Below are 84,582 nucleotides of genomic sequence, written 5' to 3' on the forward strand. Positions count from 1 at the left end.
CGCTGGCCGGCACGCTGAGCCTGGGGCCGCAGGCGGCGCGGCCGATCACCCCGGCGCCGCAGGCCCGCCCCGCGCCGGGCCGCCCCGGCCAGCTCGACATGGCGATCGGGCCGGTGCCGCAGCGCTCGCTGGCGCCGGGGCAGCCGGCCTACAGCGGCAGCGCCGCGATGGCGCATGTCAGCGGCGCGCGGCCGGGGCGGAACTGGGGGCGGGCCTTCCAGGCCTGGGTGCAGTCGCGCGGCTTCTACCCGCCGCAGGCCGCCGCCGCCGGCGAGGACGGCCCCGTGGTGCTGCGCGTGACCGTGGCGCGGGACGGGCGGATCGAGGCGGTGCAGATCACCGGCCGCTCCGGCTCCCGCTGGCTGGACGCGGCGGCGCTCTCGCTGTTCCGCGACCAGGTGGGCCCCGCCTTCACGGCGGAGATGGAGGGCGACAGCACCACCCTGACCTTCACGGTGAACTACCGCATCGTCTACCGCTGAGCGCGGCGCGCCTCAGCTCCGCAGGATCACCGGCCGCTGCACCAGCTGCTCCTCCGCCGGCTCGTGCTCCAGGTAGTCCTCGACATAGAGGCGGCGCACCAGCATCAGCAGCAGCGCCGCCATCGGCGTCGCCAGCAGCATGCCGAGGAAGCCGAACATCAGCCCGAAGGCCACCAGGGCGATGATGGTGGCGGCCTCCGGCAGGTCCACGCTGCGCTTCTGCACATAGGGGGTGATCAGGTAGCTCTCGACCGACTGCACCACGAGATAGACGCCGATGACGGAGAACGCGCCGGAGAAGCCCTCGGACAGGCCGAGCAGCACCGCCGGCACCGCCGCCAGCACCGGGCCGAGGGTGGGGATGAAGGCCAGCAGCGCGGCGATGAGGCCCAGCACCAGCGCCAGCGGAATGCCGATCAGCCACAGGCCGAGGCCGGTGAGCATGCCCACCACCGCCATCGAGACCATCTGCGCGCCGAGCCAGCCGCGCAGCGTGGCGGCGGCCTCCTCGCACACCTGCCGCGCGCGCGGGCGCAGCGAGGGCGCCACCAGCGCCTCGATGCCGCGCCGGTAGAGCTTCGGGTCCAGCGCGAAGTAGAGGCCGAGGAAGGCCACCAGCACCACGTTGGCCAGCGCGCCGAAGGTGGTGTTCAGCGCCGAGAAGGCGGTGCTGCTGCCGCCCGCCGGCAGCTCCATGTTGCCGGGCTGCAGGCGCTGCAGGATCTCCTGCCCCCAGCTGTAGCGGGAGAGCAGGTCGGCCAGGCGCCGGGTGGCGGCGGGCACCTGGCGCCACAGCTCGTTGAGCTGCTCGGCGATCGGCTGCGCCGCCAGCATGCCGATGCCGGCGGCGAGCAGCAGCAGCAGCAGCAGGAACAGCCCCACCGCCGCGCCGTGCGGCACCGGCAGCACCCGGCGCAGCAGCCGCGCCCCCGCATGCAGGAAGACGCCGAGCAGCGCCGCGGCGAAGACCAGCAGCGGCACCTCCGGCATCATCCAGAGCAGCAGCAGCAGCGCGCCCGCCAGGATGAGCAGTGAAACGGTCTTGCGCGGCATGCCGGGCCTCCCCCAAGCGCTCCCGCCGGGGAGGCGGGCGGTTAAAGCCCGGGCGCGGCCGGGGTTGCGCCGGGGAGGAGCTGCCGAGGGGCGGCGCCCATGCCCATGCCCATGCCCATGCCGGCGCCCATGCCCGCGCCGGGCCATGGCCCCTTGCGCCGATCGGCCAGCCCGCCTATCCGGCGGCGGCAACCGCCCCCTATCCGTGAGGACATTCCCATGGCCACCGAGCGCACCCTGTCGATCATCAAGCCGGACGCCACCCGCCGCAACCTGACCGGCAAGATCAACGCCAAGTTCGAGGAGAAGGGCCTGCGCATCGTCGCGCAGAAGCGCATCCAGCTCTCCCAGGCGCAGGCCGGCGCCTTCTACGCCGAGCACAAGGCCCGCCCCTTCTACAACGACCTGGTGGCCTTCATGACCTCCGGCCCGGTGGTGGTGCAGGTCCTGGAAGGCGAGAACGCGATCGCCGCCAACCGCGAGATCATGGGCGCGACCAACCCGGCCAACGCCGCCGAGGGCACCATCCGCAAGGAGTTCGCCGAGAGCATCGAGGCGAACAGCGTGCACGGCTCCGACGGCCCCGAGGCCGCTTCCCGCGAGGTCTCCTTCTTCTTCGCCGGCACCGAGATCGTCGGCTGAAGCGGGCGCGGGGGGTTCGCTCCCCCCGCCTCCGGCCCGCCCGGCGGGCGTGACACACGCATGAAAAAAGGCGGGCCGCCGGAGCGGTCCGCCTTTTTTCATCGCTTTCCTCCCGCCGCCGGCCACAGGACGCCGGCGGGGCGGGGCCTCAGCCCCAGAAGACGTAGAGGAAGAGCAGCAGCACGATGACGGCGCCGATGCCCCACTTGGTGGCCTTCGTGAACATGTCCCAGCCATGGGTGCGCTCGGCGAGGATGTCCTCGGACTTCACCTCGACGAAGTCGATCTCGTGATTCACCTCGGCCATGGGGTTCCCTCTGCTGCGCCAGCCTGAGCGCGCAGGAATACGGATCGCGCGCCGCATCGGCAAGAGGCTTGGCGGGGGCACGGTGCCGAGGGCGCCGCTTCCAGGAACCCTCCCCCCCTGGAGGGCGTTGCCCCCGGCAGGAGGACCAAGCCCATGCCGATCACCCTGGAAGGCTCCTGCCGCTGCGGCGCCGTGCGCTTCTCGGTCGCCAGCCACACGCCGCACCCCTACCAGCGCTGCTACTGCAGCATCTGCCGCAAGACGGCGGGGGGCGGGGGCTATGCCATCAACATCATGGGGGTGGCGGAGACGCTGCGGCACAGCGGCCGCACCGCCATCTACCACGCCGAGATCCGCGCCGATGACGGGCATTGCGAGACCAGCAGCGGCGAGCGCCATTTCTGCCCCCGCTGCGCCAGCGCGCTGTGGATGGCCGACCCCTCCTGGCCTGATCTGGTGCACCCCTTCGCCTCGGCCATCGACACGGCGCTGCCCGTGCCGCCCGCGCGCGTCCACCTGATGCTGAAGGACAGGGCCCCCTGGGTGGAGCCGCAGACCGGGCCCGGCGATGCCTGCTTCGACGCCTATCCGGAGGAATCGATCGAGCAGTGGCACCGCCGGCGCGGGCTGTGGGTGGACTGAGCCGCCAGCCCCGGGCGATGGGCAGGCTCAGGCGTTGGGCACCGCCTCCGTCACCACCTCGAACCGCGCCAGGGTGGCGGGGCCGAAATTGGTGGAGAGCGCCACATCCGTCGCGTCCCGGCCCGTGGCCATCAGGATGCGGCCGATGCGCGGGCGGTTGTGCCGGGCATCGAAGGTGTGCCAGCGGCCGCCCAGATAGACCTCGAACCAGGCGCTGAAATCCATCGGGTCCGGCACCGCGGGCACGCCGATGTCGCCGAGATAGCCGGTGCAGTAGCGCGCCGGGATGTTCATGCAGCGGCACAGCGTGATAGCCAGGTGCGCGAAGTCCCGGCAGACGCCGTAGCGGCCGGTGAAGCCGTCATGCGCCGAGCGCGTGGAATCCGCCTTCTGGTAGTCGAAGGTGATGTGGCCGTGCACGAAGTCGCAGATGGCCTGCACCCGCGCCCAGCCCTGCGGCGTGTGGGCGAACTGCGCCCAGGCGAAGTCGGCCAGCCGGTCCGTGTCGCAGTAGCGGCTGCCCAGCAGGTAGACCAGCGCCGCGTCCGGCAGGTCCTGGATCTCGTGCTGCGCGGCCTCGGGCGTCACCGGGTCCGGCAGGCCGCTGTCGCGGATCTCGAAGCGGGTGGAGAGGGTGGTGCGGCCGGCCGGCACCAGGATGCGCGTGCAGGCATTGCCGAAGCCGTCGATGTATTCCCGGGCCTGCACCGGTCGGTCGTAGGAGAGGGTCTGCCCGGTCAGCAGGTCGGCGCGGCGCGAGGGGTGGATGTTCAGCACCAGGAGCATCGGCGTGGGCTGCGGGCACTCATAGGCCAGGGTGAAGCCTGCGCGGATCTTCATCGCGTCTCCGGGGCGCCGCGGGGGGCGCCGGGCTTGAATGTGGGCGGGGCCGTGTCCGACGGAACGCGGCCCCGGCACCGCCGGTTGCTGCGCCGCCGCAATCCCTGTGGCGGGCCGTTGCGCCGGCCCTGCTCATGCTGTTCCTATACGCCGTCCTTGCCAGGCGGCGATACGGGGTTCGCCGCCCGGCGGCCCCGAAGCGGGACCCTCGGATCAGGCGGAACCCCTGGATCGGGCGGGGCCCTCAGCCCGGGCGGGCCCTCAGGAGGCCGCCGGCACCCGGCTGGGGGCCGTGTCCTGGCCGGGCGGCAGGGCTGCCTCCGTGGTGACGTTGACCTGCACGCGCATGCCGAGCCCGTCCTCCGCCGCGCCGTGGTAGCTGCCCTGCAGCGGCACCGCCTGCTCCGGCGTGCGGGTGACGGCGACGCGGATCAGGTCCCGGTTGCCGACGATGCCGTTGGTCGGGTCGAACTCCACCCACCCGGCGCCGGGCAGGTAGACCTGGCACCAGGCATGGGTGGAGCCGCCGCCCAGCGTGGCGGAGCCGTCGCGGTCCGGCACATAGACATAGCCGGTGACGAAGCGGGCGGCGAAGCCCAGGTGGCGCACCGCCTCCATCATCAGCAGCGCGAAGTCGCGGCAGGTGCCGCGGCGCAGGTGCAGCGTCTGCAGCGGCGGCTGGGTGCCGGGCTCGGTGCGGCGGGCGTAGGAGAAGCTCTCGCGGATGGCGTAGCACAGCGTCATCAGCAGGTGGCCCGTCTCGCTGGGCCGGCCGGGGCGGATGAACTGCCGCGCCCAGCGCGCCACCTCGCCGCCCGGATCGGGGTGGTGCGGCGCCATGGTGCGCAGCAGGTCCGGCAGGTCCTCCGCGTCGTAGGCGAAGGGGTAGGTGAGGGCGGCGGTGTCGGTGCGGAAGGCCGGCCCGTGCTGTGGCGTGTGCTCCAGCCGGATGCGCGTGTCGAAGCTCAGGCGCGTGGCGGGCTGGCCGAAGCGCAGCAGCGCCACGCAATTGCCGAACACGTCGTGGATCCAGCGCAGCTCGGCCGGCTCGGGGTCCACCGCCAGCGTGGCCTCCAGCAGGCGCTGGTCGTGGCTGTCGCGCGGGCGGAACATCAGCCGGTGCTCGCCGAAGCGCACCGGCTTTGCATAGCGGTATTCGGTGAGGTGGCGGACGTTGAACAGCGTCATGCCGGGGCGCGCCCCGGGGGGGCGGGCGGCAGGCGGGGAAGGCGCATCGGCTGTGGCTCCGGCTCGTCCCGCCCGGCGGGTGGCGGGGGTGCCGGCCACCGGGAAGCCCTGCCATGGCGCATGGCGGCCCGGCTGGCAAGCGGCACGGGGGGGCGGCGCCCCCCCGCCGCCGGACGCTTCAGAAGGCCACGCGGTCCGGGCCCTTGAGGTCGAGGATCTCGCGAGCCTCGTCCGGCGAGGCGATCTCCAGCCCCAGCCCCTCGACGATCTGCCGCGCCAGCCGCACCTGCTGGGCGTTGCTCTCGGCGAACTTGCCGGGGCCGGCCCACAGGCTGTCCTCCAGGCCGACGCGGATGTTGCCGCCCATCGCCGCCGCCATCGCCGCGATGGGGAGCTGGTTGCGCCCGGCGCCCAGCACCGACCAGCGGTAATTGTCGCCGAACAGCCGGTCGGCCGTGCGCTTCATGTGCATCACGTCCTCCGGGTGGGCGCCGATGCCGCCCTGGAGGCCGAACACCGTCTGGATGAACAGCGGCCCCGTCACGATGCCCTGATCGAAGAAGTACTTCAGGTTGTAGAGATGCGCCGTGTCGTAGCACTCGAACTCGAAGCGCGTGCCGTTCTCGCGGCAGGTGGTCAGGATGTACTCGATATCCGCGAAGCTGTTGCGGAAGATGATGCCCTTGTCGGAGAGGTATTCCTTCTCCCACGGGTGCTTGAACTCCTTGAACCGGTTCAGCATGCCGAACAGGCCGAAATTCATGCTGCCCATGTTCAGGCTGGCCACCTCCGGCTTGAAGGTGGCGGCCGGGCGCACCCGCTCCTCGATGGTCATGGTCGGCGCGCCGCCGGTGGTGATGTTGATCACCGCGTCGCAGCGCTGCTTGATGACCTGGAGGAACGGGGAGAAGCCTTCCGGCGTCTGGTCCGGGCGTCCGTCCACCGGGTTGCGCGCGTGCAGGTGGACGATGGCGGCGCCTGCCTCCGCCGCGCCGATCGCCGCGTCGGCGATCTGCTGGGCGGTGACGGGCAGCGCGGGCGACATGCTCGGCGTGTGGATCGCGCCGGTGACGGCGCAGGTGATGACGACTTTCCGCGTGGCCATGTCAGCCCTCCTCTTGTGTCAGCTTGTGCGCGCGCAGCGCGGCGAGGCGCCGGTCGCGCCAGCGCATCTTCTCCGGCAGGTCGGGCGGCGCCCCCCATTCCTCCAGGATGCGCCCGACGGCCGGCGCCTCATAGACCTCCGGCCGCGCCGGGTCGGCGGCGAGGCGCTTGTAGAAGCCGGTGTAGCGCGCGCAGTAATCGGGGATGCCGCCCGGCGCGTTCAGCTCGATCGTCTCGAACGGCCCCATGAAGGACCAGCGCAGGCCGAGCCCGTCCTTCACCGTGTGGTCGAGATCCTGCGGGCTGACATAGCCCTCCGACACCAGCCGGAACGCCTCGGCCAGCAGCGCGCCCTGCAGGCGGTTGAGGATGAAGCCCTCCACCTCCTTCAGCACGGCGATGGGAACCTGGCCGATGGCGGCATAGATCTCCCGCGCGCGGGCGATGCTCTCGGGCGCCGTCCAGGGCGCGCCGGAGAGCTCCACCAGCGGGATCAGGTGCGGCGGGTTCACCGGATGCGCGATCAGGCAGCGGCCGCGCCCCGGCAGCGCTTCCGTGAACAGCGAGACGCGGATGGCGGAGGAGGAGGAGGCCAGGATGCAGCCGGGCGGCGCCAGCCGGTCCAGCTCGGCGAACAGCTCCTGCTTCACCTCCAGCCGCTCAGGGCCGTTCTCCTGCACCAGCGCGGCGTCCGACACCGCTTCGGCCAGGCTGCCCACCGCCTGGATGCGGCGCGCAGCGCCGGCCGGGTCCTCGCAGAGGCCCTGCTCGGCGAGGTCGGTCAGGCCCTGGGCGCAGAGGCCCTCGGCCTGCGCGGCGATGCCGGGGGCGGGGTCGAACAGCGCCACCTGCCAGCCGGCCCGGGCGAAGATCATCGCCCAGGCGCGGCCGATCAGGCCGGCGCCGACAATGGCGACCTTGGAGGGATGCATGGTCATCGGTTGGTTCCGGTGCGTCGGTCAGGGAAGCTTTGCCGGCTGGGGAAGGCGCTGCCTTCCCCAGACCCCATCCGCCGGGGTGACAGTGTCACCCCGGACCCCGCCATCAGAGAAACTTGCAGAAAAAAGATGAGGGGGTTCGGGGGAGAATTCATTCTCCCCCGTGCTTCGACGCTCACAGCCACAGCACCTTCCGCCGCAGCTCCAGGTCGTCGCGCAGCAGGCGCGAGGCGCCGGCCCATGTCACCGCGCCGCGCTCCAGCGCCACCGTGCCGTCCGACAGCGCCAGCGCCAGGTCGAGGTTGTGGTCGACGATGATGATGGAGATCTCCTGGCGCAGCTTGTCGAAGGCCTCGAACAGCTCCTCCGTCACGGCGGGGGAGAGGCCCTCGAAGGGCTCGTCCAGCAGCAGCAGGCGGGTGTCGCCGGAGAGGGCGCGGGCGACCGCCACCATCTGCTGCTCGCCGCCCGAGAGGGCGTCGGCCGGCGTGCGCCAGCGCTGCTTCAGGCGCGGGAAGAATTCCAGCACCTTCTCCTCCGTCCAGTGGTCGCCGGCGCCGGTGAGGCGCTTGAGGCGGCCGAGCGCCAGGTTCTCCGCCACCGACATGCCGGCGAACAGGCCGCGCCCCTGGGGGACGAAGCCCACGCCGCGCCGGGCGATCTGGTCGGAGGGCAGGCCCGCCACCGGCTCGCCGGCCAGCGTCATGCTGCCGCTGGCGGGGCGCGCGATGCCCATGATGGATTTGAGCAGCGTGGACTTGCCGGCGCCGTTGCGCCCGAGCAGGGCCAGGATCTCGCCCTGCCGCACCTCCAGCGAGACACCCTGCAGGATGTGGCTCTTGCCGTAGAAGGTGTTGATGCCGTCGAGCTTCAGCAGCACCGCGTCGGTCATCGCCGAGGCGCGTTCCTTCGCCGCGATGGCGGTGTTGCCGGAGCCGAGATAGACAGCCTGCACGCGCGGGTCGGTGCGCGCATCCTCCACCGTGCCGTCCACCAGCACCTCGCCGTCGTTCATCACCGTGACGCGGTCGGCCAGGGCGAAGACGCGGTCGATGTCGTGCTCCACCAGCAGCACGGGGATGTCGGTGGAGACGCGCTTGATCAGCTCGCCGACACGGGTGCGTTCCGCCGTCGCCAGCCCCGCCAGCGGCTCATCGAGCAGAAGAATGCGCGGGCGGGTGGCGACGGCCACCGCCATGTCCACCAGCCGCTGCCCGCCATAGGAGAGGGCGCCGGCCTCGGCGCGCTCGATGCCGGCCAGGCCCATCCAGTGCAGCAGCGTGGCGGTGTCGTCCGCCATGTCGTCGTAGGAATGGGCGTCGTGCCACAGGCCGAAGCGCGCGGGGTGGCGCGCCTGGATGGCCAGCCGCAGGTTCTCGGCGATGGAGAGGCCGGGGAAGAGGTTGGTGATCTGGAAGGAACGGCCGATGCCGGCGCGGGTGATGGCCTGCGGGCTGAAGCCCGTGACATCCCGCCCGTCCAGCGTGACGCGCCCGGCATCCGGCGGGAACATGCCGGAGAGCAGGTTGAAGGCCGAGGTCTTGCCGGCGCCGTTGGGGCCGATCAGCGCGTGCAGGGTGCGGTCGCCCACCTGGAAGGAGACGCCGCGCACCGCCTGGATGCGGCCGAACTTCTTCTCCAGCGTCTCCGCCGCCAGCACCGGGCCGCCGGCGGCGGCGCCGGGGCGGATGAAGCGCGTGGGCACCGGCGTCGGCACCGCGGTGCGGCGGGCGGACATCGCCGCGTCCTCCACCACCTTCTTCCGGAAGGGGGCGAGCAGCCTCTGGCCCACGCCCACCAGCCCGTCCGGCGAGAAGACGATGAAGCCGACGAAGAGCAGGCCGAAGATCAGCAGCCAGTTGGCCGTGTAGATCGAGAGGAATTCGCGGAACAGGATGTAGAACAGCGCGCCGAGGGCCGGACCCAGGAAGGAGCGCATGCCGCCGATCACCACCATCGCCAGCAGCTCGCCCGAGAAGGCGATGGCGATGGGCTCGGCCGAGGCGAAGCGGTGGTTGTAGGCGGAGAGCATGCCCGCCAGCGCGGTGACGCTGGCCGAGAGGGTGAAGGCCAGCAGCTTGTAGCGCGTGGTGTCGTAGCCGACGAAGCGGGCGCGCTGCTCGTTCTCGCGGATGGCGACGAGCACGGTGCCGGCCGGTGCGTGGTGGAAGCGCCACAGCGCGAACACCACGGCGAAGCCGATGGTGGCGACCACCGCGTAGTAGGCCGCCGGCTCGTCGAGGAAGGCGTAGCGGGTGATGCCGCCGAAGCCGTCCTCGCCGCCGGTCAGCTCGGTCCAGCGGAAGGCGATGGTGAACAGCATGGCGGTGAGCGCCAGCGTCAGCAGCGAGAAATAGACGCCGCTGCGGCGCAGGATCAGCATGCCGATCAGGGCGGCCAGCGCCGCCACCACCGCCAGCCCGATCAGGGCGGGCAGCACCATGTCGCCGGGGAAGAAGTGGCGCTGCAGGATGCCGGCGGCATAGGCGCCGATGCCGAACCAGGCGCCATGGCCGAAGGAGACCAGGCCGGTGTGGCCGACCAGGATGTTCAGCCCCATCACGGCGATGGCGAAGACCACCACGTCGGTGGCGGATTTCAGGGTCAGGCCCAGCGCCGGCAGCAGCACCGGCAGCAGCAGCAGCGCGGCGAGCGCGATGAGCAGGGGGCGGAGTTCGCGGGTCATCATGGCGTGGCGCTCACTCGAACTTCGCGATGCGTTCGCCGAACAGGCCGCGCGGGCGCAGCAGCAGGACGAGCAGCATGAGGAGATAGACGGAGGCCTCGGTGGCCGGCGGATAGGCATAGGCGGCGATGCCGCGCACCACGCCCACGATCAGCGCCGCGACGACCACGCCCCAGAAGGAGCCGAGCCCGCCGATGACGACGACGACGAAGGCGAAGGTGAGGATCTCGGCCCCCATCGCCGGGTGCACGCCGATGACGGGCGCCAGCATGACGCCGGCCAGTGCCGCGAGCCCCACCGCGATCATCACCACCGCCGACATGTAGGGGCGCAGCGAGATGCCGAGCGCGCCCACCATGTCCGGGTTCTGCACGCCGGCGCGGACGACGCGGCCGAAATGGGTGCGTTGCAGCAGCAGCCACAGCCCCAGCACGCAGAGTGCCGCGACGCCGAGGATCATCAGCCGGTAGCGGGAATAGATGAAATCGCCGATGAACACCTGGCCGCGCAGCGCGAGCGGGATGGAGAAGGGCAGCGGCGGCGCGCCGAACACCATGCGCAGCGTCTGCTCCGCCACCATGGCCAGGCCGAAGGTGAGCAGCAGCGAGAGGATGGGGTCGGCCCGGTAGAAGCGGCGCAGCAGGAAGCGCTCGATGACGAGGCCGAGCAGCGCCACCAGCACGGGCGCCGCCACGAAGGCGCCGCCGAAGCCGATGGTCGGCGCCAGCGCCACGGTGAGGTAGGCGCCGATGGCGTAGAAGGCGCCATGCGCCAGGTTGACGATGCCGCCCAGGCTGAAGATGAGCGACAGGCCGAGCGCGATCAGCAGGTAATAGGCGCCGATCAGCAGCCCGTTGAGGATCTGCTCGATGAGAAAGACGATTTCCAAGGCGGAGGCTCCTGCGCCGATGGGGCGCCCGCGCCGCGCGCCATGCAGGCGTGCGGCGGGGGGTGTTCAGGCCGAGGCCCGCGTCAGGCCGGGAAGGTGCAGCTGTTCTCTTCCGGCGTGGCGCCGATGGCCTCCAGGCTCTCCTCCGGCCCCGGCACGGTGGCGGTGGCGGTGAAGATGTCGTAGCGGTCCTTCTGCTCCGCCGGCGGCAGGGCGGTGATGGCGTACATCTCGGTCATGATCTGGTGGTCGCGGGCGCGGAAATAGCTCTCGCGCGCCTTCAGCACGCCGAACTTGGCGCCGCTCTCCAGGTACTCGACGATGCGCGGGCCGTCGGTGCCCTTGGTCTCGGTCATCGCCTGGGCGACGATCTTGATGGCGTTGTAGTCGCCCCAGGCCTGGTTCTCCGGCGGGCGGCCGAAGCGCTGGCGGAAATCGGCGGTGAATTTCTTGGCTGCCGGATTCTCCAGGCGGTGGTGCCACATGGTCGGCCAGGTGCCGAGGAAGTTGCCCTGGCCGGCGCCCCAGGCCAGCGCCGTGTCGAAGCCGAAGCCCGCCACCGGGAAGCGCAGCCCGAACTCGGAATACTGCTTGAGGAAGTTGGTGATCTGCGCGCCGGCCAGGTTAGCGATGATGACGTCCGGCCGCGCCTGGCGGATCTTGAGCAGGAAGGGGGAGAAGTCGGTCAGGTCGGTCGGGATCAGGTCCTCGTTCGCGACGGTGCCGCCATTCTCGCCCATGAAGCGCTTGGCGACGCGCAGCAGGTCGTGGCCGAAGGCGTAGTCGGCGGTGAGCGCATAGACCTTCTTGCCCTTGATGAGGCCCTGCTGCACCAGCACGCGGCCCACCGCCTTCACGTACATCGAGTTCTGGCCCTCGATGTGGAACATGAACTTGCGGCAGTCGCTGCCGCGCAGCGCGTCGGAATTGGCGCCGGTGTTGATGAACAGCGCCTTCTCGCGCTGCACCACCTGGCCGATGGCCAGCGCCGAGGCGGAGTTGATCTCGCCCACGATGCAGCTGACCTTGTCGCGCTGGATGTAGCGCTCCGCCTTGGCGCTCGCCGTCTGCGGGTTGACGCTGTCCTCGAAGGTGATCTCCAGCTTGCGGCCGAGGATGCCGCCCGCGGCGTTGATCTCGTCCATGGCGAGCTGGCCGGCCTGCACGGCGAACTCGCCGAGCGGCCCGAGGAAGCCGGTGCGCGGCGTCAGGTGGCCGATGCGGATGACATCGGACTGCGCGTAGGAGATGGCGGGGGCGGCGAGCAGCGTGGCGGCGCCAAGCAGCGCGCCCCGCCGCGTGATGCGGGGAAGCTCGGTCATTCTCGTGTTCCTCTACCCTTGTTCAGCGGGCCTCGTTCAGCGGGGCGTTTTTCCGCCCCTGCCGCGATCCGATCCCTTGTCGTGATCTGTGATCACAGGCAGGGTTGCGTATCCGCACCGGATTGTCCAGAGGGGAATGCGTGAACCACGCCATCGCCAGCCTGCCGCTGCTGGAGCGCCGCACCCTCTCGGAGGCAGCCTACGCGCATCTGCGGGACCTGCTGGCCTCGGGGCGTGTGGCGCCGGGGGAGAAGCTCTCGCTGCGCGACCTCTCCGAGGCGCTCGGCGTCTCCGTCATGCCGGTGCGGGAGGCGGTGAGCCGGCTGATCGCCGACCATGCGCTGGAGGTGGCGCCGAACCGCGCCGTGCGCGTGCCGGTGATGACCCGCGCGCAGTTCCGCGAGCTGGCCGAGACGCGCGCGGGCATTGAGGGCTGGGCGGCGGCGCGGGCGGCGATGGCGCGCGGCCCGGCGCAGCTGCGCGCCATCGCCAGCGCCGAGGCCGCCACGCGCGAGGGCAGCGGCACCGCCGCCCTGGGCGACGCCGTGGCGCTGAACCGCGACTTCCACTTCGCGATCTACGCCGCCGCCGGGCTGCCGACGCTGCTCGACGTGATCGGCGCGCTCTGGCTGAAGGCGGGGCCGGTGATCAACCTCGACCTGCGCCACTCGCGCGACCGGCTGACGGCGGGGCACGCGCTGCGCTGCCACGGCGCCGCGCTGCGCGCCATCCGCGCGCGGGACGCGGAAGCGGCGCGCGCCGCCATCGCCGAGGACATCACGCGGGCGGCGGATTTCATCATCGACAAGGGCGGGCTTCCCGAAGCCTGAGGCACCGCCCGGAACAGGGGGATACGACATGGATCTCGGATTGCAGGGCGCGCGGGTGCTGGTGACGGCGGGGGCGGCCGGCATCGGCCGCGGCATCGTCGAGGCCTTCGTGGAGGAGGGGGCGCGGGTCTTCACCTGCGACCTCGACGAGGCCGGCCTGGCCACCCTGCCGGCGGGCGTCGGCCACCGCCGCGCCGACGTGGCGGACCGCGCCGATGTCGCCGCGCTGTTCGACGCCGCGCTGGCGGAGCTGGGCGGGCTCGACATCCTGGTGAACAACGCGGGCATCGCCGGCCCCACGGGCCGGCTCGACGAGATCAACCCGGAGGACTGGGACCGCTGCGTGGAGGTGTGCCTCTCCAGCCAGTTCAACTGCGCGCGGCTGGCCATCCCGCATCTGCGGCGCTCGTCCAACGCCAGCATCGTCAACCTCTCCTCGGCGGCGGGGAAGCACGGCTTCGCGCTGCGGGCGCCCTATGCGGCGGCCAAGTGGGGCGTCATCGGCCTGACCAAGTCGCTGGCGATCGAGCTGGGGGATGACGGCATCCGGGTGAACGCCATCCTCCCCGGGCTGGTGGCCGGCGACCGGCAGCGCCGCGTGCTGGAGGCCAAGGCGCAGCAGAAGGGTATTCCTTTCAGCGAGATGGAGGCGCTGGCCTTCTCCTTCACCTCCATCAAGGAATACGTCACGGCGCGGCAGCTGGCGGACCAGGTGATGTTCCTGTGCAGCCCGCGCGGCCGCACCATCTCCGGCCAGGCCATCAGCGTGGATGGCGACACGCGCATGCTCTCCTGACCCGCCGCCCGCCCCGCCGCCGCTTGGCGCCGGGGCGGGCTTTCCGCAGAGTGGCCGCCGAGGAAGCTCCGGGAGGCGTGCCATGTACCTGCGCTGCATCGAATGCGGCCACACCCACCCGCCCACGCTGCGCTATGCCTGCGCGGCCTGCGGCGGCATCCTGCGGGTGAAGGGCGAGAGCGGGCTGGCCCCGCCCCCCGGCCTGCCGCCCGGCATGTGGCGCCACGCCGCCCGCCTCGGCGTCACCGACCCCGGCGCCATCGTCTCGCTGGGGGAGGGGGAGACGCCGCTGCTGCGCGCCCCGCATCTGGAGGCGGCGATCCCCGGCTTCCGCGGCGAGCTGTGGCTGAAGGACGAGACCCGCAACCCCTCCGGCTCCTTCAAGGACCGCGCCATCAGCGCCGGCATCAGCAAGGCGATCGAGCTGGGCGCGCGGGGGGTGGTCTGCGCCTCCTCCGGCAATGCCGGGGCGTCGGTCGCGGCCTATGCGGCGCGGGCGGGGCTGGGGGCCATCATTATCGTGCCCGCCCACACGCCGGACGGCAAGGTGACACAGATCGCGGCGCATGGCGCGGTGCTGCTGAAGGTGCCGGGGCACTACAGCCGCTCCTACGACCTCGCCGCCGCGCTGGCCGAGCGCCACGGCTACGCCAACCTCACCACCACCTTCATCAATCCCTGGGCGGTGGACGGGCTGAAGCTGGTGGGGCCCGAGATCCGCGCCCAGCTCGGCGGCCGGGTGCCGGACCTCGTGCTGGTGCCCACCGGCAGCGGGCCGCTGGTGGAGGGGGTGGCGCGCGGCTTCGCGGCCGAGGGCTTCGCCGGGGCGGCGGGGCCGCGCCTCGTCGCCGTGCAGGCGGAAGGCTGCGCGCCCATCGTGCGGGCCTTCGAGGCGGGGGCGGAGCGGGTGGAGGCCTGGGGGATGCCCGACACCATCGCCTCCGGCATCAGCGACCCGCTGATCGGCTATGAGCGGGACGGCACCCACACGCTGCGCCTGGTGCGCCAGAGCCGCGGCACGGCGGTGGCGGTGAGCGACGACGCCCTGCGCGGGGCCATGCGCCTGCTCGCCCGCCGCGCCGGGCTCTATGCCGAGCCGACGGGGGCCAGCCCCATCGCCGCCCTGCCGGCGCTGCTGGCGCGCGGGCTGGTGCCGGAGGGGGCGGTGGTGGTCTGCCTGATCACCGGGCACGGCTTCAAGGACGGGCGGGCCTACCAGGAGATGCCGGCGCGCATCCACCCCGTGCCGGAGCCGGGCGACCTTGCCGCCGTGGCCCGCCTCTGTGAGTCTGCGCTGGCGGAGAAGGATTGAGGCAGGGATATGCGCATCATCGTCCTGGGCGCCGGGGTCATCGGCGTCAGCAGCGCCTACTGGCTGCTGCGCGCCGGCCATCAGGTGAGCGTGGTGGAACGGCGCGAGGCCGCCGGGCTGGAAACCAGCTGGGGCAATGGCGCCATCATCCATGTGAGTTCAGTGCAGCCCTGGGCGGCGCCGGGCATGCCGCTCAAGGTGCTGAAATGGCTGGGACAGGAGGACGCGCCTTTCCTGCTGCGCCCCTCCGCCCTGCCGCGCATGTGGCGCTGGGGCCTGGGCTTCCTCGCCGCCTCCCGCACCGCCGTGCACAATGCGGGGGCGCTGGCCAATCTGGAGCTGGCGCTGCACTCGGCGCGCTGCATGGCCGAGATCCGCGCCGAAACGGGCGTGGAATACGACTATGCCGGCGGCTGCGTGCTCAAGACCTTCGGCACCGCCGCCGAGTGGGAGGCCGCCGCCCGGGCGCATGAGGCGCTGGCGCCGCACGGGCTGGTGACGGAGCGGCTGGACCGCGCCGCCTGCATCGCCCGCGAGCCGGCGCTGGCCCCGGTGGCCGAGAAGGTGGCGGGTGGGCTGCACTTCCCGCAGGACGAGGTGGGGGATTGCAGCAAGTTCAGCCAGGGCCTGGCCGCCTGGTGCGCCGCGCGCGGGGTGGAGTTCCACTACGGCACCACGGTGGAGAAGCTGGTGCAGCGTGGCGGGCGGGTGGCGGCGGTGGCCACCTCCGCCGGCGAGATGGCGTGCGACGCGGTGGTGGTGGCGCTCGGGCCGCACTCGGCCACGCTGCTGCGGCCGCTCGGCATCCATGTGCCGATCCACCCGGTGAAGGGGCTTTCCGTCACCCTGCCGCGCGCCGTCTGGCCGGAGGGGCCGCGCAACGCCATCCTCGACGATGGCCGGAAATTCGCCCTCACCCCGCTCGGCGACCGCTACCGCATCGTCGGATCGGCCGAGGTGGCGGATTTCGACACCACCCCCTCGCCGGCGCGCATCGGCGCGCTGATGCGCGGCGTGACGCAGCTCTTCCCCGCCTTCGAGGGGGCCGACTCGGCGCCGGGCGCCATACGCTGGGCCGGGCTGCGGCCGATGGTGCCGGATGGCCTGCCGCGCATCGGCCCCACGCGGCTGGGCGGGCTCTACCTGAATGCCGGCCACGGCCATACGGGCTGGACCATGGGGGCGGGCTCCGGCCAGCGCATCGCCGAGATCATCGACGGCCGCCGCAATTCACTCGCTGCGGTGGCGTGACAAGCGGCGCGTTTCTTGCTGACCTTCTCCCCGGACATGCCACCCAAGGCATGCGAGGGAGAGCAGGGGACCGACCATGGACCAGAAGGACAAGGCCGCCGGCATGGAGCGGCGCGGGCTGTTCGGCCTGGGGGCGATGCTGGGTGGCGCCGCCGCCCTCTTCGCGCCGAAGGGGGCCGTTGCCCAGACGCTGGGCAAGAGCAAGCTCCAGGTGATCAAGGAGCGGGGCCGCCTCATCGTCGGCACCGGCAGCACCAACCCGCCCTGGCACTTCGAGGGCGCCGACGGCAAGCTGCAGGGCATGGACATCGACCTGGCGCGGCTGCTCGCCAAGTCGCTCTTCGGCGACGAGAGCAAGGTGGAGTTCGTGCTCCAGGGCTCGGACGCCCGCATCCCCTCGCTGGTCACCGACAAGGTGGACATCGTGGTGCAGTGGATGACCGTGACCCCCGGCCGTGCGCAGCAGGTGGAGTTCACCATCCCCTACTACCGCGAGGGCGTGACCCTGCTGCTGCTGGCGCGCGGCGCCAAGTACCAGAATTTCGAGGCGCTCAAGGCGGCGGGCAACGCCGTCACCATCGGCGGCATGCAGAACGTGTTCCTCACCGAGTGGGTGCGCAAGGCGCTGCCCCAGGCCAAGGTCGATGCCTTCGAGAGCCCGGACGCCACGCTGCAGGCGCTCAACGCCCGCCGCGTCGACGCCTACATGGCCGACCAGTCCGCCGCCCGCTGGCTGATGCAGCAGGCGCCGGGGCGCTTCGTCGATGCCGGATACGGCTGGATGCCCAATTCCTACGCCTCGGCCGTCAAGCCGGGGGACCCGGTTTGGCTGAACTGGGTCAACACCGTGTACAAGGAAGCCATGATGGGGGTGGATTTCGACACCTTCGCCGCCTCCTACAAGAAGTGGTTCGGCATCGAGCTGGCCACGCCCAAGATCGGCTATCCGGCCGAATTTTCCTGACCGAAGCGCCAGGGGGCGCCGCCCCCTGGACTCCCGCCGGGGTGACAGTGTCACCCCGGACCCCGCCATTCCGGGCAGCAGGGCCGCATGATCCAGTACTACTTCGATTGGAGCGTCATCACCCGCAACTGGGGGCTGTTCCTGGAGGCGCTCGCGCTGGGGCTGGGGCTGGCCGTGGTGTCGCTGCTCATCGGCAGCGTCATCGGGCTGGCGGCGGCCTATGCGCGGGTCTCGGGCAAGCGGTGGCTCTCGGGGCCGGTCTGGGCCTATGTCGAGATCATCCGCTGCACGCCGCTGCTGCTGCTGATCTTCTTCGTCTATTTCGGGCTGCCCGAATTCGGCATCTACTTCCTCGACAAGACGCAGAGCTTCATCCTCACCCTCTCGCTCTATGCGGGGGCGTATATGAGCGAGGTGTTCCGCGCCGGGCTGGCCTCCATCCCGAAGCAGTATGTGGAGGCGGCCAAGGCCATCGGCATGCGGCCCTGGCAGCGGCAGAGATGGGTGGTGCTGCCGGTGATGTTCCGCATCACCCTGCCCAGCATCAGCAACAACCTCATCTCGCTGTTCAAGGACACCTCGCTGGCCGCGGCCATCGCCATCCCGGAGCTGACCTTCGTGGCGCGGCAGATCAACGCGAACACCTTCCGCGTCATGGAGGTGTGGCTCACCGCCAGCGTCCTCTACCTCGCCACCGCCTGGCTGCTCGCCACCCTGCTGCGGCAGGTGGAGCGCCGCTACGCCACCATCCGCTGAGCGAGGACGCCGATGCTCGACTTCTCCTTCGCCCCCGGCACCTTCTGGTTCGAGGCCTGGGTGGCGCGCTTCTCCCTGCTCAACGGGCTGTGGGTGACGATGAGCGCCTCGGCGCTGACCATCCTCTTCGCCACCCTGTTCGGCGTGGCGATGGGGGTGGCGCTGGCCTATGGCTGGTGGTGGCTGCGGCTGCTGGCGCGGATCTATGTGGACTTCATGCGGGGCATCCCGATCCTGGTCCTGATCCTGTTCACCTATTACGGGCTGTCGCTGTTCGGCATCAATTTGCCGGCCTACTGGGCGGGGGTGATCGCGCTCTCCGCCTTCGCCACGGCGCATATCGCGGAGACGCTGCGCGGCGCGGTGGAATCGGTGCCGGCGGGGCAGATGGAGGCGGGCAAGGCCATCGGGCTGCGCTTCTCCCAGCGGCTGCGCTACGTGATCCTGCCGCAGGCGCTGCGGCGGATGCTGCCCCCTTGGGTGAACACCGGGCTGGAGGTGGTGAAGGGCACCACGCTGCTCTCCATCATCGGCGTGGTGGAGCTGCTGCTCACCAACCAGCAGATCGTCGCCCGCAACTACCTGATCGTCGATTTCTACCTCTTTGCCGGGCTGCTCTACCTGATGATCAACGCCACCATCGCCTGGCTCGGCGCGCGGCTGGAGCGGCGTTTCTCCTACCTCCGCTACTAGCGCGCGGAGGCCGGCAACCATGACACCACCCACACAGGCAGGAGGCCGCATGGCCGATGACGTGCTGCTGCGCGCCCAGGGCGTGCGCAAGAGCTTCGGCGCCGTGGAGGTGCTGAAGGGGATCGACCTGGAGGTGCGCCAGGGGCAGGTGGTCTCGCTGATCGGCGCCTCCGGCTCCGGCAAGACCACCTTCCTGCGCTGCGTGAACCTGCTGGAGGAGCATGATGGCGGCGAGATCCTGCTCGATGGCGAGCCGGTGGGCTACCGCACCGAAGGCGGCCGCCGGCGGCGGCTGAGCGAGACCGCCATCTCCGCCCAGCGGGCGCGGATCGGCATGGTGTTCCAGCAGTTCAACCTCTTCCCGCACCTGACGGCGGAGGAGAACGTGATGCTGGGCCTGACCAAGGTGCTGAACAAACCCAAGGCCGAGGCGCGCGACACCGCCACCCACTGGCTCTCCCGCGTCGGCCTGGCCGAGCGGCGCGGCCACTACCCCTACCAGCTCTCCGGCGGGCAGCAGCAGCGCGTGGCCATCGCCCGCGCCGTGGCGATGGAGCCGCGCCTGCTGCTGTTCGACGAGGTGACGAGCGCGCTGGACCCCGAGCTGGTCTCCGAGGTGCTGGGCGTGATGCAGGGCCTGGCCGAGAGCGGCATGACCATGCTGGTGGTGAGCCACGAGATGCTTTTTGTTCGTGAGGTCTCGCACCACGTGGTGTTCATGGACCAGGGGCGGGTGGCCCAGGCGGGGGCGCCGGAGGCGGTGTTCGGGAACCCGGAGAGCGAGAGGCTGCGGAGCTTCCTGGGGAGGTTTCACGGGATGTTTGGAAAGATTTGAGCAAAAAGCTGGGGCTGGAAATTCTCAGGCTAAGAATTATTGGCCCCTCCTTAGAAAATCTGGTTCATGTTCTAAGTGCCCGTTTGACAATGCGCCCAGACCGCAAGGGACAGTGGCGTTATCCCGCCGGCAGGCGCCACATTTTGTGGCACGATACCATTCTCAAACGGGTTCTAAATATTTTAAGAAAAGCATCTCACTCAAAAGGTCTCTTAGAGTTAGTCATGTAAAGCGCCGAACTTAATGGTGCTTGATAGATGCCGTCGTCAATAAATCTAAGAAATAATTTTGCCTCTCTTTTACTATTTGGAACAACCATCTTCCCATTACTCAAATTAATGATGAGGCCAAAATTTCCTGCTGATTTTACAATATCGGCAGGAGAGTATTTGTCTAATACCCCTGTTCTAGCTACCGCATGAACCATCTTCCTAAGGTTTTGATCAGCCATTGATTTGAAGCTATCCGTGTCCATTACTTCCAGGCTGGGATGAGAGCAGAACGAATCGATCTGTGAATCGGTGGCTTCCACATAGAATTGCTTAAGAGCAAATATTCTTTTTATATTAAAGAAGCTCTTAAATTTTAATTTTTTGTCTTCAATTATAGCGTGTATATAATTATCAAGCGTAAAAGCAGGATCGGTAAGTTCTCTGAAGGTGTTGCCGTCTAAAAGAAGCATAAATCTTCTAGAAAGTATTTGTTGCGCTGTAAATAATTGTATGGAAATTTTAAATTGCCCACCGCTGTGTAGAGGCACGAATAAAGCACGAATGTTTTCCGACTGAAAGTGTCCGCCGTCAATTTCTGGAAGGCTTACTGTGTTTGCGTCGAGAGCGGCTGCAATTAGATCAGCTTCCGCTGGCGCATCAATAACAAGCAGCTCATCAGAATCAGGCTTCCAGTCACCTGAAAAGTCAACCTCTTCCGTTATGCCATCTAGAAAAGCTGCAGTTTGCGCTTGGAAAAGGCCCTCTATTTTAGCTTGAACAGATTGAGTTAAACGAACCCTTTTAACTACTGGTTCATCATTTTTGTCTCTACAAAGTGCAAAAAGATTGCTCATTTACTGTCTCCAAGGTCTAGAAGAGTATATTCTGTGAGTTGGCCAACGCGCAATGATTTAGAAATGTTTCTCAAGTGCTTTTTGGTGATCAAGACATAGGTAACCCCTTCTGCGCCCGATATTTTGTAAAAATGCCAGCCAAGAATCCCCAACAAGGGATTGAAATGATAGCTGTATCCTGTTGCCGTTACTATTCCGAACACCAACAGGGTCGGAATCCAAAGAGACCAGTTGAGAGTGTTGATTTTATCAGTAAAAAGCGGCAACAAATACAATAGCATCAATCCGACAGTTTCTCGATCCGATGCTTCAATTGAAGTTGCTTTAAAAACAGTGGATTCAATATTTTCACGAGCGTATCCAAAAATAACTAAGCAAATCAATACGGACGCTACGCTAAAAATAGCGGACAGTCCGCCGATGAAGGGTTCATTCTGGGTGAATGCCACAAATGAATAAGTAAATCCTACAGGCGCAATTGCTGATGTAGTCAGCATAATCCGTGCAATACCACTCAGCATTTTACCTTTCCTCTACAGAAATGCTTTTCTTCCCAATATTACACAGGAAATTCTGTTTGCTCCACAATACCTTAACGAATGTGAGAAAATCAAGAACAAAAAGCGAACAAAAATAACATTTAAATAATATTCTGGTTCAAGAAGTATAGATATCAATTCAAATAAAAACAACCGCAAAATCAATCTTAAAGATGATTAACAAGGTTGTTCTAGGAAGAAATCTTCCTAGAACAACCTGTTGAATATTTTACCTCGCCTTCCTCACATTCATCGCCACCGTGTACTCATCCGCCCGCGCCTCGTAGCTCAGCCCGCCGCGCATGGCCCAGATGTTCTTCTGCATGTGCAGCGTGATCAGCCCCACATCCTCCATGGCCACGCGCATCGCCTGCTTGAAGATCTCCTCGCGCTTCTCGTCATCCGCCGTGCGCAGGCCCTCCTCCACCAGCCGGTCCACTTCCTTGTTGGAGTAGCCGCTGAAGTTGACGGTGCCGAACCCCTTCTCGGGGATGCGCGTCGTCAGGTTGCCGCGCAGCGCCGAGGAGGGCTCGCCCGAGGTCGCCCAGCCGATCAGCATGGCCGACATGTCGTTCTTCGCCTGGCGCTGCGCCAGCACGGAGAAGGGCATGGCGTCCACCGTGGTCTTCACTCCGATGCGCTGCCACATCTGGCCGATCGCCTGGATGATCTGCGCGTCGTTCACGTAGCGGTTGTTCGGCCCGATCAGCGTGATGCTGAAGCCGTTGGGGAAGCCCGCCTCGGCCAGCAGCGCCTTGGCGCGGTTGGGGTCGTAGGGCGGCGCCTTGATGTCCTCGGCCCAGCCATTGGCGCCGGGCGGCATCATCTGGCCGGTGGGCGTGCCGGCCCCCTGCATGATGCGGTCCACGATGGCCTGGCGGTTGATGCCGAGCGAGAGCGCCTGCCGCACCCGCAGGTCGCGCAGCGGGTTGCGGTCCAGCTTCTCGCCGTTCGGCCCGGTCAGGTAGGGCGAGACGTCGTGCGCCGTGTCGATCTTGAGGTAGATGGCGCGCAGGCTCGGGATCTCGGCGAAGGCGATGCCCTGGGTGCCGCGCAGGCGCGGCGTGTCGGCCGGCGGCACCACGTCGATCAGCTGCACGTCGCCCGAGAGCAGCGCCGCCACCCGCACCCCGTCATTGCTGATGAAGCGGTAGGTCACCTGGCGCCAGTCCGGCTTCTCGCCCCAGTACTCGTCGTTGCGGGTCATCACCACGCGGTCGTCGGGGGTGAAGCTCTGCAGCCGGAAGGGGCCGGTGCCGACGATCGCGCGGCCGTTGTTGAAGTCGCCCGTGCCGGCGGTCTCCATCGTCTTGGAGATGATGAAGACGTTGTTCAGATCCTGCGGCAGCAGCGGATAGACCGAGGCGGTCTTGAAGCGGATGGTGTGCGGGTCCACCACCTCATGCCCGATGATGGCGCGGGTGTAGATGGAGAAGGAGCCCGGGCTGTTCACCACGGCGGGGATGCGCTTGAGGGTGGCCACCACGTCGTCGGCGGTGAACTCGTGCCCGTCGCTGAACTTCACGCCCTTGCGCAGCTTGAACTCCCAGGTCGTGTCGTCGAGCATCGACCAGGATTCGGCGAGGCCGGGCTCGAGCTGCGCCTTGGCGTTGCGGGAGACGAGCTTATCGAAGAAGTGCTCGGCCACCATGTTGTTGGGGGAGAGCGTGTGGTAGTGCGGGTCCAGCGAGCTGGGCGGGGCGGCGACGGCCAGGCTCAGCGTGTCCGCCCCCTGGGCGGTGGCGGGGGTGGCGCCGGCCAGCGGCCCGAGGGCCATGGCCAGGGCCGAGCCCGCCAGCAGGGTGCGGCGGCGCAGCAAGGCGCGGTTGGCGGTGCTCTGCATCGGAAAACTCTCTCCAGACGAAACGTTGGCGTGGCAGCGTGTGGTCCCTGGGTGTCGCCGTGTGCCCGGCGATCGGGCGGGATTGCCGCACAGCGGAGAGGGTCCGTCAACGACTTCGTGAGCAGGGTGTTCACATCCCTGACGCAGCGGATGGGGAGCGGATGAGCAACGTCAACGCCTTCGAGGGCAGGCCGGAGAAGCTGGCGCGGTGGGACACGCGCTATATCGGCCTGGCGCACCACATCGCCCAGTGGTCGAAGGACCCGCGCGCCAAGGTCGGCGCCGTGCTGGTGAACCAGCCGCAGGCGCGCATCGTCGCCACCGGCTTCAACGGCTTCCCCTCCAATGTGGAGGACAGCGCGGAGCGGCTGCAGGACAAGGCCACCAAGCTGCGGATGATGGTGCATGCCGAGCAGAACGCGCTGCTCCATGCCGGCCATGGCGCGCGGGGGTGCGACGCCTATGTGGTGGGCAAGCCGGTGTGCAACACCTGCGCCACGCTGCTGATCCAGGCCGGGGTGCGGCGCGTGGTGGCCGCCGCCCCGCGCGAGGGCACCGCCTCCTACTGGGACCGGGTGGGGCTGCTCTCCATCGCCATGCTGCGGGAGGCGGGGGTGGAGTTCACCGCCATCAGCGGCGCCCAGCTCGACGCGCTGGGCCTGAACCGCGACGAGGCGCAGGCGGCGGAAGACCCCTTCGCGGCGCTGCAGGCGGAGTTCGACTTCGGCACCGGCCGGCTTCTCCCCCCGCCGGGAGGCGAGGGGGGCGGCGGCTAGGGCTGCTTCGCCTGGCCGCGTGAAGAGGCTGGCGAGAACAATGAGCCAGGGCCTTTTCCGCCAGGCCTTTTCCGTGCGCCGGGGCGGGCGGGAAAGGCCCTAGTCGAACTTGAACTCGGGCATCCGCTTCAGCGTCTCCTCGTTCTCGCCCGGCAACACCCAGCGCTCGCTGTATTGCAGCCGCTCATAGGGCACGGAGACCAGCCGCTCCCCCAGCCCGAGGAAGCCGCCGGTCGCGATGATGACGGTGAGCCCCCCCTCCCGGGTGAAGAGCAGGTCCTCCACCGTGCCGAGGGAGTGGTTCTCCGAGCTGGCGATGTCGGCGCCCAGCAGGCGGCTGGCCCGCCAGCGCTGGGCGTTGAGGGAGGTGGTGGCGCTGCCGGGCAGGGGCGGGGCTTGGCCGGGCCGCAGCGCGCCGGGGGCCACGCTGGCCTCGGGGTTGGCGCGGTCGCCATGGCCTTCGGTCTGGCTCTGGGCGAGGGCGGGGGCGGCGCCCAGCAGCGCGAGGGCGGCCAGCAGCGGAAGCGTGTAGCGCGGGGTCATGCCTCTAGCCTCTGTGTCGCGGGGCCCCGGTGCGGGGCGCGCACCGTCAACCCTGCGGGGCGGGGGAGGGTTTCCGCGCCCGGCCCTCGCGCCGGGCGCGGGGCAGGGCTGCGGCGGGTAGGTTTTGCCCGGCGCGCGCGCTATATCGGCTTTTTTGGCGGAGATGGATCGAGTGAGCGCGTCGGAGCAGATGGACACCGCGACCAGCCAGACGGCGGCCGAGGCCGGGCGCCGGCGCACCTTCGCCATCATCGCCCACCCCGACGCCGGCAAGACCACGCTGACCGAGCAGCTGCTGCTGCTGGGCGGCGCCATCCAGATCGCCGGCGCCGTGCGCGCCAAGGGCGAGCGGCGCCGCACCCGCTCGGACTGGATGAAGATCGAGCAGGACCGCGGCATCTCGGTCGCCACCTCGGTGATGACCTTCGAGTATGCCGGCCAGGTGTTCAACCTGCTCGACACGCCAGGCCACGAGGATTTCTCCGAGGACACCTACCGCACCCTCTCGGCGGTGGACGCCGCGGTGATGGTGATCGACGCCGCCAAGGGCATCGAGGCGCAGACCCGCAAGCTGTTCGAGGTCTGCCGCCTGCGCGACATCCCGATCGTCACCTTCATCAACAAGATGGACCGCGAGGCGCGGGAGCCGCTGGAACTGCTCGACGAGATCGAGAAGACCCTGGCGCTGGACGTGACGCCGGCCACCTGGCCGGTCGGCTCGGGCGGCACCTTCGCGGGGGTGTACGACCGGCACGACAACAGCCTGCGCCTCGTCGCCGAGGGCGGCGAGCGGCGCGAGGCGCTGGACGGGCCCCAGGATGCGCGGATCGACGGGCTGCTGCCGCACGGCCAGGGCGACGTGCTGCGCGAGGGGATAGAGCTGGCCTCCGTCTACCCCGAGTTCGACCTCGCCTCCTTCCGCGAGGGGCACCTGACGCCGGTCTATTTCGGCTCGGCGCTGCGCGGCTTCGGGGTGCGGCACCTGCTGGATGGCCTCGCGCAGTTCGCGCCGCCCCCCTCCGCCCGCCGGGCCGACGCCCGCACCGTGGCGCCGGAGGAGGAGAAGCTCACCGGCTTCGTCTTCAAGATCCAGGCCAACACCGACCTCAACCACCGCGACCGCGTGGCCTTCCTGCGCATCTGCTCCGGGCGGCTCCGCAAGGGGGCGCGGCTGAAGCAGGTGCGCACCGGTAAGAGCATCCCGGTCAACGCGCCGCTGTTCTTCTTCGCCAAGGAGCGGCAGGTGGCGGAGGAGGCCTGGCCGGGCGACGTGGTGGGCATCGCCAACCATGGCGTGCTGCGCATCGGCGACACGCTGACCGATGGCGAGGCGCTGAACTTCCGCGGCGTGCCGAGCTTCGCGCCCGAGATCCTGCGCCGCGTGCGGCTCGACGACCCGATGCTGGCCAAGAAGCTGCGCAAGGCGCTGGACCAGCTGGCCGATGAGGGGGTGGTGCAGGTGTTCCGCCCGCTCGACGGCAGCCAGCCGGTGGTCGGCGTGGTCGGCCAGCTCCAGCTCGACGTGCTGAGCAGCCGCATCCAGGCGGAATACGGGGTGCACATCACCTTCGAGAACACCTCCTGGTCCTCCCTGCGCTGGGTGGCGACGAAGGAGGACGGGCCGCAGGACCGCGCGGTGCTGGACCGCTTCCTGCGCACCGCGCCGAGCCAGATGGCCGAGGACCACGACAACGAGCCGGTGGCCTTCTTCACCTCCGACTGGGGCCGCAAGCGGGCGGAGGAGGAATGGCCGCAGCTCCGCTTCCTGGCCCTGCGCGAGCAGCACGGGGTGGAAGGGGCGGCCGCCGCCTGAGGCGCCGCCCCCCGGCCTGTCCCGCCCCTCAGCCCGGCGCGGCGTGGCTGGCGGCGTGGTGGGCGGGCGGGGTGCGGTTGCGCTGCCACTGGCGCTGCACCTCGTCATTCACCGCATCCGCCGTCTGGCCAGGGGTGACGACGACCTCCGCCCCGTTCAGGCGGAAGCGGTAGGGCAGGTTGTGGCGGTTGGCCTTCTCGACGCAGCGCGCGATGACGTGCGGCAGGTAGTCGCTCTCCGTCGTGCGGTAGTCCTGGATCTCGTCGCTCATGGCGGCCTCCCTGTTCTGTTTCGGGAAGCCTAGCCGGGCGCGCCGCGCCGAATCACGCAGAACTTCGCGAGCGGCTCACTTCAGCTGGCTGTCCTTGCTGCCGCGGCGGTTGATGCCGAACTGCGCCGGGCGGCGGTCCAGCGCGGACTGGCAGCCGACGCAGGTGCGCGCCCCGGGCAGGGCGCGGCGCCGCGCGGCGGGGATCGGCTCGCCGCATTCCACGCAATGCAGCTCGCCCTCGCCGGCGGGCATGCGGGCGCGGGCGCGCCGGATGCCGTCCGTCACCGTGTCGTCGATCTGCTCCTGCACCGCGCCGTCGGGCGCCCATCCGCTGGCCATGGCCGCGCTCCCGCTGTCTTGTTGCCGCGTGGCGTTCAGATGGGGCGCGGGGGCGGCGGCGCCAAGCGGCGGGGGCCCCTAGAGCAGCGCCTCGATGGCGCCGCGCAGCTTCGCCGGGGGCGTGGCGGGGGCGAAGCGGCCCGCCACCCGGCCCTGCCGGTCGAGCAGGAACTTGGTGAAGTTCCACTTGATGGCCTCCGTGCCCAGCAGCCCCGGCTGCTGCGCCTTCAGGTGGCGGAACAGCGGGTGCGCGCCGTCGCCATTCACCTCCACCTTGGCGAAGAGCGGGAAGCTGGCCTGGAAGCGCGTCTCGCAGAACTGCGCGATGCTGGCATCGTCCCCCGGCTCCTGCCGGCCGAACTGGTTGCAGGGGAAGGCCAGCACGCTGAAGCCGCGCGGCCCGTAGTCGCGCTGCAATTCCTCCAGCCCCGCATATTGCGGCGTGAAGCCGCAGGCGCTGGCGGTGTTGACCACCAGCAGCACCTGCCCGGCGAATTCGGCGAGCGGCGTCTCCCGCCCGTCGGAGCGGCGCGCGGAAAAGGCGGCGAGGGGCGAGTCGGTCATGCGCGGGAATCTCCGGTGCTGTGGCTTGGGGGCGGATATGGGGGCGGGGCGCGGCCCTGCGCCCCCCTACCGGCTGCCCTGGCGCGTGATGGTGATGGCGCTGCCCACGATCAGCACGGCGCCGGCCAGCAGCCAGCCATCGGCCGCCTCGGCGAAGAGCAGCGCCCCGGCGAGCGCGGCGAAGACCAGCCGCACATAGGAGAGCGGCGCCACCACCGAGGCATCGGCCAGGCGCAGGGCGGTGATCCACAGATGCATCCCCGCCGGGCCGAGCAGCCCGGCGCCCACCAGCAGCAGCAGGTTGGTCCAGCCCGGCCAGGCGAGGCCGGGCAGGGCGAGGGGCAGCGTGCCGGCGGTGGCGATCAGGCCGATATAGAGCATGATCGTCTCGGTCCGCTCGGTGCGGGCGAGCGCCTTGGTGGTCAGCACGATGCCGGCGCCGCCCAGCGCCGAGCCGAGCGAGGCCGCCAGCGGCCAGTCCAGCGGCAGCACGCCCGGCCGCACCACCAGCAGCACGCCGAGGAAGCCCACCAGCGTGGCCAGCCAGCGCCGGCGGCCGACGCGCTCGCGCAGCAGCGGCCCGGCCAGGGCGGTGACGAACAGCACCGAGGTGAAGGAGAGCACCGTGGCGGTGGCCAGCGGCAGCCGCGCGAAGCCCACATAGTAGAGCCCCCAGCTGACGAAGCTGAGCACCCCGCGCAGCCCCTGCATCACGGGCTGGCGGGTGCGGAGCAGCCCCATCCCCTCCCGCCCCCAGGCGGGCAGCACCCAGGCGATCTGCCCCAGGGTGCGCGCCAGCAGGATGGTGGCGACGGGCACCTCCGTCAGGCACTTCACCAGCACCGTCTCCAGGTTGAAGATGAAGGCGGCGAGGGTGGTGAGCAGCGCGGCGCGCAGCAGCGGCGAGGGCAGGGCGGCGGTCACCGGCGGCGGGCCTCGGCCAGGCTCACCAGCAGGGCGCCGGCCAGCACCACGGCGGCGCCGGCCCAGGCCATGCCGTCCGGCGCCTCGGCGTAGAGCAGCCAGCCGAGGCCGGCCAGCACCGGCAGGCGCAGGTACTGGAAGGGCGCCACGGCCGATGCCTCGCCGGCGCGGAAGGCCTCGGTGGTCAGCCACAGGATGCCCGGCGTCACCACCGCCAGCAGCCCCAGCCCGAGCAGGTCCACCGCCCCGAGCGGCCGCCACTGCCACAGCGCCAGCGGCAGGATGCCGAGCGAGGTGATGATGCCGACCCAGCCGATGATGGTGAGCGTGCCCTCGGTGCGCGTCAGCATGCGGGAGGAGAGGGTGATGCCGCACCAGGTCAGCGCCGCCACCAGCGCCACCGCCACGCCGGGCAGCGAGGTCTCCGCCCCCGCCCCCTCCCAGGGCCGCAGCATCACCGCGATGCCGGCCAGCCCCACCAGCGTGCCGGCCCAGCGCGCCGCGCCCACCCGCTCGCGCAGCACGGGGCCGGCCAGCAGGGTGGTGAACATGACGTTGGTGAAGGAGAGCACCGTGGCGGTGGCGAGGTCGAGCAGCGTCAGCGAGACGTAGTAGAGCCCCCAGGTGAGCAGCGAGCAGACGCCGCGCAGCGCGTGCAGCGCCGGCTTCGCCGTGCGCAGCACGCCGGGTCCGGCCGCCAGCAGCGCCGGCGCCACCCAGACGACCTGACCCAGGCAGCGGAACAGCAGTTGCGTGGAGAGGGGGATGCCGCGGGCGCTGAGCCAGCGGATCATCAATGCCTCATAGGCGAAGAGCAGCGCCGCGCCGGCCATCAGGGCGGCGCCGCGCAAATTGCCGGGCAGGGTCATTCCACGCGCCACAATGCCCGCGGGCGGCGGCGGCCAAAAGGGGCGGGGCGCGGGAATCTCCGCCCCCCCCCGCACCCCGGCGCCCCGGGGCGGCCGCTCCGGCGCGCAGGGCGGATTGACGCCTCCCCCCGCCGCGCCCAGCCTTCCGCCCCGCATCGAGAGAGGAATCGGCGGCATGGTCCTGAAGCAGGAGAGCGCGGCGGCGGAGGGGATGGCGGGGCCGATCCTGGTCTGGGGCGCGGGGGCCATCGGCGGCACGGTGGGCGCCGCGCTGGTGCGCGCCGGCCATGCCGTGGTGTTCGTCGACATCGAGGCCGAGCATGTCGCCGCCATCCGCGACCCGGCGCGGGGCCTGGCCATCGAGGGGCCGCTGGAGAACTATACCATCCACGCCCCCGCCTTCACGCCGGAGGCGCTGCGCGGCCGCTACGCCCGCGTGCTGCTCTGCGTGAAGGCGCAGCACACCGAGGCCGCCGCCCGCGCCCTGCTGCCGCACCTGGCGGAGGATGGCTACGTGGTCTCCCTGCAGAACGGGCTGTGCGAGCCGATCATCGCCTCCGTGGTGGGAGAGGCGCGGACCATCGGCGCCTTCGTCAACTTCAGCGCCGACTGGCTGGCGCCGGGCAAGGTCCTCTATGGCGGGCGCGGCGCCGTGGTGCTGGGCGAGCTGGATGGCAGCGAGAGCGCGCGGCTCGAATCGCTGCACCGGCTGCTGCGCCTGTTCGAGCCGGATGCCATCACCACGCCGAACCTTGCCGGCTATCTCTGGGGCAAGCTCGGCTATGGCGCGCTGCTGTTCGCGCAGGCGGTGGGGGAGAAGGGCATCGCCGACTGCCTGGAGCGGCCCGAGCTGCTGCCGCTGTGGCGGGCGCTGGGCGGCGAGGTGATGCGCGTGGCCGCGGCCGAGGGCGTGGTGCCGCGCGGCTTCAACGGCTTCGAGCCGCATGCCTTCGCCCCCGGTGGAACCGAGGCGGAGGCGCGCGCCAGCGTCGCGGCGATGGTCGCCTTCAACCGGCCCAACGCCAAGACCCATTCCGGCATCTGGCGCGACCTGTGGGTGCGCCGCCGCACCACCGAGGTGGATGCGCAGCTCGCCCCCGTGGCCGAGGCCGGGCGCCGCCACGGCATCCCCACCCCCGCGCTGGACCGGCTGATCGGCCAGATCCACGAATGCGAGCGCGGCACCCGCGCCATGGACGACGCCAACCTGACGGAGATGCTGCCGGCATGAACATCCGCTTCGACAATGTGGTGGTCGCCGTCACCGGCGGCGGGCACGGCTTCGGCCGCGTCATCGCACGGGACTTCGCGGCGATGGGCGCGCGCGTCTTCGCCTGCGACCTCTCGGCCGCGGAGCTGGCCGAGACGGCGGGCGAGAGCGGCATCCGCACCGAGGCCTTCGACCTCACCGCCCCCGGCGCGGCGCGGGGCTGGATCGGCCGCGTGGTGGCCGAGGCGGGTGCGCCGGTCGGCGTGCTGGTGGCCAATGCGGGCGGCGTGCGCGGCCAGGTGATGCGCCCGGTGGACGAGGTGCCGGAAGCCGACTGGCACGCCATCTTCGACATCAACCTGCATGCCTGCTTCAACCTCTGCGCCGCCGCCGCGCCGGGCATGAAGCAGGCGGGGCGCGGCGCCATCGTCACCATCTCCTCCGGCGCCGGGCTGCAGCGCAGCCTGACCGGCATCCAGGCCTACTGCTCGGCCAAGCACGGGCTGGTGGGGCTGACGCGGCAGCTGGCGCATGAGCTCGGGCCGCACGGCATCCGGGTGAACTCGGTGGCGCCGGGCTTCATCCCCTCCAACCCCGCCTCCATCGCGCAGTTCGAGAGCTACGGCGCCGAGGGGCAGCAGCGGCTGGTGGAGGGCATCGCGCTACGCCGGCTCGGCGAGGCGCAGGACATCGCCGACGCCGTCACCTTCCTGGCCAGCGACCGCGCCAAGTGGATCAGCGGCCAGATCCTCAGCGTGGACGGGGGAAAATGAAGAAGGCCCGCTTGGCGCTGTACGCCGGCGGCACGCTGGCGGTGGCCTGGCTCGGGCTGGTGTGGCTGGAGGCGAGCGGGCCGTATCTGCTGCCCCGGTCGGTGCTGGGCGGGATCGGCATGCTGGCCTACGCCGCCGTCGCCGTGGCGCTCTGCTGCTGGGCGGCGGTGCGGGGCGGATGGCATTGGGCGGCGGCCCTGGCCGGGGTTCCGATGGTGCTCCTCGTGGGCCTGGTCATGGTGGGGCTGGTGGAGCTGTTCACCGCGCGCGCGGTGCTGGCCGAGGTCACGCTGCCCGATGGCCGCCGTCTGCGGCTGACCCAGGAGCCGGTGCCCACGGACACGGTGTATGGGCTGTGGCAACCGGATGGCCTCCGCTGGCGGCGGGCCCTGCCGGAGATGGCGCTCGGCTATTCGGAGGATGGCCGGTTCACGGAGGAACCCGGCCTGGCGCTGTCGCCGGACAGGCAATTCCTGGCGGTGCGGCGCGGCGGGTTCTGGATGGACTGCATCCGCGTCGCTCCGGTGCTGGAGACATGCTCCCCTCCGGCCATAAGCTGGCAGTCGCCCGCCGCCGCATTCGCCGCCCGCTCGCGGCGGATCGCGGCGCTGGCCGGCCTGCCCGCCGAATGAAGGGCAGGCCGCCCGCGCCTCAGCAGCCGCGCGCCGGCGGCGTTTCGCGCTGGCGGTGCAGCACCATGCCGCCATGGTGCAGCACACCGTCGATGAAATCGCCATCGGCGGTGAAGCCGGTGTCGTCCCAGTATTCGATGTGGCTGCCGGCCACCGCGTAGCGGCCCTTGTAGGCGCATTCGCGCCCGCCACGGGCTTCCTCGTAGCGCCCGTTGGGCAGCAGGTGGTGGCGTATGCGGCCATCCGCCGTCACCCACATTCCGGCATAGGGGTGGGTGGCGGCCGTCTCGGCCGCCGCGGCGGGGGCGCCGGCCAGCATCGACAGCAGGGGGGCAGCCAGCAGGGGGAGGGCGCGGGCGATGGTCATGGCTTTGTTCCTTCCTCCGGTCTCAGCCACGGGCGGCGGTGGGGCGGATGACGATCTCGCTGACATCCACATCCGCCGGCTGCGCGATGGCGTAGCGCACGGCGCGGGCGATGGCGTCGGGCTTCAGGGCGATGGCGCGGTAGTCGCGCATCATCGCCGCCGCGGCGGGGTCGGTGATGGTGGCGGCGAGGTCGCTCTCCACCACGCCGGGGTGGATGCAGGTGACGCGCAGCGCGTCATGCTCCTGCCGCAGCCCGTCCGAGAGGGCGCGCACGGCGAATTTCGTGGCGCAGTACACCGCCGCCGTCGGCACCACCGAGAGCGCGCCGATCGAGGCGATGTTGACGATGTGCCCGGCGCGGCGCGCGCTCATCTCCGGCAGCACGGCGGCGATGCCGTTGAGCACGCCCTTGATGTTCACCTCCACCATGCGGTCCCACTCATCGACCTTCATCGCGGCCATGGGCGAGAGCGGCATGATGCCGGCATTGTTGACCATCACGTCGACCGGCCCCCAGGCTTCGGCCGCCGCCTCGGCCAGGGCGCGGACATCCTCGCGCCGCGTCACGTCCGCCGGCCGCGCCAGGGCGGTATGGCCCGCCGCGCGCAGCGCCGCCACGATGGCCTCCAGCCGCTCCGTCCGGCGGGCGCCGAGCATCACCCGCGCGCCGGCGCCGGCCAGCTCTCGGGCGATGGCCTCGCCGATCCCGCCCGAGGCGCCGGTGACCACCACAACCTTTCCGTCCAGCATTGTCCGCTCCTTCGCTTCCGGGACGGGGGTGAAGCTAGGGAGGCTGGACCGGTGGCGGAATTCGCCTATTGCTGCATGCGCCGGTAAGCAGGGATTACCAATGACGCCCGACCTCAAGGCCCTGCCCGCCTTCCTCGCCGTGGCGGAGACGCGCAGCTTCCGCGCCGCCGCCGAGCGGCTCGGCGTCACCCGCCCGGCGGTCAGCCAGGCGATCGGCGGGCTGGAGGCGGATCTCGGCCAGGCGCTGTTCCGCCGCACCACCCGCAGCGTCAGCCTGACCGAGGCGGGGGAGGCGCTGCACCGCGCCGTGGCGCCGGCCATGGCCGAGATCGGCACCGCGCTGCGCACCGCGCGGGACCGGGAGGCGCGGCCGGGCGGCCAGCTCCGCCTCGCCGTCTCCTCCATCGCCGAGGAATTCCTGGCCGGGCCGATGCTGGCCGCCTACGCCGCCGCCTGCCCCGGCGTGCAGATCGACATCACCGTGACCGACGAGGAGCACGACATCGTCGCCGGGGGCTTTGATGCCGGGGTGCGGCTGGGCGAGGTGATCGAGCAGGACATGGTCGCCATCCCCGTCTCCGGCCCGCAGCGTCAGCTCGCCGTCTGCGCGCCGGCCTATCTGGCGCGGGCGGGGCGGCCGGCGCATCCGCGCGAGCTGGCGCGGCACCGCTGCATCGGCTGGCGGCCGGCGCCGGGCGTAGCACCCTATCGCTGGGAGTTCGCCGAGGGGGGGCGGGATTTCGCCGTGGCGGTGCAGCCGGAGATCACCACCAACGAGATGGGGCTGATGATCCGGCTGGCCCTGGCCGGGGCGGGCATCACCTTCGGCATGGCGGAGAGCTTCCGGCCCCATCTCGAGCGCGGCGCGCTGGTGCCGGTGCTGGAGGAGTTCTGCCCGCGCTTCCCGGGCTTCTACCTCTACTTCCCCAGCCGGCGGAACCTGGCGCCGAAGCTGCGGGCGCTGGTGGATCTCCTCCGCGCCCGCTGAGGCTCCCGCCGAACGCTGGCGCTCAGTCCGCCGTGGCGCCGCTGGCGCGCACCAGCGGCACCCAGAAATCCAGCTCGCTCCGCAGGAAGGCGGCGAAATCCTCCGGCGTGCCCTTCTCGATCGGCGGCAGCTCCATCTCCCGCAGCCGCTGCGCGGTGGCCGGCTCGGTGACGGCGGCGCGCACCGCCGCGTTCATCCGCGCCACGATGGGCGCGGGCGTGCCGGCGGGGGCGAAGACGCCGAACCAGCTATAGGCCTTGTAGCCGGGCAGCCCGGCCTCGGCGGCGGTCGGCACCTCGGGCATCAGGGCGGAGTGCTGGTCGGTGGCGATGGCCAGGCAGCGCAGCGCGCCGGCCTTGTGGTGCGGCGCGATCAGCGCCGGCGTGTCGAAGGCGATGGCGACCTGGCCGGCCAGCAGGTCGTTCAGCATCGGCGCGCTGCCGCGATAGGGCACATGCGTGGCCTCGGCGCCGATGGTGTTGAGGAAGCTCACCGCGGCGATGTGCGCCGAGCCGCCCGCGCCGCCCGTGCCATAGGCGTATTGGCCCGGATTGGCCTTCAGCAGCGCGACCAGCCCGGCCAGGGTGGTGACGCCGAGCGCCGGATGCACGGTGATGCAGATGGGCACCAGAACGGTGGGCGCGACCGCGACGAAATCCTTCACCGGGTCGTAGGGCAGCCGCTCGCGGTAGAGGCCCACCGCCAGCACATGGGTGGAGATGGTGCCCATCAGGAAGGTGGAGCCGTCGGCCGGGGCCTTGGCCACGGCGTCGGAGCCCAGCGTGCCGCCGGCGCCGGCGCGGTTCTCGATGACGACGGGCTGGCCCAGCACCTCCTGCATCCGCGGCGCCAGCAGGCGGGCCGAGACATCGGTGCTGCCGCCGGCGGCGAAGGGCACCACCATGCGCACCGGGCGGCTGGGCCAGGCGGGCGTGGCCGTCGCCTGGGCGCGGGCGGGGTGCGGGGCGGGAAGCACCGCAGCCGCCCCCAGGGTGGCGGGCAGCATCAGGGTCGCGCGGCGGGACAGCATCGGGGCGGGTTCCGGTGTGGGGAAGCGCGGATGCTGCGGCGCGGCAAGGCAGGCGTCAACGGGGCGGAGTCGGCGGGGCGGCCGCCGCGTGCCGCCGCTTGCCCCCCTGTCGGCCCCGCGCCCGGCCGGCCTCAGACGCTGGCCAGCAGCCCGGCGAAGAGCCGCGCGCGCGGCACCAGGCTGTCGATCAGCAGGTGCTCCTGCAGGGTGTGGATGCCCGCCCCCTGCACGCCCAGCCCGTCCAGCGTGGGGATGCCCATGGCGCCGGTGAAGTTGCCGTCCGAGCCGCCGCCGGCGCTCTGGTGGCTGATGGCGAAGCCGAGCTTGGCCGCCAGCCCCTTCGCCGTGGCGTAGAGGCCCATGGTGTTGGCATCCGGCTCCCACACCGGGCGGGTCACGCCGCGCCGCACCGCGAGCTGCACGTCGGCGGCGCCGGCGGCGAGGCCGAGCATCCGCTCCACGGCCTGGTCGAGGTCGGCCTGCCGCTTGGCCATGGTCAGCGCCTCGGCGTCGCAATGGGTGGCCACGCAGTTCACCCACTGCCCGCCCTGCACCACGCCCACCGAGAAGGTGCAGGCCTCGGTGGTCATCGCCTCGATCGCCAGCACCTGCCGGCACATCTCGCGGATGGCGCTGCGCCCGTCGGAGAGGGCGGAGCCGGCATGGCTGGGCCGGCCCGTGGTGCGCAGGTTGAAGCGGGCGATGGCGTAGCGGCCCGTCACCACGCCGCCATCGGGGCGGGCGGGCTCGGGCACCAGCACCACCTCGTGCCGCGCCGCCTCGGCCTCGATCAGGTCGCGCGTCGAGGGGCTGCCGATCTCCTCGTCGCTGGTCAGCAGGAAGGTGACGGGGCGGCGCGTGGCGATGCCGGCCTGCACCATCGCGGCCATCGCCTGCAGCGCGATGTAGGTGCCGCCCTTCATGTCGCAGATGCCGGGGCCGAAGGCGCGCTCGCCCTCGACGCGGTAGGGCAGGGCGCCGAGCGTGCCGACGGGGTGGACGGTGTCGAGATGCGCCAGCACCAGGATGCCGCCCTCCATCTCGCCATCCGGGTGCGGGAAGCGGGCGCGCACGCAGTCGCCGAGGCCCATCCGGCCGGGGATGCGCTCGACGCGGGCGCCGAGCAGCGCCAGGTCGCGCGAGGCCAGCGACATCATGCGGTTGACGGCGGCGGCGTCGAAGGTGGGGCTCTCGCACTCCACCCAGGGGCGCAGCCCCTCCAGCAGCGCGGTGGCCTCGAAGGGCAGGGCCAGGGCGCGCTGGGCCTCCGGCTGTTCGGTACGGGTCTCGGTGGCGTCCATGGCGTTCTTCTCTCCCGGCTGGGTCGGCGCGAAGGGTGGTGCAGCCTGCGGCGGGGCGGGGGCGGGTGGCAAGGGGGGCGGGCCGGCAAAGCGGCGGCGGGACCCCGCGGAAGCGCGATGATGCATCCCGCGCCGTCCCTGCTAAACATGGCCGCTGATGACCGAACTCTCTCCCCCCCGCCGGATCGCCCCGCAGACCGGCCCGCATCTGTGGCTGGGCAGCAGCCTGAGCCCGGCCGACTGGATGCTGCCGCTCGGCGGCGAGATCGCGGCCGAGATCGAGGCGGCGCTCTCCACCCCCGGCACCGTCCTGGCGCGGCTGGACCCGCTGCTGGCGCAGCTGGCCGGGCGGCTGGCGCATGGGCTGGGCTTCGCGCTGCTGCGCGGCCTGCCGCTGCCGCCCGAGCCCGCCGTGCTGCTGGGCCTGCTGGGCAGCCGCATGGGCCGCCCCGTCCATGCCCCGCCGCCCGCGGGCCCGCCCGACGGCCTCTGGCACACCGAGCCCTGCGACGCGCTGCTGCTGCTCTGCCGCGAGGCGGTGGAGGTGACGCTGCTCTCCGCCGCCGCGCTGCACAACGCGCTGCTGAAGAACGACCGCGCCGCGCTGGAGGTGCTCTACCGCGCCCTGCCGCATTTGGCGCCGGAGCCGCCGGGGCCGCATTTGGCGCCGGAGCCGCCGGGCCGGCGCCTGCCGGTCTTCGCCGTGACCAGCGGCGTGTTCGCCGCCCGCTGCGACCGCGCGACACTGGACGCCGAGGCCTGCGGCGGCGCGCTCGGCGCGCTGGACGAGGCGGCGGCCACGCCGGGGCTGGCGTTGAAGCTGCCGCTGCGGCCGGGCGACCTGCTCTGCGTCAATCCCTTTCTGGTCTGGGCCTCCCGCGTGCCCGGCCTGTCGGCGCTGCCGCTGGTGATGCCCAGCTCGCGCCTCTCGGACGGCGCCTTCGCGGCGCTGCACGCGGCGGAGGGCTGAGGGCGATGCGCATCCTGGTGGCCAATGCCAACACCAACGCGGCGATCACCGCGCGCTGCGCCGAGGCGGCGCGCGCCGCCGCCGCGCCGGGCACCGAGATCGTCCCCGCCACGCCGCGCTTCGGCGCCGCGGCCATCTCCACCCGGGCGGAGAACATCGTCGCCGGCCACGCGCTGCTGGAGCTGCTGGCGGAACATGCCGGGCAGGTGCAGGCGGTGGTGCTGGCCGTCAGCCACGACACGGCGCTGGAGGGGGCGCGCCAGCTCATGCCCTGCCCGGTGCTGGGCATGACCGAGGCGGCCTGCCTCGTCGCCTGCACCACCGGGGCGCGCTTCGGGCTGGTGACGCTGGGCAGTGCCGAGACCTACCGGGAGCTGGTGGCACGGCATGGCCTCTCCGGCCGCCTCTCCGGCCTGGAGGGCGTGGCGATGACGCCGCAGCAGGCGGTGGCGGACCCGGCCGCGGCCAAGGCGATGCTGCGCGGCGCCATCGGCCGGCTGGTGGAGGGCGGCGCCGATTCGGTCATCCTCGGCGGCGCGGCGCTGGCCGGCATGGCGGCGGAGCTGTCGGCGGAGGACCCGCAGGGGCCGCCCGTGCCGCTGCTGGACGGCATCGCCTGCGGGGTGAAGCTGGCCGAGGCGCTGGCCGGGCTCGGCCTGCCGCGGCCGCGCGCCGGCAGCATGGCGCCGCCCCAGGGGCGGGTGACCAGCGGCCTCTCCGGCCCCCTGGCGCGGCTGCTGGCCGGCGGCTGAACCCGCCAGCTTAGCCCGCCAGCCGGGCGGGGCCTTCCGGCAGCGGCCCGATCGCGGCCAGCCGGGCGGCCTCGGCCTCGGCCACGGGGCGGCCGAACAGCCAGCCCTGGCCGATGTCGCAGCCCATCTCGGCCAGCCGCGTGGCGGTGCCGGCATCCTCGATGCCCTCGGCCACGGCGGGCAGGCCCAGGCTGTGGCTGAGGCCGATGACGGCGGCGACGATCTTGCTGCTCTCGCTGCTCTGCGTCATGTCGCGGATGAAGTCGCGGTCCACCTTGATCTTGTCGAAGGGCAGGGCGCGCAGGTGGCGCAGGCTGGAATAGCCGGTGCCGAAATCATCGAGCGAGAGCTTGATGCCCAGCGCCTTCAGCGCGCCCAGCAGCTCCCGCGCCAGGTCGAAATTCTCCACCAGCGCGCTCTCGGTCAGCTCGATCTCCAGCCGGGCGGGGGGCAGGCCGCTTTCGGCCAGCGCTTCGGCCACCATGGCGGGCAGGGTGCGGTCGCGCAGCTGCAGGGGGGAGACGTTCACCGCCAGCACCAGCGGCGCCGGCCAGGCGGCGGCGGCGCGGCAGGCGCGGCGCAGCAACTGCCGGGTCAGCGGGCCGATCAGCCCCGTCTCCTCGGCCAGCGGGATGAAGCGGTCCGGCGGCACCAGGCCATGGACCGGGTGCGGCCAGCGCGCCAGCATCTCGAACCCGATCAGCCGCCCCGACCCGCCGGGCGCGGCGCCGAGCGCCACGAGCGGCTGGAAGTGCGGCACCAGCGCCTCCGCCGCGATGGCGCGGCGCAGCTCCGCCTCCAGCGCCAGCCGCGCCCGCATCCGCTGGTCCATCTCCGCCTCGAAGATGCGGATGCCGCCGCGTCCCTCGGCCTTGGCGCGGTACATGGCGAGGTCGGCGCGGCGCAGCGCCTCCTCGGGCGGGCAGGGGCCGCCGTGGAGGATGGCGATGCCCAGGCTGGCGCCCACCTGCACCTGCCGGTCTGCCTCCCCGCCGCCCTGCTCCTCCAGGACGAAGGGCTGCTCCAGCGCGGTGGCGACGCGGCGTGCCAGCCGGGCGGCGGTGTCGGCGGCGCCCGCGGCGTCCGGCCCCCCCGCCTCCAGCGTGGCGAGGATGACGAACTCGTCGCCCCCCAGCCGCGCCACCATGTCCTCCGGCCGCGCCAGCGCCGCCAGCCGCCCGGCCGCCGCCTGCAGCAGGCGGTCGCCGGTGGCGTGGCCGTGCAGGTCGTTGACGGGCTTGAAGCGGTCGAGGTCGATCAGCAGCACGGCCACGGCCTCCGCAGCCCCGTGCGACTCGAGCCGCAGGGCCAGCGCCTCCATCAGCCGGCGCCGGTTGGGCAGGCCGGTCAGCGGGTCCACCACGGCGAGGTGGCGGGACAGCGCTTCCGCCCGGCGCCGCCGGGCGGCCTCCCGCCGCGCATCCTGCAGGCGGCGCAGGGCGTAGGCGGTGCAGGCGAAGGGCAGCACGAGCAGGGCGGTGAGCCATTCGTCGATCTCCCACGCCTCATGCGCCGCGACGAAGGCGACCAGCGCCTCGAAGGCGTCGAGGCGGAGGCAGAGCGCGGTGGTGACGAGGTAGGCCAGCAGGACAACGGCAAGATCCCGCGTCTCCCGCCGCAGCCGCCGCCAGCGGGCGCGCAGCGCGCGGCGGGCCTCCACTCTCCCGGCTTGCCTTCTCCCGGCTTCCGCCCCGCCGGCTTCCGCTACTCCAGCCTCCGCTTCCCCGGCCTCCGCTTCCCCGGCCTCCGCTTCCCCGGTCTTCGCTTCCCTGGTCTTCGCTTCCCTGGTCTTCGCTTCCCTGGGGCGCTCCGGCCCGGCCGCGGCCGCCGCCTTCCAGGGCGGGCGGGGGCGGGCCGGGCTTGAGGCGGTCCGTGGGTTTTCGGGCGGGGCGGGATACATCGTCCCAGGCTAGGGCGCCGAAGCTAATGCTTCGTGACGAAGGCGCCGCCGCGCGAGGCGCGACGCCATAAGGGTTTGTTCACCATCGCCGCGCCACAAGGCCGGATGCACCGTCGCGCCGGAGTTCACGATGGATGACCAGACCAGCATCGCGCCCGTCAGCCCCAGCCCCGCGGAGGCCGCCGACGGGCTGGGCGCCGCCCTGCGCGCCGCCCTACAGGAGGAGATGGGGCCGCTCTTCAAGGAGCTGCGCGTCTTCGTCGACCGGCGCATCGCCGAGCTGAGCGCCGAGGTCGCCGCCACCTCCGACATGGCCGACATGGCGGAGGAGAAGATCTCGCAGAAGCTGGGGCTGGTGCACGAGCAGATCGCCAAGCTCGTCGCCATTCCCGCCGCCAGCACCCGTAACAGCGGGCTGGAGCTGGAGGCGGTGGTGCAGGCCACCGAGACGGCGGCCAACACCATCATGGAGGCCACCGAGGCCATCCAGAGCTGGATCAGCAGCGGCCAGAAGGACCAGGCCTCGATCGAGGCGCTGTCCGCCCGGGTGAACTCGATCTTCGAGGCGTGCAGCTTCCAGGACATCACCGGCCAGCGCATCCGCCGCGCCATCCAGCATCTGCAGCAGGTGGAGACCATGCTGGAGCAGATCGTGCCCGGCGTCAGCGCCGCGACCGACGCGATGGTGCCGCAGGTGAAGGTGCAGGCGCAGATGCGCACCACCAGCGATGCCGCCCAGGCCACGCCCGACCTGTCGCAGGACGCGATCGATGCGCTGCTGAACGGCGCCGGCGCCGCGCCGGCCGCCGCGCCGGCCGCCGCGCCGATGTCGCAGGCGGAGATCGACGCGCTGTTGAACGGCTGAGGCGGAAGGGGGCAGGCGCCGGGGGTGGCCCCGTGGGGCGGACCCACTGGGCGGCCCCACTTTGGGTCGGCGGGCTGCGGTTCAGCCCGCCCCATATTCAGCCGGCCCCCTATCAGCCGGCCCCATATTCAGCCGGCGCCGATTTCAGCCGGCGCCGTTGCGGCGGGCCCGGCTCAGTCCAGCCGCGCGCCGGAGACGCGGACCACTTCCTTCCACTTGGCGTTCTCCTGCTGGATGAAGGCGCTGAACGCCTCCGGCCCGAGCGGCCGCGGCTCGCTGCCGATGTCGCGCAGCCGGGTCAGCACCGCCGGCTCCTTCAGGATCTCCGCCACATGGCCGGAGATGCGCTCCAGGATCGGGCGCGGCGTGCGGGCCGGCGCCTGCAGGCCGAACCAGGCCTCGGCCTCGAAGCCCTCCACGCCAAGCTCGGCCACCGTCGGCACGTCCGGCAGGGCGAACCAGCGCGCCTTGCTCGTCACCGCGAGCGCCCGCAGCCGGCCCTCGTTGATGTGCGGCAGGTAGGGGGGCAGGTTGTCGATCGCCATGTCGATGCGCCCGGCCAGCAGGTCCGGGATCACCGTGGCGCTGCCGCGGTAGGGCACGTGGATGATGTCGGTGCCGGTGCGGCTCTTGAGCAGCTCGCCGCACATGTGGCCGGAGGTGCCGTTGCCCGGCGTGCCGTAGGTCAGGGTGCCCTTCTGCGCCTTCGCCTTCTCCAGCAGGTCCTTGAACGTCTTGAGCGGGCTGTCGGCCGGCACGGTGACGACGTTGGCCAGCGAGTTCACCAGCGCCAGCTCGGTCAGCGCCGAGACCTGGTAGGGCATGTTGGAGTAGAGGAACTGGTTGATGCTGGCGGTGCCGATGGTGCACATCAGCAGGGTGTGGCCGTCCGGGTCGGCCTTGGCCACCATGTCGGAGCCCAGCATGCCGCCGGCGCCCGGGCGGTTGTCCACCACCACCGGCTGGCCCAGCATGGCCGAGAGGCGCTCCGCCACCACGCGCGCCGTCACATCCGTGGCGCCGCCGCCGGGGAAGGGCACCACCAGCCGGACCGCGCGGTTGGGGAAGGTGGTCTGGGCACGCAGCAGGCCGGGCCTGGCGAGCAGGGGAGCGGCGAGCAGGCCGGAACCGGCCAGGACGAGGCGGCGAGACAGCGTCATTGCGCATCCTTCGAGAACGTTTGCAGGCCCAGCTAGACCAGCGGGGGCGGCGTTGCAACCCGCAGGGGGGCCGCCGGTTGCCGGAACCGGGGCCGGCCGGAGCCTCCCCGGCCCGCCCCGGTTCATGCCAGATCCCGCGCAGAGGAGCCCGCGCCCGGATGGCGCCGCGCTCCGCGGGGTTCGGGATCAGTCCACCTTGGCGCCGGAGCGGCGCACCACCTCGGCCCATTTCTTCACCTCGGTGGCGACGAAGGCCTCGTAGGCCTCGGGGCTGGTGCCGCCGCCGGGGATCAGGTCGGGCTTCATGCCGCCGAGATCGGCGAGCTTGGCCCAGGTCTCCGGCTCGCCCACCACCGCGTTGATCTCGGCGCCGAGCTTCTGGACGATGGGCTTCGGCGTGCGCGCCGGCGCCTGCACGCCGAACCAGCCGGTGGCCTCCACGCCGGGGTAGCCGGCCTCGGCGGTGGTCGGCACGTCGGGCAGGGCGGCGCTGCGGGTGGCGGTGGTGACGGCGAGCGCGCGCAGCCGCCCGTCGCGGATATGGCCGATGGCGGAGGGCAAATTGTCCACACCCACCTCGATGCGGCCGGCCATGATCTCGGCCAGCATGGGGCCCGCGCCGCGGAAGGGCACATGCGTCATCTGGATGCCGGCCTCCAGCTTCAGCAGCTCGCCCGTCATGTGCAGCGAGGTGCCGGCGCCGGAGGAGCCGTGGTTGAGCTGGCCGGGCTTCGACTTCGCCAGCGCCACCAGCTCGGCCAGCGTCTTCACCGGCAGGTTGTTGGTGACGAAGATGACGTTGGGCACGCGGATCAGCAGCCCGACATTGGCGAGGTCGGACGGCTTGTAGGGGATCTGCCCCTCGTACAGCGCGTAGTTGATGGCGCCGGAGGAGACGGTCTGCATCAGGATGGTGTAGCCGTCCGGATCCGCCTTGGCGACGACGTCGGAGCCGATGTTGCCGCCGGCGCCGGCGCGGTTCTCCACCGGGAAGGGCTGGCCGAGGCGCTGCTGCAGCCGCGCCGCCAGGATGCGCGCCGCGATGTCCGTGGTGCCGGCGGGGACGAAGGGCACGATCAGCCGCACCGGTCGGTTCGGCCAGTTCCCGGCATCCTGCGCGGCGGCGTGGCGGGGCAGGGCGGCGAGCGGCAGGCTGGCGGCGCCCAGGGCGGTGCCCAGCAGGGCGCGGCGGTGCATGTGCGGCATGATCGTCTCCTCGCGGTGGCCGGCATCCGGTGCGCCGGCCTTGTCCGCCCTCGTTCATGTCGCATTCCGATCGGCCGGGGCAAGCCCTTGCGGCGCAGCCCCGGCCCGTTTGCGCGCTCAGCGCGCGGCGCGCACCTCGGTGGCCAGGGTCTGCTCGTCCACGCGCGGCACGTAGGTGAGGCCGCGGCGCAGGCCCCACACGCTCTTCTGCGTGTGCAGCGGGATCAGCGCCACGTCCTCCATGGCCAGCGTCATCGCCTGGCGGTGCAGCCGCTCGCGCGCGCCCTCGTCGAGCGTGGCGAGGCCCTCGGCCGTCAGCCGGTCCATCTCCGGGTTGCTGTAGCGGCCGTAGTTGGACAGGCCGAGCCCGCTCTCCGGCGTGCGGGTGCCGAGGATGGCGCGCAGCGAGGTGGAGGGCTCGCCCAGGCTGTTGCTCCAGCCGAGCAGGTAGGCCGAGGCCTCGGAGCGGTTCAGCCGGCCGATCAGCGTGGCCAGGGGCTGCGCGTCCACCTGCGTCTTCACGCCGATGCGCGTCCACATCTGCGCCACCACCTGCAGGATTTGCGCGTCGTTCACGTAGCGGTCGTTCGGGCCGCGCAGGGTGACGCTGAAGCCCTTCGGGTAGCCGGCCTCGGCCAGCAGGGTGCGGGCGCGGTTCACGTCATAGGCCGGCACGGGGATGGCGGGCTCGTGGCCGAAGGCGCCCGGCGGCATGAACTGCCCGGCCGGCACGGCGGCCCCCTCCATCACCCGCTGCACGATGGCGGGGCGGTTGATGGCGATGGAGAGCGCCTCGCGCACGCGCCTGTCCTGCAGCGGGTTGCGCTCCAGCTTCTCGCCCTCCGGCCCGGTGATGTCGGGCGAGACGGCGCGGAACACGTCGAGGCCGAGGAAGATCAGCCGCAGGCTGGTGCCCTCCACCACCGAGACGCGGTTGTCGGCGCGCAGCTTGGCGATGTCGGGCGTCGGCACGTTGTCGATCATCGCCACGTCGCCCGAGAGCAGGGCGGCGACGCGCGGGCCGGAATTGGTGATGATGCGGTAGTCCACCTTCTCCCACTCGGGCCTGGCGCCCCAGTAGGCGTCGTTGCGCACCATCTCCACCCGGTCGTTCGGCGCGTAGCGGACGAAGCGGAACGGCCCGGTGCCCACCGCCACATCGGCGCTGTTGAAGGCGGCGGAGGCGACGCCCTCGCCCAGGCTGCGCGGGATGATGAAGATCTGCGACAGGTCGTTCGGCAGCAGCGGGTAGGGCTTGGCGGTCTTCAGCCGGACGGTGCGGTCATCCACCACCTCCACGCCGGTGATGGCGCGGGTGTAGACGGCGAAGGAACTCGGGCTCTGCACCGTCGGCACGCGCCGGATGGAGAAGGCCACGTCCTCGGCGGTGAGGGGCGCGCCGTTGTGGAACTTCACCCCCGGCCGCAGCGTGAACTCCCAGGTGGTGTCGTCCACCAGCTTCCAGGATTCCGCCAGGCTGGGGCGGATGCGGGCGTTCTCGTCGCGCTGCGTCAGCGCCTCGAACATGTGCGCCGAGAGCATGATGCTCGGCGTCAGCGTGTAGTAGTGCGGGTCGATGCTGGCCGGCGGCGCGGAGACGCCCATGCTCAGCGTCTGCGCGCCGGCCGGGGCGAGGGCGGCGGCGCCGAGCAGCGCGGTGGCGCCCATCAGGACGGCCTTGGGCAGGGTGGCGCGGATGGCGTGGAAAAGGCGGTTCATGCGCGGTTCTCCTCGGCGCCGCCGAGCTCCTGCTGCACCAGGCTCGCCCAGTAGGCGGCGCCAAGCGCCAGGATGTCGTCGTTAAAGTCGTATTGCGGCGTGTGGACGTTGTGGAAACTGCCATCGGCGTTGACGCCGTTGCCGATGCGCATGAACACGCCCGGCTTCTCCTGCAGCATGAAGGCGAAGTCCTCGCCCCCCGTGCTCATCGGGAACTCGCCGACCTGCGCCTCGCCCACCAGCGCCGCGGCGGCGGCATTGGCCACCGGCACCTTCTCCGGCGTGTTGACGGTGGGCGGGCAGAGCGCCTCGTAGGTGAACTCGGCGGTGCAGCCATGGGCGGCGGCGAGCGTCTCGGCCAGCGCCTGGAGGCGGGCCTTGATGACGGCCTGCGCCTCGGGGCGGAAGTAGCGCGCCGTGCCGCGCACCGTCACCTTGGCCGGCATCACGTTGGGCGAGCCGAAGGTGCCGCCATTGACGTGGCCGACGGAGAGCGCGGCGCTCTCGGTGGGCTTGAGGTTGCGCGGCAGGATGGTGTGCACGGCGAGCAGGAAGTGGCCGAGCACCACTGTCACGTCGGTGGCCAGGTGCGGCGCGGCGCCGCCATGCCCGCCCGTGCCCTGGAAGGTGACGCCCCAGAAATCGGCCCCCGCCAGGATCGGGCCCGGGCGCGTCGCGAACTGGCCGACCGGCATGCCCGGCGTGTTGTGCATGCCATAGACGGCATCGACCGGGAAGCGCTCGAACAGCCCGTCGCGGATCATCGCGGGGGCGCCGGTGCCGGCCTCCTCGGCGGGCTGAAAGATGAAGTGCACGGTGCCGGCGAAGTCCGGCTTGCCGGCGAGATACTTCGCCGCACCGAGCAGCATGGTGGTGTGGCCGTCATGGCCGCAGGCATGCATCTTGCCGGGAACGGTGGAGGCATGGGCGAAGCTGTTCTCCTCCTGGATGAACAGCGCGTCCATGTCGGCGCGCAGGCCGATGGCGCGGGGCTGGTTGCTGCCGGCCGCGCGGCTGCCGCGCAGCGTGCCGACAACGCCCGTGCCGCCGATCCCCTCGGTGACCTCGATGCCCCATTCGCGCAGCTTGGCGGCCACCAGGGCGGCGGTGCGGTGCTCCTCGAAGCGGGTCTCCGGGTGGCGGTGGATGTCGCGGCGGATCTCGGTCAGTTCCGGCTCGTAGGCCTTGATGTCGTTCAGGACGTCCTGCCGCATCGGTTCGCTCCCTCCCTGGGGTCTGTGCGCGTGGGCTGCGTGTGGGGGCAGGCAAACTGCGGCCCGGCCCGGCGGCGGTCAACCACCGGCAGGCGGGGGGCGGGCATTCTGTGGACGATTGTCCAGCATGATGGAAGAATGGTTTCCCTCCCCAACCGGATGCGCCCGACCATGCCCGAGATCCGCCCCGAGATACGCGACGCCACCGAGGCCGACCTGCCCGCCATCCTGGCCATCCTGAACCAGGCCATCCGCGAGACCACCGCCATCTGGCACACCGCCGAGGCGACGCCGGAGGCGCGGCTGGCCTGGCTGCGGGAGCGGCAGGGGCGTGGCCTGCCGGTGCTGGTGGCGGTCGATGGCGGGGTGGTGCGCGGCTTCGCCAGCTATGGCGATTTCCGCCCCTTCGCCGGCTACGCGGCCACGGTGGAGCACTCGGTCTATGTAGACCCGGCGGCGCAGGGGAAGGGGATCGGCCGCGCGCTGCTGGAGGCGCTGGTGGCGCACGCCCAAGGAGCGGGGCTGCATGTGATGGTGGGCGCCATCGAGGCCGGCAACGCCGCCTCCGTCGCCCTGCACCGCAAGGCGGGGTTCGAGGAGGCGGGGGTGCTGCGCGAGGTCGGCCGCAAGTTCGACCGCTGGCTCGACCTGCTGTTCATGACACGGCGGCTGTAGGCCCGCCGCGCGGTCTTTCAGCCCGCCGATCAGCCCGCTGGGCGGATGGCGGCCTCGGCCTGCCGGCCGAGATGCTCGGCCAGCCCCTCGGGCAGCTTCAGCCGGTGCGCCAGCGCCGCCAGGTAGGCGCGCTCGGCCGGCTCGTCCGGGTCCATGGCGAGGCAGGAGACGAGGTAGATCTCCGCCGCCTGCTCCGGCGTGCGCGCCGCGGCGGCCACCTCGCTGACGCCGATGGGGGCGTCGAGCGTGTCGAACACGAAGGCCTTGGCCTCGGCGTCCAGCCCGGCCTTCTCCACCTGCTCGAAGATGCGCGCGCGCTCCCCGGCATCGATATGGCCATCGGCGCGGGCGGCGCCGATCATGGCGCGGATCAGCGACAGCTCGAAGGCCTCGCCCCCCGCCGCCGGCGCCGCGCCGGGCAGGAAGCGCGGCTCCACCGCCTCGACGTCGCGCGCCGTCACGGTGGGGGCGGCCTGCGGCGCCTGCCCGGCCTGCCAGTTCTGCCAGGCGCGGTGCGCCAGGGCGCCGAGCACCGCGGCGCCGCCATGGCTCAGCAGCCCGCCGCCGCCGCCGCGCTTGCCGGATTTCTTGCCGAGCATGGTGCCGAGCAGCCCGCCGGCTGCGGTGATGCCCGCCAGCCCGCCCAGGCTGCCACCCAGCCCGCTGCCACCCAGCCCGCTGCCGCCCGATGCCCCGCCGCGGCCGAGGATCTGCTGCGCGGCCTGCGCCAGCCCGCCGGCCAGCCCGCCGCCGCCGGAGGCATTGCCGGCGGGGGGCGGCGCGCCCCAGGGCGAGGTACCTGAGGGCGAGGCACCCGAGGGGGAGCCGGGAGGGCGCTGGCCCTGCTGGCCGGACAGGCCGGCACCCAGGAAGCGGTCGAGGAGAGCCTTGGCGTCGATCATGCCCTGCATGTCGGGATGCGCCGGGGCGCGCGCAAGATGACGCGCCGTTCATGTGCCGCCGGGAGGGCGCGCCCTCAGTCAGCCGGGCCCGGCGGCAGGTCGGGGTAGATGTCGCGGTAGGCGTGCCAGGTGGCGTGGCCGATCAGCGGCAGGGCGACGACGAGGCCGAGGAAGAAGGGCACCAGCGCCAGCCCGATGAACAGCACGATCAGCCCGGCCCACAGCGCCATGGCGCGCCAGTTCTCCATCACCCCCCGCCAGGAGGCGATGACGGCCTCGATGGCGGAGATGTCGCGCGCCACCAGCATCGGCACGGAGAGGGCGGAGATGCCGAAGGCCAGCGCCGCCAGCAGGAAGCCCATCCCCGTGCCGGCGATGAGGAAGGGCAGCAGCCGCTCGGAGCCGAGCAGCGCCAGCGGCAGCCGCTCCAGCGAGGGGGAGAAGCCGGTGCCGAAGCAGAGGGCGAAGAGCAGCCCCGCCAGCCGCACCCAGAACAGGTGCAGCAGCAGCAGCACGCCGCCCATCATCGCCAGCTGCCCGCCATTGCGGCGGAAGCCGTCCAGCGCCTGCGGCCAGCCGCTGCCGAGCCCCACGGCGCGGCGGCGGGAGACCTCGTAGAGCCCGGCGGCCAGCAGCGGCGCCACCAGGAAGAAGCCGGCGGTGGCGGGCAGGATGGCCCAAAGCGTGTGCGTCCGCTGCGCCAGCAGGGCCAGCGCCCAGCCGGCCAGGGTGAGCGCCGCGCCGTAGGAGAGGCCGAGCAGCGGCGCCGCCCAGAGGTCGTTCCAGCCCGCGGCCAGCCAAGCCCAGGGGCGGTCGTGCGGCACGGCGCGCGGCGCCGGGATGGCCTGCGGCGTGGCGATGGCGTGCGTCTGCGGCATCGGCGGGGTCCCTGTGCTGCGAATGGTGTGCTGCGAATGGTGTGCTGCGGGTGGGGTGCTGGGGGCGGTGTTGCGGCGGCACCATAGCGGCGGATGCGGCGCGCGGGGTTGATGCGGATCAAGGACGCGCGAGCGGCGGGGGCGCTACCTGCCGCCTGATCCCGCGCGGGCCCCGGAGGCCGGCGCGGCCGCACCGGGGGCGGCCTCCCCCGCAGACGACCGGAGATTTCAGCCATGCCCGAAGGAGGCCACGCCGCGCGCCTCGCCGCAGTGAGCGGCAGCTGGCGGCAGGAGAGCTATGTGGACGGCCCGATCCGGGCCATGGCGGTGGCCACGCTGTTCTGGGGCATCGTGGGCTTCCTGGTCGGCGTGGTGGTGGCCTCGCAGCTGGCCTTCCCGCTGCTGAACCTCGACCTCGAATGGACCACCTTCGGCCGGCTGCGGCCGGTGCACACCAGCGCCGTCATCTTCGCCTTCGGCGGCAACGCGCTGCTCTGCACCAGCCTCTACGTGGTGCAGCGCACCTGCCGCGCCCGGCTGTTCGGCGGCGAGGAGATGGGCTGGTTCCTGTTCTGGGGCTACCAGTTCTTCATCGTCATGGCGGCGCTCGGCTACGTGCTGGGCGTGACCCAGGGCAAGGAATACGCCGAGCCCGAATGGTATGTGGACCTGTGGCTGACGGTGGTGTGGGTGTCCTACCTGGTCGCCTTCGGCGGCACCATCCTCCGGCGCGAGGAGCCGCACATCTACGTGGCCAACTGGTTCTTCCTCGCCTTCATCATCACCGTGGCGATGCTGCACATCGGCAACAACATCGCGCTGCCGCTCAGCCTCGGCCACGTGAAGTCCTACGGCGCCGCCTCGGGCGTGCAGGACGCGATGATCCAGTGGTGGTACGGCCACAACGCGGTGGGCTTCTTCCTCACCGCCGGCTTCCTCGGCATCATGTACTACTTCATCCCGAAGCAGGCGGACCGGCCGGTCTATTCCTACCGGCTGTCGATCATCCACTTCTGGTCGCTGATCTTCCTCTACATCTGGGCGGGCCCGCACCACCTGCACTACACCGCGCTGCCGGACTGGGCGCAGACCCTCGGCATGGTGTTCTCCGTCATGCTGTGGATGCCCTCCTGGGGCGGCATGATCAACGGGCTGATGACCCTCTCCGGCGCCTGGGACAAGCTGCGCACCGATCCGGGCCTGCGCTTCTCCGTCGCCGCCGTCGGCTTCTACGCCATGGCCACCTTCGAGGGGCCGGTGATGTCGATCAAGGCGGTGAACGCGCTGTCGCACTACACCGACTGGACGATCGGCCACGTGCATTCCGGCGCGCTGGGCTGGAACGGCTTCATCACCTTCGGCGCGCTGTACTGGCTGGTGCCGCGCCTGTGGGGCAAGACCGAGCTGTATTCCAAGAAGCTGGCCGAGTGGCACTTCTGGATCGCGACCCTCGGCATCGTCCTCTACATCACCGCCATGTGGGTGTCGGGCATCATGCAGGGGCTGATGTGGCGCTCCTACGACGAGCTGGGCTTCCTCCAGTACTCCTTCGTCGAGACCGTCGCGGCGATGCACCCCTACTACGTCATCCGCATGCTGGGCGGCGTGCTCTACCTCAGCGGCGCGCTGCTGATGGCCTACAACCTGTGGCGCACCGTGCGCGACGTGCCGCAGACCCAGCCGCTCGTCACCCCCGTCTTCCCCGCCGCCTCCCCCGCCGAATAAGGAACTGGCAGCAATGTTCCGTCGTCTCAGCCACGCGCTGGTCGAGAAGAACCTGATCCTGATGGGGGTGCTCACCCTCATCACGGTCTCGATCGGCGGCCTGGTGCAGATCGTCCCGCTCTTCGCGGTGGAGACCACCATCGAGCGCGTGGAGGGCATCCGCCCCTACACGCCGCTCGAGCTGATGGGCCGCGACATCTATGTGCGCGAGGGCTGCTACACCTGCCACAGCCAGATGGTGCGCCCCTTCCGCGACGAGCTGGAGCGCTATGGCCACTACAGCCTCGCCGCCGAGAGCCTCTACGACCATCCGTTCCAGTGGGGCAGCAAGCGCACGGGGCCGGACCTCGCCCGTGTCGGCGGCCGCTACTCGGATGACTGGCACGCGGCGCACCTGCGCAGCCCGCGCGCCGTCGTGCCGGAGAGCGTGATGCCGCCCTACGCCTTCCTCGACCGCCGGCTCGACTACCGCGACATCGCCGACAACCTGCGCGGCCAGCGCGCCGTCGGCGTGCCCTACACCGACGCGATGATCGCCAACGCGAAGGCCGACCTCGAGGCGCAGGCGAAGCCCGACCAGGACCCGGCCGGCTTCCAGGGCCGCTACGCCCGCGCGCGCCAGGGCGCCTTCGACGGCAATGGCCGCGACATCACCGAGATGGACGCGGTGGTGGCCTATCTGCAGATGCTCGGCACGCTGGTGACGTTCAGCGACGTCACGCCCGAGCGCGTGCGGCAGCAGTGAGCGGGGAGGGGGCGATGCTCGCGATCTACCCGCTGCTGAAGGCCGCCTGGGTGGTGTGGTTCTTCCTGCTGTTCGGCTTCATCCTCGCCTGGGTGCTGCGGCCGGGCCGGCGCCACGCCTACCAGGCGCTGGCCGACATTCCCCTGCGCGACGAGGCGCCGCGCGCGCGGCGCCCGAACCGGAGCATCTGACGATGCCGACCAAGATCGAGAAGGACGCCGTCAGCGGCCGGGACACCACCGGCCATGAGTGGGACGGCATCAAGGAACTCAACACGCCGCTGCCGAAGTGGTGGATCTACACCTTCTACGCCACCATCGTCTTCGCGCTGGTGTGGGTGGTGCTCTACCCGGCGCTGCCGATCCGCGGCGCCACCGGCGTCACCGGCTGGACGGCGCGCGGCGCCATCGTCGACGAGATGGTGGAGCGCGCCAACCAGCAGGCGCCGATGCTGAACGCGCTGCGCGGGGCGACGCCGCAGCAGATCGTGGCCGATGCCGACCTGCGCAACTTCGCCCTCGCTGGCGGGCGCGTGGCCTTCGCCAACAATTGCGCCGGCTGCCATGGCGCGGGCGGGCAGGGCGCGCCGGGCGGCTTCCCGAGCCTCGCCGACGATGACTGGATCTGGGGCGGCAAGCTGGACCAGATCCGCGACACCATCCGCCACGGCGTCCGCAACACCGAGGACGAGGCGGCGCGCGCCACCATGATGCCGCGCTTCCTGGCCGACGGGCTGCTGAAGCCGGCGCAGGTGAACGACGTGGCCGAGCATGTGCTGGGCCTCTCCGGCCGCGCCACCGACCCCGCGGCCGCCGGGCGCGGCGCCGCCCTCTTCGCCGAGAACTGCGCCAGCTGCCATGGCGAGCGCGGCCTCGGCAACCGCGAGATGGGCGCGCCCAACCTGGCCGACCAGGTGTGGCTCTATGGCGGCGACAAAGCGGCGGTGGTGCACAGCATCGCCTATGCCCGCGCCGGCGTGATGCCCTCCTGGAGCACGCGGCTCGACCCGGCGGTGGTGAACATGCTCGCCGTCTATGTCCACGCCCTCGGCGGCGGCGAGGCGGAGTAGCGCGCCATGGGCCGGATCGACCCCGCCGACAGGACCGCCCCGCCGCCGGAGCCCTCGCTCTACGCCAGCCGGCAGAAGGTCTATCCGCGCGCCGTGCAGGGGCGGGTGCGGCGGGCGAAATGGGCGATCCTGGCCCTCTGCCTCGCGCTCTACTACCTGGTGCCCTGGCTGCGCTGGGAGCGCGGCCCGGGGATGCCGGACCAGGCGGTGCTGGCCGACATCGCCAATGCCCGCCTGTTCCTGTTCTGGATCGAGATCTGGCCACAGGAGATCTACTTCCTCACCGGGCTGCTGGTGCTGGGCGCCATCGGCCTGTTCGCCGCCACCGCGCTGTTCGGCCGCGTCTGGTGCGGCTTCACCTGCCCGCAGACGGTCTGGACCGACCTGTTCATGTGGGTGGAGCGGAAGATCGAGGGCGACCGCAACGCCCGCATGAAGCTGGACGCGGCGCCCTGGAGCCGCGCCAAGCTGGCGCGCAAGGCGGCCAAGCACGCCGCCTGGCTGGCCATCGCCGCGGCCACGGGCGGCGCCTGGATCATGTATTTCCAGGACGCGCCGACAGTGACGCGCGAGATCCTCACCGGCGGCGCCAGCCTCGAGACCTACTTCTTCTTCGGCCTGTTCACCGCCACCACCTATGTGCTGGCCGGCTGGGCGCGCGAGCAGGTCTGCACCTACATGTGCCCCTGGCCGCGCTTCCAGGCGGCGATGCTGGACGAGAACTCGCTCGTCGTCAGCTACCGCGCCTGGCGCGGCGAGCCGCGCGGCAAGGCCAAGGCCGAGGGCATCGGCGACTGCGTCGACTGCCGCGCCTGCGTGCATGTCTGCCCCACCGGCATCGACATCCGCGACGGGCAGCAGCTCGAATGCATCGGCTGCGGCCTGTGCATCGACGCCTGCGACGACGTGATGCGCAAGCTGGGCCGCCCCAATGGCCTCGTCGCCTTCGAGACGCTGGCCAACCTCGCCGCCAGCGAGGCCGCCACCGCGGGCCTGGCACCCGGCCCGGTGCGGCAGGTCTGCGGCATGAAGGCGCGCCAGCCGGTGCGCTTCTCCCGCCCGCGCACCTGGATGTATGCCGGCGTGCTGGGCGCCGTGGCGCTGGTGATGCTGGGCGCCTTCCTGCTGCGCGACACCGCGACGCTGACCGTGCTGCGCGACCGCGCGCCGCTCTATGTCCGCCTCTCCGATGGCGCCCTGCGCAACGCCTACACGCTGAAGCTGGCCAACCGCCGGCGCGGCGAGGCGGCGCTGGCCCTGGCGCTGGACGCGCCGCAGGGCTTCCGCCTGGTGGTGCAGGACAGCGAGACGGACGCCGCCGGCCGCCCGCTGCTGGCGCTGCGGCCGGACGGGGTGACGCAGTGGCGCGCCCTGGTCACCGCGCCCGCGGGCCTGCGGCTGGCGGAGAGCACGCCGGTGCGCTTCCGCCTGCTGGATGCGGAGGGCCGCACCGTGCTGTCCGAGCGCAGCGTCTTCCTCGGCCCGAAGTAAGGGAGTTTCCGCCATGGATGGCTCGACCGCCGCCGCCGCCCCGCTCCCCCGGCCCCGCCGCAGCGGCTGGATTCCCTGGGTGTTCGTCGGCGGCATGGCGCTGGTGATCGCGGTGAACGGCGTGCTGATCTGGGCGGCGCTGTCCAGCTTCACCGGCGTCACCGTGGGCCGCGCCTATGACCGCGGCCTCGCCTACAACGACGTGCTGGCCGAGAGCGCCCGGCAGCGGGCGCTGGGCTGGCGCGCCACGCTGCGGCTGGAGGAGGGGGTGCTCGCCCTCGCCGCCGAGGATGCGGCGGGCCGCCCCGTGGCCGGCACGGTGCAGGGCCTGCTGCTGCGCCCGCTGAGCGGCGAGACGGTGCCGCTCAACTTCGCCGCCGCCGCGCCGGGCCACTTCCTCGCCGAGGCGAATCCGCCATGGCCGGGGCAGTGGGAGGCGCGGCTGGTGCTGACCGGCCCGGGTGGCCGGCAACTCGACATCCGCCAGAGGATCGTGGTGAGGAGCGCCGCGCCATGACCGCGCTGCTGGCTGAGGCGGCGCCCCGGGGTGCCGCCGCCTGCGCCCATTGCGGCGCGCCCCTGCCGGAGGGGGCGGCGCGCTTCTGCTGCGCCGGCTGCGCGGGCGCGCACGCGCTGGTCTCCGGCCTCGGCCTCGATGCCTTCTACCGCCGGCAGGAGACCGCCGCCGGCACGCTGCGCCCGGCGGAGGCCCCGCCCGAGACGGATTTCGCCGCCCTCGCCCTGCCCGGGCGCGGCGGCACCCACAGGCTGGAGCTGATGGTCTCCGGCCTCACCTGCGGCGCCTGCGTCTGGCTGCTGGAGCAGGCGCTGGCGCAGGAGCCGGACGTGCTGCGCGCCCGCGCCAGCCTCTCGGCCCGCCGGCTCACCCTGGAATGGCGGGGCGGGGCGGCGCGCGCCAACGCGCTGGTGGCGCTGATCGCCCGGCTCGGCTTCCGCGCCGCGCCCTGGTCCCCCGCCTGCCTGCGCGCCACCGAGGATGCCGAGGGGCGGGCGCTGCTGCGCGCGCTCGGCATCGCCGCCTTCGGCATGATGAACGTCATGCTGGTCTCGGTGGCGGTCTGGGCCGGCACCGACATGGGCGAGGCCACGCGCCACCTGATGCACTGGCTGGCGGCGCTCATCGGCCTGCCGGTGGTGCTGGTGGCGGGCATGCCCTTCTACCGCTCCGCCTGGCACTCGGTGCGGGCGGGGCGGCCGAACATGGATCTCGCCGTCTCGCTCGGCATCCTCGCCACCACGGCGATGAGCCTCTCCGAGACGCTGCGCAACGGCGACTACACCTGGTTCGACGGTGCCACCGCCCTGCTGGCGCTGCTGCTGGCGGGCCGGGTGCTGGACCGCGCCGCGCGCCGCCGCGCTCGCCAGGCGGTGGCCGAGCTGCTGGCGCTGCAGGAGGGCACGGTGCAGCGGCTCTGCTCGTCGGGGGTGGCGGAGTCCTGCCCCGCCGCCGCCATCCGCGCCGGCGACCGCATCCTGCTGGCGCGCGGCGAGCGGCTGCGGCTGGACGGGGTGGTGGATAGCCCCGAGGCGCTGGTCGACACCGCCGCCACCTCGGGCGAGAGCCTGCCGCGCCTGCTGCGCCGGGGCGAGGCCCTGGCCGCCGGCGCGGTGAATCTCGGCGACCCCTTCGTGCTGCGCGTCACCGCCGCCCTGGCCGACGGCTCGCTCGCCGCCATGGCGCGGCTGCTGGAGCGGGCGGAGCAGGCGCGCGGCCGCTTCGTCTCCATCGCCGACAAGGCGGCGCGCTTCTACGTGCCGGCGGCGCACGCGGTGGCGCTGGCCACCTTCCTCGGCTGGTGGCTGTGGGTGGGCGTCTCCTGGCAGGCGGCGCTGGTGCCGGCCGTCGCTGCGTTGATCATCACCTGCCCCTGCGGCCTCGCCATCGCCGTGCCGGCGGTGCAGGTGGCGGCGAGCGGCGCGCTGTTCCGCCGCGGCGTGCTGGTGGCCTCGGCCACCGCGCTGGAGCGGCTGGCCGGCGCCGGCCATGTGGTGCTCGACAAGACCGGCACGCTGACCGAAGGCCGCCCCGTGCTGCTGGAGGAGCCGGGCCGGCGCGTCTCGGCGCTGCGCGAGCCGGCGGCGCAGGCGCGGGCCTCGCGCCACCCGCTGGCGCGCGCGCTGGTGGCGGCCTGCCCCGACGCGCCCCCCGCGCCGGAGGGCGTGGTGGAGGTGCCGGGCCAGGGCCTCCGCCTCGCCGGTGTGCAGGGGGGCGGGCCGGAGGGCGAGACGCGCCTCGGCAGCGCCCCCTTCATCGGCCTGCCGCAGGAGGATGAGGGGCTGACGCTGTGGCTGGCGCGCCCCGGCCTCTCCCCCGTGCCCTTCCGCTTCGCCGACCGGCTGCGGGAGGATGCCGCCCCCGCCGTGGCGGCGCTGCGGGAGCTGGGGCTGGAGGCCGAGCTGCTCTCGGGCGACGCGCCGCCGGCGGTGGAGGCCGCCGCCCACGCCACCGGCATCGGGCCCTGGCAGGCGCGCGCCACGCCGGAGGGCAAGGCGGAGCGCATCGCCGCGCTGAGCGTGGCCGGGCACCGGCCGCTGATGGTGGGGGATGGCATCAACGACGCCGCCGCCCTGGCGCTGGCGCATGTCTCGGCCACGCCGCAGGGCGCCACCGACCTGGCGCAGGGCGCGGCCGACCTGGTGCTGCGCGGGGAAGGGCTGGGGGCGCTGCCCTACGCCATCCGCGTGGCACGGCGGGCGCAGCGCCTGGCGCGGCAGAATATCGCCTTCAGCTTGATCTACAACATGGTCGCGGTGCCCTGCGCGGTGCTGGGATACGCCACGCCGCTGATCGCGGCGCTGGTGATGGCCTCCTCCTCCATCATCGTCATCCTCAATGCGCTGCGCGCCGGGAAGGTGAAGGCATGAGTGCCCTGCTGCTGCTGGTGCCCCTGGCGCTGTTCCTGGGCGGCCTCGCCCTGCTGCTGTTCCTCTGGACGCTGCGCGCCCGCCAGTATGACGACCTGGACGGCGCCGCCGCCCGCATCCTCTACGACGACCTGCCCTCCAAGCCGCGAGACCCCCGATGAGCCCCACCCGCATCTTCTTCCTGCTGTTCTCGGCGCTGATCGCCCTTACCGGCCTGCTGGCCGCCGGCGCCTCGGTGGACGGGCCGCTGACCCTGTTCGGCCTCGGCCTGTTCCTGTTCGGGGTGTTCTTCGCCCTGTTCCTGGTCAAGCGCACCTATGACGAGGCGGAAGATCTGGGCTGAGGCGCGCGGCTTCCCGGCCGCCACCGCCGGCCGGGACACGGCGGGAGAAGGGGGACCTTCGAGAAGCCCCCTGCGGCCATGCCCCTGTGGCATGGCCGCCTCCCTTCCCCCGGGGCGGCGCGGCAGCGGCCTTCACCCCATATCAACCCATTAGCCGTTGACGCGCTGCGCCCGCGCCCTCATGGTCCGGCGCCCTTTTTCCACCAGCTTCTGGGAATGGATTTCCGATGCCTGCGATCACGCTGCCCGACCAGTCCGTCCGCGTCTTCGACGAGGCGGTGACGGGCACCACCGTGGCCGCCGCCATCGGGCCCGGCCTCGCCAAGGCGGCGCTGGCCATGCAGGTCGATGGCGTGCTGCGCGACCTCTCCCACCGCATCGAGTCCGACGCCGCCGTGCGCTTCATCACGCGGCGCGACCCCGAGGCGCTGGAGATGATCCGCCACGACGCCGCGCATGTGCTGGCGGAAGCCGTGCAGGAGCTCTACCCCGGCACGCAGGTGACGATCGGCCCCGCCATCGAGGGCGGCTTCTACTACGACTTCGCCCGCAACGAGCCCTTCACGCCCGAGGACTTCCCGGCGATCGAGGCGAAGATGCGGGAGATCATCTCGCGGAACGCCGCCTTCGTGCGCGAGGAATGGCCGCGCGAGGAGGCGATCGCCTTCTTCGAGGCCAAGGGCGAGCGCTACAAGGCCGAGCTGATCCGCGACCTGCCGGTGGAGGTGCCGATCAGCATCTACCGCCAGGGCGAGTGGCTCGACCTCTGCCGCGGCCCGCACATGCGGAGCACGGGCGACATCGGCTCCGCCTTCAAGCTGATGAAGGTGGCCGGCGCCTACTGGCGGGGCGACCACCGCAATGCCATGCTCAGCCGCATCTACGCCACCGCCTGGCGCGACCAGAAGGAGCTGGACGCCCACCTGCACCAGCTGGAGGAGGCGGAGCGCCGCGACCACCGCAAGATCGGCAAGGAGATGGGCCTGTTCCACCTCCAGGAGGAGGCGGTCGGCAGCATCTTCTGGCACCCCAAGGGCTGGCGCCTCTACAGCCGGGTGCAGGACTACATGCGCCGCCGGCTGGACGCCGCCCTCTACCAGGAGGTGCGCACGCCGCAGCTGGTGGACCGCAAGCTGTGGGAGGCCTCCGGCCACTGGGAGAAGTTCCGCGAGAACATGTTCCTGGCGACCGTGGACGACGAGTCCGAGAAGGACCGCCTGCTGGCCCTGAAGCCGATGAACTGCCCCTGCCATGTGCAGATCTTCAATCAGGGCCTCCGCAGCTACCGCGAGCTGCCGCTGCGCATGGCCGAGTTCGGCGCCTGCCACCGCTACGAGCCCTCCGGCGCGCTGCACGGCATCATGCGCGTCCGCAGCTTCGTGCAGGACGACGCGCACATCTTCTGCTCGGAGGACCAGATCGCCGGCGAGACGGTGGAGTTCGTCGCGCTGCTCTCGGCGATCTACCGGGATTTCGGCTTCGAGAGCTTCCGCGTGAAGTTCTCCGACCGGCCGGAGAAGCGCGCCGGCGACGACGCCACCTGGGACCGCGCCGAGGGCGCGCTGAAGCAGGCCTGCGCCACCGCCGGCGTGGAGTACGAGCTGAACCCGGGGGAGGGCGCCTTCTACGGCCCGAAGCTGGAATTCGTCCTGCGCGACGCCATCGGCCGCGACTGGCAGTGCGGCACGCTGCAGGTGGATTTCGTGCTGCCCGAGCGGCTCGATGCCCAGTATGTGGGGGAGGATGGCAACCGCCACCGCCCCGTCATGCTGCACCGCGCCATCCTCGGCTCCTTCGAGCGCTTCCTCGGCATCCTGATCGAGGAGCATGCCGGGCGCTTCCCGCTCTGGCTGGCGCCCGTCCAGGTGGCGGTGGCCACCATCGTCGACGAGGCGGCGCCCTTCGCCCGCCAGGTGGCCGCCGCGCTGCAGAAGGCCGGGCTTGCGGTGGAGCTGGATCTGCGCAATGAAAAGATCAACCGCAAGGTCGTCGACCATATCGACCAGCGCGTGCCCGTGCTGGCCGTGATCGGCCGGCGCGAGGCGGAGGAGGGCAAGGTGGTGCTGCGCCGCCTGCCCGGGCGCGAGCAGGTGACGCTGACGCTGCAGGAGGCCGTGGCCACCCTTGCGGCGGAGGCAACGCCTCCCGATCTGAAAGAGCAGGCAATGGTTGCAGCAGCGTGACTGCTGCACCATAAGACTCACCCAAAGCGTTTCAACAGCGACAGGAGCCGACTCTGGCCCGAGGCCCTATTCCGAACCAATTGCCCGCCCGCGACGGACCGCGTGTGAACGAGGATATCCGCGTTCCGCAGGTGCGCCTGATCGACCAGGACGGCGAGATGCTCGGCGTGATGAGCGCGCGCGAAGCCCTGCTGCGCGCCTATGAGCTGGGCATGGATCTCCTGGAGATCAGCCCCAACGCCGTGCCGCCGGTCTGCAAGATCACCGACTACGGCAAGTACAAGTACGAGCAGCAGAAGAAGGCCAACGAGGCCCGCAAGAAGCAGAAGATCGTCGAGATCAAGGAAATCAAGGTTCGCCCGAACATTGATGACCATGATTACGACGTGAAGATGCGCGCGGCCAAGTCCTTCATCGAGGAAGGCGACAAGGTGAAGGTCACCCTGCGCTTCCGTGGCCGCGAGATGGCCCACCAGGACCTGGGCGTGAAGGTTCTGGAGCGCATCCGCACCGAGCTGGCCGAGCTGGCCAAGGTCGAGCAGATGCCGCGCCTCGAGAACCGCCAGATGATCATGGTGCTGGCGCCGCGCTGAGCGGCCCGCGCCTCATCCGAGCCGCCGGCCTTGTGCCGTCGCGAAGGCCCAGGGACATCGCCCCTGGGCTTTTTTTTTTGCGCCCGGCCTTCCTCGTGCCCCCGTCAGCGGCGCGGGAAGCGCAAATCCAGCCCTCGCGCGCGCCAGCCGGCCTCGATCATCGCCTTGTCGATCAACCCGGAAGGGTCGGCCTTGCGCGGCGCGGTGGCCAGGCCCGGCGCCCGCTCCCGCCGCCAGACGCCGAGCAGGCGGCGCAGCTCCACCAGCGGCTCCGGATGGTCGTCCACCCGCAGGTCGATGTCGGGGAAGTCCTCCGTCGTCACCAGCTTCATGGCGGCCGATTGCCGGCCGCGCCGGTCGCCGCCCGCGGCCTCGCCGGCATCCAGCGCCAGCACCAGCCGCTCGGGCAGCAGCAGCCCGGTGCCGGCGCGGAAGGTGGCCGCCGTCTCCCCCACCACGGCGGGGTTGGCCAGCATGTTGCCGGCCACGCTGAAGCCGGGGCCGGATTGCGAGCCGGCCCATTCCACGCAGCTCTCGCCGGTCCAGGCGGCGGTGCGGCCCTGGCGGTCCACGGCGTGGATCTGGCGCAGCGCGCGGCCGTCGTCGCCGGCCAGCGCGCCCTCGATGGCGGCGGCGGGGGCGAGGCCGCGCGCCATGCCGTCCAGCACCGCCGGGCCGAGGTAGCGGTTGGTGAAGGACTGGGTCGAGACCGCGCCCACCCCCGCCCGCACATAGGGGCAGGAGGCACCGACCGCGAAGGCGCAGGTGGTGACGGCCACGGCGAAGGCGCCGGTTGCGGGATCGTGCGCCACGATCGACCAGGTCATTGGAGTTGTCGTCCCGTTGGAAAGTTCGCTTCCCAGCGTGGCGGCGGGCCCGCCGCCGATCAAGGGGCGGCCCGGCACCATATCGGTGCCGCAACCCTGCCGCGCCGCGCAAGAGCCTTGCCTCGGCGGTGCGGTTGTGGTGGAAGCCGGCATGGCCGACCTCTCCTCCCACGACCGCATCCTCATCCTCGATTTCGGCAGCCAGGTGACGCAGCTGATCGCGCGCCGGGTGCGGGAATCGGGCGTCTATTGCGAGATCTGGCCGTTCACGGCCGATGCCGCGCGCATCCAGGGCTTCGCCCCGAAGGGGATCATCCTCTCGGGCGGCCCGGCCAGCACCGTGGACGAGGGCAGCCCGCGCGCGCCGCAGGTGGTGTTCGAGATGGACATCCCCGTGCTCGGCATCTGCTACGGCCAGCAGACCATGTGCATGCAGCTCGGCGGGCTGGTCGAGAAGAGCGACCACCAGGAATACGGCCGCGCCTATGTCGAGGTGCAGGAGGATTGCGCGCTGACCCGGGGCCTCTGGTCCCCCGGCGCGCGCGAGCAGGTGTGGATGAGCCATGGCGACCGCGTGGCGCGGCTGCCGGAGGGGTTCCGCATCGTCGCCACCAGCCCCGGCGCGCCCTATGCCATGGTGGCCGATGACAGCCGCCACTTCTACGGCATCCAGTTCCACCCCGAGGTGGTGCACACGCCGCACGGCACCCAGCTGCTGCGCAACTTCACCCACGAGGTGTGCGGCTGCCAGGGCGACTGGACCATGGCCGCCTTCCGCGCCGAGGCCATCGCCCGCATCCGCGCCCAGGTGGGGGACGGCAAGGTGGTGTGCGGCCTCTCGGGCGGCGTCGATTCCTCCGTCGCCGCCGTGCTGATCCACGAGGCGATCGGCGACCAGCTCACCTGCATCTATGTCGACCATGGCGTGATGCGCGCCGGCGAGACCGAGCAGGTGGTGCAGACCTTCCGCGACCGCTTCAACATCAAGCTGGTGCACCGCGACGCCTCCGACCTGTTCCTCGGCCAGCTCGCCGGCGTCACCGACCCCGAGAAGAAGCGCAAGACCATCGGCCGGCTGTTCATCGAGGTGTTCGAGGAGGAGCAGGAGAAGATCGGCGGCGCCGACTTCCTGGCCCAGGGCACGCTCTACCCGGACGTGATCGAGAGCGTCTCGGCCACCGGCGGCCCCTCCGTCACCATCAAGTCGCACCACAATGTGGGCGGCCTGCCGGAGGACATGCGGATGCGGCTGGTCGAGCCGCTGCGCGACCTGTTCAAGGACGAGGTGCGCGCGCTCGGCCGGGAGCTGGGCATGCCGGAGGAGATCGTCGGCCGCCACCCCTTCCCGGGGCCGGGGCTGGCCATCCGCATCCCCGGCGAGGTGACGCGCGAGAAGGTGCAGATCCTGCAGAAGGCGGACAGCATCTACCTGGAGGAGATCCGCGCCGCCGGGCTGTACGACGCCATCTGGCAGGCCTTCACCGTGCTGCTGCCGGTGCGCACCGTGGGCGTGATGGGCGATGGCCGCACCTATGACAGCGCCTGCGCGCTGCGCGCCGTGACCAGCACGGACGGCATGACGGCCGATGTCTACCCCTTCACCATGGAGTTCCTGACGCGGGTGGCGGGGCGCATCGTCAACGAGGTGCGCGGCATCAACCGCGTCACCTACGACATCACCAGCAAGCCCCCCGGCACCATCGAGTGGGAGTGAGCGGCGCGGGGGCCTGAGCCCCCGCCCGCAGCTCAGCCGCCCCCGGCCAGCGCCCGCAGCAGGATGTCCCGCGCGAAGGCGACGCGCGGGTGCCGCAGCGCCGCCCGCGCCCAGACGAGGTAGAACTGGTTGCGCGGCACCTCCCGCGGCGCCGGGATCTCGGCCAGGCTGCCATCCCCGCGCTGCTCCCGCGTCAGGTAGCCGGGCAGCACGGACCAGCCGATGCCGGCGCAGAGGCTGGCGCGCAGCACTCGCAGGTCCGGCACCGTCACCGCCGGCAGCCGCTCCAGCACGATGTCGTTCGCCTCGAGCCAGCTGCGCAGCAGCGGGCGGTCGAGGTCGTAGGCGAGGTGGGGCACCGCCGCCAGCCCCTCGCGCAGCGTCGCCGCGACGGCGATCCGCGCGGCGATGGCGGGCGCCGCCACGGCGCGCAGGTTCTCCTCGCCCACCCCCTGGCAGGCGAGGCGCGGATCCTCGGGCAGCGAGGCCGTCAGCCCGAGATGGACGCGGCCATCGAGCAGCATCTCGTACAGCGCCGCGCGGCCGCCGATATGCAGCCGCAGGTCCAGCCCGGCCTCCACCAGCGGCCCGAGGCGCGGCGCGACATGCTCGCCCAGATAGTCGGAGGGTGCTGCGATGTGGACGGTGCCCGACAGCCGCGCCGAGCGGGCGCGCGCCGTGGCCAGCGCCGCCTCCGCCGTATCCAGGCTGTTTCCAAGCGCGGCGGCGAGGTCGTCGGCGATCGCGGTCGGCTGCACGCCGCGCGGGCGCCGCTCGAACAGCCGGTGCGAGAGCTGCGCCTCCAGCGACGCCACGTGCTGCGACACCGCCGGCTGGCTCAGGCCGAGGGCGCGCGCCGCGCCGCTGAGCGAGCGGCGCCGGTAGACCTCGATGAAGGTGCGCAGCTGTGGCAGCGACATCGGGTTGCCATAAATGGATTTATGGCGGCTCGCCAGTTTTCTGGGATTTGCTGATGCCCGGCCTGTCCCATCTGGACGGCACGGACAGGACGCGGCCGGCGCGCCGTCCGCGCCGGCACACCCCCCCGACAACAGGAGACCGAGCGATGCCCCGCATCCTCATCGTGACCACCTCGGCCGACCGCATGACCCCCGGCACGGAGCCCACCGGCCTCTGGCTGGAGGAGCTGACCACCCCCTACTACGCCTTCCAAGACGCCGGCGCCGCGGTGACCCTGGCCTCGGTCGCGGGCGGCGCGGTGCCGGTCGATGCCCGCAGCCTCGGCGCCGAGGGGGAGGAGGAGGCGTCGGTCCGGCGCTACCGGCAGGACCCGGCGCTGCAGGCGGCGGTGGCTGCCACGCCGTGCTTCACCGAGATCGACCCCACGGGCTACGACGCGCTGTTCCTGCCCGGCGGGCACGGCACGATGTTCGACTATCCGGGCAGCGCGGCGCTGGCCGCGCTGGTCGAGCGCTTCGACCGCGAGGGGCGGGTCGTCGCCGCGGTCTGCCACGGCCCGGCGGGGCTGGTCTCCGCCCGCAAGCCGGACGGCACCCCCTTCGTCGCCGGCCGCCGGATCGCCGCCTTCACCGACAGCGAGGAGCGCGCGGTCGGCCTCGACCAGGCGGTTCCCTTCCTGCTGGAGAGCCGGCTGAAGGCGCTGGGCGCCCGGCACGAGGCGGGGCCGGACTTCCAGCCCTTCGCGCTGCGCGACGGCCGGCTGGTGACCGGCCAGAACCCGGCCTCGGCGGCGCCGACCGCGGCGCTGGTGATGGAGGCGCTCGGCGTGGCGGGCGCTGCGCCGCAGGCCCTGTGAGCCGCTGCGCCTGCGGACCGGCGCCGCGCCCGTGCCGCTGACGCGGTGAGGGCGGGGCGGCGCCTCAGCGGCGGGCAGTGGGGCGCCGGGCCAGCTGGTCCAGCGCGTCCGCGTTCTCCCGCCCCCAGGCATAGAGCAGCTCGACCGGCGCCACGCAGCGCTGCCCCAGCGCCGTCAGCCGGTATTCCACCGCCGGGGGCACGCTGCCCTGCACGTGGCGGGTGAGCAGCCCGCTCGCCTCCATCTCGCGCAGCGTCTGGGTCAGCATCTTCTTCGAGATGCCGGGCAGGCTGCGCAGCAGCACGCCGGTGCGCGCGGCGCCCTGGTGGCGGGCGTGCAGCGTGTGCAGCACCATGCTCGTCCACTTGGTGGCGAACAGCGCCAGCACGCGGCGCGGCGCGCAATCCTCCCGCCATTCCGCCTCGGGGCTGCCTTGGTCCATGAGTGGTTACCTTATGGTGACTATGTCCCAGATTGGTGCCGTCTGGACGCGCCTCAAGCCACCGCCCAGGTGAGGGGCGCATTTGGACCGGAGGCAGGACATGGCAGGCACGGCGCTGGTGGTCGGGGCGAGCGGCATCGTCGGCAACGCGGTGGCGGAACGGCTGCTGGAGGAGGGGTGGACGGTGCATGGCCTGTCCCGCCGCCCCGGCAGCGGCCCGGGCGGCATCCGTCCCGTCGCCGCGGATCTGCGCGACGCGGCGGGCACGGCGGCGGCGCTGTCCGGGCTGCGGCCGGAGGCGGTGTTCATCACCACCTGGCTGCGGCAGCCCACCGAGGCGGAGAACATCCGCGTCAACGCCGCCATGGTGCGCAACCTGCTGGACGCGCTGCGGCCGGGCGGCGCCACCCGGCATGTCGCGCTGGTCACCGGCCTCAAGCACTATCTCGGCCCGTTCGAATCCTACGGCAAGGGCGTGCTGCCCGAGACCCCGTTCCGCGAGGAGCAGGCGCGGCTCGACGTCGAGAACTTCTACTACGCGCAGGAGGACGAGGTCTTCGCCGCCGCCGCGCGGGACGGCTTCTCCTGGAGCGTGCACCGGCCGCACACCATCATCGGCATGGCGGTGGGCAACGCCATGAACATGGGCACCACCCTCGCCGCCTACGCCACGCTCTGCCGCGAAACGGGGCGGCCCTTCCGCTTTCCCGGCTCGGCCGCGCAGTGGAACGGCCTGACCGACATGACCGACGCCCGGCTGCTGGCCCGCCACCTGCTCTGGGCGGCGACCACCCCGGCGGCGCGCGACCTGGCCTTCAACGTGGTCAATGGCGACGTGTTCCGCTGGCGCTGGATGTGGGGGCGCATCGCCGGCTGGTTCGGGCTGGAGCCGGCGCCCTTCGACGGCACGGTGCATCCGCTGGAGCGGCAGATGGCGGAGGATGCCGGGACCTGGCGGGCGCTGGCCGGGCGGCACGGCCTGGCCGAGCCGGATCTCGGCCGGCTCGCCTCCCCCTGGCACACCGACGCCGATCTGGGCCGGCCGATCGAGGTGGTCACCGACATGTCCCGCAGCCGCCGCCTCGGCTTCCTCGACCAGCAGCCGACGGACGATGCCTTCCTGGACCTGTTTGCGCGGCTGCGCGCGGCGCGGCTGATCCCCTGAGGGGCCCGCGCGCGGAGGCGCGCCTTTGCAGGCCCGCGCGCGAAGGCGCGGCTTGGTAGGCCCACGCGCGGAGGCGCGCCTTGGTAGGCCCGCGCGCGGAGGCGCGGCTTGGCAGGTCCGCGCGCGAAGGCGCGGCTTGGCAGGTCCGCGCGCGAAGGCGCGGCTTGGCAGGGTTTTGCGGAGGCGCGGCCTGGTGGAGAGCCCGGCGGGGGCCGCGCCTTTTTGAAGCCGGCCGCGCCACCGCTCCGGCGCCGCCGGCGTTTCCTTCCGCGAGGGCCGAGGCCCGCAGCAGGAGGAAGCGCCGGCCATGACTCCAGCCAGAACCCCGCGCCATCGTGCGGCCCTGTCAGGGGCGGGGCGCTTCCTGCCGCTGGCGTTGCTGCTGCCGCTCGCCGCCTGCGGCGGCGGCGCCACCCTGCCGGAGGCCGCCGGGTACGGCCCGCACCCGCAACTGCCCGAGCCGCGCCAGGGCCTGCTGCCCACGGTGAAGGTGGCCAAGGCCACTGGCTGGCCGGAGGGCGCCATGCCCACCCCCGCGCCGGGCTTCCGCGTGCAGCCCTTCGCCAGCGGGCTCGACCATCCGCGCTGGCTCTACGAGCTGCCGAATGGCGACATCCTGGTGGCCGAGAGCAACGCGCCGCCCAAGCCCGAGGGCATGGGCGGCGGCCTCCGCGCCTGGGTGCAGGGCCTCATCATGCGCCGCGCCGGCGCTCGCACGCCCAGCGCCAACCGCATCACCCTGCTGCGCGACGCCGATGGCGACGGCCGCGCCGAGACCCGCACGGCCTTCCTGGAGGGGCTGAACTCCCCCTTCGGCATGGCGCTGGTGGGCAGCGACCTCTACGTGGCCAATGCCGACGCGGTGCTGCGCTTCCCCTACGCGCCGGGCGCCACCCGCATCGACGCGCCGGGCGAGAGGCTCTCCGAGCTGCCCGCGGGGCGCAACCACCACTGGACCAAGAGCCTGGTGGCCAGCCCGGATGGCGGCCGGCTCTATGTCGGCGTCGGCTCCAACTCCAACGTGGCCGAGCACGGACTGGAGGAGGAGCGGGACCGCGCCGCCATCCTGGAGATCGACCGCGCCACGGGGGCGCGGCGCGTCTTCGCCTCCGGCCTGCGCAACCCGGTGGGGCTGGCCTGGAACCCGCAGAGTGGCGCGCTCTGGGTGGCGGTGAACGAGCGCGACGAGATCGGCGACGACCTGGTGCCGGACTACATGACCGCCGTGCGGCCGGGCGGCTTCTATGGATGGCCCTATAGCTATTTCGGCCAGAATGTCGATGCGCGCGTCTCGCCGCAGCGGCCGGATCTGGTGGCGCGGGCCATCGCGCCGGACTACGCGCTGGGCGCGCACACCGCCTCGCTCGGCCTCGCCTTCCTGCCGGACGAGCGGATGGGGCCGGGCACGGCGGGGGCGGCGGTGGTGGGCCAGCACGGCTCCTGGAACCGCGACCCGCCGGCCGGCTACCGCGTCATCCTGGTGCCGTTCCGCGACGGGCGGCCGGAGGGCGCGCCGGTGGAACTGCTCACCGGCTTCCGCACGCCGGAGGGCGAGGCGCGCGGCCGCCCGGTGGGCGTGCTGCCCACCCGCGACGGCGCCCTGCTGGTGGCCGACGACGTGGGCAACGCCGTCTGGCGCCTCAGGCGGGAGTGAGGCGCGCGCTCAGCGCGCGCGCCCGGCGGCGGGGGCGGGCCGCAGCCGCTCGGCCAGCACCAGCGCCAGGGCGCCCGCCAGGATCAGCGCGGCCATCGGGCGCGCCGTGCCGTCGGCCAGCTGGCTGAGCAGCACGCCGCTGCACCCCGCCACGGTGAATTGCAGCGTGCCCATCAGCGCCGAGGCGGCGCCGGCCTGGTTGGCGTGGCGGCTGAGCGCGCCCACCGCCGCGTTGGGCAGCACCAGCGCCGAGGCGAACATCATGACGAAGACCGGCGCCAGCAGGCCGAGCCAGTGCGGCACGCCGAGGAAGGCCTGCGCCGCCATGACGAGCGCCGCGGCCAGGACCACCCAGCAGGCACCGCGCACCAGCCGCCGCGGCCCGAAGCGCAGCAGCAGCGGCGGGTTGCACTGCGAGCCGACGATGAAGCCCGCCGCGTTGACGCCGAACAGGATGGCAAAGGTAGAGGGCGCCAGCCCGTACTGCCCGACGAACACCGCGGCCGAGCCGCCGACATAGGCGAACATCAGGAACATCGCCGCGCAGCCCATGGCGACATGGGAGTAGAAGCCGCGCTCGCGCAGCACCGCGATGTAGCGCAGCAGCATGGCGGCGGGGCCGAGGCGCAGGCGCCGCTCGGGCGGCAGCGTCTCCGGCAGCAGGCGCCAGACCAGGGTGGCGGAGATGACGGCATAGGCGGCGCTGAACCAGAAGATCGGCCGCCACGAGCCGAAGGCGAGGAACAGCCCGCCGATGCTGGGCGCCAGGATGGGCGCCGCGCCCATCACCAGCATCAGCCGCGACATCAGCTTCGCCGCCGCGTGGCCATCGGCCAGGTCGCGCACCACGGCGCGCGGCAGCACCATGCTGGCCGAGCCCCCGAAGGCCGCCACGCAGCGCCAGAAGGCCAGCGCCTCGATGTTCAGCGCCAGGGCGCAGCCGATGGAGCCGATGATGTAGACCACCAGCCCCGCCAGCAGCGGCCGGCGCCGGCCGAGCCGGTCGGCCAGGCTGCCCTGGACGATCTGCCCCACCGCGAGGCCCAGGAACCAGGCCGCCAGGGTCAGCTCGGCCGAGCCGTGCGGCGCGCCGAACTCGGCCTCGATGGTGGGGAAGGCCGGCAGGTACATGTCGATGGAGAGCGGGCCGATCGCGGTCAGGAAGCCCAGGAGCAGCGGGAGCCAGGACGGCATGAGGCGGATTCCGGCAAAGGCGGGACAGATGGACAAGGCGAGGCCGACACGGGCGGCGCGGCGCTCCGGCAGGGGAGGGCCACGCGGCGGGGGCGGTCAGGGAGGGGCGGGCCGCCGCACGGCGGGCCGGAGGGGGGCGCCGGTCATGCGGCGCCGCAGCAAGGGGTAACGCCGCGCCGGGAAATTGGCCAGATCACTTTTCCGTGCAAGCCGTGGCGGCCGTATGATAGTGTGAATACGAAACGGTAGGCATAAATCCGGGCAGAACGATGATCCGGAAGGCATTCCCGTTTCGGTATGCCTATTGCGGTGGCGATATTGCCTTGCCTCGGCTCGTTCCGCCATCAAGACTGCTTGTGGCGCCGGCGCTGGCCGCCGGCCGAAAAACCAGGGAGAGCACCGTGTTCCGTTCCGCTCTTGCGGCCATCGGCGGTTTCGCCATGGCTTCCGGCCTCGCCGTCACCACGCTTCTCGGCGCCACGCCCGCCCGCGCCCAGGCGGGCGCGGACACCGTCGCCGCCATCCGCGCCCGCGGCGCGGTGGTCTGCGGCGTCACCGGCACCACGGCGGGCTTCAGCCTGCCGGACAGCCAGGGCGTGATGCGCGGCCTGGACGCCGATTCCTGCCGCTCCGTCGCCGCCGCCATCTTCGGCGACGCCAGCAAGATCCGCTTCGTCAACACCACCTCGCAGAACCGCTTCACGGCGCTGCAATCGGGCGAGGTGGACCTGCTGGTGCGCAACACCACCTGGACCCTCTCGCGCGAGGCGTCGCTCGGCTTCGAGTTCGCCAGCATCAACTTCTATGACGGCCAGGGCTTCATGGTGAAGAAGGGGCTGAACGTGGCCTCGGCCCGGGCGCTCGACGGCGCCACGGTCTGCGTGCAGCCCGGCACCACCACCGAGCTGAATTTGGCGGACTATTTCCGCTCCAACGGCATGAAGTTCACCCCCGTGGTGATCGAGAGCGTCGAGGAGATCCGCACCGCCTTCAACTCCGGCCGCTGCGACGCCTACACCAACGACGCCTCCTCCCTCGCCGCCTTCCGCGCGACGCAGACCAACCCGGCCGACTACCTGCTGCTGCCCGAGATCATCTCGAAGGAGCCGCTCGGCGCCGTGGTCCGCAAGGGCGACTTCAAGTTCTTCGACATCGTCCGCTGGGCGCATTTCGCGCAGCTGACGGCGGAGGAGCTGGGCATCACCAGCCAGAACCTCGCCAGCTTCGCCGACAGCCCGAACCCCGACGTGCAGCGCTTCATGGGCAAGACCGGCGACCTCGGCAAGATGCTCGGCCTGCAGCCGGACTGGGCGGTGCAGATCGTCCGGCAGCTCGGCAATTTCGGCGAGATGTGGGACCGCAACATCACGCCCCTCGGCGTGCAGCGCGGCATCAACAACCTCTGGACCAAGGGCGGGCTGCAATACGCGCCGCCGATGCGCTGAGCCTCCGGGGGAGGCGGGCCGCCCCGCCTCTCCCGCCCCGGCCGGCTTCCCCGGGCCGGCTCAGCGGCCCGGATGCGCGGCCAGGATGTCGTCGAAGCGCTCGCGCCGCAGCCGCTCGTAATGGCGGCGGTGGTGCGCGTCGATCTCCTGGAGCCGCGCTTCGGTCAACGGCGTGAAGTCGTAGGTCTCGCTCTGCGCCACCCGCATCTTGTCGAAGCCCATGGCGCGGAAATGCGCCGGCGAGAAGGAATTGCCCCGCTCGCCGATGTAGCGGCCGAAGGAGACCGTGGTCAGCACGCGGTACAGGCCGAGCTCCAGGCAGGCGATGCTCTTGGCGGCATCCTGCGAGGAGGCCTCGCTGGCGATGGCGAGCGGGCGGAACAGCTCGAAGATGCGGCGGTGGTTGCGGGCGTTGTAGTCCACCCCTTCCAGGATGTCGTAATAGGGCTTCAGCCACGCCATCATCTGCCGCCAGGCGTGGCGGCGCAGGCCGAAGCCCCAGTGGTGCTCGAGCGGGATGTATTTCACCACCGGGCCCGGATAGTCCCGCCGGTGGTCGCCATAGGCGCCGAAATAGGCGATGCGCGGGAAGGGCGCGGTGATCTCGCGCAGCCGCTCCAGCGCGTAGAGGTACCAGGGGCCGAGTTCCAGGTCGTCCTCGAAGAAGTAGCCCAGCTCCGCGTCCAGCTCCTCGAAGACCAGCTTCTCGCCGCGCAGGATGTTGCGCGCCACGCCGAGATTGCCCTCGCTGCGCCGCACCTGCCCCTGGGGGAAGTGGCGGCGGAACAGCGCGACGCTCGCCTCGATATCCGCGTCCCGCGCCATGCGGCGGCCGCTGAGGGCGGAGACCGCGCCATCCTGCAGCAGGAACACCTTCGCGGGGTCGTAGCGCACCCCCTTCTGCCGTGTCAGCGACACGCAGACGGCCTCCAGATAGGCGGGCCGGTCGAAGGAATAGAGGATGATGGGCGTGTCGATCTGGAACATGCTGCTCATTGTGTTGCGGTCCGGCGAAATCCCGGCTCCGCTGGGGGATCTGCGAACTCTTCGGTGATCTCTTCGACGCGGGCGAGGGGCGGGCCGGCGCGGCAGGCGGTCAGCAGGCTGCCGACGGCCGCGGCGTCGCCGGCCACCAGGGCCTCGACGCTGCCATCGCGCCGGTTGCGCACCCAGCCCAGCACGCCGAGCCGCGTGGCCTCGCGGACCATCCATTCACGGTAGCCGACACCCTGCACCCGCCCACGGATGCGGACACGCTTGGCGTCCATGCTGTTCCTCCCTGCCCGTGGCCCGGCGCTTTCCGCGCCATTCAGCCGCGCGCCAGGTCCAGCAGGCGCTCGGCCAGGGCGACATCTTTCACGATGCCCTGTTGCCGTTCCAGCGCTTCGCGATCCTGCCCCCAGAGTTCCTGCTGGAAGGTCTCGTCCAGGAAGGCCAGGCGGCAGGCTTCCGCGGCGTCCAGCCGGCCATGCGCCAGGGCCAGGCCCAGCACCAGGCTGCCCAGCGCCGGCACCGCGACACCCAGCGCCGCCAGCTTCAGCACCGGCAACGCCGCCACCGCCGCGTGCAGGGCGCGCTCCGCTTCGGGCGGCTGCGGCACGGGCATCACGCCGGTGGTCACGCGCAGCGGGGCGTCGAAGGTCAGGGCCACCCAGTCCAGCAGCGGCTGCCAGGCCTGCGCCTGCCGCGCGGCCAGCCGCGCATCGGTGCCGTGGTAGCAGAGCAGGTCGGTGCGCCCATAGGCGGCGATGGCATCGACGCTCGGCGCCGGGTCGGCCGCCATGCGGTCCAGCGCGGTGGCCACCACGCGGGTGAGCGGCACGTCCTCCATGCTCATCTCGCCGCCCTTGGCGCCGCCGGCGGCCTGCCATTCCGCGGCCACGGCTTCCGCCAGCCGCGGCAGGGGCAGGCGCAGCGGGCCGCTGCCGGGCAGCCGCAGGGGGCGGCCATCGAGCAGCACGGCGAAACCATCCTCGGCCGGAGCAGCGGCGGCCTGATCCCAGAAACGCTTCATGCATGGCTTATGGTGGGTCGCGACCCCTTCGCCAAGATCATCTCAGCGCGAGGCATCGCGATCCTCCTTGAACACGCGCAGACCGCGCAAAGTGGCCACAGTGGCGACGGCCAGCACCACCGCCACCTCATAGGCGCCGAGCGCGCAGGCGGCGCCGATCGCCGCCGTGGTCCACAGCCCCGCCGCCGTGGCCGTGCCGTGCACATGCCGCCCGCTGCGGATGATGGCGCCCGCGCCGATGAAGCCGATGCCGGTGATCAGCCCCTCCAGGATGCGTGCCACCGCCTGCGGGTCGTCGCGCACCACCTCCGACGCCGCCTGCAGGAAGCCGCAGGCGGCGATCGCCACCAGCGGGAAGGTGCGCAGCCCGGCGCTGCGGTCCTCGCGCTCGCGGTCCCAGCCGATGGGGAAGGCCAGGGCGTAGGCGATGGCGAGGTCGCGCGCATGGTCCAGCATGGAGGGGTCGTCGAGCGGCATGCGGAGGCAACCCGCGCGGTGCCCGGCCGGTTGCCGCGGGCTTCTCCATGGTCCCACGCAGCCGTGCGGCGGAGGGGCCGACCAGGGGCCTTCCCTGTTCCCGCACGAGGTGCGAGGGTCCGCCCGCTGCAACCGGAACACGCATGATGCGCAACGACTCGCTGGACCCCGACGATCTCGCCACCCGGATCGGCGCGCGCGCGCCACGCTACACCGCCCTCGCCGACAGCATCTGGGAGATGGCCGAGCTGCGCTTCGCCGAGCACCGCTCCGTGGCGGCGCAGATCGCGCTGCTGGAGGCGGAGGGCTTCCGCGTCACGCGCCGCGTCGCCGGGCTGGAGACGGCCTTCATGGCCGAGGCGGTGGTGGGGCAGGGCGGCCCCGTCATCGGCTTCCTCGGCGAGTTCGACGCGCTGGCGGGGCTGAGCCAGGAGGCCGGCAACCCGCGCCCCGCGCCGCTGGTGGCGGGCGGCAACGGCCATGGCTGCGGCCACCACCTGCTCGGCACCGGCGCCATGCTGGCCGCCGCGGCGGCGCGCGACATGCTGGTGGCCGAGGGCCTCTCCGGCACCATCCGCTACTATGGCTGCCCGGCCGAGGAGGGCGGCTCCGGCAAGACCTTCATGGCGCGGGAGGGCGTGTTCGACGACCTCGCCGCCGCCATCTGCTGGCATCCCGGCACCTATGCCGGCGTCATGTCGAACCTGACGCTGGCCAATTTCCAGGTCTATTTCCGCTTCCGGGGCCGCCCCGCCCATGCGGCGGGCAGCCCGCATCTCGGCCGCAGCGCGCTCGACGCCGTCGAAATCATGAACATGGGCGCCAACTACCTGCGCGAGCACATCCCCTCCGACGCGCGGCTGCACTACGCCATCACCGATGCGGGCGGCATCTCGCCCAACGTGGTGCAGGCCAATGCGGAGGTGCTCTACCTGATCCGCTCGCCGAAGGTGGCGCAGGCCGAGGCGCTGTTCGCCCGCGTGCGCCGCTGCGCCGAGGGCGCCGCGCACATGACCGAGACGGAACTCACCGTCGAGGTGGACAAGGCCTGCTCCGAGGTGGTGCCGAACACGGTGCTGGAGATGGCGATGCACGAGAACATCCGCCGCCTCGGCCCGCCGCGCTTCGACGAGGAGGACCGCGCCTTCGCCGCCGCCATCCGCGAGAGCCTGACGGCCGAGGACATCGAGAGCGGCGTGGCGACCTTCGGCGCGCCGCCGGAGAGCGGCGCCCTGCCGCTGCCGGAGGAGATCCTGGCCTTCGACGGCACGCCGCGCTTCAACGCCGGCTCCACCGATGTGGGCGACGTTTCCTGGGTGGTGCCCACGGTGCAGTGCTGGGGCGCCTGCTACGCCATCGGCACGCCGTTCCACACCTGGCAGATGGTGGCGCAGGGCAGGCGGCCGGCGGCGCACAAGGGCATGCTGCACGCCGCCCAGGCGATGGCGGCGACGGCGCTGGACGCGATCCGCGACCCGGAGATGCTGGCCCGCGCGCGGGCGGAGCTGACCCGCCGCACCGGCGGCCGCCCCTATGCCTGCCCGATCCCGCCCGGGGTGGTGGCGCCGCCGCTGCGTGCGCCCCGCGCCGGCTGAGGGGCGCGGCATGCCCTCCCCGCTGCCGGCGCTGCGCACCATCCGCCTCGCGCCCGCGGCGGAGCGGCACCTGCCGGAGATGGTGGCGATCTTCAACGACATCGTCGCCCACACCGATGCCGTCTACACCGAGACGCCGGACACGGCGGAGCGGCGCGCCCTGTGGTGCGCGCAGCGCCACGCGCAGGGCTACCCGGTGCTGGTGGCGCTGGGGCCGGGCGGGGCGGTGCTGGGCTTCGCCAGCTTCGGCGATTTCCGCGCCGCCTGGCCGGGCTTCCGCCACAGCGTGGAGCATTCCGTGCACCTGCGCGCCGATGCGCGCGGCCAGGGGCTGGGCGGCGCGCTGCTGGCGGCGCTGGAGGAGGAGGCGCGGGCGCTCGGCAAGCACGCCATGCTCGCCTCGATCGACGCCGCCAACCACCGCTCCATCCGCATGCATGAGCGGCTGGGCTTCGCGCGCGTGGCGCTGATGCCGCAGGTGGCCTGCAAGGCCGGCCGCTGGCTCGACCTGGTGATGATGCAGAAGCTGCTGGGCGAGGGGCCGCCGCCGCCCTGAGGCGCGCGGCGGCCCGCCGGTCCTCGGATCATGCAGGTCTCAGGGCATGGCGGCGATGTCGAGGATCTCGGCCTGCGGCAGCCGCGCGACGGCGCCGAGCGGCGTCGCCGCGCCGCTCTCCAGCGAGACGGTGTGCAGCGTGCCGCCGGCCAGCAGCCAGGCGGTGTTGCCCGGCGCGCCGCCGCCCTGGCCGGTGCTCAGGATGTCGAAGGCCACGCCGGCGGGCAGCGAGGCGGCGATCTCGCCCTTCGGCTGCTGCACGCCGTCATTCGGCGGCGCCTGCAGGTTCAGCCGGCGCAGCAGCGTGTCGATGGTGTAGAGCGCGGTGGATTGCGTGCCGGCCACGCTGTTGGTGTAGGCGCCGGCGACGATGCGCGGCGCCGTCTCGCCATAGGGGCCGGGCTGGTACTTCAGCGTGCCGTCGCGCGTCACCGCGCCGGTGTCGGGGTGGATGCGGAAGTTCACGCCGCTCATGCCCATCAGGCGCAGCCGGTCCGCCGCCGGGTTGAAGTCCACCACCGCGCGGCCGCCGGACTCGAACTTCTCCGAGAGGCGGCTGACGGCGGTGGCCTGGCCCGTGGCGGCATCCAGCGTGACGATCTGCCCGCCCTCCGTCACGCCGTAGAGCCGGCCATCGGCGGGGCGGACGTCGATGCCGAGCAGCCGCCCCTCCACGCCGCGCACCATGACGGGGGCGCTGGCGGCGCGGCTTTCCGTGTCGATCCGCACCAGCCGGTTGTCGGCGGTCAGGCCGACCAGCGTGGCGGCCGAGGCGGGGGCGGCCATGGCCAGGCCGGCGGCGAGCAGGGCGGGAAGGCTGTTGCGCATGCGCGTCACTCCACGGGTGCGGCGGCCGGGCTGGCCGCCTCTTCCCGCGCTACGGCGCGGCGCGCCCGCTGGATGCGGGGCGCGCGAAAAAAACCTCAGCTTCCGGTGGCGGGGGCGAGGCGGCCGATGAACTGGATCGGCCCGCTCGGCCGGGCGTAGGGCGAGCCGCCCGGCGGCTCCAGCGTGATCTCGATCAGCATCCCCGGCTGCGGCGTGATGGCACCGGGGGAGACGCTGATGCGCCCCTCGGGCGGGATCAGCCCGAGCGAGGTGGGCGCGGTGGCGCCGGGCGGCAGCGCCCAGAGCTGCAGCACGCGGTCCGAGGCCACGGGGCGTGGGTTCAGCGCGGCGAGCCGCAGCCCGCCGCCCTCGGCCTCCACCAGCCAGGCGGGCTGGTCCTGCTGGGTCAGCAGCACGGTCATCAGCCGCGCCGGCGCCTCCGGGGCGGGGCGCAGCACCAGGAAGGCGGCGAGGCCGGCGGCCAGCGCCGTGCTGCCCATCGCCCAGCCGCGCCACAGGCCGGAAAGGTCGGGCCGCGCGGGGGCGGGCTGCCGGAGCGGGACGATGGTGGCCGCGGGCGCGTCATCGGGCGGGGCGGTGGGCAGCGCCGCCTCGATGCGCGACCAGAGGCCCTCGGGCGGCGCCTCGGGCGGGGCGAGGGCGGCGAGCGGGGCGAGGCGCGCCTCCCAGCGCTGCACCGCCGCGCGCAGCGCCGCGTCCTGCGGCAGCGCCGCCTCCACGGCGCGGGCGGCGCCGGCCTCCAGCGTGCCGAGCACGTATTCGCCGGCCAGCGCCTCGCGCTCCGCCTCGGGGATGGCGCCGCTCATGCCAGGCACCCCCGCAACTGCAGCAGGCCGCGCCGGATCCAGCCCTTCACCGTGCCCAGCGGCAGTTCCAGCCGCGCCGCGATCTGCGCGTGGGAGAGGCCGTGCACGAAGGCCAGCACGATGCCGTGGCGGCGGCTCTCCTCCAGCGCGAGCAGGCACTCGCGCAGGCGGCGACCCTCCTCGCTGGCGGCCACCTGCTCCAGCGCGGCGGGCGGCACCGGCGTGTCGCCGAGGCCGGGGTCGTCGGTCGGCATCTCGCGGCCGCGGCGGCGGGCGAGGTCGAGCGCGGCGTGGCGGACAATGCCGGCCAGCCACGCCTCCGCCGCGCCGCGCGCCGGGTCAAACTGCGCGGCGCGGGCGGCCAGCTTGAGGAAGGCGTCGTGCAGCGCGTCCGCCGCCATCTCGCGGTCGCGCAATATGGCGTTGGCGACGCCGAACAGCCGCGCCGCCTGCCGGTCATAGACGCCGCGCAGCGCCGCCTGCTCGCCGCGCGCCACGGCGGCGATCAGGGCGGGCAGGGTGGCCTCCTCGGCCGGGGCGGCGCCGTCGCGCACTCAGGCGGCGGCCTTCGCCTCGCGGCGGCGGCGGTGCAGGATGAACTCGGTGTAGCCGTTGGGCTGCGTCGTGCCCTCGAACACCAGGTCGCAGGCGGCGCGGAAGGCCACGCCGTCATAGGCCGGGGCCATCGGGCGGTAGGCGGGGTCGGCGGCGTTCTGCTGGTCCACCACCGTCGCCATGCGCTTCAGCGTCTCCTCCACCTGCGCCTTCGTCGCCACGCCGTGGCGCAGCCAGTTGGCGATGTGCTGGGCGGAGATGCGCAGCGTCGCGCGGTCCTCCATCAGCCCGACATCGTTGATGTCCGGCACCTTGGAGCAGCCGACGCCCTGGTCGATCCAGCGCACCACATAGCCCAGGATGCCCTGGGCGTTGTTGTCGAGCTCCGCCTGCACATCGGCCGGCGACCAGTTGCTGTCCGACAGCGGGATGGTGAGGATCTCTTCCAGCTTGCCGCGGGCGCCGCCCTCGGCGATCTCGGCCTGACGCTTGGCCACGTCGATCTCGTGGTAGTGCAGCGCGTGCAGCGTGGCGGCGGTGGGGGAGGGCACCCAGGCGGTGTTGGCGCCGGCCTTCGGGTGGCCGACCTTCTGCTCCAGCATGTCGGCCATCCGGTCCGGCATCGCCCACATGCCCTTGCCGATCTGCGCCCGGCCGCGCAGCCCGCAGGCGAGGCCGGTGTCGACGTTCCACGCCTCGTAGGCCTTGATCCAGGCCGTGCCCTTCATGTCGTTCTTGCGCAGCACGGGGCCGGCTTCCATGGAGGTGTGGATCTCGTCGCCCGTGCGGTCGAGGAAGCCGGTGTTGATGAAGGCGACGCGCGCGCTGGCGGCCTGGATGCAGGCGCGGAGGTTGACGGTGGTGCGCCGCTCCTCGTCCATGATGCCCATCTTGAGCGTGTTGGGCGCAAGGCCGAAGGCGTCCTCGATGCGGGCGAAGAGGTCGTTGGCCCAGGCCACTTCCTTCGGCCCGTGCATCTTCGGCTTGACGATGTAGACCGAGCCGGCGCGGCTGTTCATCCGCCGGCCGCGCAGGTCGTGCAGCGCGATGGCCACGGTGGTCAGCGCGTCGAGGATGGTCTCGGGCGTCTCCTGCCCGTCCAGCATCACCGCGTCGGTCATCATGTGGTGGCCGACATTGCGGACCAGCATCATCGAGCGGCCATGCAGGGTGAGGCTGCCGCCCTCGGGGGTGGTGTAGGCGCGGTCCGGGTTCAGGCGGCGGGTCACCACCTTGCCGCCCTTCTCGAAGCTGGCCTCCAGGTCGCCCTTCATCAGGCCGAGCCAGGCGCGGTAGACCTCCACCTTGTCGGCGGCATCGACGGCGGCGACGGAATCCTCGCAATCCATGATGGTGGAGAGGGCGGATTCGAGGACGACGTCGGAGATGCCGGCGGGGTCGTCGCGGCCGATCGGGCTGGCGCGGTCCACCACCACCTCGATGTGCAGGCCGTTGTTGCGCAGCAGGATGGCCGAGGGGGCGTCCGCCGCGCCGGTGTAGCCGGCGAACCGGGCGGAGTCGCGCAGCGCCGTGGCGCCCTCGGAGAGGCCCACCACCAGCACGCCGCCCACCACGGAGAGGGAGGAGACATCCGACCAGGAGCCGCCCAGCAGCGGTGCCGCCTCGTCCAGCACGGCGCGGGCGCGGGCAATCACCTTCTCGCCGCGGGCGCGGTTGAAGCCGCGGCCGGGGGCGAGCTCGCCCTCCTGCGGGATGGCGTCGGTGCCGTAGAGCGCGTCGTAGAGGCTGCCCCAGCGGGCATTGCCGGCGTTCAGCGCGTAGCGCGGGTTGTTCACCGGCACCACGAGCTGCGGCCCGGCGATGCTGGCGATCTCGGGGTCCACATTCTCGGTGGTGACGCTCACCGGGCCGGGATCGGGCAGCAGGTAGCCGATCTCCTCGAGGAAGGCGCGGTAGGCGCCCGCATCCACCGGCTTCGCGGGGTGCGCGCGGTGCCAGGCGTCGATCTTCGCCTGGAGCTCGTCGCGCTCGGCCAGCAGCGCGGCGTTGCGCGGCCCCAGCTCGGCCAGGATGGCGGCATAGGCGCCCCAGAAGGTCTCCGGCATCACGCCGGTGCCCGGCAGCGCCTCGGCCTCGATGAACGCCTTCAGCTCGGACGCGACGTCCAGCGATCCGATCCGTTCCCGACCCGCCATGCGCGCTGCTCCTTCCCAGGATTTGTGCGGGCCGGCGGTCATGTGCCGGCCCAGTCTCGTCTGGACGGCAGTTAACCCGCATCCCGGCCAACGGCAAAGGGGCCACGGCAAGGCGGCTCGCGGCGAGGGGGCGAATACGCGAAAGGCGCCCCGCCGGGGGGGGCGGGGCGCCTTGTCGCTGTCGGGGGGAGGGCGCTGCGCCGAGGGGGGTCAGCCGGCGAAGGGGGCGGGCACGTTGTCCTGCGCCGAGGCGCTGTTGCCCACCGGGCCGGGGATGCGGCCGCGCGGGCCATGGGCCACGCTCGTGCTCACCGGAACGGCCTGGGGGTTGCCGCTGGGCGAGGCGCTCTGGCCCACATTGGCCGGCAGGCCGCGCTCGGAAGCCTGCGTCGTCGCCATGGAGTAGGCGAAGGGGCTGCCGGTGATGGGGGTGTTGTTCACGTTGTCGAACAGGTCGGCCGCCATCGACAGGCCGGGGGGCTCTGGCGGGGTGCCCCGCCGTTGACGAGAGAGATATACCGATCGGTATACTGTCAGAACCCCTTTAAAATCGATAGTACCGATCGGTTCAACTGATAGGTCGGCGCCTTCCCGCACCGCCGGCACAGCCCACGGCTCAGGCCAGGGGGGGATTGCCGCCGCCCGCCGATGGGTGGAGGCTGACGCGCGCAGAGCCCCAGCAGAGCCCCAGCCAGGATGCCCGCGCCATGACCCTCTCCTACGCGCCGCCCGCCTACACCACCCAGCACTGGCAGGTGACCAAGCCCGCCGCGCGCGGCGGGCGCGGCATCGTCGCCAGCCAGAGCCGGGCGGCGGCGGAGGCCGGCGTGGCGGTGCTGGAGGCCGGCGGCAATGCGGCGGATGCCGCCGTGGCCACCGCCTTCGCCCTGGCCGCGATGGAGCCGTGGAACTCCGGCCTGGGCGGCATCGGCTTCGCGCTGGTGCACAAGGCCGGCAGGCCGGCGGCGGAGCTGGTGGATTTCGGGCCCGTCGCCCCCGCCGCCAGCGACCCGGCGGACTACCCGCTGACGGGGCGGATGAAGCAGGACCTGTTCGCCTGGCCGGAGGTGCAGGGGGACCGCAACATCCACGGCCCGCTCTCCTTCGCCATCCCCTCCTCGGTGGCGGGCTACGCCACGCTGGCGGAGCGCTTCGGCAGCGGCATGGCGCTCTCCGAGCTGCTGGGGCCGGCCATCGCGCTGGCCCGGCGCGGCCTGCCGCAGGACTGGTACACCACGCTGAAGGTGGCCAACTCCGCCAAGGTGCTGCGCCTCTACCCCGAGAGCGCGCGCATCTACCTGCCCGACGGCCTGCCCCCCGTGGCGCCCTACCAGGGCGCGCCCGGCTTCTTCCCGCTCGGCCGCCTGCCGGAGACGCTGGAGCGGCTGCGCGACGCCGGCTGGCGCGACTTCTACGAGGGCGAGATCGCCGCCTCCATCGCGGCCGACGTGGCGGCGATGGGCGGGCGCCTCTCGGCCGCCGACCTCGCCGGCTGCCAGGTGCGCATCCGCCCGGCGCTCGGCATCCCCTGGCGCGGCGGGCTGGTGCTGCAGGGGGCGGGCGGGCTGACCGCGGCGCCCACCCTGGCCCGCGTGGTGGCGGAGATGGCTCGGCTGGACCCCGGCGCCACGCCGGACGCCGCCTGGTTCAGCGCCCTCTCCAAGACCATGCGCGCCGCCTATGCCGAGCGCCTCGCGGGCCTCGGCGCCGCCGCGCCGCCGCCCGAGCCGGCCGAGACCTGCACCACCCACCTGACCGTGGTGGATGCCGAGGGCAACATGGTGGCGATGACCACCACCCTGCTTTCCTCCATGGGCAGCCGCGTGGTGCTGCCCGGCAGCGGCGTGCTGATGAACAACGGCATGATGTGGTTCGACCCGACGCCCGGCTCGGCCAACGCCATCCGCCCCGGCGCGCGGCCGCTGTGCAACATGTGCCCGGTCACGGTCTCGGACGGAAGCGGGCCGGTGATGGCGCTCGGCGCCTCGGGCGGGCGGCGCATCCTGGCCTCGGTCTACCAGATGCTGGCCTTCGCGCTGGATTTCGGCATGGCGCCGGAGGCGGCGGCGCACCACCCGCGCATCGACGTCTCCGGCCCCGACGCCACCACCGCCGACCGCCGCCTGCCGGCCGACACGCTGGCGGCGCTGGAGGCGCAGGGGGGCCTGACCACGGTGGAGCACGCCGTGCTGCCGGTGAACTTCGCCTGCCCCAACCTGGTCGCCCGCGAGGGCGAGGGATTCGCCGGCATCAGCGACGTGATGACGCCCTGGTCGGCGGCGGTGGCGGCGCGCTAATCCGCCCGGAAGCTCTCCGGCCGCTCGACGCCGAGTTCGTGGCCCTTGGCGTCGAAGGCGGCCTCGTAGACGGCGGTGAGGCGGGTCTTGGGCGTGCCGTCGGCATAGTGGGCGCCGGTCGGGATGTTGGCGGCTTCCGTGCCGATGGCGGCCAGCTCGGTCGCCTGCGCGGCCAGCCCCTCGGCGTGCATCATCTCCAGCAGCAGCCGCGCCTCGGCCTGCGCCAGCTGCTCCTCCAGCGTGGCGATGCGCCGCTCCCGCGTGGCCAGCGTGTCGCGCAGCGCGGTGGCCCTGCGGGCCAGCGCCTCGGCCGCCTCTTCCAGCGCCTGCAGCACCGGCCGGGCGGCGAGGGCGATGGGGGTGGGGTTCGCGTCGGGCATCCGGACCTCTTGCCGATGGTGGGGCGGGCGGAGGCATAGAGCAGACGCCCGCCGGGTGGGAACACCCGCGCGGGTGACGATGTGCGGCGGGGCGCCCTCAGGCCGTGGCGAGCAGCGCCACGCCGAGCGAGATCAGCCCGATCGCCGCGATCTTCTGCCCGCCCAGCGATTCGCCGAACAGGAAGTGGCCGACCAGGGCGATGACCACGTAGGAGGCGGCGGTGCAGGGCAGCGCCACGCTCATCGGGATCTTGCGCAGCGCCACGATGTAGAGCATCGCCGCGCCGCCGTAGCAGCCGAGGCCGATGATGGTCTGCCAGCGGAAGAGCTGGACGAGGAAATTGCCCTCGCCCAGCGTGCCCGCCTTCAGCAGCACCTGGCCGATGAGCGAGGTGAGGATGGCGGCGGCAAGGACCAGCCAGTACAGCGTCAGCGGCGCCGTCACGGCGCGGCCCGCTCCAGCCGGGGCGCCTCGGAGGCGGCGCCGGCCGGCATGGCGCGCGCCGGGTGCAGCTCGCGCACCACGCCCTGCGGCTTGCCGTTGGCGGAGAGGAAGGCGCGGCCGAGATACTCGCCCATCACGCCGAGGATCAGGAACTGCACGCCGGCGATCAGCAGCGTCACGGTCATCACCGAGGCCCAGCCGGAGGGCGTGTCGTTGGTCAGCGCCTCGATGATGGTGAAGATGGCGCCGAGCACGCCGAGCAGGCCCATCGCCACGCCGGCGAACATGGCCAGCCGCAGCGGCATCAGCGAGAAGTTGGTGGCGAGGTTCAGCCAGAGGCGGATCAGCCGGCGCAGCGTGTAGTTGCTGCGTCCCTCCATGCGTGCCAGGTGCATCACCTCGATGCTGTCGATGCGCTGCGTCACCTGCATCACCAGCCCGTCGATATAGGGGTAGGGGCCGGTGTAGCGGGCGACCTCGCGCACCACGAGCGCCGACATGCAGCGGAAGGAGGAGAGGTAGAGGCCCTTCGGCTTGTCCATCAGCTGGTCCGCCACCCAGTTGGCGAAGCGGCTGCCGAGGTTGCGCCAGCCCTCGTGCTCCTTCTTGGCGTAGCGTGTGTAGACCACGTCCCAGCCGCCGAGCCGGGCGTGGTCGTAGAGCTTGACCACCTCCTCGGGCGGGTTCTGCAAATCGTCGTCCATGGTGATGACGTAGTCGCCGCGGGCATGGCGCAGCCCGGTCATGACCGCGTTGTGCTCGCCGAAATTGCGCGCGTGCTCGACATAGGTGAGCGGCACGCTGGCGGTGGCGGCGAGCGCGCGGCAGACATCGCCGCTGTTGTCCGGGCTGCCATCGTTCACCAGCACGATCTCGAGGCCCCCGGCCGGCCGCAGGGCGGAGAGGGCGGCCACCAGCTTCCCCACCGTGTCCGCGCCGCGATAGACCGGCACGACGATCGAGAGGCCGATGGCAGAGGCGGCGCTGGCATGGGCGGCGCCGGCCGGGGCGGGGCAGGGCGCGGGATGGGCGATGGTCATGGGCGTGGCATCCCTGGGGGGCTTCCTGAAGGCGTGTCCTGCGGCGGCGGCTGGCGGGGCCGCGTGGCGGTGGCCAGCACCGAGCCGCCGGCCGGGAAGCGCAGGCCGAGGCGGGCGAGGCCGGCCTCCGCGACGGTGGCCGCGCGCAGCGTCGCATCCAACCATGGCGGGAAGGGGGCGACGTCGCTGGCATCGCCCTCGCCGCGCGCCAGCAGCTTGCGCTGCGCCACCATCAGCGGCAGCAGCACGGCGTTCCAGTAGCGCGCCCCGGCGGCCTCGAAGCCGGCGCCCGCCAGCAGGGCGCGCGCCTCGGGCGCGGTGTAGCGGCGGGCATTGTGCACCCGCAGGTCGTGCGCCGAGTGCAGCCAGCGGAAGGCGGGCAGGTTCAGCACCAGCAGGCCGCCCGGCGCCAGCACGCGGCGCATCTCGGCCAGCGCCGCCGCCTCGTCCACCGCCGCGTGGCAGAGCACGTCCATGCTGGCCACCACGCTGAAGGCGCCGTCGGGGTAGGGCAGGCGGGCGGCATCCCCCGCGGCCACGGCGGCGCCGGATTTCGCCGCCGCGCGGGCAGCGGCGGGGGGGTGGTATTCCAGCCCGTGCAGCGCCTGGCCGGGAAAGGCGCCGCGCAGGTGGCGCAGCAGCCCGCCCGTGCCGCAGCCCACATCCAGCCAGGGGCCGGGCGGCACGGGGTTGTCGCGCAGGCGGTCGCGCAGGGCGGTCTCGACGCGGTCGCGCAGGGCGCGGTACCACCACATCCCGTCCTCGGCGGCGTCCATCAGGTCGTATTCGGCGGCGTCCACGGAAAACGCTTGTGACAGCGCCCGATCCTCGCCGCAATGGCATTGCAGGAAAGGGCGGAAAGGATGGCCCCGCCCCCATGCCGCCCCGGACCTCTTCCGCCAGCGCCGGCAGCAGCGCCGCCTGGCTGCCGCGCCTGCCGGCGCTGCTGCCGGCGCTGGGCTTCCTGGCCATCGTGCTGGCGCCGCCGCTGAACCACGACGTGGCGGCGGTGCTCGACTTCTCGGCGCGGATGCTGGCGGGCGAGCGGCTCTACACCGGGCTGGTCGACGTCAACCCGCCGCTGATCTTCCTGCTCAACCTGCCTGCCGCCTGGCTCGCCGCGCACACGCCGCTGGATGGCCCGCAGGCGCTGCTGCTGGGGCTGCTGCTGCTCTGCGGCGGCAGCCTCGCGCTCTGCGCCGCGCTGCTGCGGGCGGCGGGCGGGCGCGCCATGGGCGCGGTGGAGCGGGCGGTGACGGGGGCGGTGCTGCCGCTGCTTCTGCTCGCCGCCGGCTACGATTTCGGCCAGCGCGAGCACATCATGGCGGTGGCGGCGCTGCCCTACCTGGTGCTGGCCGAGCGGCGCATCCTGGGCGCCGCCACGCCCTGGCGGCTGGCCGTGCCGGCGGTGCTGCTGGCGGCGCTGGGCTTCGCGCTGAAGCCGCATTTCCTGGCCGCGCCGGCGCTGGTGGAGGCGCTGGTGCTGGGCGCCGGCCTCGCGCACGGGCGGGGCGCGGCCGTGCTGCGCGACCCGGTGCCCTGGGCCATGGCGGCGCTGTGGGCGCTCTACCTCGCCGCCATCCCGGTGTTCTTTCCGGCCTATCTCGGCCATGTCGTGCCGCTGGTCTGGCAATGGTATGTGGGGCTGGACGGCGCCCCCTGGTGGCGCGTGCTGCTGGCGCCGGTGCTGGGCAGCGGCGCGCTGTTCGTGCTGGGGCTGGCCGCGCTGGTGCCGCCGGCCATGCGGCGCGGGGCGGCGGGCTGGCTGGCGGCGCTGCCGGCCGCCTGG

General features: G+C 72.1%; 86 protein-coding genes and 1 pseudogene. 41 read left to right on the forward strand and 46 right to left on the reverse strand.

Annotated features, from left to right (window positions below; translation table 11 throughout):
- A partial coding sequence (locus ACFOY6_RS08000) for an energy transducer TonB (RefSeq protein ID WP_379650030.1) occupies nt 1–482 on the forward strand: 482 nt, incomplete at its 5' end.
- A gap of 12 nt (nt 483–494) precedes the next feature.
- Here the strand turns inward: ACFOY6_RS08000 and ACFOY6_RS08005 are convergent.
- Nucleotides 495–1,535 carry an AI-2E family transporter gene (locus ACFOY6_RS08005; RefSeq protein ID WP_379650031.1) on the reverse strand — a complete coding sequence of 347 codons (1,041 nt, stop codon included), beginning with the start codon at nt 1,533–1,535 and terminating at the stop codon, nt 495–497.
- A gap of 219 nt (nt 1,536–1,754) precedes the next feature.
- On the opposite strand from ACFOY6_RS08005, the gene ndk reads away from it, so the two are divergent.
- Nucleotides 1,755–2,177 (forward strand): nucleoside-diphosphate kinase, encoded by a 423-nt coding sequence (gene ndk, locus ACFOY6_RS08010; protein WP_379631144.1) that lies wholly within the window; start codon nt 1,755–1,757, stop codon nt 2,175–2,177.
- 148 nt (nt 2,178–2,325) lie between these two features.
- Here the strand turns inward: ndk and ACFOY6_RS08015 are convergent, their stop codons facing one another.
- Nucleotides 2,326–2,484: an aa3-type cytochrome c oxidase subunit IV gene (locus ACFOY6_RS08015; RefSeq protein WP_109519021.1), complete on the reverse strand. Its 159-nt coding sequence runs from the start codon at nt 2,482–2,484 to the stop codon at nt 2,326–2,328.
- Nucleotides 2,485–2,637: 153 nt separating this feature from the next.
- Between ACFOY6_RS08015 and ACFOY6_RS08020 the strand changes: the two genes are divergently transcribed.
- Nucleotides 2,638–3,126, forward strand: coding sequence for a GFA family protein (locus ACFOY6_RS08020; RefSeq protein ID WP_379631142.1), 489 nt, complete (start codon nt 2,638–2,640; stop codon nt 3,124–3,126).
- Nucleotides 3,127–3,153: 27 nt separating this feature from the next.
- On the opposite strand, the gene ACFOY6_RS08025 is transcribed toward ACFOY6_RS08020, so the two are convergent.
- The 7 genes from ACFOY6_RS08025 to ACFOY6_RS08055 all read right to left on the reverse strand — a co-directional run bounded on the left by ACFOY6_RS08025 (nt 3,154) and on the right by ACFOY6_RS08055 (nt 12,093).
- Nucleotides 3,154–3,966, reverse strand: a complete 813-nt coding sequence (locus ACFOY6_RS08025) for a transglutaminase-like domain-containing protein (protein ID WP_109519019.1) — start codon at nt 3,964–3,966, stop codon at nt 3,154–3,156.
- Between the two features lie 261 nt (nt 3,967–4,227).
- Entirely contained in the window at nt 4,228–5,154 is a 927-nt protein-coding gene (locus tag ACFOY6_RS08030) for a transglutaminase family protein (protein WP_379650034.1), read from the reverse strand.
- Between the two features lie 178 nt (nt 5,155–5,332).
- Nucleotides 5,333–6,259, reverse strand: coding sequence for a BKACE family enzyme (locus tag ACFOY6_RS08035; RefSeq protein WP_109519017.1), 927 nt, complete (start codon nt 6,257–6,259; stop codon nt 5,333–5,335).
- Nucleotide 6,260: 1 nt separating this feature from the next.
- Nucleotides 6,261–7,196 carry a 3-hydroxyacyl-CoA dehydrogenase gene (locus ACFOY6_RS08040; RefSeq protein ID WP_379650036.1) on the reverse strand — a complete coding sequence of 312 codons (936 nt, stop codon included), beginning with the start codon at nt 7,194–7,196 and terminating at the stop codon, nt 6,261–6,263.
- 175 nt (nt 7,197–7,371) lie between these two features.
- Nucleotides 7,372–9,885, reverse strand: coding sequence for a branched-chain amino acid ABC transporter ATP-binding protein/permease (locus ACFOY6_RS08045; RefSeq protein WP_379650038.1), 2,514 nt, complete (start codon nt 9,883–9,885; stop codon nt 7,372–7,374).
- Between the two features lie 10 nt (nt 9,886–9,895).
- Entirely contained in the window at nt 9,896–10,771 is an 876-nt protein-coding gene (locus ACFOY6_RS08050; RefSeq protein WP_109519016.1) for a branched-chain amino acid ABC transporter permease, read from the reverse strand.
- Nucleotides 10,772–10,854: 83 nt separating this feature from the next.
- Nucleotides 10,855–12,093, reverse strand: a complete 1,239-nt coding sequence (locus tag ACFOY6_RS08055) for an ABC transporter substrate-binding protein (RefSeq protein ID WP_379650041.1) — start codon at nt 12,091–12,093, stop codon at nt 10,855–10,857.
- 140 nt (nt 12,094–12,233) lie between these two features.
- Here ACFOY6_RS08055 and ACFOY6_RS08060 point away from each other — a divergent pair, with 140 nt between their 5' ends.
- The 8 genes from ACFOY6_RS08060 (at nt 12,234) to ACFOY6_RS08095 (ending at nt 19,530) form a co-directional block, all read left to right on the forward strand.
- Nucleotides 12,234–12,923, forward strand: coding sequence for a GntR family transcriptional regulator (locus ACFOY6_RS08060; protein ID WP_379650043.1), 690 nt, complete (start codon nt 12,234–12,236; stop codon nt 12,921–12,923).
- A 28-nt stretch (nt 12,924–12,951) separates the two neighbouring features.
- Entirely contained in the window at nt 12,952–13,719 is a 768-nt protein-coding gene (locus tag ACFOY6_RS08065) for an SDR family oxidoreductase (RefSeq protein WP_379650045.1), read from the forward strand.
- An 82-nt stretch (nt 13,720–13,801) separates the two neighbouring features.
- Nucleotides 13,802–15,031 (forward strand): threonine synthase, encoded by a 1,230-nt coding sequence (locus tag ACFOY6_RS08070; protein ID WP_379650047.1) that lies wholly within the window; start codon nt 13,802–13,804, stop codon nt 15,029–15,031.
- Nucleotides 15,032–15,040: 9 nt separating this feature from the next.
- Nucleotides 15,041–16,282, forward strand: coding sequence for a D-amino acid dehydrogenase (locus tag ACFOY6_RS08075; protein WP_379650049.1), 1,242 nt, complete (start codon nt 15,041–15,043; stop codon nt 16,280–16,282).
- Between the two features lie 76 nt (nt 16,283–16,358).
- The gene (locus tag ACFOY6_RS08080) at nt 16,359–17,246 is read left to right on the forward strand and encodes a transporter substrate-binding domain-containing protein (RefSeq protein ID WP_379631115.1); all 888 of its coding nucleotides are present in this window, start codon (nt 16,359–16,361) and stop codon (nt 17,244–17,246) included.
- 87 nt (nt 17,247–17,333) lie between these two features.
- Nucleotides 17,334–18,002 carry an amino acid ABC transporter permease gene (locus ACFOY6_RS08085; RefSeq protein ID WP_219929826.1) on the forward strand — a complete coding sequence of 223 codons (669 nt, stop codon included), beginning with the start codon at nt 17,334–17,336 and terminating at the stop codon, nt 18,000–18,002.
- 12 nt (nt 18,003–18,014) lie between these two features.
- Nucleotides 18,015–18,695, forward strand: a complete 681-nt coding sequence (locus tag ACFOY6_RS08090; RefSeq protein ID WP_109519009.1) for an amino acid ABC transporter permease — start codon at nt 18,015–18,017, stop codon at nt 18,693–18,695.
- A gap of 49 nt (nt 18,696–18,744) precedes the next feature.
- Nucleotides 18,745–19,530 carry an amino acid ABC transporter ATP-binding protein gene (locus tag ACFOY6_RS08095; protein WP_379650051.1) on the forward strand — a complete coding sequence of 262 codons (786 nt, stop codon included), beginning with the start codon at nt 18,745–18,747 and terminating at the stop codon, nt 19,528–19,530.
- Nucleotides 19,531–19,726: 196 nt separating this feature from the next.
- Here the strand turns inward: ACFOY6_RS08095 and ACFOY6_RS08100 are convergent, their stop codons facing one another.
- From ACFOY6_RS08100 to ACFOY6_RS08110, 3 genes are all read right to left on the reverse strand, one after another.
- Nucleotides 19,727–20,596 carry a Kiwa anti-phage protein KwaB-like domain-containing protein gene (locus tag ACFOY6_RS08100; RefSeq protein WP_379631109.1) on the reverse strand — a complete coding sequence of 290 codons (870 nt, stop codon included), beginning with the start codon at nt 20,594–20,596 and terminating at the stop codon, nt 19,727–19,729.
- Nucleotides 20,593–21,117, reverse strand: a complete 525-nt coding sequence (locus ACFOY6_RS08105) for a hypothetical protein (RefSeq protein ID WP_379631107.1) — start codon at nt 21,115–21,117, stop codon at nt 20,593–20,595. Before ACFOY6_RS08105 ends, ACFOY6_RS08100 begins: the two co-directional genes overlap by 4 nt.
- Before the next feature lie 247 nt (nt 21,118–21,364).
- Nucleotides 21,365–22,978: an ABC transporter substrate-binding protein gene (locus tag ACFOY6_RS08110; RefSeq protein WP_379650053.1), complete on the reverse strand. Its 1,614-nt coding sequence runs from the start codon at nt 22,976–22,978 to the stop codon at nt 21,365–21,367.
- Between the two features lie 161 nt (nt 22,979–23,139).
- On the opposite strand from ACFOY6_RS08110, the gene ACFOY6_RS08115 reads away from it, so the two are divergent.
- On the forward strand, nt 23,140–23,754 hold the full coding sequence (locus tag ACFOY6_RS08115) for a deoxycytidylate deaminase (protein ID WP_109516428.1): 615 nt from the start codon (nt 23,140–23,142) through the stop codon (nt 23,752–23,754).
- A 99-nt stretch (nt 23,755–23,853) separates the two neighbouring features.
- Here ACFOY6_RS08115 and ACFOY6_RS08120 read toward each other — a convergent pair whose 3' ends face one another.
- On the reverse strand, nt 23,854–24,297 hold the full coding sequence (locus tag ACFOY6_RS08120; RefSeq protein WP_379650056.1) for a PRC-barrel domain-containing protein: 444 nt from the start codon (nt 24,295–24,297) through the stop codon (nt 23,854–23,856).
- A gap of 163 nt (nt 24,298–24,460) precedes the next feature.
- Between ACFOY6_RS08120 and ACFOY6_RS08125 the strand changes: the two genes are divergently transcribed.
- Nucleotides 24,461–26,110 carry a peptide chain release factor 3 gene (locus tag ACFOY6_RS08125; RefSeq protein ID WP_379650058.1) on the forward strand — a complete coding sequence of 550 codons (1,650 nt, stop codon included), beginning with the start codon at nt 24,461–24,463 and terminating at the stop codon, nt 26,108–26,110.
- 28 nt (nt 26,111–26,138) lie between these two features.
- Here ACFOY6_RS08125 and ACFOY6_RS08130 read toward each other — a convergent pair whose 3' ends face one another.
- The 5 genes from ACFOY6_RS08130 to ACFOY6_RS08150 all read right to left on the reverse strand — a co-directional run bounded on the left by ACFOY6_RS08130 (nt 26,139) and on the right by ACFOY6_RS08150 (nt 29,077).
- Nucleotides 26,139–26,381 (reverse strand): hypothetical protein, encoded by a 243-nt coding sequence (locus tag ACFOY6_RS08130; RefSeq protein WP_109516431.1) that lies wholly within the window; start codon nt 26,379–26,381, stop codon nt 26,139–26,141.
- Nucleotides 26,382–26,456: 75 nt separating this feature from the next.
- Complete coding sequence (locus tag ACFOY6_RS08135; protein ID WP_109516432.1) at nt 26,457–26,720, reverse strand: DksA/TraR family C4-type zinc finger protein; 264 nt, start codon at nt 26,718–26,720, stop codon at nt 26,457–26,459.
- 78 nt (nt 26,721–26,798) lie between these two features.
- Nucleotides 26,799–27,284 carry a glutathione peroxidase gene (locus tag ACFOY6_RS08140; RefSeq protein WP_379650060.1) on the reverse strand — a complete coding sequence of 162 codons (486 nt, stop codon included), beginning with the start codon at nt 27,282–27,284 and terminating at the stop codon, nt 26,799–26,801.
- Between the two features lie 66 nt (nt 27,285–27,350).
- Nucleotides 27,351–28,208: a DMT family transporter gene (locus ACFOY6_RS08145; RefSeq protein ID WP_379650062.1), complete on the reverse strand. Its 858-nt coding sequence runs from the start codon at nt 28,206–28,208 to the stop codon at nt 27,351–27,353.
- A complete protein-coding gene (locus tag ACFOY6_RS08150) occupies nt 28,205–29,077 on the reverse strand; it encodes a DMT family transporter (protein ID WP_379631093.1) in 873 nt (290 codons plus the stop codon). The genes ACFOY6_RS08145 and ACFOY6_RS08150 overlap by 4 nt, the downstream gene beginning before the upstream one ends.
- Nucleotides 29,078–29,252: 175 nt before the next feature.
- On the opposite strand from ACFOY6_RS08150, the gene ACFOY6_RS08155 reads away from it, so the two are divergent.
- From ACFOY6_RS08155 to ACFOY6_RS08165, 3 genes are read left to right on the forward strand one after another with little or no spacing between them, the layout of a single operon-like run.
- A complete protein-coding gene (locus ACFOY6_RS08155) occupies nt 29,253–30,308 on the forward strand; it encodes a ketopantoate reductase family protein (protein ID WP_379650064.1) in 1,056 nt (351 codons plus the stop codon).
- Entirely contained in the window at nt 30,305–31,060 is a 756-nt protein-coding gene (locus tag ACFOY6_RS08160; RefSeq protein WP_109516436.1) for an SDR family NAD(P)-dependent oxidoreductase, read from the forward strand. Before ACFOY6_RS08155 ends, ACFOY6_RS08160 begins: the two co-directional genes overlap by 4 nt.
- A gap of 11 nt (nt 31,061–31,071) precedes the next feature.
- On the forward strand, nt 31,072–31,692 hold the full coding sequence (locus ACFOY6_RS08165; RefSeq protein ID WP_379650067.1) for a hypothetical protein: 621 nt from the start codon (nt 31,072–31,074) through the stop codon (nt 31,690–31,692).
- A 19-nt stretch (nt 31,693–31,711) separates the two neighbouring features.
- Here the strand turns inward: ACFOY6_RS08165 and ACFOY6_RS08170 are convergent, their stop codons facing one another.
- Together ACFOY6_RS08170 and ACFOY6_RS08175 are read right to left on the reverse strand one after the other, a co-directional pair.
- Entirely contained in the window at nt 31,712–32,059 is a 348-nt protein-coding gene (locus ACFOY6_RS08170; RefSeq protein ID WP_379650069.1) for an Atu4866 domain-containing protein, read from the reverse strand.
- A 22-nt stretch (nt 32,060–32,081) separates the two neighbouring features.
- Complete coding sequence (locus ACFOY6_RS08175; protein WP_109516439.1) at nt 32,082–32,810, reverse strand: SDR family oxidoreductase; 729 nt, start codon at nt 32,808–32,810, stop codon at nt 32,082–32,084.
- 100 nt (nt 32,811–32,910) lie between these two features.
- On the opposite strand from ACFOY6_RS08175, the gene ACFOY6_RS08180 reads away from it, so the two are divergent.
- Nucleotides 32,911–33,798 carry a LysR family transcriptional regulator gene (locus ACFOY6_RS08180; RefSeq protein ID WP_379650071.1) on the forward strand — a complete coding sequence of 296 codons (888 nt, stop codon included), beginning with the start codon at nt 32,911–32,913 and terminating at the stop codon, nt 33,796–33,798.
- A gap of 22 nt (nt 33,799–33,820) precedes the next feature.
- Here ACFOY6_RS08180 and ACFOY6_RS08185 read toward each other — a convergent pair whose 3' ends face one another.
- Together ACFOY6_RS08185 and ACFOY6_RS08190 are read right to left on the reverse strand one after the other, a co-directional pair.
- Nucleotides 33,821–34,828 carry a Bug family tripartite tricarboxylate transporter substrate binding protein gene (locus ACFOY6_RS08185; protein ID WP_379650073.1) on the reverse strand — a complete coding sequence of 336 codons (1,008 nt, stop codon included), beginning with the start codon at nt 34,826–34,828 and terminating at the stop codon, nt 33,821–33,823.
- A 131-nt stretch (nt 34,829–34,959) separates the two neighbouring features.
- A complete protein-coding gene (locus ACFOY6_RS08190) occupies nt 34,960–36,129 on the reverse strand; it encodes a M20/M25/M40 family metallo-hydrolase (RefSeq protein WP_379631081.1) in 1,170 nt (389 codons plus the stop codon).
- Nucleotides 36,130–36,286: 157 nt separating this feature from the next.
- On the opposite strand from ACFOY6_RS08190, the gene ACFOY6_RS08195 reads away from it, so the two are divergent.
- A complete protein-coding gene (locus tag ACFOY6_RS08195) occupies nt 36,287–37,099 on the forward strand; it encodes a Fe(II)-2OG oxygenase family protein (protein ID WP_109516443.1) in 813 nt (270 codons plus the stop codon).
- Nucleotides 37,100–37,104: 5 nt separating this feature from the next.
- Nucleotides 37,105–37,851: an aspartate/glutamate racemase family protein gene (locus ACFOY6_RS08200; RefSeq protein WP_379631076.1), complete on the forward strand. Its 747-nt coding sequence runs from the start codon at nt 37,105–37,107 to the stop codon at nt 37,849–37,851.
- A 10-nt stretch (nt 37,852–37,861) separates the two neighbouring features.
- Here ACFOY6_RS08200 and ACFOY6_RS08205 read toward each other — a convergent pair whose 3' ends face one another.
- The gene (locus tag ACFOY6_RS08205) at nt 37,862–39,511 is read right to left on the reverse strand and encodes a putative bifunctional diguanylate cyclase/phosphodiesterase (protein ID WP_379650075.1); all 1,650 of its coding nucleotides are present in this window, start codon (nt 39,509–39,511) and stop codon (nt 37,862–37,864) included.
- Between the two features lie 370 nt (nt 39,512–39,881).
- Between ACFOY6_RS08205 and ACFOY6_RS08210 the strand changes: the two genes are divergently transcribed.
- Entirely contained in the window at nt 39,882–40,616 is a 735-nt protein-coding gene (locus tag ACFOY6_RS08210) for a hypothetical protein (protein WP_379631072.1), read from the forward strand.
- A gap of 173 nt (nt 40,617–40,789) precedes the next feature.
- Here ACFOY6_RS08210 and ACFOY6_RS08215 read toward each other — a convergent pair whose 3' ends face one another.
- The 4 genes from ACFOY6_RS08215 to ACFOY6_RS08230 all read right to left on the reverse strand — a co-directional run bounded on the left by ACFOY6_RS08215 (nt 40,790) and on the right by ACFOY6_RS08230 (nt 45,915).
- The gene (locus ACFOY6_RS08215; protein ID WP_109516447.1) at nt 40,790–41,776 is read right to left on the reverse strand and encodes a Bug family tripartite tricarboxylate transporter substrate binding protein; all 987 of its coding nucleotides are present in this window, start codon (nt 41,774–41,776) and stop codon (nt 40,790–40,792) included.
- A 186-nt stretch (nt 41,777–41,962) separates the two neighbouring features.
- On the reverse strand, nt 41,963–42,982 hold the full coding sequence (locus tag ACFOY6_RS08220; RefSeq protein WP_109516448.1) for a Bug family tripartite tricarboxylate transporter substrate binding protein: 1,020 nt from the start codon (nt 42,980–42,982) through the stop codon (nt 41,963–41,965).
- A gap of 117 nt (nt 42,983–43,099) precedes the next feature.
- Nucleotides 43,100–44,701, reverse strand: a complete 1,602-nt coding sequence (locus ACFOY6_RS08225; RefSeq protein WP_379650078.1) for an ABC transporter substrate-binding protein — start codon at nt 44,699–44,701, stop codon at nt 43,100–43,102.
- Entirely contained in the window at nt 44,698–45,915 is a 1,218-nt protein-coding gene (locus ACFOY6_RS08230; RefSeq protein WP_379650080.1) for an amidohydrolase, read from the reverse strand. Before ACFOY6_RS08230 ends, ACFOY6_RS08225 begins: the two co-directional genes overlap by 4 nt.
- Nucleotides 45,916–46,053: 138 nt before the next feature.
- On the opposite strand from ACFOY6_RS08230, the gene ACFOY6_RS08235 reads away from it, so the two are divergent.
- Nucleotides 46,054–46,590, forward strand: coding sequence for a GNAT family N-acetyltransferase (locus ACFOY6_RS08235; RefSeq protein ID WP_379650082.1), 537 nt, complete (start codon nt 46,054–46,056; stop codon nt 46,588–46,590).
- 29 nt (nt 46,591–46,619) lie between these two features.
- On the opposite strand, the gene ACFOY6_RS08240 is transcribed toward ACFOY6_RS08235, so the two are convergent.
- The gene (locus tag ACFOY6_RS08240; protein ID WP_379650084.1) at nt 46,620–47,501 is read right to left on the reverse strand and encodes a tellurite resistance TerB family protein; all 882 of its coding nucleotides are present in this window, start codon (nt 47,499–47,501) and stop codon (nt 46,620–46,622) included.
- Nucleotides 47,502–47,566: 65 nt separating this feature from the next.
- On the reverse strand, nt 47,567–48,370 hold the full coding sequence (locus ACFOY6_RS08245; RefSeq protein ID WP_109516452.1) for a DUF2189 domain-containing protein: 804 nt from the start codon (nt 48,368–48,370) through the stop codon (nt 47,567–47,569).
- A 234-nt stretch (nt 48,371–48,604) separates the two neighbouring features.
- Between ACFOY6_RS08245 and ccoN the strand changes: the two genes are divergently transcribed.
- From ccoN to infC, 11 genes are all read left to right on the forward strand, one after another.
- Nucleotides 48,605–50,095: a cytochrome-c oxidase, cbb3-type subunit I gene (gene ccoN, locus ACFOY6_RS08250; protein WP_109516453.1), complete on the forward strand. Its 1,491-nt coding sequence runs from the start codon at nt 48,605–48,607 to the stop codon at nt 50,093–50,095.
- 13 nt (nt 50,096–50,108) lie between these two features.
- Complete coding sequence (gene ccoO, locus ACFOY6_RS08255; RefSeq protein ID WP_379631058.1) at nt 50,109–50,840, forward strand: cytochrome-c oxidase, cbb3-type subunit II; 732 nt, start codon at nt 50,109–50,111, stop codon at nt 50,838–50,840.
- 14 nt (nt 50,841–50,854) lie between these two features.
- Nucleotides 50,855–51,031, forward strand: coding sequence for a cbb3-type cytochrome oxidase subunit 3 (locus tag ACFOY6_RS08260; protein WP_109516455.1), 177 nt, complete (start codon nt 50,855–50,857; stop codon nt 51,029–51,031).
- A 2-nt stretch (nt 51,032–51,033) separates the two neighbouring features.
- Nucleotides 51,034–51,909, forward strand: coding sequence for a cytochrome-c oxidase, cbb3-type subunit III (ccoP, locus tag ACFOY6_RS08265; protein WP_109516456.1), 876 nt, complete (start codon nt 51,034–51,036; stop codon nt 51,907–51,909).
- Between the two features lie 6 nt (nt 51,910–51,915).
- Nucleotides 51,916–53,400: a cytochrome c oxidase accessory protein CcoG gene (gene ccoG, locus ACFOY6_RS08270; RefSeq protein ID WP_379650087.1), complete on the forward strand. Its 1,485-nt coding sequence runs from the start codon at nt 51,916–51,918 to the stop codon at nt 53,398–53,400.
- 13 nt (nt 53,401–53,413) lie between these two features.
- Nucleotides 53,414–53,917, forward strand: coding sequence for a FixH family protein (locus ACFOY6_RS08275; RefSeq protein WP_181378053.1), 504 nt, complete (start codon nt 53,414–53,416; stop codon nt 53,915–53,917).
- Nucleotides 53,914–56,286, forward strand: coding sequence for a heavy metal translocating P-type ATPase (locus ACFOY6_RS08280; RefSeq protein ID WP_379650089.1), 2,373 nt, complete (start codon nt 53,914–53,916; stop codon nt 56,284–56,286). Before ACFOY6_RS08275 ends, ACFOY6_RS08280 begins: the two co-directional genes overlap by 4 nt.
- Nucleotides 56,283–56,447: a cbb3-type cytochrome oxidase assembly protein CcoS gene (gene ccoS, locus ACFOY6_RS08285; protein ID WP_109516460.1), complete on the forward strand. Its 165-nt coding sequence runs from the start codon at nt 56,283–56,285 to the stop codon at nt 56,445–56,447. The genes ACFOY6_RS08280 and ccoS overlap by 4 nt, the downstream gene beginning before the upstream one ends.
- Nucleotides 56,444–56,629 carry a hypothetical protein gene (locus ACFOY6_RS08290; protein WP_109516461.1) on the forward strand — a complete coding sequence of 62 codons (186 nt, stop codon included), beginning with the start codon at nt 56,444–56,446 and terminating at the stop codon, nt 56,627–56,629. Before ccoS ends, ACFOY6_RS08290 begins: the two co-directional genes overlap by 4 nt.
- Nucleotides 56,630–56,856: 227 nt before the next feature.
- A complete protein-coding gene (thrS, locus tag ACFOY6_RS08295) occupies nt 56,857–58,812 on the forward strand; it encodes a threonine--tRNA ligase (RefSeq protein WP_109516462.1) in 1,956 nt (651 codons plus the stop codon).
- An 80-nt stretch (nt 58,813–58,892) separates the two neighbouring features.
- A complete protein-coding gene (infC, locus tag ACFOY6_RS08300) occupies nt 58,893–59,405 on the forward strand; it encodes a translation initiation factor IF-3 (RefSeq protein ID WP_109516463.1) in 513 nt (170 codons plus the stop codon).
- A gap of 104 nt (nt 59,406–59,509) precedes the next feature.
- On the opposite strand, the gene ACFOY6_RS08305 is transcribed toward infC, so the two are convergent.
- A complete protein-coding gene (locus ACFOY6_RS08305; protein WP_379650092.1) occupies nt 59,510–60,232 on the reverse strand; it encodes a DUF1028 domain-containing protein in 723 nt (240 codons plus the stop codon).
- Between the two features lie 151 nt (nt 60,233–60,383).
- On the opposite strand from ACFOY6_RS08305, the gene guaA reads away from it, so the two are divergent.
- A complete protein-coding gene (guaA, locus tag ACFOY6_RS08310) occupies nt 60,384–61,946 on the forward strand; it encodes a glutamine-hydrolyzing GMP synthase (protein ID WP_379631046.1) in 1,563 nt (520 codons plus the stop codon).
- A 32-nt stretch (nt 61,947–61,978) separates the two neighbouring features.
- Here the strand turns inward: guaA and ACFOY6_RS08315 are convergent, their stop codons facing one another.
- Nucleotides 61,979–62,866 (reverse strand): LysR family transcriptional regulator, encoded by an 888-nt coding sequence (locus ACFOY6_RS08315; protein WP_379631044.1) that lies wholly within the window; start codon nt 62,864–62,866, stop codon nt 61,979–61,981.
- Between the two features lie 146 nt (nt 62,867–63,012).
- Between ACFOY6_RS08315 and ACFOY6_RS08320 the strand changes: the two genes are divergently transcribed.
- Nucleotides 63,013–63,723 carry a type 1 glutamine amidotransferase domain-containing protein gene (locus tag ACFOY6_RS08320; protein WP_379631042.1) on the forward strand — a complete coding sequence of 237 codons (711 nt, stop codon included), beginning with the start codon at nt 63,013–63,015 and terminating at the stop codon, nt 63,721–63,723.
- A 64-nt stretch (nt 63,724–63,787) separates the two neighbouring features.
- Here the strand turns inward: ACFOY6_RS08320 and ACFOY6_RS08325 are convergent, their stop codons facing one another.
- Nucleotides 63,788–64,165 (reverse strand): winged helix-turn-helix transcriptional regulator, encoded by a 378-nt coding sequence (locus ACFOY6_RS08325; RefSeq protein ID WP_379631040.1) that lies wholly within the window; start codon nt 64,163–64,165, stop codon nt 63,788–63,790.
- Between the two features lie 100 nt (nt 64,166–64,265).
- On the opposite strand from ACFOY6_RS08325, the gene ACFOY6_RS08330 reads away from it, so the two are divergent.
- Nucleotides 64,266–65,330: an SDR family oxidoreductase gene (locus tag ACFOY6_RS08330; RefSeq protein ID WP_379650095.1), complete on the forward strand. Its 1,065-nt coding sequence runs from the start codon at nt 64,266–64,268 to the stop codon at nt 65,328–65,330.
- A gap of 307 nt (nt 65,331–65,637) precedes the next feature.
- A complete protein-coding gene (locus tag ACFOY6_RS08335) occupies nt 65,638–66,984 on the forward strand; it encodes a PQQ-dependent sugar dehydrogenase (protein ID WP_379650097.1) in 1,347 nt (448 codons plus the stop codon).
- A gap of 9 nt (nt 66,985–66,993) precedes the next feature.
- Here ACFOY6_RS08335 and ACFOY6_RS08340 read toward each other — a convergent pair whose 3' ends face one another.
- Nucleotides 66,994–68,178: a multidrug effflux MFS transporter gene (locus ACFOY6_RS08340; protein ID WP_379650099.1), complete on the reverse strand. Its 1,185-nt coding sequence runs from the start codon at nt 68,176–68,178 to the stop codon at nt 66,994–66,996.
- A 440-nt stretch (nt 68,179–68,618) separates the two neighbouring features.
- Here ACFOY6_RS08340 and ACFOY6_RS08345 point away from each other — a divergent pair, with 440 nt between their 5' ends.
- Complete coding sequence (locus ACFOY6_RS08345) at nt 68,619–69,623, forward strand: amino acid ABC transporter substrate-binding protein (RefSeq protein ID WP_379635702.1); 1,005 nt, start codon at nt 68,619–68,621, stop codon at nt 69,621–69,623.
- A gap of 60 nt (nt 69,624–69,683) precedes the next feature.
- Here ACFOY6_RS08345 and ACFOY6_RS08350 read toward each other — a convergent pair whose 3' ends face one another.
- From ACFOY6_RS08350 to ACFOY6_RS08365, 4 genes are read right to left on the reverse strand one after another with little or no spacing between them, the layout of a single operon-like run.
- On the reverse strand, nt 69,684–70,619 hold the full coding sequence (locus tag ACFOY6_RS08350; protein WP_379650101.1) for a hypothetical protein: 936 nt from the start codon (nt 70,617–70,619) through the stop codon (nt 69,684–69,686).
- Entirely contained in the window at nt 70,616–70,891 is a 276-nt protein-coding gene (locus ACFOY6_RS08355; protein WP_109516474.1) for an acylphosphatase, read from the reverse strand. The genes ACFOY6_RS08350 and ACFOY6_RS08355 overlap by 4 nt, the downstream gene beginning before the upstream one ends.
- Nucleotides 70,892–70,932: 41 nt before the next feature.
- Entirely contained in the window at nt 70,933–71,637 is a 705-nt protein-coding gene (locus tag ACFOY6_RS08360; protein WP_379650103.1) for an ATP12 family chaperone protein, read from the reverse strand.
- Nucleotides 71,638–71,679: 42 nt separating this feature from the next.
- Entirely contained in the window at nt 71,680–72,114 is a 435-nt protein-coding gene (locus ACFOY6_RS08365) for an MgtC/SapB family protein (protein WP_219929707.1), read from the reverse strand.
- A 143-nt stretch (nt 72,115–72,257) separates the two neighbouring features.
- Between ACFOY6_RS08365 and ACFOY6_RS08370 the strand changes: the two genes are divergently transcribed.
- Together ACFOY6_RS08370 and ACFOY6_RS08375 are read left to right on the forward strand one after the other, a co-directional pair.
- Nucleotides 72,258–73,709, forward strand: a complete 1,452-nt coding sequence (locus tag ACFOY6_RS08370) for a M20 family metallopeptidase (protein WP_379650105.1) — start codon at nt 72,258–72,260, stop codon at nt 73,707–73,709.
- A gap of 10 nt (nt 73,710–73,719) precedes the next feature.
- A complete protein-coding gene (locus ACFOY6_RS08375) occupies nt 73,720–74,265 on the forward strand; it encodes a GNAT family N-acetyltransferase (protein ID WP_379650107.1) in 546 nt (181 codons plus the stop codon).
- A 39-nt stretch (nt 74,266–74,304) separates the two neighbouring features.
- Here ACFOY6_RS08375 and ACFOY6_RS08380 read toward each other — a convergent pair whose 3' ends face one another.
- From ACFOY6_RS08380 to ACFOY6_RS08400, 5 genes are all read right to left on the reverse strand, one after another.
- Complete coding sequence (locus ACFOY6_RS08380) at nt 74,305–75,093, reverse strand: DUF4394 domain-containing protein (protein ID WP_379650108.1); 789 nt, start codon at nt 75,091–75,093, stop codon at nt 74,305–74,307.
- Nucleotides 75,094–75,188: 95 nt separating this feature from the next.
- Nucleotides 75,189–75,920 carry an anti-sigma factor gene (locus ACFOY6_RS08385; RefSeq protein ID WP_379650110.1) on the reverse strand — a complete coding sequence of 244 codons (732 nt, stop codon included), beginning with the start codon at nt 75,918–75,920 and terminating at the stop codon, nt 75,189–75,191.
- Entirely contained in the window at nt 75,917–76,474 is a 558-nt protein-coding gene (locus ACFOY6_RS08390) for a sigma-70 family RNA polymerase sigma factor (RefSeq protein WP_379650112.1), read from the reverse strand. The genes ACFOY6_RS08385 and ACFOY6_RS08390 overlap by 4 nt, the downstream gene beginning before the upstream one ends.
- Entirely contained in the window at nt 76,475–78,631 is a 2,157-nt protein-coding gene (locus ACFOY6_RS08395; protein ID WP_379650114.1) for a malate synthase G, read from the reverse strand. It abuts the gene before it with no gap.
- 210 nt (nt 78,632–78,841) lie between these two features.
- Nucleotides 78,842–79,096 (reverse strand): hypothetical protein, encoded by a 255-nt coding sequence (locus ACFOY6_RS08400; protein WP_379650116.1) that lies wholly within the window; start codon nt 79,094–79,096, stop codon nt 78,842–78,844.
- A 242-nt stretch (nt 79,097–79,338) separates the two neighbouring features.
- Between ACFOY6_RS08400 and ACFOY6_RS08405 the strand changes: the two genes are divergently transcribed.
- The gene (locus ACFOY6_RS08405; protein WP_379650118.1) at nt 79,339–80,928 is read left to right on the forward strand and encodes a gamma-glutamyltransferase; all 1,590 of its coding nucleotides are present in this window, start codon (nt 79,339–79,341) and stop codon (nt 80,926–80,928) included.
- Here ACFOY6_RS08405 and ACFOY6_RS08410 read toward each other — a convergent pair.
- The 4 genes from ACFOY6_RS08410 to ACFOY6_RS08425 form a co-directional block, all read right to left on the reverse strand.
- The gene (locus ACFOY6_RS08410) at nt 80,925–81,308 is read right to left on the reverse strand and encodes a hypothetical protein (RefSeq protein ID WP_379635680.1); all 384 of its coding nucleotides are present in this window, start codon (nt 81,306–81,308) and stop codon (nt 80,925–80,927) included. The two genes, ACFOY6_RS08405 and ACFOY6_RS08410, sit on opposite strands and share 4 nt — an antisense overlap.
- 97 nt (nt 81,309–81,405) lie before the next feature.
- Nucleotides 81,406–81,753 carry a DMT family transporter gene (locus ACFOY6_RS08415; protein WP_245906248.1) on the reverse strand — a complete coding sequence of 116 codons (348 nt, stop codon included), beginning with the start codon at nt 81,751–81,753 and terminating at the stop codon, nt 81,406–81,408.
- Nucleotides 81,750–82,793 (reverse strand): glycosyltransferase family 2 protein, encoded by a 1,044-nt coding sequence (locus ACFOY6_RS08420; RefSeq protein ID WP_379650120.1) that lies wholly within the window; start codon nt 82,791–82,793, stop codon nt 81,750–81,752. Before ACFOY6_RS08420 ends, ACFOY6_RS08415 begins: the two co-directional genes overlap by 4 nt.
- The gene (locus tag ACFOY6_RS08425; RefSeq protein WP_109516484.1) at nt 82,790–83,593 is read right to left on the reverse strand and encodes a class I SAM-dependent methyltransferase; all 804 of its coding nucleotides are present in this window, start codon (nt 83,591–83,593) and stop codon (nt 82,790–82,792) included. The genes ACFOY6_RS08420 and ACFOY6_RS08425 overlap by 4 nt, the downstream gene beginning before the upstream one ends.
- Before the next feature lie 77 nt (nt 83,594–83,670).
- Here ACFOY6_RS08425 and ACFOY6_RS08430 point away from each other — a divergent pair.
- Nucleotides 83,671–84,582: pseudogene (locus ACFOY6_RS08430) on the forward strand (hypothetical protein); the annotation flags it as partial.

Origin of the sequence: Teichococcus aestuarii, from assembly GCF_042651065.1 — a bacterium.
Classification (GTDB): domain Bacteria; phylum Pseudomonadota; class Alphaproteobacteria; order Acetobacterales; family Acetobacteraceae; genus Pseudoroseomonas; species Pseudoroseomonas aestuarii.

What these genes read in the sequence shown, in the direction of transcription:
- ACFOY6_RS08420 (WP_379650120.1), bottom strand. Translation starts at nt 82,793, where the DNA reads ATGACCATCGCCCATCCCGCGCCCTGCCCCGCCCCGGCCGGCGCCGCC.
- ACFOY6_RS08370 (WP_379650105.1), top strand. Translation starts at nt 72,258, where the DNA reads ATGATGCGCAACGACTCGCTGGACCCCGACGATCTCGCCACCCGGATC.
- ACFOY6_RS08170 (WP_379650069.1), bottom strand. Translation starts at nt 32,059, where the DNA reads ATGACCATCGCCCGCGCCCTCCCCCTGCTGGCTGCCCCCCTGCTGTCG.
- ACFOY6_RS08155 (WP_379650064.1), top strand. Translation starts at nt 29,253, where the DNA reads ATGGTCCTGAAGCAGGAGAGCGCGGCGGCGGAGGGGATGGCGGGGCCG.
- ACFOY6_RS08375 (WP_379650107.1), top strand. Translation starts at nt 73,720, where the DNA reads ATGCCCTCCCCGCTGCCGGCGCTGCGCACCATCCGCCTCGCGCCCGCG.
- ACFOY6_RS08220 (WP_109516448.1), bottom strand. Translation starts at nt 42,982, where the DNA reads ATGCCGCACATGCACCGCCGCGCCCTGCTGGGCACCGCCCTGGGCGCC.
- ACFOY6_RS08280 (WP_379650089.1), top strand. Translation starts at nt 53,914, where the DNA reads ATGACCGCGCTGCTGGCTGAGGCGGCGCCCCGGGGTGCCGCCGCCTGC.
- ACFOY6_RS08200 (WP_379631076.1), top strand. Translation starts at nt 37,105, where the DNA reads ATGCGCATCCTGGTGGCCAATGCCAACACCAACGCGGCGATCACCGCG.
- ACFOY6_RS08085 (WP_219929826.1), top strand. Translation starts at nt 17,334, where the DNA reads ATGATCCAGTACTACTTCGATTGGAGCGTCATCACCCGCAACTGGGGG.
- ACFOY6_RS08185 (WP_379650073.1), bottom strand. Translation starts at nt 34,828, where the DNA reads ATGCTGTCCCGCCGCGCGACCCTGATGCTGCCCGCCACCCTGGGGGCG.
- ACFOY6_RS08025 (WP_109519019.1), bottom strand. Translation starts at nt 3,966, where the DNA reads ATGAAGATCCGCGCAGGCTTCACCCTGGCCTATGAGTGCCCGCAGCCC.
- ACFOY6_RS08355 (WP_109516474.1), bottom strand. Translation starts at nt 70,891, where the DNA reads ATGGACGCCAAGCGTGTCCGCATCCGTGGGCGGGTGCAGGGTGTCGGC.
- ACFOY6_RS08015 (WP_109519021.1), bottom strand. Translation starts at nt 2,484, where the DNA reads ATGGCCGAGGTGAATCACGAGATCGACTTCGTCGAGGTGAAGTCCGAG.
- ACFOY6_RS08160 (WP_109516436.1), top strand. Translation starts at nt 30,305, where the DNA reads ATGAACATCCGCTTCGACAATGTGGTGGTCGCCGTCACCGGCGGCGGG.
- thrS (WP_109516462.1), top strand. Translation starts at nt 56,857, where the DNA reads ATGCCTGCGATCACGCTGCCCGACCAGTCCGTCCGCGTCTTCGACGAG.
- ACFOY6_RS08410 (WP_379635680.1), bottom strand. Translation starts at nt 81,308, where the DNA reads ATGCCCGACGCGAACCCCACCCCCATCGCCCTCGCCGCCCGGCCGGTG.
- ACFOY6_RS08100 (WP_379631109.1), bottom strand. Translation starts at nt 20,596, where the DNA reads ATGAGCAATCTTTTTGCACTTTGTAGAGACAAAAATGATGAACCAGTA.
- ACFOY6_RS08075 (WP_379650049.1), top strand. Translation starts at nt 15,041, where the DNA reads ATGCGCATCATCGTCCTGGGCGCCGGGGTCATCGGCGTCAGCAGCGCC.
- ACFOY6_RS08065 (WP_379650045.1), top strand. Translation starts at nt 12,952, where the DNA reads ATGGATCTCGGATTGCAGGGCGCGCGGGTGCTGGTGACGGCGGGGGCG.
- ACFOY6_RS08030 (WP_379650034.1), bottom strand. Translation starts at nt 5,154, where the DNA reads ATGACGCTGTTCAACGTCCGCCACCTCACCGAATACCGCTATGCAAAG.
- ACFOY6_RS08115 (WP_109516428.1), top strand. Translation starts at nt 23,140, where the DNA reads ATGAGCAACGTCAACGCCTTCGAGGGCAGGCCGGAGAAGCTGGCGCGG.
- ACFOY6_RS08395 (WP_379650114.1), bottom strand. Translation starts at nt 78,631, where the DNA reads ATGGCGGGTCGGGAACGGATCGGATCGCTGGACGTCGCGTCCGAGCTG.
- ACFOY6_RS08235 (WP_379650082.1), top strand. Translation starts at nt 46,054, where the DNA reads ATGGTTTCCCTCCCCAACCGGATGCGCCCGACCATGCCCGAGATCCGC.
- ACFOY6_RS08245 (WP_109516452.1), bottom strand. Translation starts at nt 48,370, where the DNA reads ATGCCGCAGACGCACGCCATCGCCACGCCGCAGGCCATCCCGGCGCCG.
- ccoP (WP_109516456.1), top strand. Translation starts at nt 51,034, where the DNA reads ATGCCGACCAAGATCGAGAAGGACGCCGTCAGCGGCCGGGACACCACC.
- ACFOY6_RS08135 (WP_109516432.1), bottom strand. Translation starts at nt 26,720, where the DNA reads ATGGCCAGCGGATGGGCGCCCGACGGCGCGGTGCAGGAGCAGATCGAC.
- ACFOY6_RS08385 (WP_379650110.1), bottom strand. Translation starts at nt 75,920, where the DNA reads ATGAGCGGCGCCATCCCCGAGGCGGAGCGCGAGGCGCTGGCCGGCGAA.
- ACFOY6_RS08210 (WP_379631072.1), top strand. Translation starts at nt 39,882, where the DNA reads ATGGATGACCAGACCAGCATCGCGCCCGTCAGCCCCAGCCCCGCGGAG.
- ccoO (WP_379631058.1), top strand. Translation starts at nt 50,109, where the DNA reads ATGTTCCGTCGTCTCAGCCACGCGCTGGTCGAGAAGAACCTGATCCTG.
- ACFOY6_RS08320 (WP_379631042.1), top strand. Translation starts at nt 63,013, where the DNA reads ATGCCCCGCATCCTCATCGTGACCACCTCGGCCGACCGCATGACCCCC.
- ACFOY6_RS08275 (WP_181378053.1), top strand. Translation starts at nt 53,414, where the DNA reads ATGGATGGCTCGACCGCCGCCGCCGCCCCGCTCCCCCGGCCCCGCCGC.
- ACFOY6_RS08315 (WP_379631044.1), bottom strand. Translation starts at nt 62,866, where the DNA reads ATGTCGCTGCCACAGCTGCGCACCTTCATCGAGGTCTACCGGCGCCGC.
- ACFOY6_RS08225 (WP_379650078.1), bottom strand. Translation starts at nt 44,701, where the DNA reads ATGAACCGCCTTTTCCACGCCATCCGCGCCACCCTGCCCAAGGCCGTC.
- ACFOY6_RS08040 (WP_379650036.1), bottom strand. Translation starts at nt 7,196, where the DNA reads ATGACCATGCATCCCTCCAAGGTCGCCATTGTCGGCGCCGGCCTGATC.
- ACFOY6_RS08405 (WP_379650118.1), top strand. Translation starts at nt 79,339, where the DNA reads ATGACCCTCTCCTACGCGCCGCCCGCCTACACCACCCAGCACTGGCAG.
- ACFOY6_RS08080 (WP_379631115.1), top strand. Translation starts at nt 16,359, where the DNA reads ATGGACCAGAAGGACAAGGCCGCCGGCATGGAGCGGCGCGGGCTGTTC.
- ACFOY6_RS08095 (WP_379650051.1), top strand. Translation starts at nt 18,745, where the DNA reads ATGGCCGATGACGTGCTGCTGCGCGCCCAGGGCGTGCGCAAGAGCTTC.
- ACFOY6_RS08195 (WP_109516443.1), top strand. Translation starts at nt 36,287, where the DNA reads ATGACCGAACTCTCTCCCCCCCGCCGGATCGCCCCGCAGACCGGCCCG.
- ACFOY6_RS08305 (WP_379650092.1), bottom strand. Translation starts at nt 60,232, where the DNA reads ATGACCTGGTCGATCGTGGCGCACGATCCCGCAACCGGCGCCTTCGCC.
- ACFOY6_RS08110 (WP_379650053.1), bottom strand. Translation starts at nt 22,978, where the DNA reads ATGCAGAGCACCGCCAACCGCGCCTTGCTGCGCCGCCGCACCCTGCTG.
- ACFOY6_RS08140 (WP_379650060.1), bottom strand. Translation starts at nt 27,284, where the DNA reads ATGACCGACTCGCCCCTCGCCGCCTTTTCCGCGCGCCGCTCCGACGGG.
- ACFOY6_RS08120 (WP_379650056.1), bottom strand. Translation starts at nt 24,297, where the DNA reads ATGACCCCGCGCTACACGCTTCCGCTGCTGGCCGCCCTCGCGCTGCTG.
- ACFOY6_RS08230 (WP_379650080.1), bottom strand. Translation starts at nt 45,915, where the DNA reads ATGCGGCAGGACGTCCTGAACGACATCAAGGCCTACGAGCCGGAACTG.
- ACFOY6_RS08070 (WP_379650047.1), top strand. Translation starts at nt 13,802, where the DNA reads ATGTACCTGCGCTGCATCGAATGCGGCCACACCCACCCGCCCACGCTG.
- ACFOY6_RS08290 (WP_109516461.1), top strand. Translation starts at nt 56,444, where the DNA reads ATGAGCCCCACCCGCATCTTCTTCCTGCTGTTCTCGGCGCTGATCGCC.
- ACFOY6_RS08350 (WP_379650101.1), bottom strand. Translation starts at nt 70,619, where the DNA reads ATGAGCAGCATGTTCCAGATCGACACGCCCATCATCCTCTATTCCTTC.
- ccoS (WP_109516460.1), top strand. Translation starts at nt 56,283, where the DNA reads ATGAGTGCCCTGCTGCTGCTGGTGCCCCTGGCGCTGTTCCTGGGCGGC.
- ACFOY6_RS08330 (WP_379650095.1), top strand. Translation starts at nt 64,266, where the DNA reads ATGGCAGGCACGGCGCTGGTGGTCGGGGCGAGCGGCATCGTCGGCAAC.
- ACFOY6_RS08090 (WP_109519009.1), top strand. Translation starts at nt 18,015, where the DNA reads ATGCTCGACTTCTCCTTCGCCCCCGGCACCTTCTGGTTCGAGGCCTGG.
- ACFOY6_RS08035 (WP_109519017.1), bottom strand. Translation starts at nt 6,259, where the DNA reads ATGGCCACGCGGAAAGTCGTCATCACCTGCGCCGTCACCGGCGCGATC.
- ACFOY6_RS08260 (WP_109516455.1), top strand. Translation starts at nt 50,855, where the DNA reads ATGCTCGCGATCTACCCGCTGCTGAAGGCCGCCTGGGTGGTGTGGTTC.
- ACFOY6_RS08345 (WP_379635702.1), top strand. Translation starts at nt 68,619, where the DNA reads ATGGCTTCCGGCCTCGCCGTCACCACGCTTCTCGGCGCCACGCCCGCC.
- ACFOY6_RS08380 (WP_379650108.1), bottom strand. Translation starts at nt 75,093, where the DNA reads ATGCGCAACAGCCTTCCCGCCCTGCTCGCCGCCGGCCTGGCCATGGCC.
- ACFOY6_RS08325 (WP_379631040.1), bottom strand. Translation starts at nt 64,165, where the DNA reads ATGGACCAAGGCAGCCCCGAGGCGGAATGGCGGGAGGATTGCGCGCCG.
- ACFOY6_RS08400 (WP_379650116.1), bottom strand. Translation starts at nt 79,096, where the DNA reads ATGGCGGCCGACCTGTTCGACAACGTGAACAACACCCCCATCACCGGC.
- ccoG (WP_379650087.1), top strand. Translation starts at nt 51,916, where the DNA reads ATGGGCCGGATCGACCCCGCCGACAGGACCGCCCCGCCGCCGGAGCCC.
- ACFOY6_RS08190 (WP_379631081.1), bottom strand. Translation starts at nt 36,129, where the DNA reads ATGGACGCCACCGAGACCCGTACCGAACAGCCGGAGGCCCAGCGCGCC.
- ACFOY6_RS08340 (WP_379650099.1), bottom strand. Translation starts at nt 68,178, where the DNA reads ATGCCGTCCTGGCTCCCGCTGCTCCTGGGCTTCCTGACCGCGATCGGC.
- ACFOY6_RS08045 (WP_379650038.1), bottom strand. Translation starts at nt 9,885, where the DNA reads ATGATGACCCGCGAACTCCGCCCCCTGCTCATCGCGCTCGCCGCGCTG.
- guaA (WP_379631046.1), top strand. Translation starts at nt 60,384, where the DNA reads ATGGCCGACCTCTCCTCCCACGACCGCATCCTCATCCTCGATTTCGGC.
- ACFOY6_RS08005 (WP_379650031.1), bottom strand. Translation starts at nt 1,535, where the DNA reads ATGCCGCGCAAGACCGTTTCACTGCTCATCCTGGCGGGCGCGCTGCTG.
- ndk (WP_379631144.1), top strand. Translation starts at nt 1,755, where the DNA reads ATGGCCACCGAGCGCACCCTGTCGATCATCAAGCCGGACGCCACCCGC.
- ACFOY6_RS08215 (WP_109516447.1), bottom strand. Translation starts at nt 41,776, where the DNA reads ATGACGCTGTCTCGCCGCCTCGTCCTGGCCGGTTCCGGCCTGCTCGCC.
- ccoN (WP_109516453.1), top strand. Translation starts at nt 48,605, where the DNA reads ATGCCCGAAGGAGGCCACGCCGCGCGCCTCGCCGCAGTGAGCGGCAGC.
- ACFOY6_RS08150 (WP_379631093.1), bottom strand. Translation starts at nt 29,077, where the DNA reads ATGACCCTGCCCGGCAATTTGCGCGGCGCCGCCCTGATGGCCGGCGCG.
- ACFOY6_RS08175 (WP_109516439.1), bottom strand. Translation starts at nt 32,810, where the DNA reads ATGCTGGACGGAAAGGTTGTGGTGGTCACCGGCGCCTCGGGCGGGATC.
- ACFOY6_RS08125 (WP_379650058.1), top strand. Translation starts at nt 24,461, where the DNA reads ATGGATCGAGTGAGCGCGTCGGAGCAGATGGACACCGCGACCAGCCAG.
- ACFOY6_RS08020 (WP_379631142.1), top strand. Translation starts at nt 2,638, where the DNA reads ATGCCGATCACCCTGGAAGGCTCCTGCCGCTGCGGCGCCGTGCGCTTC.
- ACFOY6_RS08105 (WP_379631107.1), bottom strand. Translation starts at nt 21,117, where the DNA reads ATGCTGAGTGGTATTGCACGGATTATGCTGACTACATCAGCAATTGCG.
- ACFOY6_RS08240 (WP_379650084.1), bottom strand. Translation starts at nt 47,501, where the DNA reads ATGCAGGGCATGATCGACGCCAAGGCTCTCCTCGACCGCTTCCTGGGT.
- ACFOY6_RS08365 (WP_219929707.1), bottom strand. Translation starts at nt 72,114, where the DNA reads ATGCCGCTCGACGACCCCTCCATGCTGGACCATGCGCGCGACCTCGCC.
- ACFOY6_RS08360 (WP_379650103.1), bottom strand. Translation starts at nt 71,637, where the DNA reads ATGAAGCGTTTCTGGGATCAGGCCGCCGCTGCTCCGGCCGAGGATGGT.
- ACFOY6_RS08180 (WP_379650071.1), top strand. Translation starts at nt 32,911, where the DNA reads ATGACGCCCGACCTCAAGGCCCTGCCCGCCTTCCTCGCCGTGGCGGAG.
- ACFOY6_RS08130 (WP_109516431.1), bottom strand. Translation starts at nt 26,381, where the DNA reads ATGAGCGACGAGATCCAGGACTACCGCACGACGGAGAGCGACTACCTG.
- ACFOY6_RS08335 (WP_379650097.1), top strand. Translation starts at nt 65,638, where the DNA reads ATGACTCCAGCCAGAACCCCGCGCCATCGTGCGGCCCTGTCAGGGGCG.
- ACFOY6_RS08055 (WP_379650041.1), bottom strand. Translation starts at nt 12,093, where the DNA reads ATGACCGAGCTTCCCCGCATCACGCGGCGGGGCGCGCTGCTTGGCGCC.